Annotated in this window: 64 protein-coding genes; 41 read left to right on the top strand and 23 right to left on the bottom strand. The window is 66.8% G+C overall.

Annotation, left to right across the window (positions count from 1 at the left end; all coding sequences use genetic code 11):
• Positions 1-347: hypothetical protein (locus tag DB30_RS41460; protein WP_205632991.1), on the top strand; the 347-nt coding region annotated here is incomplete at its 5' end.
• A 969-nt stretch (positions 348-1,316) separates the two neighbouring features.
• On the opposite strand, the gene DB30_RS15680 is transcribed toward DB30_RS41460, so the two are convergent.
• Positions 1,317-2,705 carry a hypothetical protein gene (locus DB30_RS15680; RefSeq protein WP_052549646.1) on the bottom strand — a complete coding sequence of 463 codons (1,389 nt, stop codon included), beginning with the start codon at positions 2,703-2,705 and terminating at the stop codon, positions 1,317-1,319.
• Positions 2,706-3,014: 309 nt separating this feature from the next.
• Between DB30_RS15680 and DB30_RS15675 the strand changes: the two genes are divergently transcribed.
• On the top strand, positions 3,015-3,509 hold the full coding sequence (locus tag DB30_RS15675) for a hypothetical protein (protein WP_146659090.1): 495 nt from the start codon (positions 3,015-3,017) through the stop codon (positions 3,507-3,509).
• A gap of 231 nt (positions 3,510-3,740) precedes the next feature.
• Here the strand turns inward: DB30_RS15675 and DB30_RS15670 are convergent, their stop codons facing one another.
• On the bottom strand, positions 3,741-4,685 hold the full coding sequence (locus DB30_RS15670; RefSeq protein ID WP_052549641.1) for a LysR family transcriptional regulator: 945 nt from the start codon (positions 4,683-4,685) through the stop codon (positions 3,741-3,743).
• A gap of 78 nt (positions 4,686-4,763) precedes the next feature.
• Here DB30_RS15670 and DB30_RS15665 point away from each other — a divergent pair, with 78 nt between their 5' ends.
• Both DB30_RS15665 and DB30_RS15660 read left to right on the top strand, forming a co-directional pair.
• Positions 4,764-5,636 carry an aldo/keto reductase family oxidoreductase gene (locus tag DB30_RS15665; RefSeq protein ID WP_052549639.1) on the top strand — a complete coding sequence of 291 codons (873 nt, stop codon included), beginning with the start codon at positions 4,764-4,766 and terminating at the stop codon, positions 5,634-5,636.
• Positions 5,637-5,873: 237 nt separating this feature from the next.
• Complete coding sequence (locus tag DB30_RS15660; RefSeq protein ID WP_052549637.1) at positions 5,874-6,380, top strand: P-loop nucleotide/nucleoside kinase family protein; 507 nt, start codon at positions 5,874-5,876, stop codon at positions 6,378-6,380.
• Positions 6,381-6,484: 104 nt separating this feature from the next.
• On the opposite strand, the gene DB30_RS15655 is transcribed toward DB30_RS15660, so the two are convergent.
• On the bottom strand, positions 6,485-8,173 hold the full coding sequence (locus DB30_RS15655; RefSeq protein WP_153258334.1) for an FG-GAP repeat domain-containing protein: 1,689 nt from the start codon (positions 8,171-8,173) through the stop codon (positions 6,485-6,487).
• An 878-nt stretch (positions 8,174-9,051) separates the two neighbouring features.
• Between DB30_RS15655 and DB30_RS15650 the strand changes: the two genes are divergently transcribed.
• A complete protein-coding gene (locus DB30_RS15650; protein ID WP_052549635.1) occupies positions 9,052-10,383 on the top strand; it encodes a DUF1254 domain-containing protein in 1,332 nt (443 codons plus the stop codon).
• A 234-nt stretch (positions 10,384-10,617) separates the two neighbouring features.
• Here DB30_RS15650 and DB30_RS15645 read toward each other — a convergent pair whose 3' ends face one another.
• Together DB30_RS15645 and DB30_RS15640 are read right to left on the bottom strand one after the other, a co-directional pair.
• Positions 10,618-11,697: an SMP-30/gluconolactonase/LRE family protein gene (locus DB30_RS15645; RefSeq protein WP_165703786.1), complete on the bottom strand. Its 1,080-nt coding sequence runs from the start codon at positions 11,695-11,697 to the stop codon at positions 10,618-10,620.
• A 187-nt stretch (positions 11,698-11,884) separates the two neighbouring features.
• A complete protein-coding gene (locus tag DB30_RS15640) occupies positions 11,885-12,316 on the bottom strand; it encodes a hypothetical protein (protein ID WP_146659084.1) in 432 nt (143 codons plus the stop codon).
• A gap of 169 nt (positions 12,317-12,485) precedes the next feature.
• Between DB30_RS15640 and DB30_RS15635 the strand changes: the two genes are divergently transcribed.
• From DB30_RS15635 to DB30_RS15620, 4 genes are all read left to right on the top strand, one after another.
• On the top strand, positions 12,486-13,190 hold the full coding sequence (locus DB30_RS15635) for a hypothetical protein (protein ID WP_052549628.1): 705 nt from the start codon (positions 12,486-12,488) through the stop codon (positions 13,188-13,190).
• Between the two features lie 437 nt (positions 13,191-13,627).
• Entirely contained in the window at positions 13,628-19,003 is a 5,376-nt protein-coding gene (locus DB30_RS15630; RefSeq protein ID WP_052549625.1) for a trifunctional serine/threonine-protein kinase/ATP-binding protein/sensor histidine kinase, read from the top strand.
• An 873-nt stretch (positions 19,004-19,876) separates the two neighbouring features.
• On the top strand, positions 19,877-20,512 hold the full coding sequence (locus DB30_RS15625; protein WP_338082193.1) for an acetoacetate decarboxylase family protein: 636 nt from the start codon (positions 19,877-19,879) through the stop codon (positions 20,510-20,512).
• A 178-nt stretch (positions 20,513-20,690) separates the two neighbouring features.
• Positions 20,691-22,082: a hypothetical protein gene (locus tag DB30_RS15620; RefSeq protein WP_052549622.1), complete on the top strand. Its 1,392-nt coding sequence runs from the start codon at positions 20,691-20,693 to the stop codon at positions 22,080-22,082.
• A 124-nt stretch (positions 22,083-22,206) separates the two neighbouring features.
• Here DB30_RS15620 and DB30_RS15615 read toward each other — a convergent pair whose 3' ends face one another.
• Positions 22,207-22,440, bottom strand: a complete 234-nt coding sequence (locus DB30_RS15615; protein ID WP_052549620.1) for a hypothetical protein — start codon at positions 22,438-22,440, stop codon at positions 22,207-22,209.
• Between the two features lie 223 nt (positions 22,441-22,663).
• Between DB30_RS15615 and DB30_RS42785 the strand changes: the two genes are divergently transcribed.
• The 3 genes from DB30_RS42785 to DB30_RS15605 all read left to right on the top strand — a co-directional run bounded on the left by DB30_RS42785 (position 22,664) and on the right by DB30_RS15605 (position 25,703).
• The gene (locus DB30_RS42785; RefSeq protein ID WP_276204359.1) at positions 22,664-22,786 is read left to right on the top strand and encodes a hypothetical protein; all 123 of its coding nucleotides are present in this window, start codon (positions 22,664-22,666) and stop codon (positions 22,784-22,786) included.
• A 381-nt stretch (positions 22,787-23,167) separates the two neighbouring features.
• Positions 23,168-24,331, top strand: coding sequence for a hypothetical protein (locus tag DB30_RS15610; protein ID WP_146659082.1), 1,164 nt, complete (start codon positions 23,168-23,170; stop codon positions 24,329-24,331).
• Between the two features lie 355 nt (positions 24,332-24,686).
• Positions 24,687-25,703 (top strand): hypothetical protein, encoded by a 1,017-nt coding sequence (locus DB30_RS15605; protein WP_052549617.1) that lies wholly within the window; start codon positions 24,687-24,689, stop codon positions 25,701-25,703.
• Positions 25,704-26,460: 757 nt separating this feature from the next.
• On the opposite strand, the gene DB30_RS15600 is transcribed toward DB30_RS15605, so the two are convergent.
• Positions 26,461-27,993: a hypothetical protein gene (locus DB30_RS15600; protein WP_146659079.1), complete on the bottom strand. Its 1,533-nt coding sequence runs from the start codon at positions 27,991-27,993 to the stop codon at positions 26,461-26,463.
• A 351-nt stretch (positions 27,994-28,344) separates the two neighbouring features.
• Here DB30_RS15600 and DB30_RS15595 point away from each other — a divergent pair, with 351 nt between their 5' ends.
• The 6 genes from DB30_RS15595 (at position 28,345) to DB30_RS15570 (ending at position 38,049) form a co-directional block, all read left to right on the top strand.
• Positions 28,345-29,034, top strand: coding sequence for a hypothetical protein (locus DB30_RS15595; protein ID WP_052549611.1), 690 nt, complete (start codon positions 28,345-28,347; stop codon positions 29,032-29,034).
• Positions 29,035-29,117: 83 nt separating this feature from the next.
• Positions 29,118-30,008: a hypothetical protein gene (locus DB30_RS15590; RefSeq protein WP_052549609.1), complete on the top strand. Its 891-nt coding sequence runs from the start codon at positions 29,118-29,120 to the stop codon at positions 30,006-30,008.
• 139 nt (positions 30,009-30,147) lie between these two features.
• Positions 30,148-32,865, top strand: a complete 2,718-nt coding sequence (gene sppA / locus DB30_RS15585; protein WP_052549607.1) for a signal peptide peptidase SppA — start codon at positions 30,148-30,150, stop codon at positions 32,863-32,865.
• 30 nt (positions 32,866-32,895) lie between these two features.
• Complete coding sequence (locus DB30_RS15580; protein WP_052549605.1) at positions 32,896-33,612, top strand: TerB family tellurite resistance protein; 717 nt, start codon at positions 32,896-32,898, stop codon at positions 33,610-33,612.
• 89 nt (positions 33,613-33,701) lie between these two features.
• Positions 33,702-34,907 (top strand): efflux RND transporter periplasmic adaptor subunit, encoded by a 1,206-nt coding sequence (locus tag DB30_RS15575; RefSeq protein WP_052549603.1) that lies wholly within the window; start codon positions 33,702-33,704, stop codon positions 34,905-34,907.
• Positions 34,908-34,944: 37 nt separating this feature from the next.
• A complete protein-coding gene (locus DB30_RS15570; RefSeq protein WP_052549601.1) occupies positions 34,945-38,049 on the top strand; it encodes an efflux RND transporter permease subunit in 3,105 nt (1,034 codons plus the stop codon).
• A gap of 15 nt (positions 38,050-38,064) precedes the next feature.
• Here DB30_RS15570 and DB30_RS15565 read toward each other — a convergent pair whose 3' ends face one another.
• Together DB30_RS15565 and DB30_RS15560 are read right to left on the bottom strand one after the other, a co-directional pair.
• Positions 38,065-38,868 (bottom strand): SDR family NAD(P)-dependent oxidoreductase, encoded by an 804-nt coding sequence (locus tag DB30_RS15565; RefSeq protein ID WP_052549599.1) that lies wholly within the window; start codon positions 38,866-38,868, stop codon positions 38,065-38,067.
• Positions 38,869-38,882: 14 nt separating this feature from the next.
• Positions 38,883-39,299, bottom strand: a complete 417-nt coding sequence (locus DB30_RS15560) for a hypothetical protein (protein ID WP_052549597.1) — start codon at positions 39,297-39,299, stop codon at positions 38,883-38,885.
• 119 nt (positions 39,300-39,418) lie between these two features.
• Between DB30_RS15560 and DB30_RS15555 the strand changes: the two genes are divergently transcribed.
• Together DB30_RS15555 and DB30_RS15550 are read left to right on the top strand one after the other, a co-directional pair.
• Entirely contained in the window at positions 39,419-39,853 is a 435-nt protein-coding gene (locus DB30_RS15555; RefSeq protein ID WP_052549595.1) for an OsmC family protein, read from the top strand.
• Positions 39,854-39,940: 87 nt separating this feature from the next.
• Positions 39,941-40,795 (top strand): VOC family protein, encoded by an 855-nt coding sequence (locus DB30_RS15550; protein WP_146659075.1) that lies wholly within the window; start codon positions 39,941-39,943, stop codon positions 40,793-40,795.
• A gap of 64 nt (positions 40,796-40,859) precedes the next feature.
• On the opposite strand, the gene DB30_RS15545 is transcribed toward DB30_RS15550, so the two are convergent.
• The gene (locus tag DB30_RS15545) at positions 40,860-42,137 is read right to left on the bottom strand and encodes a hypothetical protein (RefSeq protein ID WP_146659073.1); all 1,278 of its coding nucleotides are present in this window, start codon (positions 42,135-42,137) and stop codon (positions 40,860-40,862) included.
• A 519-nt stretch (positions 42,138-42,656) separates the two neighbouring features.
• On the opposite strand from DB30_RS15545, the gene DB30_RS15540 reads away from it, so the two are divergent.
• From DB30_RS15540 to DB30_RS15510, 7 genes are all read left to right on the top strand, one after another.
• Entirely contained in the window at positions 42,657-43,325 is a 669-nt protein-coding gene (locus tag DB30_RS15540; protein WP_146659072.1) for a hypothetical protein, read from the top strand.
• 52 nt (positions 43,326-43,377) lie between these two features.
• Positions 43,378-44,688 carry a pectin acetylesterase-family hydrolase gene (locus DB30_RS15535; protein ID WP_146659070.1) on the top strand — a complete coding sequence of 437 codons (1,311 nt, stop codon included), beginning with the start codon at positions 43,378-43,380 and terminating at the stop codon, positions 44,686-44,688.
• Positions 44,689-44,789: 101 nt separating this feature from the next.
• A complete protein-coding gene (locus tag DB30_RS15530) occupies positions 44,790-47,996 on the top strand; it encodes a serine/threonine-protein kinase (protein ID WP_146659068.1) in 3,207 nt (1,068 codons plus the stop codon).
• Between the two features lie 55 nt (positions 47,997-48,051).
• Positions 48,052-50,115 (top strand): S9 family peptidase, encoded by a 2,064-nt coding sequence (locus tag DB30_RS15525; protein WP_165703785.1) that lies wholly within the window; start codon positions 48,052-48,054, stop codon positions 50,113-50,115.
• Entirely contained in the window at positions 50,112-51,161 is a 1,050-nt protein-coding gene (gene rtcA / locus DB30_RS15520; protein WP_052549581.1) for an RNA 3'-terminal phosphate cyclase, read from the top strand. Before DB30_RS15525 ends, rtcA begins: the two co-directional genes overlap by 4 nt.
• 212 nt (positions 51,162-51,373) lie before the next feature.
• Positions 51,374-51,874, top strand: a complete 501-nt coding sequence (locus DB30_RS15515) for a group I truncated hemoglobin (RefSeq protein ID WP_338082192.1) — start codon at positions 51,374-51,376, stop codon at positions 51,872-51,874.
• Positions 51,875-51,894: 20 nt separating this feature from the next.
• On the top strand, positions 51,895-52,107 hold the full coding sequence (locus DB30_RS15510) for a hypothetical protein (protein WP_052549579.1): 213 nt from the start codon (positions 51,895-51,897) through the stop codon (positions 52,105-52,107).
• A gap of 35 nt (positions 52,108-52,142) precedes the next feature.
• Here DB30_RS15510 and DB30_RS15505 read toward each other — a convergent pair whose 3' ends face one another.
• Positions 52,143-53,048 (bottom strand): tyrosine-type recombinase/integrase, encoded by a 906-nt coding sequence (locus tag DB30_RS15505; protein ID WP_052549577.1) that lies wholly within the window; start codon positions 53,046-53,048, stop codon positions 52,143-52,145.
• Positions 53,049-53,130: 82 nt separating this feature from the next.
• Here DB30_RS15505 and DB30_RS15500 point away from each other — a divergent pair, with 82 nt between their 5' ends.
• Entirely contained in the window at positions 53,131-53,658 is a 528-nt protein-coding gene (locus DB30_RS15500; RefSeq protein ID WP_240480242.1) for a protein kinase domain-containing protein, read from the top strand.
• Between the two features lie 215 nt (positions 53,659-53,873).
• Here the strand turns inward: DB30_RS15500 and DB30_RS43105 are convergent, their stop codons facing one another.
• Positions 53,874-54,419: a nuclease-related domain-containing protein gene (locus DB30_RS43105; protein ID WP_420870669.1), complete on the bottom strand. Its 546-nt coding sequence runs from the start codon at positions 54,417-54,419 to the stop codon at positions 53,874-53,876.
• 353 nt (positions 54,420-54,772) lie between these two features.
• Here DB30_RS43105 and DB30_RS15490 point away from each other — a divergent pair, with 353 nt between their 5' ends.
• The 5 genes from DB30_RS15490 to DB30_RS15470 are packed head-to-tail and all read left to right on the top strand — an operon-like array spanning position 54,773 to position 60,842.
• Positions 54,773-57,127, top strand: coding sequence for a type VI secretion system Vgr family protein (locus DB30_RS15490; protein ID WP_052549572.1), 2,355 nt, complete (start codon positions 54,773-54,775; stop codon positions 57,125-57,127).
• A gap of 58 nt (positions 57,128-57,185) precedes the next feature.
• Positions 57,186-57,668: a hypothetical protein gene (locus DB30_RS15485; protein WP_052549570.1), complete on the top strand. Its 483-nt coding sequence runs from the start codon at positions 57,186-57,188 to the stop codon at positions 57,666-57,668.
• The gene (locus DB30_RS15480) at positions 57,665-58,684 is read left to right on the top strand and encodes a DUF2169 domain-containing protein (RefSeq protein WP_052549568.1); all 1,020 of its coding nucleotides are present in this window, start codon (positions 57,665-57,667) and stop codon (positions 58,682-58,684) included. The genes DB30_RS15485 and DB30_RS15480 overlap by 4 nt, the downstream gene beginning before the upstream one ends.
• Positions 58,681-59,664: a hypothetical protein gene (locus DB30_RS15475; RefSeq protein ID WP_052549566.1), complete on the top strand. Its 984-nt coding sequence runs from the start codon at positions 58,681-58,683 to the stop codon at positions 59,662-59,664. The genes DB30_RS15480 and DB30_RS15475 overlap by 4 nt, the downstream gene beginning before the upstream one ends.
• An 11-nt stretch (positions 59,665-59,675) precedes the next feature.
• A complete protein-coding gene (locus DB30_RS15470; RefSeq protein WP_052549564.1) occupies positions 59,676-60,842 on the top strand; it encodes a DUF2169 domain-containing protein in 1,167 nt (388 codons plus the stop codon).
• A 1,410-nt stretch (positions 60,843-62,252) separates the two neighbouring features.
• Here DB30_RS15470 and DB30_RS15465 read toward each other — a convergent pair.
• Both DB30_RS15465 and DB30_RS15460 read right to left on the bottom strand, forming a co-directional pair.
• Positions 62,253-62,735, bottom strand: a complete 483-nt coding sequence (locus tag DB30_RS15465; RefSeq protein ID WP_052549562.1) for an IS110 family transposase — start codon at positions 62,733-62,735, stop codon at positions 62,253-62,255.
• A gap of 48 nt (positions 62,736-62,783) precedes the next feature.
• A complete protein-coding gene (locus DB30_RS15460; protein WP_165703783.1) occupies positions 62,784-63,299 on the bottom strand; it encodes an IS110 family transposase in 516 nt (171 codons plus the stop codon).
• Between the two features lie 449 nt (positions 63,300-63,748).
• Between DB30_RS15460 and DB30_RS15455 the strand changes: the two genes are divergently transcribed.
• Positions 63,749-64,063, top strand: a complete 315-nt coding sequence (locus DB30_RS15455; RefSeq protein WP_052549559.1) for an integrase core domain-containing protein — start codon at positions 63,749-63,751, stop codon at positions 64,061-64,063.
• A 321-nt stretch (positions 64,064-64,384) separates the two neighbouring features.
• Here DB30_RS15455 and DB30_RS15450 read toward each other — a convergent pair whose 3' ends face one another.
• From DB30_RS15450 to DB30_RS15440, 3 genes are read right to left on the bottom strand one after another with little or no spacing between them, the layout of a single operon-like run.
• Positions 64,385-64,900: an RNA polymerase sigma factor gene (locus DB30_RS15450; RefSeq protein WP_276204360.1), complete on the bottom strand. Its 516-nt coding sequence runs from the start codon at positions 64,898-64,900 to the stop codon at positions 64,385-64,387.
• Positions 64,901-64,954: 54 nt separating this feature from the next.
• Complete coding sequence (locus tag DB30_RS15445) at positions 64,955-65,401, bottom strand: Spy/CpxP family protein refolding chaperone (protein ID WP_052549554.1); 447 nt, start codon at positions 65,399-65,401, stop codon at positions 64,955-64,957.
• Entirely contained in the window at positions 65,398-65,715 is a 318-nt protein-coding gene (locus DB30_RS15440; protein ID WP_052549553.1) for a hypothetical protein, read from the bottom strand. Before DB30_RS15440 ends, DB30_RS15445 begins: the two co-directional genes overlap by 4 nt.
• Positions 65,716-65,865: 150 nt before the next feature.
• Here DB30_RS15440 and DB30_RS15435 point away from each other — a divergent pair, with 150 nt between their 5' ends.
• The 5 genes from DB30_RS15435 (at position 65,866) to DB30_RS15410 (ending at position 70,882) form a co-directional block, all read left to right on the top strand.
• Positions 65,866-66,564 (top strand): hypothetical protein, encoded by a 699-nt coding sequence (locus DB30_RS15435; RefSeq protein ID WP_205632990.1) that lies wholly within the window; start codon positions 65,866-65,868, stop codon positions 66,562-66,564.
• 363 nt (positions 66,565-66,927) lie between these two features.
• The gene (locus tag DB30_RS15430) at positions 66,928-67,917 is read left to right on the top strand and encodes a YHYH protein (protein ID WP_052549552.1); all 990 of its coding nucleotides are present in this window, start codon (positions 66,928-66,930) and stop codon (positions 67,915-67,917) included.
• Positions 67,914-68,519: a hypothetical protein gene (locus tag DB30_RS15425; RefSeq protein ID WP_052549550.1), complete on the top strand. Its 606-nt coding sequence runs from the start codon at positions 67,914-67,916 to the stop codon at positions 68,517-68,519. Before DB30_RS15430 ends, DB30_RS15425 begins: the two co-directional genes overlap by 4 nt.
• Positions 68,520-68,642: 123 nt before the next feature.
• Positions 68,643-68,981 carry a hypothetical protein gene (locus tag DB30_RS15420; protein WP_052549547.1) on the top strand — a complete coding sequence of 113 codons (339 nt, stop codon included), beginning with the start codon at positions 68,643-68,645 and terminating at the stop codon, positions 68,979-68,981.
• A gap of 320 nt (positions 68,982-69,301) precedes the next feature.
• Entirely contained in the window at positions 69,302-70,882 is a 1,581-nt protein-coding gene (locus tag DB30_RS15410; protein ID WP_052549545.1) for a hypothetical protein, read from the top strand.
• 102 nt (positions 70,883-70,984) lie between these two features.
• Here DB30_RS15410 and DB30_RS15405 read toward each other — a convergent pair whose 3' ends face one another.
• The 4 genes from DB30_RS15405 to DB30_RS15385 all read right to left on the bottom strand — a co-directional run bounded on the left by DB30_RS15405 (position 70,985) and on the right by DB30_RS15385 (position 76,819).
• Positions 70,985-73,003 (bottom strand): hypothetical protein, encoded by a 2,019-nt coding sequence (locus DB30_RS15405; protein ID WP_052549543.1) that lies wholly within the window; start codon positions 73,001-73,003, stop codon positions 70,985-70,987.
• Between the two features lie 643 nt (positions 73,004-73,646).
• Complete coding sequence (locus DB30_RS15395) at positions 73,647-74,198, bottom strand: SRPBCC domain-containing protein (protein WP_165703780.1); 552 nt, start codon at positions 74,196-74,198, stop codon at positions 73,647-73,649.
• Positions 74,199-74,685: 487 nt separating this feature from the next.
• The gene (locus DB30_RS15390; protein ID WP_146659057.1) at positions 74,686-75,423 is read right to left on the bottom strand and encodes a tetratricopeptide repeat protein; all 738 of its coding nucleotides are present in this window, start codon (positions 75,421-75,423) and stop codon (positions 74,686-74,688) included.
• Between the two features lie 382 nt (positions 75,424-75,805).
• Positions 75,806-76,819, bottom strand: a complete 1,014-nt coding sequence (locus DB30_RS15385) for a hypothetical protein (protein WP_165703779.1) — start codon at positions 76,817-76,819, stop codon at positions 75,806-75,808.
• Positions 76,820-77,469: 650 nt separating this feature from the next.
• Between DB30_RS15385 and DB30_RS15380 the strand changes: the two genes are divergently transcribed.
• Positions 77,470-77,751 carry a transposase gene (locus DB30_RS15380; RefSeq protein WP_146659053.1) on the top strand — a complete coding sequence of 94 codons (282 nt, stop codon included), beginning with the start codon at positions 77,470-77,472 and terminating at the stop codon, positions 77,749-77,751.
• Between the two features lie 238 nt (positions 77,752-77,989).
• Here the strand turns inward: DB30_RS15380 and DB30_RS15375 are convergent, their stop codons facing one another.
• Both DB30_RS15375 and DB30_RS15370 read right to left on the bottom strand, forming a co-directional pair.
• Positions 77,990-79,669 (bottom strand): hypothetical protein, encoded by a 1,680-nt coding sequence (locus DB30_RS15375; RefSeq protein WP_052549531.1) that lies wholly within the window; start codon positions 79,667-79,669, stop codon positions 77,990-77,992.
• A 134-nt stretch (positions 79,670-79,803) separates the two neighbouring features.
• Positions 79,804-90,495, bottom strand: coding sequence for a tetratricopeptide repeat protein (locus DB30_RS15370; RefSeq protein WP_052549529.1), 10,692 nt, complete (start codon positions 90,493-90,495; stop codon positions 79,804-79,806).
• Between the two features lie 517 nt (positions 90,496-91,012).
• Here DB30_RS15370 and DB30_RS15365 point away from each other — a divergent pair.
• Complete coding sequence (locus DB30_RS15365) at positions 91,013-93,631, top strand: M16 family metallopeptidase (protein WP_052549527.1); 2,619 nt, start codon at positions 91,013-91,015, stop codon at positions 93,629-93,631.
• The last annotated feature ends 383 nt before the right edge of the window (positions 93,632-94,014 follow it).

The raw sequence follows: 94,014 nt of genomic DNA, 5'->3' as shown, positions 1-94,014 counted from the left end.
ACGAGTACACCTGCGTGTGCGACGAGGGCTGGACCGGCGCCACCTGCGACGAGCCGGAGGTGGGTTGCCCATGCACAGCTTCCCCCATCTGGGAGCAGATTGCAGCCCCTGGGGTGTCATCGTGTGCACAGGATACCAACCCGTATGCCCCATCCGTGGATATTGACTTCAACGCAGTAGACGAGGGCTCTCCAGGGTATGCGCGCATCTCCTATAATGTGGCCTTCAGTTATTGCAGCGCCAATGCTAATGGTATTGGCGAGGTGTTTTTCGGTTATCTTAGTCAGGAGGAAGTCGATGCCTGCTTCGTCGAGGCATTGGCGCTTTGCGAACCGTATCTGCCGTAGCTCGTTTGTGCTCGAGTGTCCCTGCGCGAGCTAGGAGCCCGTGGTGCATCGCGTCGCCTCGCGCCGGAATTTTCGTCGAGGGCGAGGCGCCGAAACGCAGCTGTACCGGGCGTACTGCAAGTTTCGGCAACACTGCCCTCGGCGAAAAGGCCAAGCGAGGCGGTGCGAGGCATTGCACCACGGGCTCCTAGCGGAGGGACGCGTCGATCAGTCGTCGGTGGGCACAGCCTCGCCGGCTAACCCAAAGTCAACAAGCGCGCGAGCTCGGCCACCGAGCTCGCGCCAAGTTTTGGGAGCCCGCGCGCGCGGGTGCCGTGTGTTCGTGCCCGGCCGATCTATCGAGGTCGCCATACAAGGTGACCCGCCGCTGCGCCGGTCGCCTACTGACATCATCAGTTGCGCTGGTTGCTCCGCCATGAGACGCTGCATCGGCATGCAGGGTCTCGCAAAATCGCTCATCTTCGGTCTCATGGGATTCGCGGCGGGAGTCGCCTTTGTCGCCTCTTGCTCGACGTCCGACTCGGGTGAGTTCGGGCTCGGCGAAACGGCAGCGACCGCGGAGGATGCCCTCGAAGAGACTTGCCCATCATGGATCGTTCGCAGCCATGATACCGGTCTCAAGCCGACCTATGTGGTCCCCGCTGGCGAGTTTCCCTTTGCTGTCTCTGGGGGGGTACTCTTGACGCGGGCTTGCGCCGACTAGGCAGAACGCCGCAGCGAGCTCGAAGGCCATATTGCGCTGATGAACAACACGAATGTCGCCACTTTGAGAATCTGGAAGTGCGTCTTCGTTATCGGTATTGAGCCCCGCATTCAGCATGCACAGGGGCCCGCCATCAGTCGACTTCCACTCATTGCAGTCGGTTTCTGTACATTTCGGACTCAGCCGCGCGAGCGCTGCAACAGCTCGAGAGAAGTCGCCATCGACGAGCCGATGTCGGACGGCGCGCTTGCGAGCGCCGACTCGCGCTACCAGCCCCAGACTTTCTTCAGGCGGACCGTGTCCGCGGTGCCGCGGTGCTTGGCGAGGTGCTCGAGCAAACCACCGACGCGGGTCTCCTCGAGGTCGACGCCCGCGCACAGCCGTTCGAAGGTCGCGTCGAAGCTCGAGTAGGCGATGTCCATGTACGTGGGGCCGCCTTCGTCGTCGTAGTAGGCGAGCTCGTCGAAGCGATAGATGATCTCGTCGAGCGTGGCCCGGGCTTCGGGCGCGAAGCTGGCGTAGCGAGCTTCCATGAGCTCGGCGACCTGCGACACCGCGATCCAGATCTCCGACCCTCCGAACTCGACCGACATCACCTCTCGACCGTGGACCTCGACCCGGGGGCGGTGGGGATAGACGAGCCCGACCTCCAGGTTCACGGGCGTGGACTCGAGACGGGCCTGGTCGATCCCGAAGAAGGCGAAGGGGATCTGGACGCGCCCAACTTGGGCGAGCTGAGGGCTCGCTAGCAGTCGATCGACCACGTCGCCGCTCGGGGGTGGCAGCACGAGCTCGTCGAGACGCCCGAGGATCGGTGTGTCGAGGATCTGCTCGACGAGGGCCTCGGAGCGCTTACCGCCGAGGTAGATGGTGCCTGCGACGCACCCCGCCGCGTTGTGCGAGAGATCGAGACGGCGCAGCCCAGGCAGACCGTCCATGCGCAGCAGCTCGGCCAGGCGCGCGCGGCTTGGGTCGGGTCCCGCGAAGCGCTCGCCCGTGGAACCGGACAGGAGCGCGAGATCGAGGTCGCGCACACACGGGAGCTCTGTCCACTGCCCAAGACCGATGATCGCGTCGTAGCCCCAGACGCACAGGCGCTCGAGTGTTGGGTGGGGGAGATCCTCGAACAACTCGCGGCCGACCAGGGTCAGCGCGCGCAGCTCGGGCAGCGCTTGGCACAGCCTCGCGGCTTCGTCCTCGCCGACCGGCGACGGCTCGTAGCGAGCAGCGCTCAGGTTCAGCTGAAGCGAGGCGAGCGCGCGAGGCGAGCGCGCGAGGTCGGCGACGAGCTGCGAGGTCACGACTGGTGGTGCGCTGATCGAGAGTCGCTGCACCTGGGTCGCAGCCTCGCTGTCGAGCACGTCGCCGAGACCGTCACATGTCTCGACGTTGGCGTAGAGGTCGAGGCACAGCGACTCCACGTAGCCGTAGCGCAGGGTGACCTGTAGCGAGCCACGCCTCTTGGCGAGCCACGCACGCATGGTGGCGAACGACGGGCCGAGCCATCGCTCAATGTGATCCTCGAGGAGCTCGTCGCGTCGATGCTCGAGCTGCCGGCGCTCGGGTTCGCCTGGCTGCGCGTCGAGTCGCTGCTCGATCCCGATCAGCTCACCGCGCGGATCGCCTGCGGCCTGGAGCTCGTCCGCGAAGACCACCCACGCCTCACTGTGAGGCGCGGCGAGGCTCGCTGCGAGTCGACTTGGTAGCGATCGTGTCGTCATCCGGAGTGATGCATCCCGTTGGAAGTGTGCGTGGCCAGCACGAGCCAGGCGGTTAGCAATGGATTGTATGCAAACAGATCCCCAACTTCACCCCGTTCGGCGCGGTCTCGCGCGAACCTGCCTCGAGCCCTGAGCCCAACCCACGGCTCGGACAGCGTCTCGCCTGGCGCCGTGCGGAGGGGGCCAGACGGCGACGCAGCTTCGCGGGCGCGCGCGCACCCGCACGCTGGTACAGTGGGTCTCGTGGCACGCACGTTTCACTATGCATTCGCCCATTGGGCGGTGCCGTGGCTGGTGTCCGGCCATCCGAATTTCTTCTTGATGCTCATGCACCCGGAGCAGCGCTGGGCCGACTCGGTCCTCGAGCAACTGTGTGAGCACGCCCAGATGGCCAGCGAGCTGGCGGCGACCAGCTTCGGGCCGGCGCAGGTGCAAGTGACACGTACCCACGCTGGCAGGCATCCGTGCGTCGTGTTGACGCTGCCTCGACCAACGGCACCAACCGAGGCATTCATGATTGGCTTGGTCCAGCATGGCCCACCGGGTGAGCCGGAGATCAATCATATCAACCTTCTCAATTTCACGGTTGAGCTGGTCGACGGCGATCCTCCGAGCGCGGCCTTCTGCGAGTGGGAGAAGGACAAGACCAACCACGTCAACTATGGCCACGGTCCGGTCCCGAGCTTGGATGAATTTGTCGCCTGGATGGCGAAACTCGTCGACAGTCGCCCAACATGATGAGCGCGACGGGCGAACCGTGGCTTGGGCTCAGGGCTCGAGGCAGATTCGACATCAACCGCGAGCTCGCCGATGGGCTGTCGGGGCTCACGCCACGTCACCAGAAGATCGTGATGGACATCGCGCAGTCGCGGCACCGCTGCTCTTCTGCGACGAGGCAGCCTCGATCTACTCCGTCAATGTCGTGTTGTCTCGAAGTCCTGAGGAGGCGCTGTATCGGGCGACCCAGCCTCAGCGCGCCTTGTTCTTCACATGACCTCGACGACCACGCGAGGGCCTCGGCTGCGTCGCCTTGATGAAGTCCACGAAAGCGCGCAGCGGTGTCGGAAGGTAACGACGACCTGGGTAGTAGAGAAACGGCCCGGAGACGCTCAGCCACCACGGCTCGAGCACGGGCACCAGGTCTCCTCGGTCGAGGAAAGGACGCAGCCAGTCCTCGAACAGGTAGACGATCCCGCAGCCAGCCACGGCGGCCTCCACGGCGAAGTCCGTCGCGGGGCCAAAGCTGGCGACCAGCGGACCTTTCGGGTCAACGCGGATCGTCTCTTTGTCCCGCTCGAACTCCCAGGCGTGCAGCGGGCCATTCGAGAACCGCCAGCCCAGGCAATCGTGGTCGAGCAGCTCACGAGGGTGCGTGGGCCGACCACGGCGAGCCAGGTAGGCGGGCGACGCAGCGGCGGCGTAACGCTGGACGCGCGGGCCGATCGGAACCGCCACCATGTCCTTCTCGAGCGATTTGTCGTAGCGGATGCCGGCGTCGAAGCCCTCTGCGACGACATCGATGCGACGCTCGTCGGCGACCACCTCGATATGGATGTCGGGATACTTGGCGAGGAAGGGCGGCACGATGGGTGGCAGCACGAGCTTGGCGGCGGCCGTCGGGACGTTGAGCTTCAGACGACCTGCGGGGCGATCACGGAAGTCGTTGACCACGTCCAGCGCAGCCCGCACTTCGCCGAGCGCCGGGGTGATCCGCTCGAGCAGGCGCGCTCCAGCGTCGGTCGGTGTGACGCTGCGAGTGGTGCGATGGAGCAGCCGAACGCCGAGTCGGGCTTCGAGCCGACGAACCGCGTCGCCCATCCGCGACGCGCTCGTGCCGGCCACGCGGGCAGCGCTGCGAAAGCCGCCCTCGCGGGCGACGGTCAAGAACGCGGTGATGTCGGCGAGGTCATCCATCGACTGTCCAGATTTTCGCACAGCCTGTGCAGATTACACCGGATTGTCGTACGACGTGATCTCCATATATTGCTCGCCATGACCAACCTCCCGATCCCAGACAGCTACCGCCTTGGCACCTCCACCGTTCGTCGTCTTGGCTACGGCGCCATGCAGCTCGCCGGTCCCGGCGTGTTCGGGCCCCCCAAAGATCGCAAGGCCGCCGTCGCCGTCCTGCGCGAGGCGGTCGCCCAGGGCGTCAACCACATCGACACCAGCGACATCTACGGTCCGCATGTCACCAACGAGATCATCCGCGAGGCGCTGCATCCGTATCGCGACGGTCTTGTCATCGCCACGAAGGTCGGGGCCGTACGCGGACCATCTGGCTCGTGGGAGCCGGCGCCGTCCGGCGCCGACATCGAGCGTGCGGTCCACGACAACCTCCGCAACCTCGGCTTGGACGTGCTCGACGTCGTCAACCTTCGCGGCATGTTCAGCGCCCAGGGGCCGGCGGAAGGCTCGATCGAAGCGCCGCTCACCGCTCTCGCCGAGCTTCGCCAACGCGGGCTGATTCGGCACATCGGCCTGAGCAACGTCACCGCCGCGCAGATCGCCGAGGGTCGCAAGCTCACGGAGATCGTGTGCGTGCAGAACCACTACAACCTGACCCACCGCCACGATGACGCCATCATCGACGACCTCGCCGCGCGCGGCATCGCGTACGTGCCGTTCTTCCCGCTCGGCGGGTTCGCGCCGCTGCAGTCCAGCACGCTCGACGCCGTGGCCGCGCGGCTCGGCGCGACGCCGATGCAGGTGGCGCTCGCGTGGCTCTTGCGTCGCTCGCCCAACGTGCTGCTCATCCCAGGGACCTCCTCGATCGCGCACCTACGAGAGAACCTCGCCAGCGCCTCGCTGGTCCTGCACGCGGAAGACATGGAGACGCTGAACCGGCTCACCGAGAGCTCGTGACGGCTTGGGCCTTGGCGGGCCGCCGAGGGACGCAGGAGTGCTCCTCGGGACGCCGAGCTGAGTCCGCAGCGTCAGCGTGATCGCGGATGTACGCGCCATCGAACAGCTTCCGTCGCGTGAGGCCGTGAAATCCCGGACACAACCGACCGGCATGGGACGCCGCGCGCGAGTCACCAAAGAAAATCGCAACACGGCCGAGGACATCACCGGCTCGTTGACGGTATAGACATCCCACGGATGCCGAAGGTCCACGTCATCAGCGGAGCCACGGGAGCAGGCAAGACGACCTACGCGCGCGCGCTAGCGAGTCGCACGGGCGCGCTGCGTTTTTCTATCGACGAGTGGATGAGCCGGCTGTTCGTGCCCGATCTCGGCGAGCTCGAGTTCGCCTGGATGATGGAGCGGGTCGGTCGCTGCGAGGCGCAGATCTGGAGCGTCGCCGAGCAGGCCCTCGCGCTCGGCGTCGACGTGATCCTCGATCTCGGGTTCACGACCCGCGAGCACCGTGAGCAGCACCGCGCCCGCGCGCTCGCGCTCGCGCTCGAGGTCGAGGTCGCCGTCCACTACCTCGACGCCCCCGCTGAGCTCCGCCGCACGCGAGTTCGCCGGCGCAACGGGGAGCGCGACCCGGCGGTGTTCGCCTTCGAGGTCACCGAAGCCATGTTTGAGTTCATGGAACCTCGCTTCGAGCCTCCCGACGCGAACGAGCTGGTCGGCGGGACCCACGTACGGGTCGACGACTGACCATCGACCCTCGCGCGCAGTATCTCGTCGGCAACGGCGGCGCTCATCGCCGTCCGCCTCCATGGTCACCCGGCGCCCGTCGACGCCGCCGCTGCGCTGTGTGCTTAGCCCGCAGGAGGCGGCATGCACAGGCCGCCGCCCTCGATCTGCGCGTTGGTCCGGAAGGTGTTGAGCCCCTCCCACGCGGGCACCTCGAACTGGGGGATGGTCCCGTCCTCGCGCACGTTGCTGACGTGGTAGCTGTGCTGGTTCCAGATCCGGCGAGCCTGAATCCAGCGATCTTCGACGTCCTTGATCGCCTGAATGCAAGGATCGCCGCCTCCGAGGTGCTGGTTCGATACCACGAGGATCTCGGCCGAGCCGTCATTGTCGATGTCGGCCACGACCGGGTACTCGGACAGCGTCCCGCTCTTGCGACTCTGCTGGAGTAGCACGTTGCCGTCGCCGTCGAAGATGAACATGAAGTCCTGATCGGCGTACATCGCCTGGGCCGCACCCGCGCCGAGAAAGTCGAACGCGGTCCCGGCCGCGATCCCGCTCGCGTCGTTGACCGGGGCCGTCCACACGATGCTCGCGTCGGGCTCGTAGACGGTGTACTGCGAGGCCGAGCTCGTTGCGAACTCCGGGAAGCCGTCGCCGTCGAAGTCGTGGATTGTCGCGGGTCGCAGCCAATTGGTGCCGGTCGGCCCGACGTTGGTTGGGCGCTGATCTTGGTAGGTCACCTGACCGTCGTGCTCGATCAGCGACAGCCCGTCGATGTTGGTCAACAGGACCTCGGGTAGGCCGTCATCATCGAGGTCGGCGACCTGCGGGTAGCCGGGCTCGAGGTCGGTCATCCACAGCAGGTCGCCGTTGTGGTGGTAGGCGGCGTGGCCGATCACGATCTCGAGGTCCTCGTCGTTGTCGAGATCTGCGGCCGTGGTCGCGCCCCACTTGCCCGAGGGCACGGGGAACTTCTCGACCAGGTTGCCGAGGTGATCGAGAAACATGTTCGCGGTGATGATCTCGACGTCACCGTCGTTGTCGACGTCGGCGAGCGCGGCCGAGTTCGAGTAGCGCAGACCCGGACCGCCCGACCAGTCCGCGGGCACGCTCCACTTGAGCTCACCGGTGTGCTCGAAGGCCAAGATGTCGCCGGTCGGCGAGGCGGTGACGATCTCGACGAGGCCGTCGCCGTCGATGTCACCGATCGCGGGCGTGAAGCTCGAGTCGACGCCCTCTTCGATCCGAAAGTGGAGGCTGCCGTCGTCGCCGGACAACAAGAATATGTGGCCTGTGTTGTTGGGATTGCCCGGGTTCGCGGCCGCGACGAGCACGACGTCGGGCACGTCACACAGGTCGATCTCGCCGTTGTTGTCGTCGTCGGTGAAGTTGGCGACGAGCGGGGTCACGTAGCTGTAGGGCTCGGCTTCGTCGGTGAACGACCACTGCAGCGCGGGCTCGAAGGCGTCGGGCGGCGCTGACTGCTCGCACTCGCCGACCGCGTTCATGTTGTCGACGACCTTGCAAGCATCGATGGGCGGCCCATCGTCGGAGTCGGGCAGCGAACTCATGTCGAACTTGGTGCCGCCGTCGCCGTCTCCCGGGTCGCCGTCGCCGTCGCCGTCTCCCGGGTCACCGTCGCCGTCGCCTTGATCTGCGGCGCTGTCCTCGGTGTTCTCACTCGACCCGATGCTGGTCGTGCCATCGTCAGCTCCCGCGCTATTCGTGTCGGCACCGGAGTTGCCACCGCAGCCGGTGCCCAGCGAGAGACCCAACAGCGTCGTCCACGAGATCCATCCAAACCGTCGCATGCCGCGATGCTCCATGATTTGTGATGCAGCAGCAAGTTCGCCGGAAGGAGCTGTTCGCTGAGCGCGAAGACCCACTTTTATCCGCCCCGCCTGCGTTGGAAGGTTGGATCTTCGCGCGATGCTCACGCGCCAAGCTGCGGGTCTCACACTCATGTCAGCGTGCTTGACCTCTCGGACGAGATCCGCCCCGAGTTGGCCGGTGTCCGCCCCGAGGGTGAGGACGACATCCCCCTGCCACTCACCAGCACGGGCTCGAGCCGTTGACGCACCTCGACCTGCACGACGACCTCATCTGCAACAAGTACGGGGACTACTACTACAACGACGTCACGATCGGAACGCGCATGCGCCTCTACGTCGATGCCGGCTCGTGTAAGACTGCCAGGCTGCTCTGGGAGCCGAGTGGCAAGACGGTCGACACAGTCAGCCACAGACTTCAGCGTGCGTCTTTCGGCCTGGGGCTGAGCATTGTAGCTCATACAGTTCATCCCCATACTCCTACGGGAGAGCGATCGGCTGCGCGAGGCGAAGATTGGCGCCGAGTGCCAGGAGAGCCGTGCGTGCGTGCTCGCGCGGGCGTTGCTGGCAAGTGGAGCACAATAGCGTGAGCTTCATGACCTGAAATATTAAAGTCGCCAGGCATACTATGGACATCGGAAGAGTGACTCGAGCGATCGTTGGCCTCGAGCCTCTGGCCTCGCGCACGCGTGATTTTGCGAACGTTAAAGTGACGTTTTGGTGTCTGCAACGTCAATATGGCCTTGCCATCGCGTTTGGCGCTCTGCCCCGCCCCAATGGGTCTGTTGCTCGTGGCTTGCCAGTCGAGACGCCACGGTGTAAAAAGTGGGAGCCCTCCCACTTTCTGAAAGCCGTATCCAATGCCCATCACCGTAACACCCGAAGAAGCACGCAGCATTGTCAAAGACGCCTATCTGTATGGTTGGCCACTCTCTGAGAATTACAATACGATCTACGCCTACAATGTTGATACGACCGGCCCCAACTACAAGGCGCCAATCAACCAGATCTACAATGAGAACCAGGTGTATACGCCCGAAGACACGTCGGTCGTGACTCCGAACTCCGATACGCCTTACTCGTTCGTCACCGCCGACCTCCGGGCCGAGCCCCTGGTGCTCACGGTTCCGGCCATGTCGCCGACGAACCGCTACTTCTCGTACCAGCTCATCGACTGCTACACCTACAACTTCAACTACATCGGCACTCGCGCCACTGGCAACGCGGGCGGGACCTTCCTGCTCGTGGGTCCGTCGTGGCAGGGCGGAGACACCAGTCAGTTTACGGGTGTCTTCTACAGCGAGAGTGAACTGGACTTCGTGATCGTGCGAACGCAGTTGTTCGCGCCCGACGACATGCCCAACGTCGAAGCGATCCAGGCCCAGTACAAGGTCCAGACCCTCAGTCAGTTCACCGGCAGCCCGCCTCCGCCAGCGGCGCCTCAGATCAATTGGCCGCTACCCGCAACCGGTGACGCAGGAAAGACCCCAGCGGTGTTCAGCGTCGTCAACTTCATACTGCAATTTTGTCCCACCCACCCTACGGAGGTGGGACTGATGGAGCGTTTCGCCAAGATTGGTGTCGGCGCTGGCCTGCCCTTCGACGCAGAGAGCTTGAGCCCCGAGATGCTCGCAGCGTTCGAAGCAGGCATCGCCGATGCATGGGCGGAGTTTGAGAAGATCAACGCGCAGGTCTCGGCGGGTGAGCTCAGCACAGCCGATTTCTTCGGCAGCAGGGAGTACCTCAACAACAACTACCTGTACCGCTTCACCGCGGCAAAGCAGGGGATCTACGGCAATACGAAGCAAGAAGCTCTCTACCCGATGTACTACGTGGATGCCGATGATCGAAAGCTCGACGCCTCGACCGGTAATTACACGATCACGCTGACTTCGCTGCCGCCGGTCCACGCATTTTGGTCGATCACGATGTACGACGCCGAGACCCAGCTGCTCGTCGACAACCCGATCAATCGCTACCTCGTGAACTCGCCGATGCTGGACTCGTTCGTCCGTGGGGCGGATGGTTCGATTACGTTCTACGTCCAGAATGAGTCCCCGGGCTCGGCGCTGGAGCCCAACTGGCTGCCCGCTCCAAGCGGCGGGTTCTACATGGCCATGCGGCTCTACTATCCGGACCAGACGGCGCTCGACGGCGAGTGGACGCCGCCGCCGGCGGTTCTCGTGAGCTGAAGGTCGCACCGTTCGGCGCTGCCCATTCTGCCCATTGCGCCGTGCCAACAGGCAGTTGCTCGCGCGTGGGCAGGTCCCGCATAGCTGCTTGGCGTCGGGGATCGTGATCGTCCAGGCGGGGCCACAGGCCGACAGGAGCGGGGCACACACGAGGAGCAGAGTGATGAGCCGTCGCGACATGCGGCGAGCGTGACGGATCCGCCACGCTCGCGTCGCGGCGGCGTTGATTGACGATCAGTAGTAGAGCTCAGACCCGCGGACCCCGACATACACACGCTGCAGCAGCGGGTCCGAGAGTTGGGTGGCGTAGAGCGAGCAGGGATCGAATCCGGGCCCGCGTCCAAACGCGAGGCTGGCCACGAAGCCGAGCTCGTCCGCGACCAGCTCGCCAGTGCTCAGCTCGCTCACGCTGCCGTCGATGCGCCAGATCTCACCGCGCAAGTTGGCGGCGACGTAGACCATGTTGTCGACGTCGATGGCGATCCCATCGGGCGTCGAGCCCATGCCCAAGTGCATGATCTCGATCGCGCTGGCCTCGATCGGGAGCCCGTCTGGCCCGACGTCGAAGCGGGTCAGCTGGCCCTGCTGGGTGAAGGTCGAGGCCACATAGAAGCTGGCGCCGTCGGGGCTGTAGCCCATGCCGTTGGGCGAGGGCACGTCCTGGATCACGACCGTGACCTCGCCGGTCGAGGTCACGCGGAAGATCCGGGTGTCGAGGTCGTCGGAGACCAGGGCGCTGCCGTCGGGGGCGATGACCACGAAGTTTGCGTTGTCGATCCCGGCTGCGAGGATCGATGCGTCGCCGCTCGGGTCGACCGCGTAGACCGCCCCATCCGGGGATCCGAACTCGCCGATCGAGGCGACCACAAACCCGCCGCTGGCGATCGCCGCGAACCCGACTGCGTGGGGGATCGAGGTGAACTCGCTCGCGCTGCCGTCCGCGCTCACGCGCCACACTCGACCGTGGGAGCTGGCGTAGAGCAGGCCGTCGGACGCACCAAACGCGATGCCCTCGCTGCCGCCGCTGAAGCCGTCGTAGAGCACCTCGTGCTGACCAAATTCGAGGTCGGTCCAGCACGCGTTTGGATCGGTGTCGGTGTCGGTGCCCTCGGTCTCGCTGGAGCTGGTCTCGCTGGAGCTGGTCTCGCTGGAGCCGGTCTCGTCGGTCTCGTGCGCACCTGACTCGGAGCCAGGTCCGCTGGTCTCGCTCGAGGTGTCTGACGCGCTCGCGCCACAGCCGATCGTGGTGAGGATCCCAAGGCAGACCAGCACGGTGCGTGGACGATGTTGACGCTGGACACGAGCGGAGTGCATGGCCCGGAGCATACTCGCGCGGGCGCACCTTCCCATGTCGGTCGCGACTCGCCGACGAGACCGTCATGCTCGATGCGCAGGACCCCAGCTGTGCGCTGAACCCGGCTGGGTGGTCGACGGCGGTTAGGGCCCATCAGCGGCCCCGCGGGCGCCCAAACAGCCGCGACAAGATCGAGCCCGAGCGCGTCTACGCTTCGCCCGCGCTCCCGTCCTCGAGCCCCATCTCGGCGCTCACATCGAGCAATTCGAAGCCGGCCGAAGTCGGCTTCCCCCTGACGAAGTCGGCGAACAAGCCAGCGACATCGTCGACATCGAGCACCTCTCGGTCGGGATAACCTTCGTAGCCGGGGACCCGCGCAGGGAGGCGTCGGGTTGCGCCCCCGCGGCGGTAGATCCTGTAGTGCTTCCAGGCGCCTGTCGCCTGATCCCGCCGTTCGACGACGAGCCGGCCGTACGCGCCCGTGGACTGGATGTACTCGCCGGTCGTGTCTCGCGTGAGAATCAGGAACTCGATCGTCTCGCTGGCGACATCGGCGAGTCGCGCGGGAAGATCCTGGTTGGCGTAGGTCTGTTCGTTGCCTTCGATACTCAGCGTGAACGACATGCTGCATGTGCTCACGGCGGGCTGGGCCTGTCAAGGCAGAGCGTCTCGTTGAGGTCTGGAGAAGCGGGCCTTCCGCGTGCACACGCGAGCTTCTAGCGGGTTTTTCTAATTGTTTTCGAGGGTCACCGGACAGTCCATTCGGAGCCGAGAAGTGCTCCCCCAACCATCGAAAGCAGAAGCCACAATGTCACGAATTCATCTCTCCCTTCGCATCGTTCTCAGCGCCAGCGCCCTCACTGCCTTCACCGCGTGTGATCTCGAAGAGCGTCCCGACACCGAGCTCGCGCTCGATGTCGAGGACTCCGACCTCGACATCGTGGAGCTCGACGGTCACACGTCGACGCCGAGCGACCCAGCCGTTCTGCTCGCCTCCCCGCAGGGCCAACAGCAGCAACCCGTCGTCCAGATGTGGTCGTGGACGAGCTTCGGTTACCTCAGCGCGCTCTCCGATGGTGACGTCGTCCAGCTCAACAACCGCCAGCGGGGCTTCATCGGCTGCCCCGACCTGGCCACGGTCTCCGCCACGCCCGCCCCACCCAATCCAACTGCGGGCTACGCCTGGCTCGTTCACGTCGTCGACGTCGACAACGATGGCCAAGACGAGCGCCAGTTCGAGGCGCTCGACCTGAACGGGAACCCGACGGGCCGATTCCTCAAGATGAAGAACGACGACAGCGTCGTGTGCGACTCCATCAACGGCATCGGCGACGCCGCGGCCTGGATTCAGACCAACGGCTACGGCGCCACGACCTCGGGCTGGACCAAGCTGTACGGCCAGATGCGCTCGCTCAAGTACGATCGCTGCATCCAGCTCACCGACCCCAGCGCCCCGATCGGCGACATCTGCCCGGGAGACTATCGGGCGTTCTCGTTCGAGGTCCTCAACTGAGCTCGGCGCCGCGCTAGTCCCAAATCAAGCGCTGAATTGGAAAAGGTGAGTGATTTGGGGCTAGTACGAGCCGATAGGCGAGCGTTTGGGGTGAGCGAAGGGGGCTCCGCCGCCGAAGCGAGGGGGGCTTTTGAAAGCCCCCTTGAAGACATAGTAGGCCCGAGTCGCCGCAGCTGAAAGACCTCAGGCCGCGGGCTGCTAGGTTGTCTACGCGTAGGTCGACACTCGATGGGCCCTTGGCGGCGGGGGTTTGGCCAAGCCCACAGCCATCCGGGTCGATCCTGCTCCCCAACTGCCATCGAACCTGAGACAATCGAGGCGAGGGATCTACCGGCTACGTCGCTCTCGCCCCCCGCTCCTACCTTCTTCTTTCGCGTACCCGGTACCGGTTGGCGGCGGGTTCCAGACCCACGACAAACGAACGGGCAGGTCATTCGATGAACCCACCGAAGCTGCAGCACTATGAACTCGCGGAACCCCTCACGCAGCGAGCACGCTGGACGCTCTACCGCGGCCGTGAGCGCGCCACTGGACGGGCCGTCGTCATCAAGCTGCTCACGAGCGAGCTGCCCTCGCTCAGCGAGTATGCCAGTCTGACCCGGGAATTCGAGCTCAGCAAGAAGCTCGAGTCGCCAGGCATCGCGCAAGCCATCGCCCTGGAGCACGACAGCGATCGCCTGGTCCTGGTCTTCGCGGACCTCCCTGGCCGGAGCTTGCGCGAGTCACTGAACCTCGGCCCGCTCGGCCTCGACCTCGCCATCGATCTCGCCATCGACCTCACCAGCGTGCTCGGACGAATTCACGCCGCGGGCATTACGCATCGCCAGTTGAAGCCCGACAACATCTACATCGAGCTCGATCCCCCGCGGGTGGTCGTCACCGACTTTTTTGGCGCCTCCGAGCTGTCTCATGCGCCGCAGCGCCTGGCCAGTCCGACCGACCTCGACCTCGACCTTGCCTACATTTCGCCGGAGCAGACCGGGAGGATCAATCGCGCGGTCGACCACCGAACGGACTTCTATTCGCTCGGCGTCACACTCTACGAACTGTTCACCGGCCGGCGGCCCTTTGCTTCCACAGACCCCGTCGAACTCGTCCACATGCACATCGCCCAGCCACCAACGCCCCCCGAGGCGTTGGTGGCACAGCTCGCAGGCCCGCTGTCCACGGTCGTGACCCGTCTGCTCGCCAAGGCCTCGGACGATCGCTATCAGAGCGCACACGGGATTAAGACCGATCTCGAGCGCTGTCGTCAGCTCCGCCACCACCACACCTCCGAGACCAGCTTTGTGCCCGGCAGCGAGGACAGGCCGGAGCGTCTCGAATTTCCCCAGCGTCTCTACGCTCGCGAAGAGGAGTCACGACGTCTGCTCGCCGCGTTCGACCGAGCCGCCGAAGGTGGCTGCCAGCTGGTCACGATCAGCGGCTACTCGGGCATCGGCAAGTCGGCGCTCGTGCGCGAGGCCCACCAGTCGATCGTCCGGCGCTCGGGCTACTACGCCACGGGGAAATTCGATCAGTATCAGCGCCATAGTCCCTATCGCGCCTTCGTCGAGGTCTTCCAGGAGCTCATCCGACAGGTCTTGACCGAGAGCGAAGAAGCCGTCGCCCGTTGGCGGGAATCGCTCCTGAAGAGGCTCGGGGCCAACGGACAGGTCGTGATCGAGGTCGTCCCCGAGCTCGAGCTGCTCATCGGTCCGCAACCGCCGGTTCCTTCCCTCGATCCTGCGCTCACGCAAAACCGCTTCAATCTAGCGATAGAGGCGACCGTCGATGCATTCGCCAGGCCCGAGCACCCCGTGGTCCTGTTCCTCGACGACCTGCAGTGGGCGGACGCGCCCTCCCTGGCCCTGACCGAGCGCCTGCTTTCACGGGATCAGGCCGCGAACCTGTTGCTGATCGGCGCCTATCGCGACAACGAAGTCGACGCGGCCCATCCGCTCACCCTCGTCCTAGACGGGCTGCGACGCGACGGCACGATGATCGAGTCGATCACCCTCGACCCCCTCGCCCTCGACAGCGTCGAAGAGTTCGTGGCCGACGCTCTACGTTGCTCCGTGGCGCGAGCCCGACCGCTGTCTGATCTGCTCTATAGCAAGGTCGCGGGCAACCCATTCTTCTTGATTCAGATGCTCGAGCACCTCGTCGAGCGCGGGTTGTTGTCTTTCGAGCATGAGCAGGGGCGTTGGGTCTGGGACCTCGACGCGATCGCCACGCTCGGGGTCTCCGACAACGTCATTGCCCTCATACTCAGCCGCCTCGAGCTGCTGCCGGTGGCTAGCCAACGCATCTTGCAGCATGCGTCCTGCTTGGGTGCTCGGTTCTCGCTGGGGCTGCTGGCGGTGGTCGGCGAGGTCGATGAGCACACCGTCGCTCGTCAGCTCTGGGAGCCGATGCGCGATGGGTTGGTGCTCCCGCTGAGCACGGAGCACGAGGTCCCGTTGGCGCTGAGCGCGAGCTTCTCTGCCGCGGCGGTCACCCGAGGCAGCGCTGGGATTCTCCCGATTCAATACAAGTTTGCGCACGATCGGGTTCATCAAGCGGCCTACTCGATGATCCCCGACGAGGACAAGCCCAGCTTTCACCTCGAAGTCGGCCAGCGATTGCTCGCCCATGCCCAAGAAGTCGGTCTCAACGACCTGCTCTTCCACGTGGTCAGCAACCTCAACCTCGGCGCCTCGCTGTTGTCCGAGCGCAGCGCCGAGCTCCAGCTCGCCCAGCTCAACCTCGACGCCGGGCTCAAGGCCCAGGCCTCGGCGGCCTACGCCGTCGCTCGCACCTACCTCGACGAGGGCATCTCGCGCGTGGGCGAAATTGGGTGGACCGAACACTACCCGCTGACGCTCTCACTGCACGTCTCGGCGATCGAGGCCCGCTATCTGTCCAATGACACCCATGGGGCGATGAGCCTCTCCGAGACCGCGCTCACCCACATCTCAAACCGCCTCGACGCGGCAAAGATCGAGCGCCTACGTATCCTCTTCGAGATCTCGAGCAACGACTTCCACGGAGCGATCGATCGCGCGCTGGCGACGCTCGCTAAGCTCGGCGTCGACGTGGAGGGCCTGCCCGACGACACCGACGAACTACGTCGCGGCTTCTTCGCGGACCTCGACGAGCGGGGTGTCACTGTCGAGGACCTCGCCACGTTGCCGGAGATGACCAGCGCCGACAAGCTCGTCGCCATGGAGCTGCTGACGACCATGAACGCGCCGACCTTTCTTGCGAGGCCGCAGCTGTGGCCCAAGGTCTGCTTCATGATGGGGAGGCTGAGCGTGTGCTACGGCAATTCCTTCGCCTCGGGCTTTGTCTACGTTTACATTGCCAACATCCTCTGTGGGGAGTTCGGCGAGGTCGAGCGTGGCTACGCTATCGGGCAGAACGCCGCAAACCTGCCCGAGCGCTATTTTGACCGGCGCCTCAGGGTCCAGGCGATGACAGCCTACAACCTGGCGATTCGCCACTGGAAGGAGCCGCTGCGCGACACGCTCGAGGCTTTTCAGCGTGGCATTCATGACGCCCTCGAATTGGGTGACATCGCATTCGCGGCCTTCCATGCGAATCAGGTCTCGAGTACGCCCATGCTCGCCGGGACGGTCGTTCTCGACGAGGTCATCGCGCTACACAGCGAGTGCATCAATTTGGCGCAGGCGCTCGACCAACCGTGGCCGGTCTTGTACATGTCGATTTGGAGCCAGCTGGCTCTCAACTTGCACGGTGACGCCGTGGATCCGCTCCGGCTCGTCGGCGAACGGCTCGATGAGGATCGTCAGATTCCCGAGTACCGAGAACAGCCAGCTCTGCTCTATACCATCTATATGGCGAAGTGCATGCTCGGGTATTGGTTCGGTGACTACGCCGGAGCGGTCGCTAGCGCCGAGGCAGCTCGTCTCAACGAGGGGGCCGTGCAAGCCTTCGCCAACGTGCCGGTCTGCTATTTCTACGAGGGGTTGGCGTTGCTGGCCCTCGCCGCCGAGCGGCCGGGTAACGCGGCGAGCTTGCGCGAGCGCGTGGCGGATATCGAGCGCAAGCTTGCCCGCTGGGCCGCCTTCGGCCCAGCCAACTACTTGCACAAGCACCAGCTTCTGCTCGCGGAAGAGCAGGCCTTTTTTGGCGATTCTCTGCGAGCGAACGAGCTCTACGAGCAGGCCATTCGCGGCGCCGGCGAGCAGGGCTTTGTGCACGAGCAGGCCATAGCGTGCGAGCGTGCGGCCCGGCACTACCTTCGCCTCGGGCGCATTGCTACGGCCTCGAGCTATGTCAAGTCCGCGCGCCATGGCTTCTTGCGCTGGCAGGCGATGGCCAAGGTCCGGCAGCTCGACGACACCTTCGGTGGCTTGCTCGGGCACCGAGTCGGTGCCGACGAGCCGGTCCGCAAATCTCTCGATGTCGAGGCCGTGATGCGTGCCTCGGCGTTGCTGACCAGCGAAGTCGTGCTCGACCAGCTGCTCGACAAGCTCATGGACACGACCCTAGCCAATGCCGGCTCACAACGGGCGGTGCTGCTTGCCGACCGACTCGGGCAGTGGGAGATTGAGGTCGAAGGGCACCTCGGTGACGAGCAAGAGATCGTTCTCGACAAGGAGGCGGACAACGAAGTCCCCGTCGAGGATCGCGTGCCCATGACGATCGTCAACTACGTCGCTCGCACGCAGACGACCGTGCTACTCGACAACGCGAGCACGACCGGTCGCTACACCCGCGACCCCTACGTCGAGGCGGTCCGGCCGTTGTCGGTGTTGTGCATCCCACTCGTGCTCCGTGGTCGGCTCAGCGGCGTGCTCTACCTCGAAAATAACCTTGCCACCCACGTATTCAGCCCTGAGCGGGTCGAGCTGCTGGCGACCTTGATGCGCCAGGCCGCGATCGCCATCGAGAACGCGCGGCTCTACGCCCGGCTCGAGGAGCACACGGCCAGCCTCGAAGAGCGCGTCCGCGAGCGGACCGCGGCCCTCAACGAGCGAAATCTCGAGCTCGCAAGCACACTCGAGACTCTCAAGACCACGCAGGCCCGGATCGTCACCCAAGAGAAGCTCGCGTCGCTCGGCGTTCTGACCTCCGGTATCGCCCACGAGATCCGCAATCCACTCAACATCATCGTCAACTTTAGCGAGGTCGCCCAGGAGATCGAGCAGGAACTCGACGAGGTGCTGCGAGCCAGCTTTGACGCCCTCGACTCACCGACCCGCGAGCGCGTCACCGAACTGCTTGCCGATCTGGATCGAGTCACGAGCACGGTGCGCACCCACGGCATGCGCGTGGAGAAGATCGTCTCCAGTATGCGGGCACTCTCGCCCACGGACGGTGGGGAACGACAAGAAGTCGTCGTCAAGCTGCTGCTCCACGACGTTCAGCAGCTCGCCCTGCACAATGAGCGGAGTCAGGATTTCGACTCCAATACCACACTCGTCTGCGAGGTCCGAGATGATGCGGGGGTGCTGTGGGGCTCTCCCGGTGCCCTGAGTCGTGCGCTGATCAACATTGTCATGAACGCACTTCAGGCCGCCCGCGAGCGGGCAAGGACGGAGCCCCGAGGTCCGGCGCCTCGGGTTGATATTCATGCCCGCGGCGTGGACGACGTCGTTTCCATCACGATCCGTGACAACGGCTCGGGCATTCGGCCCGAGATCCGCGAGCAGATCTTCTCGCCTTTCTTCACGACCAAGCCACCCGATCGAGGCGCGGGCCTCGGGCTTTCGATCAGCAACGACATCGTTCACGCCCACGGCGGGACGATCAAGCTCGAGACCGAGCCCGGACAATTTAGCGAGTTTGTCGTTAGCCTGCCTCGCCACCCCCCCGCCGACCGCTAGGCTAGGAGCCCGTGGTGCAATGGCCTTTTCGCCGAGGGCAGTGTTGCCGAAACTTGCAGTACGCCCGGTACAGCTGCGTTTCAGCGCCTCGCCCTCGACGAAAATTCCGGCGCGAGGCGACGCGATGCATTGCACCACGGGCTCCTAGGAAAAACGCTGCGCGCAGACGTGACGTGCCCAGTCGTGGTAGGGGTCGCTCTCCTCGGGGTTGTTCCACCAGTCACGACTCGTCGCGCCTCGACCCAGACCCCATAGCATGAACCACTCCGCATACAGCTGCTGGGTCCAGTACATGGGGACTTGGAACAATCCGACGAAGGGTGCTGCTGCGCCGTTTGGCGGATTGAAATGATGGCGGGGAGGGAGGTCCGTATGGTGCCGTTCGTACATGTCGCTTCACCCTTCACCGCCATGATACCCGATGGCGGCTCAGCTTGGGTCGTGGTCGAGAAGACAACGAGACCCGCCTGCACAGCGCCATCAACACCGTAGTCCGGCTTCCGCCTGACCAAGACAAGGGCTTTCACTTGTCCTTTAGACCAGCGAACCCGAGGAGTTGCGCGCGCATGCCGCCTGGTCCCTCTGGCGAGCAGACCCGGGTCATTCCTAGCGAGCGTCGAAGTATTGCGCCTGGCGCATCCTGGCAGCGCTCGTGTACCCTTACTTTTGAGGCCCATCAATATGCAGTTCGTAGGTCCCTACGCCAACATCCGTCTCCTGGCCAACAGCACTGTCCGCGCGCTCACGCTCGCGCTTCCCACAAGGCTGGTTGAGGCGCTTCTACCCTACGGGATGACCCTTGGCTCGCAGAGCTTGACTCGGCCCGGAACCCATCCCGTAACGATGTGGTTCTATGACATGCTACAGCTACATATGAACATTCCGACGCCACTGCCGAGCATGACCTATAACGAGCACGTCGTTGGTATCCCTCATGTTTATACAACTTCAACGATGATCAACCCGGTTCCAGCGGGTCCTTTCTTCTATATGCCGAGGTTGTTGCTCAACAATGTGCTGGCGATGCTCGGAGGTCGCATGTTCTGGGGATTTCAGAAGGAACTCGTCTCGATTGACACCGCCGACGGCAAATTTCTCGTGAGCCAACTCGGTAGCGGCGCACCGCTGGTGTCGTTGGAGTACGAGCCGACCGGGGGTGAACTGCCGGCCACCGAGTTCCCGGAGTTCGGGCCCATGTACGAGCTCTTGCAGCAACCGATGCTCACGATGCTACCGCTAGGCATGGGCCCAGTCTTCGTTTGCTCTGACTTTGCCCGCCGTTGGTCGCAGGCGCGTGTTCAACCCCTGCGCAGCTCGCTAAAAATCTATCGCTCCTACCTCACGGCCTTGCCAACCGGCCGATTCCCCCGCAGCGGTTGGAGTCCGAGCATCGTTGAGTCTCCGCTCGGCGCGTTCTCGTTGCGCATGCAGTACTCGATCAGCCTAATCTACCCAAGCTGGTTCTACCCTGCGCACCACGCAGTTCAAGGATGCGGGCGCCAACCGTAACGCGCTGCTGCGCCAGCACGCGCAGGACGGGCTTCAGATCCTCCACCCAGGCGACCAGGCCTGGACCAACGTCGGCGCCGCGGCCGTTCGCGCCGGATACAGCTATCGAAACGCCCACGTCAACAGCCGCGACCACGGCGTGGTCGCGGGCGGCGACTGAGGACGCTACAACCTGGGCATGCGCCACGCCGTTTGCTCGCCCCTCGTCGCGACCTGCCTCGCCGCCGGGCTCGTGCTCGCCTGCAAAGCCAGCGAGCCCAAGCCTGCGCCAGCCGGCGAGACGCCGCGCACGGCCACACCTGCACCTGCACCTGTCGCCGCGTCGCAGGACCGGGCCTACATCAACGTCGAGGGTGTCGGCGTGTTTGTCATCGACGCCGAGGGCTGGCGGCTGCACTACCCGTCGTCCGACCGGATCCACCAGATGGCCGACATCGAGGGCAAGCTGCACCTGCTGTCGTCATCCGGGGTCCATCGGCTCGAGGAGGACGGCGCGCCGACCACCGTCGTGCGCCTCGACGAAGACGCCGGGTTCACCCCCTGGCGCATGGCCGGCAATCACACCAACGATCTCTGGGTGCTCGACTTGGGCGACCAGATCGGGCACTGGACAGGCACCTGGGAGGTCACGCCGGTCCCCGCGGCCTGGGGCGAGGGGCCGATGGGCACGGACATCGCGGTCGACGAGCACGGTGCGCCGTGGATTGTGTGGAATCAGATCCAGCGCATGGTCGACGGCGAGTGGACAACCATGGACGTGCCCGTGAACCACATGCCCAGCCCCCCCGAGCTCGTGGCTCGGGCAGCGCAGCGAACGATGATGTTGCTGGCCAAGTGTGATGCCGAGTCGTGCGAGTTGGTTCGCTACAGCGGCGATCAGCAGACCCACTACTCGCTGCCACTCGAGGAGTGCTCCGAGCTCGCCTGGCTGAGCGTCAGCCCCAACGCCAAGCTAGCGGCCGTCGGCAGCTGGTGTGGGCTCGTGCGGCTGACCCTCGACGCGCCCCACGGCGCGCCCCAACGACTCATGCGCAAAACCAGCAACTGGACGGGGGTCGCGCCGCGCAGCGTGGCGATCGACGACAGCGGCCGGATCTGGGTCGGGACCGCGGAGGGCCTCACGATCATCGACGCCGACAACCGCATCACGGAGCTCCCGATCGCCCGGCTCCACGACATGTCTGGGCCGTCTGTGGACATACTCGTCCAGGGCGAAGGGCCGCCGCTGCCCAAGCTGGGTCACGAGCGACGCGGCGGCATCTCGGGGAGCTTCTTCGTCGAGGGGCCTGTCCACGACATCGAGGTCGAGATCTGCAGCGCGTTCCCGGGCCCCAACTACGAGCCTGGGAGCCCACGCTCGCTGTGCGACGGGGTCGAGCCAAGCTGGTCGGCGACGACAGACGAGGCCGGACGGTTCGAGATCAGTGATCTGCCCCTCGCGGCGTACACCATCGCCGCACAGATCGGCGACCGCTGGACCGAGGCGGTGCCCGCCGCCACGAACATGCGCGCCGACACGGTCACCGATCTCGGCGAGCTGATCGTCCATCGCACGAGTGCCTCGCGGTAGGGGACAGCAGCAGGGGTCGGTGGGGCCGAGGAGGATCATGATGCCCTCGAGTGGTTGAGTGTGTGTTGTTGTGCAGGCCTGGGGCGGGGGCAGAGCGCCAAGCAACACTTCCGCATGCGCGAAGTCAGAGACCGACAGAATCCCGGCGCTGCACGACGTTGCGATCGCCCTGCGACTTGATCTCGTCGTTGATCAGCTTCTCGAGCAGCTCGACCTGCGGGTTGCTGGGCGGATCGATCGCGTTGTCACTGTCTACGGCCCCCCGCTCGAAATGAGGTCGCTGCCGAACTCGCTGGTCGAGCTGCTTGCCGGTATAGCCCCGAGCGAGGCGCAGGCTCCGAATGTGGGGCCCGAACACGGAGGTTGGGCAAATCAACTCACTGTCAATACATTCGTCGGGCGCAGGCACCAGCTGCTCCCGAGATCGAGCGGCGCCGTGCGGGTCGTCTCATGTGTCGCGTTCGCACAACTCGCGGCCGCGCTCGAGCAGCGGCACATTCTGCTGGGGATTTCGAGGCGCGCGTACAACCTCTGTATTGAGGGGTAAACGGGCCATTGCGGGAAGTTGACACCCGAGGGCGATGAAAGGTCCGCGCGAGCTCGCGCTGTTCGCTGGCGAGCCGCCGAGCTTCGCCCTGCACGTCGGTGTGCTCGCTGTGGCCCGTGCCACCGAAGCGGGGTACGAGCTCCGCTGGCCGTGGTAGCGCATTGATGAAAACGCGGCGGCGGGATCAGTGCGACGAGCCGAGCAATGAAGTCGAGCGGGTCGAGAACCACGGCGTGTGTACTCCGAGCAGTTGGTGATCATTGATCGATGCGCCATAGCAAGCCGCGAGCGTCGGTTGGTCCTGGGCGTGCCTCGGCTGCACGGGATGGCTTCGTTCGGGGGCGACATCGCGCCGAACGGGTTGCGTCCGGCGATGCGCCTCGCCGGCCCACGAGCACGCTAAGCACGGGGCGGCGCGAGGCCTGCGCGGCCTGCGCCCCTGTCGGATGTCATAATCCGCACGAAGCGGGTCACCTTGGGTTCGAGAATATAGCGACGTTGTGATTGACGGGGATGGGGGGCCAGGTAGGGTGCCCGCGTGAAGCTCAATCATCTACTGGCAAAGTCGTTCCTTTCCGTGTTGTGTGTGTTCATGATGGGTTCGGAGTGCGTCCCAGCCGACGGCGCGGTCGATCCTTCAGGCACCAAGCGCTCGGAGGATCAACAGAAGCTCCTCGACAAGATCACGCGTCTCGCCGAGCGGGCCAAGGAGGGCAACTACCAGTCGTATGAGCTGACCGAGCTGTTCAACTACACTCAGGCGCACGCGAGCCACGGGAACCTCGACCCAAACGACGCAGAGGCGTGGGCTGTGATCGACGTCGCCCTCGATGATGCGCGGGCATTCCACAAGGACAACGCACACGGCCTCGCGTACCTCTACTCCGAGCAGGCTCGGCTCTACGCGAAGGCGAAGCGCGAAGGCGCGGCAGACCTCCTGCTCGAGGCCCTCGCGGCAAAGCCCAGCTTCGACCTCCTCGACCAACTCGGGGGCGAGAACAACGAGCAGTACGCCGGCGCTGTTGGGCCGGTTTGCAACACGCTACGACCGAAGGTGTTCGAGCAGGACGACCGCGAGCACGTCTACTTCGTGCAAGCTTGTGTGGAATTGGTGGACGGCGACATGAGCCAGCTCTGGGACGGAGCCGCCGAGGAGTTCGCTGCGATCGAATCGGACGAGGCCCGACTCGAGGCCTTTCACGTCCCGTTCGCAACCTACTTTCCCGGTGGTGGTCTTTGCCCATACGGAAAATGCAAGACGGAGGGGTGGAACGAGGCCTGGGGACCCGATGTGCGGAGCAAGTGCACTTCAGAACTTCATTGCTATGAGGCTGGCTGGGTGACTGACGCCCCCGAGGGGATCGTCACGACCGAATGTGGCAAGGGTGGCTGCAATGTTGGTGGCTGGAAGAGCAAGGGGAAGTCCGGCACATGGACCGCCAAGTGTAACGATGGCAATTGCGCCACAAATGGTTGGACCTTGAGCAAGGGCAAGGAGAAGTATGTCGTCACCTGCCGGGAGCGCACGAACGACTGCTCGAGGGATGGGTTCTACGTCGTCGCGCCCGATGGCGCGCAGTTCTCGTGCAAATGTCACCTCGGCAATTGTTGGTGGACGGGCACGAAGTGCCAGGTGTTCTGGCCAATGAAGCCTCAAGCCGAGCCCGAAGCTGCGACTGAAGCCGCGACTGAAGCCGAGTAGGGACACCCGCTCGGAACGAGTCGCAGGTGGCGCTCGGCGACGACCTGGGTAGAGCAGCGTCTGCTCGGGGTGACGGCGCTCGTAACTGTCCCGGCGGTGCGCCGGGCATGTCGCGGTATCCGACCCCACGACGAGGTGCTCGGTCGTCGCGGGGTCGTGTTGCAGGACTCAGGCGTGAGTCAGCGAGCTGGCCGAGATCTGGGCCACGCACCCGGAAGACCGCGGCCACACACCGAGCGCTGCGTGCCGACCCTCGTTGTCGTTCAAGGCCTGCGAGCCCGCCGGCAATGCGGCGAGTCGTTGGCCGTGCCGCCGAATGTGGAGCTCGAGCGCGACCGTAGTGGTACGGTGCGTCATGTCCAAACACCCGCTCATTACATGTGCCCTGCTGCTCGTGCTGGGCTGCAGCAAGAGCGACGAAGCCGCAACGGAACCCGACCCCAAGCCCGAGCGAACCCCCGACCCCAAGCCCGAAGCAGCGGCCGAGTCCGAGACTCGGATCGAGCCCACGGCGGAGCTGCTCGCGGCGGTCCGCGACAACGGCCACGGCTTGCCGGCGACCGTCGGCGCGGACGTGTACGAGCAGGTGCTTGAGCAGACCCGCGCCGAGATCGAGGGCCCACTCTCTGGATCGGTAGGCCCGATGGCGGCCTGGGCGACGGCGAGCCCGCACCCCGACGTGCTGCGGTTCTTCACCAAGCTGCCGCCGCTGCTGAATGTCCGCAGCACAGGCGTGACTCAGGCGTACCTGATCGCCGAGAGCGTGCGTGACAAGTCCGGCACGGAGGTCCTCGATAAAAAGGATCTCCCGCCGCAGTTCGGAACCCTGCTGTTCGACACCGAGCTGCCCGAGGCCAAGCCGATGACCCACGAGGTCATCGATCGCTTCGTCGATCTCCCAAGCAACTCACCGGTGCTCTACGGCTATTTCCCCCTCGTCGCGCTCACACGCGAGCTCGCGCTCGACGAGATCAGCGAGATCGATGTGACGCTGGAGCTGCTGCTGCCCCTCGACGTGACCATCGTCGAGCTCGGCGCAGACAAGACCACGGCCGAGCACGCGGGCGCGACCATTCACGCGAACTACGGAACGCCGACCGCCAACGAGGTCACGCTCGAGGTCACCAGTCCCAAGCTGCGCTACTTCGGCCTCGCTGCCTTCGACGCGGACCACAAGCCGCTCGAGTGCCGCGAGAGCGGCTCGTGGGGGGACGTAGAGGTCACGCGCAACGACGCCGGCAAGGTGGTCACGCGCGAGTGGAAGGGTGACGCTTCGCTGTTTCTCGAGTGCCCGAAGCTACCGGCGTCGATCTCGGTTGCGTTGGCCTCAGAGGTGCTGGTCAAGCACTACGAAGCGACGCTCAAACGCTGAGGGCGCTCCTGTGCGACTGGCGGCTGGCCGGTCGATGGCCAATCGATGCTAGAACCCCGCAGAGGCGGGGGTCGGCTGCACGTGATCCGTGCTCACTTCCAGCGAACGCGGCCGGGTTTGTAGAACTCCAGCCTCCGGCAATTACACAATCCACCGTGACCGATCTACCACGGGCTCTACGAGTGCGAGCGGGACCGGGAGTACAGGCCCAGCTCCTCGAGCCGGGTGCGGACCTTCAACAGGCCAGCTCGAGCTCGACTTCGTGGAGTGACCGGACGAGGCGGCTCCTGCACTCTTCGGGGAAGCCGGCGAACAGGGTGACGACGACGACCCGCTCAATCTGGTCGGACCACGCCGGCGGAGCTAACTGCACCCCGAGCCGTCGATCCAACAGTTCTCGTCGCACATCAGGGCTCCGGAGAGGCCGTAGTCCGAGCAGTCCCAGCCGCCGAGATCCTCGCCGTCGCATTGCTCGCCGGGCTCCTTGATGCCATTGCCACAGGCGCTGGTATCGAACTCGCAGGTCGCCAGATCGCAGGAGAGCTCGCCCCAGTCGAAGCCAAGGGTCTGGCAGTCCGAGCCCTGGAGGTCGTCGCCCTCACACTGTTCGTCTTGGGTAACGAGGCCGCCACCGCAGATTGGTTCGGAGCAGATGGCACCTGAGATTCCAGCGCAGCCGACGAGGCATTGGCTGGGTATCTCGGTCTGGATGCCGATGCCAGCTCACCTCCTCGTCCAAGTATTTCGCTCGTGTGGGTTACTCGATCAGGGTCGTGTCGATCACCATCACCCGGGTCATCAGGTTGGTGTCGTCGTTGAACGGGTACGCGTAGTCCGTGTCCACAGCGACCTCGAGCGCCACGGCGATCACATCGTCGTAGGCCGTCGCCGAGAACGTTCGATTGGAGCTCGAGCCGATCTCGAACGCGACGAGCCCGTCGAGGGGGATCGCCAGCTGGCGCCCGACGCTGGCGTCCGCCCCGAGCTCGACGATGCGCAGCTCGCCGGTCGCCTCGATCGAGTCGACGGACCCGACGCAGGTGTTGTCCACTTGCTGGCTGGACATGCTCGCGTCGACGCTGATCCACAGCCACACGCCCCACAGCTCCCCATGAGATCCACGCACGAGCTCGTAGTTGCTGAACTCGACGCCAGCGTCGTCGTACTCGCAGGGCTCGCAGGGAGCCTGGAAGCTCGAGTAGTCGCTGTCGCAGCGATCTTCGAGGTGGCGCGCGCCGGCGATCGGCGTCTCGATCAGATCGCCGGGGTCGTGGCCCGTGAGCAGGACCAGGTTCTGCTGGTGTGCGCGCAGCATCGCCAGCGGTGGCCCCTCGGCTCCGAGCGCGGGCCGGGGCGGCGTCGGCACCTGGTTGCGGCCCGCGTACGCGTCACCGGAGAACGCGGGCAGCTGGGTCTCGGGCTCGCCGAACACGCGGAACGAGAGGTCCTCGGGCTCGTCGTAGATCTCCATCCACACGTGGCGCCGACCGAGGGGATCGAAGTCGACCACCAGCGGCCAGCGAGCGACGTCCCCGACGGTGACCTCCTCGACGACCCAGCCCCCGTCGTGTGGCGCCAGCCAGTGGAATTTCGTGCCGCCGCGCTGGCTCGACAGGGCCTCGGCGAACATCAGGTGCAGCTCGTCATCGAGGCTCGGCCGCGGCCACACGGCCTCGGCGTCGTCGGGATCAAACTCGACAGGGTTGCCGAGCAGCGGGATCTGCAACCAGCCGCCCTCGACCTGGCGGTGGTAGGTCTCGCCCTCGCCGGCTCGGTAGAGGGTGCCGTCGTTTCGCTGGCCCGAGAACCCCGGCCCGGGGAGCGGCGCGACGAAGTCGACCTCGCCGTTAGCGAGGATGAACGAGTCGCTGCCTTCGTCCCAGCTCTGGCGATAGTCGACGTAGAGGCGCGAAGGCGTGAGCCCGAGCTCGATCCGGTTGACGAAGTCCAGGTGCGGACAGCGGAGCTCGATGTCCTCGAGGATCGGGCATTGGGGGCCCTCGCAGACACCGCTGTGATCGCCGGGGCTGACCTCGCAGTCGGGGTTCAGCGCCTCGCCATCGGGGATCAAGTCACCAGGCGGCTCGCCGTCGCCATCACCGTCGCCGGTCTCCTCCTCCGTGTCGCCTGGATCGGGATCGCCGGACTCGCTCGTCGAGGTCTCGCTCGTCGAGGTCTCGGTCTGCGACGTGTCCACCTGCTCGTCGCCGGCAACTCGCTCGTTGCATCCGATGACGAGCGGCAGCGCGAACAAGAGGGTTGGAGCACACAAGAGGGTTGGAGCACGCAAGAACGAGCAATACATAGAGGTCGCCAGCATAGCGTGGTCGCGCTGTGGCCGCCAGCTCAGCGAATCGCTCTCGAAACCGAGCAAACACCGAGGCCTCGAAGCCACCGTCCGCGAGGGCCTCGCCGAGCAGGGCGTCGATCTCACGATGGTCGCTGGCTCGAGCTCGTCGCGTGTGCAATCGAGCAGCAGGGGGATGTCGTCGCCTCGTTCGTGCTCGCCGGTGGAGCTGTTCGCAGCGGGCCGAGTCTCCACCCGGCCCGGCCACCAGCTTCTCGAGCAGCTCGACCTGCAGGTTGCTGGGTGGATCGGGCTGTGCCGCGTGTCTAGGCGCCGCGTTACACTTGGGCTCACATGCTCGCCAAACGAAGCACCACGCGCCGTCGCTCGCTCCGCGATCGAAGCTGGGCGCTGTGTTATTTCGGCCTGTCGCTCCTCGCAATCACGCTGGGCTGTGACGCCGAACGCCCCAAGCCAAGCGCCGACGCCCCGGCAGCCAAGCCGCTGGCCACCGAGGCGACCGTGGTCGAGACGCCTGACCCGGTTCCGCCGCCCGCCGCCGAGATCCCCGCGCCGGTCGAGCCCGAAGCTCCCGCGCCGACAGATGACCCCGCACCGACAGATGACCCCGCACCGACAGATGCGCAGTCGATCCCCGCGTCGATTCTGCCCGCCGGCTGCCCTGGCGTGGACAAGAATGGGGGTCCGTGGGACGGCAAACGACAGTTCAAGATCGGCTGTCAAAAGCCCGGCGTCAAAGGCTGGACCAAGGTCGCCACGAACGAGGACTACGGCGCCGGCTCGGCCCGAGTCTCGCACGCCTACCGCAAAGACGGCTGGATGCTGGTGTTTGGGGAGCAGTGCTGCAGCGCCTGCGAGCCCGACGGGCTCTCGGACTGCGAGCCCTGGTTCAGGGCGCGGCTGTATCCGCCGGCGGACCTGGTGGAGTGCAAGCAGAGTAATGCCTGCAAGCAGGTGGGGCTTTGCCTGCAAAAGGATGGTTGGTGCGAGGGCAAGGAGCAGGAGTGGGGGGCGACGTGGTGAATGCACAATACGCGGCGAGCTGAGTCGGGCGCGGTCGTGGCAGCCTGCGTGATCGATATGGCGTGCCACGCTACAACCCGGGCATGAAGACGAGCCGAGCCATGGGATTGGGGTTTTGCTTGGCGCTGACCACTGCGTGTGAAGCCGGTGCCAACGCAGACACGGCCGGTGAGAGCGAGACGCTGAGCGGTGATGGGGACACCGGCGACGGGGATGGCGACGGGGACACCGGCGACGGGGACACCGGCGACGGGGATGGCGATGGGGATGGCGATGGGGACACCGGCGACACCGACACCGACACCGGCGATGGCGATGGCGATGGGGATGGCGATGGCGGCGAGGACCCGATGGAGTACCCCGACTGTGGGGTCGGTGGCGATGCCAGCGTGAGCCACTCGTACATCGGCTTCAACGCCGCGGACCCGGACGCCGAGTACCACGCCGTCTGCACCTTGGCGTCTGTGACAACGGTGGCGGATCAAACCACACTGAGCTTCGACTGTCCCGATGACTACCACCCCGGCGTCGTCGTGACCGCGCAGCCGGTGTGGGCCCCGGACCTCGTGATCGGGACTGCGCTCGACGTTCACTTCGAGTCGTTGGGCAAGTGGTCCTCGGGGGAATGGACCTACGGGACGACCTGGCAGCTCGCAAGCGCCGAAGACGACGGCCTCGTCGCGGCCTACATCGATGTCTATCGGTGGTATGGCGTCGCGCCGCTGGGGATCGCGCTGGTCGGCGATCTGTGCGAGCCCGAGGGCTGGTGCAACGGGCCCGAAGGGGCTGCCCCCGATACTCAGGACGTTGGCGTCGAATTCACCGTTGACGGTGAGACGACCACCTTGTTCGCCGGCAACTCGGGGCAAGTCGGCGACTACGACATTTGGGTCGACGAGGCGCAGTACAGCATGTGCGATGACCTACTCGACAGCGCGCCCGGGCTCTATACCCTGTTCATGGCGCGTCGTTGATCGCAAGTCAGGCCCATGCGCACCGCAGCACTCACGCTCGCCATCCTCGCCGGCTGCGCCCAGCCGGACACCACGAGCACGGCCCGGTCACCCAGACGCGGTGGCGCACGTCGCGGTCCAACGTGCTATCACAGCCGCGATGCTGTCATGGCCGTCGCGCTCCGCTGCGCTCGCGCTCGCGCTCATCAGCGCGCTCGTAGTGTTGTTGGCCACGCCTGCGTCGGCACGGGCCGGCAACGGCGGTGAGGCGCGCTCGATCTTGCGCGATCCCGATCGCCCCTACACCGTCGTCGCCGGTGAGGCCGACGCCAGCGCGGTGGTGCAGAACCCAGCCAACCTGGCCTACTTGGACGGCTTCAACGCGATCCTCGACTTCACCTACAACATCGAACGCAGCGGGCGGCGGGGTGATGGCATCGGGGGCTTCGTGGCGGTCCCGCTACCCTGGAAGTTCCCGCTACCCTGGAAGATCCTCGCGCTCGGCGTGGGGCTGCAGGCGGTGCTGCGGCAGCAGGCCGTGCCTGGCAACGCCCACGCGACGGCCGACGCGGCGTTTGGAAAGTTCACGATCGCGGCGGCCGTGCCGTTGATGCGTTGGGTCCCGGGCCTGTCGTTTGGGCTGCAGTACTCGCGCTTGTTCTCGGGCGAGAACGTGTACGCGAGCCGGGTCAACCAGCTCGACCTGGCGCTGAGCTGGCGGGCCAACCGGTTCGTGAGCCTGGCTGTCGTGGCCCGCAACCTCAACGCGCCCACCTTGGCCGAGAGCGTGCGGGCAGCCCCGGTGCTCGACCCCGAGGTCGCCCTGCGTCCGTTTGGCGACGCGCGCTTCGAGGTCGCCGCCGGCGTGCGGGCGCGGCTCGCTGGGTTGCAGCCGGCCGAGGCGCCGATCCGCGGGTTCCAGGTCCAGCCGCGCGGGCGCATGTTGTTTGGCAATCGCGGGGTGCGGGTCTACGCCGAGGCCGAGGCCGTCGCGTACTTCGACGCCGCCGACGTCGACGACCCGAGCAAGGATCCGACCCAGGCCGACGCCCGCGCGGTCGCCCGCGTGAGCCTCGGCGTGCAGCTCGACACGCCGCACTTTGGCGTCGCGGCCGGGCCCACTGCTGGGCTGGGGGCTGGTGGCTTGCACGGCGTGAGCGGCCGAGTTCGGCTCTCGCACGAGCGCTACACGGACATCCTGCCCGTGCGTCCGCGGCGGGTCACGCGGCTGTCGCTGGCCGGCAAGCACGACGATCGCGAGCTGGCCGAGCTGGTCTGGCTGATCGACGAGCTGGCCCGGCGTCGCGGGGGCGTGGTGCTGGTCGAGCTGGCCGGCTCGGAGTTTGGCAGCGCGCAGCTAGAGGAGCTGCGCGAGGCGTTGCTGCGCTATCAGGACAGCGGCGGCAAGGTCGTGGCGTACCTCGAGGGCGCCTCGCTCACGGGCTACTTCTTGGCTTCGGTCGCGGATCGGATCATCGCGCATCCCCACGCCGCGCTGTCGATCATTGGCCTGTCGTCGCGCACGCTCTACTGGGGCGAGCTGCTCGCGCGGCTCGGGGTCCAAGCGGAGTTCGTGCGGGTCGCCGAGTACAAGGGCACCCCCGAGATCTGGACGCGCACGGGTCCGAGCGCGCCGGTGGCCGAGGCCAATCGGGCGCTGATGACGGACACCTGGAACCATCTGATCCGGGTCGTTGGCCGGTCGCGCGCCCGCGATCCCGCGGTGGTCTCGGACTGGGTCGACGCGGCGCCGTGGCAGCCTGAAGATGCGCGTCGGCGCGGGATCGTCGACGACCTCGCGTGGCCCGACGAGCTCGACGCCAAGCTCGAGGCGTGGCTGGGCCGCGGGGTGCGGATCGAGGCGCCGCCCACGTCGCCGCTGCGAACGGGGGACTGGGGCGCGCCGGCCCACGTGGCTATCGTGCACGTGCGCGGCACCTTGGTCACTGGGCCGTCCCTCGAGATTCCGCTGTTGGGGCTCGAGCTGGCCGGCAGCGAGACCCTGACCAAGACCATCGCCGAGCTGCGCGAAGACAACGCCGTCAAGGCGGTGGTCGTGCGCATCGACTCGCGTGGGGGCTCGGTGCGGGCCTCGGAGCAGATCGCCCGCGAGCTCGACCGCACCCGCGAGCGCAAGCCAGTCGTGATCTCGATGGGCCAGACGGCGGCCTCGGGTGGCTACTACATCGCAACCGGCGGGCAGTACATCTACGCCAACGCGACCACGTACACCGGGAGCATCGGTGTGTTTCTGCCCAAGCTCGATCTCTCGGGCCTGCTCGACAAGGTTGGGGTCAACGCGGAGCTGCTCTCGATTGGCGACCGCGCGACCATGCACTCGTACTGGAAGCCCTACTCGGAAGACGAGCGCGACGCCGCCATGGCCGGGATCCAGGCGACCTACGACGTGTTCATCGAGCGCGTTGCGGGTGCGCGGGCGATGACACCCGAGGCCGCCGACGCGGTCGCGCGGGGCCACGTGTGGAGCGGCGTGCGGGCGATCGAGATCGGGCTGGTCGACGCCTACGGCGGCATGCACGAGGCGGTCGATCGAGCGGCGCGGATGGCCAACATGCCGGTCCCAGCCGGCGCGGCGCCGATCGTTCTCCACTATCCGTTGCCGCCAACGGTGCTCCAAAAAGTCCGCCGTCTGTTCGGCCTGAATTTGTCGTTGCCGCTCGGTAGCAGCGTCGAAGCGGGTGGGGACGCGGCGGTGGGGATCGGCCAGGCCGGGCAGCTCGTGCCAATGACCGGGCGGGCGCTTGGCTTCGCCGATCCGCTGATGCGGACTTTGCGGCTGTTGCCCGCGGCGCTGTGGCACGGCGCTGGCCCCGAGGCGCTGGCGATCGGTCCTTGTTACTTCGAGATAGACGGCTGACAGCTGCGCGCAGTTGGCGTAGAACTAGACATGCTCACACCGGAGCAAGAGTGGACGTTGGTCGCCTGCGGCATGATCGCCCACGCCGATGACATGCTCGAGTTTGGGGAGTGGGACCAGATCCTGCGGCTCGTCGACGCCAGCGTCGAAGATGAGCACATGCAGCCGTGGCTGGATCTACTTGGTGATCGACCGTCGCTCGAGCGTCGCTTCGCCGAGCTCTCGCCGCCGCTGCCCTACTTTGTCGAGCAGCTGCTCGAGCAGGCGTGGCGAATGGCACTGGCCGACGGCAGCGGGTCGGAGGTCGAGGCGGCCGTCCACGATCGGATCGCAGAGAAGGTCGGCGTGAGCCCCGAGCAGGCCCAAGCGTGGCGCTCGCGCTGGACGCAAGAGGCGGCGACCCGGGCCGAGCTGGTGGTCGGGTTTGCGGCGGCGCTCGCCAACCTCGACGGCCAGCTCGCGAGCGCCGAGGCGGCCCAGTTCGACTCGCTGCTCGAGCGCATGCCGGTCTCGGTCGCGCGGCGGGTCGAGCTCTCGATGCTGCTGTACTCGCCGCCAGACTTAAAGCAGCTCGGTGGGCGGCTCGCAGCGCTCGAGCCCGAGATCCGCGAGGCGGTGCTCTACGAGGTCGCGCCGCTGGTTCAGGCCAGCGACCGCGGGGATCGGGAGCGTGCGGTGTTTCATGAGCTCGCGGAGCTCGCGGCGGTCCCAGCCGATCGCGCCCGCGAGCTGTTGGAGCGGGTGTAGCTGCGTTCGCGCGTTCAGCTGGCGCAAGGGCTTCCCGCCTGCGTGCGCCACTCATTGACCGCGCTGGTCCTGCGTGGGATCAATCGAAGATGCTTCGGCCGTCTGGGATCGGTGTTCTGATCGCGGTCGCGGTCGTCACTGGCTTGGTCGGTTCGGCCTGCAACGAGGTCGACGAGGCCCCCGCGCCGCGCGAGGCGATCGTCGATCCGGGCGCGGGTGCGATTCGGGTCGAGGCCGCTTCGGCGCGCATGGGGCTGCTGGCACGCGAAGTCACGGCGACGGGCATGACCTCGGCGTGGCGCGACGCGAACTTGCGCGCGGAGGTTGGCGGGCGGGTGCTCGAGGTGACGGTCGACAACGGCGACTTGGTCGAGGCCGGGGCGCTGCTGCTGCGCATCGATGGATCGCGGCAGCGGCTGGCGGTGTCGGGGGCCTCGGCCCGGGTCGAGGCGCTCGAGCACGACCTCGAGCTCGCGCGCACCGAGTACGAGCGCAAGCAGGGCTTGGTCGCCAAGGGCAGCTTGGCCGCGGCCCAGCTCGATGGGGCCAAGCACGCGGTCGATCGGGCCCAGGCTGCCCTCGATGGGGCCAAGGCGGAGCTCGGGTCGGCGCGGCGCTCGTCGAAGGACGCGAAGATGAGCGCACCGATCGCTGGCGTCGTCGCGCGGCGGCTCGTCGATGTTGGCGACACGATCGGAGCTGGGGCGCCGGTGCTCGACTTGGTCGATCTATCCAAGATCCGCGTGCGGGTTGGGCTCGTCGGCAGCGAGATCGGGCGGCTCGACCAAGACGCCCAGGCGCTGGTCACGATCGAGGATCTGGGCGGCGAGTCGACGCTGGCCCAGTTCGCCGCGCTCGCGCCAGCGGCCGATCCTGTCACGGGCCTGTTCGATGTCGAGTATCACCTCGACAACCCCGAGGGGCGGATCCGCGGGGGCATGGTCGCAACGATCTCCCTGCCGCTGCACAAGGGGGGCGAGCGCGTGCTCATCCCGCGGGCCGCGTTGACCCGGCGGGCCGGCAAGCTCGCGGTGTTCGTGTTGACGCCCGCGTCAGATGAGCAGCGCGAGGGCGTGGGAAAGGGGCTCGAGCGGCGCGTGGCGGAGCTGCGCGAGGTTCGGGTGGGGGCCTACGGGGACCTCGAGGTCGAGATCCTCGCGGGTGTCGAGCCCGGCGAGCTGCTCGCAACTTCCGCCCAGCACGCGCTCGCCGACGCGGTCTTGGTCGAGATCGAGCCGCCGGCCCTCGCCAACCGCCACGCCAGCGCGGCCACGCCGACCGGGGCGGCGCCGTGAGCCCCGGGTGCGCAGCCGTGTTCAGGAGTGACGTGGCGTGATTCGGTTCTTCTTGTCGCGGCCGCTGCTGGTTCACATGATCACGATCGCGGTGCTAGCGATCGGCCTGCTGGTCGTCAGCCGCAGCCAGCGCGAGGGGTTTCCGGCGATCACGATCAACTCGGTTGCGATCACCACGATCTTGCCTGGCGCCGCGCCGGACGACGTCGAGTCGAAGATCACCGACCCGATCGAAGAAGCGATCCGCGAGATCGACGGCGTCGAGGAGTACAGCTCGGTCTCGCAGGACGGGCTCTCCGTCGTGAACGTGAACCTCTACGAGGATCTCTCGCCGCGCGAGGTCGAGGCCGTCGAGCGTGATCTGCAAAAGGCGATCGACGCGATCCAAGACTTCCCGGCCGAGCTCGAGGCGCCGCCCGTGCTCGCCCGCTTCAACCCGGCCAAGGCGGCGGTGCTCGAGATCTCGCTGACGGGCCCAACGGCGGCGACGCTCGAGGTCGTCGAGCTGCTGCGCCCGCGGATTCAAGAGATCAACGGCGTCGGCAAGGTCGAGGAGGTCGGGATCGGGGATCCCGAGATCGAGGTGTTGCTCGATCCGGTCCGCGCGCGCGCCCAGCAGGTGACCCTAGACGAGGTCATGGCCGCGCTCTCGCGGCGCAACGTCAAGAGCACCGGGGGCCGGCTGAGCGCGTACCCGCTGCAGCGCCAGGTCGTGATGTCGGGCGAGTACCGCGACGCCGCGCAGATCGGCGACACGATCCTCCGGTTTCGCGGGGCCAACGGCGGCGCGCTGCGGATCCGCGACGTCGCGCAGATCCGCGAGACCCGCGAAGACACCGGGCTGCGGGTCCACGCCAACGGCAAGACCAGCTTCAGCTTGATCGTGCGCAAGCGCGAGAGCGCCGACATCCTCGACACGGTCGACGACATCTACGCGCTGCTCGAGGACTTCCCGCTGCCGGACGGCGTCGAGGTCCACACCTTCAACGATGTGTCTCGCCAGACCCGCAACCGCCTCGACGTGGTGATCACCAACGGGATCGGCGGCGTGGTGTTGGTGCTCGCGGTCTTGCTGCTGTTCTTGTCGTTTCGGATCGCGTTCTGGGTCGCGTTTGGGCTGCCGTTCGCGCTGCTCGGGGTCGCGGCCTTGATCCCGGCGCTGGGGATCTCGATCAACATGGTCTCGCTCGCTGGCTTCGTGCTGGTGATCGGGATCGTCGTTGACGACGCGATCATCATCGCCGAGCGCATCGCGTTTCACCTCGAGGCCGGCGTCGATCCACAGGAGGCGGCGATCAAGGGCACCGAGGAGATGTCGATCCCGGTGATCGGGTCGTCGCTGACCACGATCCTGGCGTTCTCGCCGCTGTTCTTGCTGGGCGGGATCCCGGGTAAATTTTCCTGGGCGATCCCGACGATCGTGATCTTGACCCTCGCGGTCTCGCTGTTCGAGTGCTTCTTCATCTTGCCCAGTCACATCGTGGGCCATGGTGATCGGACCCGCGCGCTGGCCAAGCCCAAGGCCGGGTTCATCAAGGCGCTCGAGCGGGTGTACACGGCCGTGCTGCGCAAGGTGCTGCCCCACGGGGGCCTGGTGGTGCTGGTGTTCGCCAGCTTGTTCGTGGGCACCGTGCAGTACATGCGCACGTCGATGCCCGTGACCATGTTCCCGCAGGACGACGCCGAGGCGTTCTACCTGCGGGTCACGGCCCCGCTTGGCACCCCGATCGAGCGGACCGAGGCGCTGCTGCGTGGGCTCGAGCAGCAGCTGCCCGCGATCATTGGCGACGACCTCGACGGGATCACGGCGCGGGTTGGCCACCAAGAGGTGCGCCGCAACGAGCGGGACCGCGGCGTCGCCGATCACGAGGGCTTCGTCACCGTGTATTTGAGCAACGAGCGCGCGCACTCGGCCGCGGCCTGGATCGCCCGGGTCAAGCAAGAGCTGCACGTGTCCAAAGAGCTCGAGGTGGTCTACGAGGCCGCGCGGATCGGGCCGCCGATGGGCCGGCCCGTCGAGATCCACGTGTCGAGCAACGACGACGGGCTGCGCCGCCAAGTCAGCAATGAGGTCCGGGCCTACTTGCAGGGGCTGCCGGCGGTCGTCGATCTCGAGAGTGATCAACGACCGGGGATCCGGCAGGTCGATCTGCGCTTGGATCACCGCCGCATGGCGCTCGAGCAGGTCGACGTCGAGACCATCTCGCGCACGGTCAAGGCCGCGTTCTTCGGGATCCCGGTGACCGAGCTGCGCGACCTCGACGAGCGCGTGGCGATCCGGGTCCGCTTCGATCCGGCCGCGCGGGCCGATCTCGACTTGTTGCTGTCAACGCCCGTGCGCGGCGAGGACGGCCGGATGCACGCGCTGCGCAATTTCGTCGAGCCGATCGAGGTCGACGCGCTCGCGACCTACCACCGCCGCGACGGGATCCGGACCACGACCTTGACCTCGGGGATCTTGCCGGGCTCGGGTGAGACCGCGACCTCGCTGGCCAAGACGATCGAGGCCGAGCTGCTGCCGCGCTTCGCCGAGCACGAGCCCCAGGTCCGCGTGCAAATTGGCGGCGAGGCGACCAAGACCGGCGAGACCCTGGGCGAGATGCCGACCGTGTTCGTGCTCGCGCTGATCGGGATCGTGATGGTGGTGATGCTGCTGACGGGCTCGCTGACCCAGGCGATGTTCGTGGTCTCGGCCGTGCCGCTAGGGTTGGTCGGCGTGGTCTGGGCCTACGCCGCCCACCAGATCCCGATCTCGCTGTTTGCCCTGCTTGGGATCACGGGTCTGTCGGGTGTGGTCGTGAACGACTCGATCGTGATGGTGACCTCGCTCAATCAGACGGGGACCGGCGACGGCGGCTTGGCCGAGCTGATCGACGAGGTCGCCAACATCGCGACCCAGCGCCTGCGCCCGGTGCTGCTGACCACGCTCACGACCGTCGCCGGGGTGATGCCGACCGCGTACGGGCTGGGGGGCCGCGACGCGCTGCTGTCACCGATGTCGCTGGCGCTGGGCTATGGGTTGATCTTCGCAACGACGATCACCTTGATCTTGGTGCCGTCGCTGTACGTGATCCGCCGCAAGGTCGAGCGCCGCCAGGCCAATCGTCGGGCCGCGCGTCGGGCCAGGCGCAAGGGTCTGTAACAACCTCTAGAAGACCTAAGACAGCTCTCGTTGCCAGCCGGTGCGGACGGTGAGCCAGCGGACGAATGAAGGGAACATCCAAAGCAGGCACACGATCACGGTGAGCATGAACGGCCGCATGAACACCCGCCGCTCTGCGCGGATCGCCTTGATCATCGCGGCGCCAACTTGCTCGGTGGTCATCGTTGGGATCAGCATATTGGCGATCCCCGGCAAGCGCTCTTTGGCCCCGGGGTTGTTGTCCCAATAGTCCGAGGTCACCTCGCCAAACATCACCTCGGTCACCCGCACACCGGTGCCCCGCAGATCCGCGCGCAGGCCCTCGTTGAAGCCGCGCAGCGCCCAGCGGCAGGCGGCGTAGCCGGTGCACCCGCCCGCGACCACCCGGCTCATGGGCGACTGCACGTTGACGATCAGGCCGCTGCGGCGCTCGATCATCGCGGGCAAGAACACGCGGGTGACGAAGAAGGCCGCGAAGTAGGGCGCCTGCATCATCTGCACGGCCTCTTCGAGCGGGGTCTCGTCGACGGCCAGCCAGCGGCCGGCGCCGGCGTTGTTGATGATCACGTCGGGGACCCCGAGCGAGCTGGTCACCTCTTCGCCGAGGGCCGTGACGCTGGCCGGATCCGAGAGGTCGCAGGGGCGCACGTGGGCCTCGCCGCCGGCCGCGGTGATCTGATCGGCGATCGCCTGCAGCTTGGCCTTTGTGCGGGCGACCAGGATCACCCGCGCGCCTTGCTTGCCGAGGGCCAGCGAAGTGCCGGCGCCCATGCCCTGGCTGGCACCGGTGATCACGACGAGCTTGCCTGCGACGTCCATGCGCCGGGAGACTACTATATTCGGCCATCACCGGCCGGAGGCCGTCGCGTCCACACGTAGATGAAGAACAGCGCGAAGGCGCCGTCGCCGAGACCGTAGCTGGCGTAGAAGACGGCGGTCATGGGGTCGCGGGACCAGACCTCGCCGAGCTCGCCGCCGTGGATTGTGAGCCAGCAGATCCAGTTGCCGACGTAGAACAGCTTCTCGATTGCAAACACCAGCGCGACCCGGGGCGCGGCCTCGAAGCTGTCCGCGAGCGCGAGATAGGCCAGGCCCCAGATGCAGATGAGCAGCAGACCTGGGATGCCGAACACGCCGGGATCGAGCTCACCGAGCAGGTCGTTGGTCAGGCCGCGGCTGAACAGCAAGGTGCCAAGGATGTTGAACGCGGCGGCGACGTGAAAGCCTCGGCGCAGGGTCTGGGCGGCCATTCGCTACGCTACCACGGCGTCTCGCCGCAGCGGCGCGCCATCGGCTACCGTACTGTCGACTCCGGCTGTGGTCATCGACGAGCAGGTCGTCCACACTGGCGCCGTCCCCAGCCAAGTCCATGACCAGCAACATCTACCGCGCGCGCGGAGACAACCAACCCGGCGTCACCGGACGCATTCACACCCTCGCCGCGCAGATCGAGTTCGACGGGAGCCCGACGATGGGCGACGCGGTGCCCGGGCCGGCGCACCTGCTGGCCGCGTCGCTGGCCGCCTGCGTGCTCAAGAACGTCGAGCGCTTCGGCCAGATGCTGCCCTTCGCCTACTCGGCCGCGCAGGTCGACGTCGAGCTGGAGCGACAAGACGCTCCGCCTCGGATCATCCGTGCATCCTACGAGCTGCGCGTGCACACCGACGAGCCCGCGGTGCGCTGCGCCCTGCTGCACAAGAACATCCGCAAGTTCGGGACCATCTCCAACACGCTCGCGCAAGCCTGCGCGCTCGAGCCCGTGATGCTCGCCCTGCGTACCGACGGCAGCGTCACCCGCGTGTGACCTCGTCCAGATCGGGTGCGACGATCTCGTGACGACCTGAAATTCGCGCCAGACATCGCTCCTTCGTGAAGACCCAGAGATACCGCCATGCCCGGACTTCGATTCGACAGCCTGTTGTTCCTGTGTGTCGCCAACTCGGCCCGCTCGCAGATGGCCGAGGGCCTCGCCCGCGCGATCTTTGGCGACAGCGTACGTGTGCAGTCGGCCGGCTCGTCGCCGACGCGCGTGAACCCCTTGGCGATCGCGGCCATGCGCGAGCTCGGCATCGATCTCTCGACCCACACCTCGAAGTCGGTGGACACCGTCGAGCTCGAGCGGATCGACCTCGTCATCGCGCTGTGCGCCGAGGAGGGCCTGTCCCTCGGTCGAGCGCCGCGCTTGCACTGGCCGCTGCGTGACCCCGAGCGCGCGCACGAGCAGCTCGACGACGAGCAGCGTCTGCAGCACTTCCGGGTCGCACGCGACCAGCTCCGCGGGCGGATCGAGGTCCTCGCGGCGCTCCGCGACGTCCCGGCGGGCCCGGACCCGCACGAGTTCCACGCGAGCATCCGGGTGCCCGACCTCCCGGCGGCCGCGCGCTTCTACACGTGGTTGCTGCGGGTCTCTCCGAAGGAGTGGACGCACCGCTATGTGACCTTCGTGAGCGAGCCGCTGCGCACCAACCTCGTCCTGCTCGTGGACGACGGCAAGCCGCTGCATCACGACACCCTCTATCACCTCGGCATCGACGTTGGCTCGCGCGACGCGGTGATCGCAGCGCAGCGCGGCGCGGAGCTGGGGGGCTGGCCGATCCACAAGCCCGCGCGCACCACCTGGCAGGGCACGCCGCTGCACGAGCTGTGGCTGACGGATCCGGGCGGCAACCTGATCGAGATCTACGCGCGCTTGACCGACGACGAGCTGCTCGAGATGCCCGAGGACATGCAGCCGGTGTTTCTCTAGCCGGTTGTGCAGCGGCTGCCTCACCCACCGACGCGACACAGCCGGGCCTCTTGCGGCCGACGCGTCAGTTCCCGACGGGCACGATCTTGACCCACTGGACGCTGTCGCTGGCGTTCTCCATCGTCGAGTCGAGCACGATGTCGACGTCGCCCGACAGGGCCTTGTTGCCCCAGATGTCGGTCGTGAAGTCCTGGTCGTCGTTCTGGAAGATCCGCTTGCCGACCCCGTCGACCACGAACAGCGCGCCCATCGGGTTGCGGTTGACGGTGTGCCGGGATCGAAGCTGGATCTCGTAGGTCGCGGGCACGACGTCGTCGAAGTGGAAGATCGCCGTGCCCGTGCGGCTGCCGTCGGGGTTGTAGAGGCCGCCGCAGTCACTCGGGATGTGCTCGTCGCCGTAGGCCGAGAACGCGTACTCGAACCCCGGCGCGCAGCGCAGCACCCAGTTGTGGCGTTTCGTGTAGTTGGCCTCGTGGTACCAGACCTCGCGCGCGATCGCGTTGGGATCTGGTGGACCGGGTCCGTCGGGGCAAGCTTCGACGTGGGCCGTGATCGTGAGCTGGAGGTTGCCGATCTGATACACGGAAGCCGGCTCGAGCGTGCCAGGGCCGAACTCGATCGTGTTGAGGCCCGCGATCGTGGTCCCGCTGACGTCGATGCTTCCAGTCCCAGACATGTTGTCCCAGTCGAGGTTGGCGGGCAGATCGTAGGGGCCAGCGCCGTTGACCCAGACCATGCCCTCTTGATTGGGGTGATCGGCGTCGTAGCTGTCAAAGGTGAGGATCGCGTCTTCGACGAGCGCGGGATCGGGCAGGCTGGGGACCTCGAAGATCAGCCGAACGTCCGAGCCGACGGGCGCGTCGAGGGGCTGCAGCGGTCCGCCGTAGTCGGTGGACTGCAAGACACACTCGCGCAGCTCGGGGAGCCCACCGTCGGTCGTGGTCTCGCTCGTGTCTTCGTCGGCCGTGTCGCTGGGCAGATCGGGCTCGCCGTCGTCGCCGTCGCCGTCGCCGTCGCCTGGAGTCTCGGCCGTGTCGTTCGTGTCGCCGACGGTCGTGTCAGAGAAGCTCGTCACGCCGGTCGTGTCTTGACGACCGTCAACGACGCCGCCAGAACACGCGAGGTTGGTGCAGGCCAGGGTTAATGTGAGAAGCCAAAGTGGTGTGCGTCGCATCAGAGTCGCTCTGTCGCGCTGGCCAACCGCAGCGGTACCCCAGCCGGGGTCGGTGCCACACAGGTCGCCGTCAACATCACCGGTCCTTCCTTCGCCCTTGTCGCCCGCGGTCGCGCCAAGCGTGAGGTCCAGACCGAGAGCGGGCACGCCAATTTTTGCGAATGTCACGTCGCGCGCAGTCTACAGCACACGGGCAGCCCCCGGCGTGGCAGTGAGCGTTCAAGCCACGCATGGTCGATCGGCTGTGACCACACCACTGCGCGGATTCATACCTAACGAGCGATATCGCAGGGTCCCCGTTCGTCAGTGGGTGTGCTCGCTGCCGTGGCGGCTGCGCTACGCGATGGGCTACGACCGAGCGCTGTGTGCCGCAGCCAGTGCGGCGGAACCAGGTGACGCTGCACGGGGCCGACCGCGAGCTCGAGCGCCCACGGTTCACGAGGCCGTGCCCGCACTGCCAGGCCGACGACGCGCTGACGATCCTCGGCTCGCGGGCGGCGACGCTGTCGAGCGTGGTGATCGGGCATCTGTTTCAGCCGTGGTGCAGCTGGCAGGCAGCGCTCGAGCCATCAGCGCGCCGCTTCGCGATCCGCTACCCTGCCGTCCATGCGCTCACGCCCCTGGCTCTTGGCTCTGCTGCTCGGCACCGCGACCTTCACCGCCCCCCGGCTTGCCCAAGCCTGAGGCGTGAGCGCGCCGGTCGGTCCGACCGGGTGCATGGCGACGGCGGCCGAGACCCGGCGCCGGCCGTTCTCGCTTGGCGTCAGCTACGGGTTCTCGGACACCCGGCTGGTGTTCGTCAACGCTGGCCGCTACCGGTTTCGGCAGTCGGCGTACGCGCTGAGCTTCGTCGCCGCCCTGAACAATGGCCTGGTGCTTGGGGCCGCCGTGGGGCCGCACATGGGTGGGCGGGTCAACGGCCTGCGCGGGGCGCCAACCGACAGCTGGGAGATTCGGCCCGGGGTCGTGTGGTCGTTGACGGTTGCCCGTCGCTATTTTGGTGCGAAGCCCGAGATTCCGTACTTATTGATCGTTGGTACATTGAGTGGGTCTTCCGCTTCGACGCGGCGCGCGTCCGATCGGGAGCAAGCCGGAATACATGCACTCGATGTCAAAGGTGACGTAAGCGTTGGCTGGACGCTCGGCGAGGCGTGGAGCCCCTATTTGGCGGTACGTGGGTTTGGCGGGCCCGTATTCTGGAACCAGGGTGATCAGCGCTTGATTGGCAGCGACCTCTATCACGTGTCGGTCGCCGCTGGGTTCAACCTGGCGATTGGCGACCAAGCGGCGATCTATTTTGATGGCGCCTTTGTGGGAATGCGCGGGTTGAGCGGGGGGGCGAGCTTGCGGTTTTGATTTTTGTCCGAAGGGTGTTTCCAAGCGGGAGGAATTTGAATACCTTGTCGTGGTGATTTCGCTGCGTGTTCCAAAGTACATCTGCGCGCTGATGGTCGGGCTGCTGGGCGCTTGCAGTGAAGACCCAGTCGCTGCAGACCAAGGGACCGACGCGACGAGCGGCACCGCATCGGACACAGCCGGAGCCGAGACCGCGGAGCCCGAAGCCGAGAGCGACGGCGAGAGCGAGAGCGACAGCGACACCAACGGCGAGAGCGAGAGCGAGACGGGGACCCCCGCAGATCTGCCCGAGGAGCCCGAGGAGCCCCTCTACACCGGGGATCCGCTGCCCGAGGCGCCACCGGGGGACTGGAACTGGGTCGACATCCCGGGGGCCAAGTGCATCGACGGCAGCCCGGCCGGGATCGGGGTGCGCTATGGCATCTCCGACGAGCTGGCGATCTTCTTCGAGGGCGGCGGCGGTTGCTTCAACGCGGCCACCTGCGCGCTGTTCTACGCCAGCTTCGCCAACTTCGATCAGCTCACCTTCGATCTGATCTGGCAAACCACCGTGCTGCAAGGCGGGCTGTTCAGCACCACCAACGCCGACAACCCGCTCCGCGATTGGAACTTCATCTACGTGCCCTACTGCACGGGTGACGTCCACGCAGGCGCCGCGCCGGATACCCCGGTTCCTGGGTTTGCGTTGGGGGCGCCACAGCAATTTGTTGGGTACTCCAACGTCCACGAATTTCTCGATCGTATTGTGCCAACCTTCAAAGACACGTCGCACGTGTTGGTCACGGGGATCAGCGCAGGCGGGTTTGGGGCGGCGTTCAACTACGACCGAATCGCGGATGCATTCGATGGGTCCATGGTCACATTGATCGACGACTCCGGGCCGCCGCTGATGGATCCTTACTTAGTTCCGTGTCTGCAACAGACATGGCGCGACCTGTTCAACCTCGACGCGACGCTGCCGCCCGACTGCCCCGAGTGCTTCGCCGACAACGGCGGCGGGGTCTACAACCTCGCCCACTACCTGGCTGAAAAACACGCAGATCAGACCTTGGGCCTGATCTCGTCAGAGCAGGATCTCGTGATTCGGACCTTCTTTGGCTACGGCGTGCAAAACCAGGGCGGGCAGGAGTGTCCGCCCGGCATCATCGAGCTGCCGATGAACGGCGCGTACTTCGAAGAGGGCGTCTACGCGCTGCGCAGCGAGCTCTCGGCCCACGACAACTGGGGGACGTACCTGCAAGGCGGCACGTCACACACCTCGATCAGCTTCCTGAGCTACTACCTGACCAACGTCAACGGGATCCGCATGGTCGACTGGGTTGCGAACATGCTCGAGGGCAAGACCTCGCACGTCAGCCCCTGAGCGATCGGCGGCCGAATTGCGCGCTTCACACTGAACGATTGGGGCGAACTGGTAGATGATCGCCCTCTCCAGCTCGAGGCTGTGGGACTAGACTACCGGCGATGAGTTTGCTGCCCTCGGTGAGCCAGTCTACGAAGGTGTCCGCAAGCGAGCGAGAAGCCCTCGCCCGAGCTGAAAACAATACCGCCGATGTCGAGACCAAGGTCGTCAGCTCCGTGGGGGCTGGCGCTTCGGTGTCGGGGAGCGGCAATCTCGCGGACCGCGTGGTCGAGTCGATCGATCGGCTCGGTCGCTACGTGCTGTTGGATCGGCTCGGGCGCGGCGCATTTGGGACGGTGTGGACGGCCTTCGATCCGCAGCTCGATCGTCGCGTGGCGATCAAGGTGGTCTACGGGCGCGAGCGGGCCGGCGCCAAGCTCGACGCGACCCGCGATGAGCTGCTGTCCGAGGCCCAGCTCCTGGCTCAGCTCTCGCATCCGAACGTCGTCGCCATTCATGACGTCGGGCGCCTGGCCGACGCGCTGACCCCAGCCAGCGCGGCGGTCGGGGGCAGTGAGAGCGGCGTCGCCCGGCGGGCGGCGGTCGGCGTGTTCATCGTGATGGAGCACCTCGCCGGGCCCACGCTGGCCGAGTGGCTTGGCGAGCGCGAGCGCCCCGAGCTGGGCGAGGTGTTGCGGGTGTTCACCGAGGCAGGTCGCGGGCTCGCAGCTGCGCACGCACGTGATCTTGTCCACCTCGACTTCAAGCCCGGCAACGTGATGTTCGGCGCCGACGGCCGGGTGCGCGTGCTCGACTTTGGGCTCGCGCGGGTCGGCCGGAAGCTGCGCGGGGGCGGAGCTTCGGCCGGCCGGTCTCGCGTGGCCGGAACACCCGCGTACATGGCTCCAGAGCAGCACGCGGGCGAACCCGCCGACAGCCGGGCGGATCAGTACGCGTTTTGCGTGTCGTTGTGGGAGGCGGTGTACGGCCAGCGTCCGTTCATGGGGGACGACGTCGATCGCCTGCTCGCGGCCAAGCTCGAGGGTGTCCCCAAGATCGCGCCCGCGTCGATCCGCGCCCCGCATGTTCACGCGGCGCTCGAGCGCGGCTTGTGCATCGACCCCAACCACCGCTTCGAGTCCATGGAGCAGCTGCTCGCGGTGTTGGGCGAGGATCCTCGCCTGCGTCGCCGCCGGTGGATCGCGGGGGTGGCGTTGGTCGCCGGTCTGCTGGGCGCGGGCTTTGGGCTCGCGCGGGCCTCGGACGAGACCCTGGCCGATCCCTGCGCGCTGCCGCCTGACGAATTCGTGAACGTGTGGGATCCGCAGCGGCGCGCCGAGGTCGAGGCCGCGTTCGAGGCGACCGGGGTCGCGTTCGCAGCCGAGGCCTTCGAGCAGGTCGCGGGCGGGCTCGACGAGCAGCTCCAGACCTGGTCGACCGTGCGCGAGGAGGTGTGTCGCGCGACCATGGTCGAGGCCAAGGTGTCGGTCGAGGTCATGAGCGAGCAGTTGATGTGCCTCGATCGTCGGCTGCGAAGCATCGCCGCGCTCAGCGAGACCCTGCTCGCCGCCGACCCCGAGATCGTCGCGCGCGCGCGTGACTCGGTGCTCGCGCTCGAGGATCCGCGGGCGTGTCGCGTTGACACGCAGCGCGATCACATTGGCCGCGGTGACCTGCTCGAGGACGATCGGCGGATCGCCCTGCTCAGCGTTGAAGATGCCCTGGTCCGCGCGCGTGTGCGCGGCGAATTTGGCCGCTACGAGGCCGCGCTCGAGGCCGCCGACCAAGCGATCGAGCGGGCGACGCGGCTCGACGACCCCAAGGGACTCGCGCGCGCGCACCGTGAGCGCGGCTACCTCCTGCGCGAGCTTGGACGGCTCGACGAGGCTCGCGACGCGAGCATGGCCGCGCTCACCAGCGCCGCGCAGCTCGACGAGCGCGATCTCGAGAGCACGATCCTGATCGATCTGGTCATGACCCACACGGCCCGGGGCGACTTCTCGCGGGCGCTGGGAATTAGCGAGCTGCTGCACGCCCGGATCGACCCCGCGCGGACCCCCGAGCTGGCGGCCCGCGTGCACATCAACGCCGCTGTCATGCAGGAGCGGCAGCAACACTGGGACGACGCCCTCGCCGAGCTCGACGCCGCGAGCGCGCTCGTCGAGGCCCTGCCCGGCAGCCCCACCGCGCTCCGCGGTCAGCTCCACTTGAACTACGGCAACATCTTGACGAGCTCGGGCCGCGACTTCGTGCGCGGGGCGGCCGAGTATAGCGAGGCGATCGAGCTGTGGACCGAGGCCTACGGCCCGCATCACCCGCTGATCGCCAAGACCCGCATGAACCTCAGCGCGGCGGAGTACCGAAGGGGCGACTACATCGGCGCGATCGAGCTGCTCGAGGCCGCGCTCGCCGATCTCGAGCGGCTCTACGGATCGGATCACCCGCACGTGAGCATGTGTCACCAAAATTTGGGCGCGATGCGGTCGATCGCGGGCGAGTTTCACGAGGCCGTTCGTCACACCCGGCAGAGCCTGGAGCTGACCGCGGCCAAGATCGGCAGCGAGCACCTCAACTACGCCACGACCGAGCGCAACCTGGCCACGCTGCTGATGCTGCTTGGTCGCCATCGCGACGCCCGCGAGCACTTCGCTCATGCGGCGACGATCTACGAGCGCAGCTATGACGCCCAAGACTCGCGGCGGATGGCCGTCCAGGCCGAGCTCGCCGAGGTCAGCTGGTGGCTTGGCGAGTACGAGCTCGCGCGCAACTACGCGGCGCAGGCCGAGCTCGCGCTGGCCCAGACCGAAGCTGCCGAAGTTCGCCGGATCGGTCCGCTCTCGACCTTGGCGATGCTGGAGCTGCACGAGGGCGATCTCGCGTCCGCTCACGCTCACGCCCACGAGCTCGTCGAATTCAGCGCGAGCGTGCTCGGCCCCGACAGCGCGGACGTCGCTCGTGCGCGCACGCAGCTGGCCGAGATCCTGCGCGAGCTCGATCGCCGCGACGAGGCGCGCGAGCAGCTCGCGCAGGCGCTGACGGCTCTGACTCGCCCGGACGGCAGCGTGCATCCGTTCGCGTGGGCGGTTCGGCTCGAGCTTGGACGCCTCGCGCTCGCGGACGGGCAGCCCGATCTGGCGATCGAGCAGCTCGAGACGGCGCTGGCGCTGACGCAGGGCCCCGAGGGGGCCGAGGTGTTCGCGGCGATCGTCGAGCTCGAGCTCGCGGCTGCGCTACCCAGCCCCGCCCGCGCTCGCGCCCAGCAGCTGCGCGAACACGGGCTCGCCGCGCTGGCCAGCTACGGCGTGCGGCCGGACCTGCAAGGGCGCTGAAACGTTGCTCCACCGGCGCTGGCCGCGGCTGCGCGCGATCTGTATGCTCCGCCGCATGTCGACGCGCTTGGCCCCGTTGCTCCTGCTCGCGCTGTTGTCCGCCTGCGCCCACAAGGTCGAACCCACGACGGTCTCGTGGGTCACGCAGGCCGAGGCCGCGCCGCGGACCGAGGCGCTGACGGCCGAGGACATCGTGCTGATGAAAGAGGTGGCCGACGTCGAGCTGTCGCCGAGCGGCAAGCTGATCGCCCACGTGCTGCGGGTCCCCAGCGCGCTGGCCGAGCCGGGTCGCGCGGTCAGTCAGATCTGGTTGGTCGACGCGGCCGGCAAGCTCGAGCCGCGGCGGTTCTCGCCCGAGGGCCACAGCTCGTGGGCGCCGCGCTGGTCACCCGACGGCACGCGCCTGGCGTTCTTGTCCAAGCGGCCCGGCGACGCGCACACCCAGGTGTACGTGATCGCCATCGCGGGCGGCGAGGCCGAGCCCTTGTTCGCCGCGACCAGCTCGGTCGGCGCGTTCGAGTGGTCGCCCGACGGTAAGCAGGTCGCGTACACCAGCGCGCGTGAGCGCGACGCAGACGCGAAGGCCCGCGAGGCCGGCCGCGACTGGGTCGTCGACGAGGACGGCGGCACCAAGACCCGCCTGTTCGCCGTGGATCTGGGCACGGCCGAGTCGCGCGAGCTGGTCACCAGCGGCCAGCACGTGATCGATTTTTGCTGGGCGCCCGACAGCTCGCGCTTGGCGGTTCGCGCCAGCGAGCAGGCCAGCATCGATCACACGATGATGTACTCGTCGCTGTACACGCTGGACGCCAAGCTGGGCACGGACGGCGCCGAGCTGAAGCCGCTGACCCAGACCGCGGGCAAGCTCGGGCGCATGGCCTGGTCGCCCGACGGCGCGCAGCTGGCGTTCCTGGGCGCGGCCAACATTCACGACTCGACCGCGGGGATCGTCCACGTGGTCGCAAGCGGCGGCGGTGAGGCCAGGGCGCTCACGGCGGGGCTCGAGGCGACCGGGAGCTGGCTCGACTGGGCCGACGCGGGGACCGTGCTGCTGCTGGCCGAGCAAGGCACCAAGACGACGATCAACGCGGTCGCGGTCGAGGGCGGCGCGGTCCAACCGCTGATAGAAGATGGGCCGATCTGTCACGAGCTCAGCTTCGCGCCCGGCACCGCGCGCAGCTGGTCCCGCGACGGGGTGCTGGCGTGTGTCGGCGACACCAGCTCGCACCCGCGCGAGGTGTTCTCGGGCAAGCTCGGCACCCGCCGGCTGACCCGGACGACGGTCGCCAATCCCTCGCTGCTGACCCGCAAGCTCGGCGTTCAAGAGGTCGTGCGCTGGAAGGCCGAAGACGGCCTCGAGCTCGAGGGCGTCGTCATCAAGCCCGTGAACTACGAAGCCGGACAGCGCTACCCGCTGGCCGTGCTGCCCCACGGCGGGCCCGAGGGCGTCTCGCTGGACGGCTGGACCACCCGCGCGACCTATCCCGCCCAGCTGTTCGCGGCCCGCGGCTACGTCGTGTTCATGCCCAACTATCGGGGCAGCGCCGGGCGGGGGACCGCGTTCGCGACCGCAGATCACCAAGATCTTGGCGGCAAGGAATTCACCGACGTGCTCGCCGGGATCGATCACCTCGTCGAGCAGGGCTTGGTCGACGCCGCGCGGGTCGGCATGGGCGGCTGGAGCTACGGCGGCTACTTCTCGGGCTTGGCCGCGACCGTGTACAGCGATCGCTTCAAGGCCGCGATGATCGCCGCCGCGATCACCAACTGGGTGTCGTTCACCGGGACCACCGAGATCGAGCACGAGAACTCACTGGTCCACTGGAAGCTGTGGCCGTGGGACGACATGGCGCTCCCGTGGGAGCGCTCGCCGCTGGCCCACATCGCCAACTCGAAGACCGCCGCGCTGATCGTTCACGGCCAAGCCGACACCCGGGTGCCCACCGGGCAGTCGCTGGAGCTCTACCGCGGCCTCAAACACCTGGGCGTGCCCACGCAGCTGGTCATGTACCCGCGCGAGGGCCACGGGATCAGCGAGAACGTGCACGCGCTCGACTTCGCCACCCGCTTCTTGGAGTGGTTCGATGTCCACGTGAAGGGGGAGGGGACCGGCGAATGAGCGGCGAGACCGAGACAATCGTCATCGACGGCTCGCAGGGGGAAGGCGGCGGCCAGGTCCTGCGCACCTCGCTGGCGTTGGCGGCGGTCACCGGCGCGCCGCTGCGGATCGTCAACATCCGCAGCAAACGCCGACAGCCCGGGCTGATGCGCCAGCACCTCGCGGCGGTCCGGGCCGCGGCCGAGGTCAGCGGGGCGACCGTGCGCGGCGATGAGCTGCGCTCGCTCGAGCTCGAGTTCATCCCCGGACCGATCACCCACGGGGAGCGAGCCTTCAGGGTCGGCACGGCCGGCAGCGCGACCTTGGTGTTCCAGACCGTGGTGTGGCCGCTGCTGGCAACTCCGGGCCGCTCGCTGATCACCTTCGAGGGCGGCACCCACAACCCGATGGCGCCGCCCTTCGAGTTCTTGCAGCGGGTGTTCTTGCCGCACATGCGGCGGCTTGGCCTCGACATCTCGGCCACGCTGGAGCAGGCGGGGTTTTTCCCGGCTGGCGGCGGGCGCTTCGTGGTCGAGCTCGAAGGCGGCTACCCCCCGGCGCCCGTCGAGCTCGACGAGCGCGGTGAGATCCTCAGCTGTGAGGCGCTGGCGTTCGTCGCCAACCTGCCAAGCCACATCGCCAACCGCGAGCTCGTCGTGGTCCGGCGCGAGCTGAATTGGGCGGCCGAAGATTGTCACGCGATCGAGCTCGAGGGCCGCGGCCCTGGCAACGCGCTGTGCCTGCTCGTCAAGGCCGAGGGCGGGGCGGAGGTCGCCACCGGCTTCGGCGAGAAGGGCCTGCTCGCGGAGCTCGTCGCCGAGCGTGCCTGCGCGCAGCTGCGGAAGTGGCTCGACGCCGACGTGCCTGTGGGTGAGCACCTCGCGGATCAGCTGTTGATCCCCATGGGCCTCGCCGCCGCCGAGGGCAACGAGTCGGTGTTCCTCAGCACCACGCCCACGCTCCACGCCAAGACCAACGCGCAGATCATCGCGCGCTTCTTGCCCGTGGAGTTCGAATTCGAGCCGATCGACGCGCGCCGGGGCTGGGTGCGCGCCCGCCCGCGCTGATTTCTACACAGGAGAGATCTCCCCCTCGCAATGCGAGACGGCGGATGCGCGATTGTGAGCTCCGCGCCGCCCAATGGGCGACCCCACCCGCAGTCGAGGTGATGAGTGGAGTGGCGAAATGTCTACACTCGACGCGCCGGTGTCCCCAAATGCGCCAATGGACTCACCCGTCCAATGTGAACAGCGTCGACTACTGACAATTGGGGCACTCCGTGATCCTTGGGACAAGCCCCGCAAGCGCCGCGTTCGTCGTTTTTGCGCGCAGTGCCAGGTGCGCAGCGGCAAATACGTGCTTGGTTCGCGACGTGAGTAGGCGTACTGTGGAGCCGAGGTCAAACGAAGTGACGGAGCCTACCCTCTACGAGCGAATCGGCGGCGAAGCAGCAATCACTGCGACCGTTGGGATGTTTTACGACCGCATCATGTCGGATGAGTCGCTCTCGCACTTCTTCGACGACCTGGACATGGACAAGCAGATCAACAAGCAGATCGCGTTCATGACCATGGCCTTCGGCGGGCCCCACGACTACACGGGCACGGACATGCGGGCGGCCCACGCTCGGCTGATCAGCCGCGGGCTCGCCGTGGAGCACTTCTCCGCCATCGCGGATCACCTCGAGGCCACCTTGGTCGCCCTCAGCGTGCCGCCCGAGCTCGTTGGTGAAGTCTTGACGATCGTCGGTTCAACCAAGTCGGAGGTATTGAACGAATGATGGCTGCAACTCAACCCACAATGCCCGGGCGTAGCGGCGCGGGATTTCTCGAGTCGCCAACCTTTGATGAGGTCGTGTTTGGCGAGGGTGAGGGCGAGCAACGGTTTAGCTTCGCGGAGTTCCGCGAGCTGCCCTTGCGGCGGCGCGTGCACTTGCTGCTGAGCAAGCTGCCGAAGTTCTACCTCGCTGGCGCGGAGATTCCCCGCGCGCAGGCCATGCGCTTCAACGGCTAGTGTTGATGAGGGGCTTCGCAGCTCCTTGCACTAACTCAAGATCCGTCTCCTACAGGTACTTTGGCGGCCAACTTCGGCCGTCGCCGTTTTTCGGTGCTGCCCATGTGCTGTGGTCGTGCACCCCGACGCCGGGGTGTGCCCCCGCTCGGGCGATCAGGCGCGAGGCGGCGGATCAGATCGTCGCCGATCCCCTGGGCCAGGTGCGCGTACCGCATCGTCATCATGATGTTGCTGTGACCGAGCGACTCCTGGACCTGTGGGATCGGAACCCCACGCATGACCGCATGCGAGGCGAACGTGTGCCTTAAGTCGTGGTTGTGGATCGGACGCATGTCGATCGACCCGGCGATCAGCTCGAGAGCGTCGTTGCAGGGGTTCGTATACATGACCTCGCCGTCTTCGCCGGGGAACACGAGTTCACCGTTGGCCCGTGAGCGCTCGGCGTGGAGCGGATCGATCGCGTCCCAGGTCAGGGGGAGCTCGCGGATCTTGTCGTTCTTCGTGGTCAAGAATCCGTTCTCCGGGTGGTAGGAGCGCTGGACCCTGAGCCGGCCCCGGTCGAGGTCGACATCCTCGCGCCAGCGCAGCGCGACGAGCTCGCCGACGCGCAGCCCGGTTCGGACCGCCACGACCACGAATGGATGCCACTCGGGGTAGTGCTCGGCGGCCGCGGTGATGAACGCATCGGCCTCCTCGAAGTCGAGGAAGTTGAACTCGCTCTTGCGCTCCTTGAGGTGGCCGACGCGGGGCATGTCGACGATCAAGTTCCACTTGTGCGCCACGCGGAGGAGCCGGCTGAGGACCTTCAGGTGATTGTTGATCGTCTTCGGCTCGAAGGGCTCGCCACGGCGGGATCGCTGCTCGAGCTTCTGGGCCTTGTAGTTGTCGATCGCTCGCGCGTCGATCTGGTCGAGCCGTCGGTTGCCGAAGGCCGGGCTCAAGTGGTGCTTGATGATGCCCCGCTTCTTTGACAGCTCGGTCGGCTTGTTGAGGGTGGCCTGGTAGCCGAGGAACTTGGATCGGGTGCTCGAGTTCGGGCGCGGCCTGTCGAGCGTTCACGCAGCTGGGCTCGTGCACGGCGACATCAAGCCCGAGAACGTGCTGATCAAAGCCGGCGTCGCCAAGCTCGGCGACTTCGGGTTGGTCACGGCACCCGGTTGCACGGAGCGGGTCAGCGGCACGCCGGGCTACATTGCGCCCGAGGTCGCCGACGGCAGGCAGGGCCCCGCGGGAGACGTGTTCGTGCTTGCGTGCTGCACGTGGGCGTGCCTATTCGGGGGTCCGCCCTTCGGTGAGGCTCCCGGTGGTGCCGACGCCTCGGCCGCAACACTCGTGCTGGTCGAGCGCGCCCGTGAGGGGAAAGTCTGCGAGCGCGGGCGCGACTCGACCCGCGTCCCATCGGCCGTGAGCTCGGCGCTGCGGTGGGGGCTTCGCTCCGATCCTGCGAGGCGAGCGACCCTCGACGAGCTGCTCACGCAGCTGCGTGTGCTTCGGTCATCCGGGGCGCTCGGACGTTGGGTGCGATCGCGGCGACTCGAAGGGCTCGCGTGATGGCGAAGACCAACCAAAGGACGGCTTTGGTCGACACCTGCGCTCGCTTCGAAAGGCGCGGGGTCTGACTCAGGAGCAATTCAGCGTGTCGTCTGGCCTGTCGGAGGACATCAGGCGGGTATTGGCACTACCGCGACATTGGAAACAATCTTGAATTGTGATCGGAAACAGTTTGGTCGTCATGTAAAGGGCCTGCGCCAAGCACGAGGGATGACTCAAGAGGGTTGTTCGACGTCACAAGCCGCGGATCGCTTCGAGGTGTCGGGGGATGTACGAAACGTTGGGCCGCCGTCGACAGCCCGCCCGCGTGGACCCGGGCCGAGCCTTTGGCTTGCCCACATCGGCTCGAAGCCATGTCGCGGCACCGCGGTCCAGGGGCGCGCAGCGCCGAGCGTAGCGAGCTTGCCCTGGAGGGCGGTGTCGTGGCGTGGCACTTCGGCGGCGCCTCGGTGTCGTGGTCGACCCACAGATTCTTCCGAGGACCCGAATTTCCCTCGTACACCGGTCGCGCGGTTGGTCTGGAACCAGCGCCGATCCTCGACCTCGATGATGCCGCCTTTGACCTCGATCACGAGGATGCCTCGACGCGGGTCGAACACGACAAAATCCGCTTCACCTTGCGCGCACCTTCGACCACGGGACGGGTTCCCGATCCAGCGGAGTGAATGAAAGACGTAGACGTCGTTGGAAAGGAGCCGAAGTGCCTCGAAGACCTCTCGCTCGCCCTCGCTTCCGTTGAAGGTGAGGGGACTATTCGGCATCATCTTCGCCACAGTTGAAGAGTACACGAAGTCCCTCTGTGACAGTAGGAGAGAGAAAGCAGTTCGCGCACGCCTCTCCGCCTGCGAGATCGACCCGGCGCCATGCCCGGCGTGCTCGATGTCGACGAGAGCTGTCGCCCGCCACCCCGATTTTTCCCTGTTTTGCTGCTGAAGCGCGAAGCTCGGACCTGCCGTGGACGACGCCCTCGATGCCTTCCCCCGCATCGCGTGTCCTATGCGTAGGCTGCGCCGCAGTTTGCGGGGTACTCGTCAATCGAACATAACGCGGACGTCCGACGACTGTAGAGCCCGAGCGAACGGCCGACACGGCCGTTGCCGTGAAGACGCCCCGCATGCAGGACCTCATTCGTCTCGATCACGTTCGCTACTTGTTTTTCGTCGACGGCGGCGCGGACGTCGATTGGCACGTCCGTCACATCGATTGTATCGAAAGTCTATCGAAGCCCTATGAGATCGTGGTTGATCTCATCAGCGACGGAGCCGAGGTGTCCCTTGCGGCGCTGCTCGGGGCCAACGTCGAGCTCACACTCGAGCGATATGGCCTGGTCCGCACCAGGCATGGCATCGTCCACCGCGTCGAGGAGATCGGGGTGAGCAGCGCCCAGCACCTCGTTCGAGTCTACGTTGTCCCTGCGCTACGGTTGCTCGAACAACAGGTCAACACCCGCGTGTTTCAGGGCCAGACCGTCCCTGAAATTCTCCAGGCGGTGCTCGGCTCCGCCCTCGCCGAGTACAACCGTGAGGTCGACACGAACAGCGGCCTCCTGGGGCAGTACGTAGCCCGGGACTACTGCGTGCAATTCCGCGAGTCGGATTTCGATTTCTGCTCGCGGATCATGGAAGAGGAGGGCATCGCCTACCACTTCGAGGGTGACGACGATAACCTCCGCGAACAGCTGGTCTTGGTCGACAACAACGACGCTTATCCCGAGGTCGTACTGGCTCTCGGCGACGCCGTCCCGATCATCCACGATCGTTTCGAGGAAGCTGATCGAGAGTCGATCCAGGGCCTCGAGTACGTGTTGACCGAGCAAATGACCAAGGTCGCAACCCGCGGCTATAACTGGAAGGTTCCCGACAACCTCGACGAGAGCGTCCGGAGCGGGGAGGATCCCTACGGGCGCCCCCGCGAGCTCTACCTGTTCGACGATCGCCGACAGATCGTCGATGATCCAGTACACGATCCCCGGGCAAGGAGCTTTGACGGATCCGGTCTCGCTCAGCGCGAACCACTAGCGATCCGCCGGCTCGAGCTGGCCCAGAGCGAACTCCGAACCATCGTCGGCACGTCGAACATCATTGGCTTGGGGCCCGGCCGCCAGTTCACCCTCGGAGAGCATCGCCGAGCCGAGCTCAGCGATCAGACCTTCTTGGTCACGCGGGTACGGCACGAGGGTGACCTCCCAGAAGAGGAGCTCGGCCGTACCGACGCTGAGTGCCCACGCTACACCAACAGCTTCGAGTGCATCCCGATTGAGCGGACGTTTCGACCGCACCTCCTGACGCCCAAGCCACGCGTCCACGGGGCCCAAACCGCGACGGTGATGGGTCCCGCAGATGACCCGAACGAAGACATTCACACCGATCCTCATGGTCGCATCAAGGTTCGGTTCCATTGGGATCGGATCGGCTCCGACGATGAGACCGCATCGTGCTGGATCCGGGTCGCGCACGCCTGGGCCGGCGCTGGCTGGGGCAGCCTGTTCATCCCGCGCGTAGGCATGGAAGTCGTCATCGACTTCCTCGATGGCAACCCCGATCGACCGCTCGCCGTCGGGTGCGTCTACAACGGCAACCAGACCCCGCCCTACCCTCTCCCCGACGAGAAGACCAAGAGCACGATCAAGTCCGAAAGCTCGCCCGGCGGCGGCGGATTCAACGAGCTGCGCTTCGACGACGCCAAAGGCAGCGAGGAGATTTTTTTGCACGCGCAAAAGGATCTCAACGAGACGGTGCTCAACGATCACACGACCACGGTCAGCGCCAACCATAGCACCACCGTCGGTGCCGATCAGTCCAATGTAGTCAGCGGTAACCAGACCCACACGGTGAGCGGCAACCAGACCAACACGGTGAGCGGCAACCAGACCGAGAGTGTCAGCGGCAACCAGACCAACACGGTGAGCGGCAACCAGACTGAGAGTGTCAGCGGCAACCAGACCATGACGGTTAGTAAGAATCGGACCGTGACCGTGACCGGGAGCCAGAGCATGACGATCGTCGGCTCAGCGCCTGCCGACGGAGTCTCCGGTTCGAAGCTGGGGATCACCGGCGACTACGTGCTCGATGCCAGCAACACGATCGCTGTGCAGGCGCCGACAGAGCTCAAGCTGACGTGTGGGGGCAGCACGATTACCATGATCCCAGGAAAGATTACCTTCAACGCTGGGGGCGGGGCGTTGCTGGTACTCGACGCGAACGCGACCATGACCAGCAACGGAGGCAGCAACGTGACCCTCGATGGCAACGCGACCACGACCAGCAGCGACGGGAGTCAGGTACTCCTCGATGCGAACGCGACCGTCAGCAGTCCAGGCGTCAGCACCGTGTCAGCTCCGACATCGGTGCTCACCGATGGCGGAGGCAGCGTCGCGGTCAGTGGCGGCAACATCACCTGTAGGGGCGGTAGCGTCGATGTCTCAGGTGATACGGTCAACATTACGGGCGGCCTCGTGAACGTCAATTAGCAGCGCGCGGTTGGGGACGTCACAGGTGAGAGCGCCGAGTAGGTACAACGAAGATGTGATGACGACCAAGACGAACCAGCTAGATCCGGGGGCGGTCGCGCCGGCCTCCTCCTTCGACCTCGCCGGGCATCACCGGCTGGAGATCCGGCGCACGCGAGAGGGCGGCGAGTCGGACACCGTCGAGCTCTTCAACCACGGAGGGGCCGTCATGGTCGTGATCGAGCTAAGCGAGCGGGGGCCTATCCTCCGCTTCGAGGGGCCGGGCCTGACCCTCCGCGCCACAGGGGAACTGATCCTCGAGGCCGAGCGGCTCAAGCTCCGGTCCGAGAAGGGCCTCGACATAGAGACCGGCGGTGACCTGCGGCTCCATGCCGACGGCGATCTGCACAGCACGGCTCGCATCCAGACCATCCGCGCCGAGCTTGGGGATGCCGTCGTCGAGGCCAACGACGACGTCCGAATCGATGGTGAGCGCGTCCTGGTCAACTGCACCACCACGACCCCCGCTAGCCCCTCCCCCAACTTCGCCAAGCAGCCATGAAGCTCGAAAACAAGACGCCCTACCCCGCCGACCTGTTTCGTGGTGTGATCCGCGAGCGGCGTCTGTTCGGATCGGTCGCCATCCGCGTCGCCTACGACATCCTTGGCCAGGAGCTGCGGATCGCCGACGAGCAGACCTGGCCGATCTCTCCCGGTCCGTGGGAGAGCGCGTTCGGCCCCATGCCTGGCGACGAGTTGATGATCCGCGGAGGCGTCGATGTGCTGCTCCACGGCTACGCGCGCACCTCTCATCAGCGGCCGGTGACCCGTCTCGACGTGGAGGTGGCCGTCGGACCGGGCTGGCGCCATCGGATCGCGGTCATCGGCGATCGAAGCTGGGAGCGCGGGCTGACCGGCCTGCGCCCAAGCGCCCCGATTCCCTTTTCGATCCTACCGCTCACCCTGGAGCGGGCCTACGGTGGCTCGGGGGAGTGGGACAGTCTCGAGGTGCCCTTCGTCGACAACCCGCGTGGCCGCGGCTTCTACATCGACGAGGACAGCGCCCGGGGTCAGCCCCTCCCCAACATCGAAAACCCCGAGGCGCTGATCGACCGCTGGGACGACCGGCCCGATCCCGTCGGCGTGCAAGCCTGCGACCTGGTGTTTGGCCCTCGCGTCCGCCGCTCGGTCGGCGTCGACCTCGAACGGCACGTGATTACCGAGCTGCGCTCGACCCTGTTCAACGCGGCCTTCCCCGACATGATCGCCCCGGCCGCCCACGCCGGGGACGAGGTCCGGATCACCGGCGTCAGACACGATGGCCCGGTCTTGTTTCGCCTCCCGCCGCCGCCTCTGCGCCTGGTCCTGCGCTTCGGTGAGCAGGAGGTCGTCAGGGAGCCTGCGATCGACCAGATCGGCGTCGACACCGAGGGCATGCGCGCCTTTCTCTCGTACCGCTTTCCTTTCCGCTACCAGATGATCCCTTTGCAAAAGCGGCATATCCAGCTGCTTGTCGCCGAGCCCTCTTCGGCGTGGGCAAGCGTGCCTCTTGCCACCTCGTATGGAGAAGCCCAATGAAGTGCGCCGTCCTCAAACACTGGCACCCAATGATCGGGCTGGACTTCCACCTGCTCTGGCCCTTATTCAGTCTGATCCCGACCCTGCCTCGGGCACCCTTTCTCACGATCTCCACCATGTACGGACTCGACCTCGGGTCCGACTACTCGACGACGGCGCTCACGCAGGCATGGGGTTACACGATGAAGCGGGGTACCGATATCGGGCCCTTCATCCCCCACTTTCAACTCCCCCTGATTGTCCACTGTCTGACGCCCCTCGATCTGGCGCTTAGCTCGTCCAAGTCCTACTTCGGACCCTCGAACTACAGGGTGGACGGCAGCCCCGTGGCCGCTGCTGCGCTCATCTACGTGAACCCCAACCTCAACTGTGGCGCCATCCCCACTCCGAGCGGCCGGGTCATCGCACCGACCACACACCTCGTGCAGATGAGCTGGGCGGACCTCCTGTTTGGGTTCCTCTCTGGCCTGCTGGACTTCGCTATCCAAGTCGCGCTCTCCTGGATCATCGGTAAGATCTCCAAGCGAATATCGGGTTTCCTCAACAGACACTTCGGCGCCCAGATCTTGACCAAATACCAGGCCCGCAAGATCTTGAGGAATCTGGGTCTCCTCGCTCCGAGTGGCGGACGGAACGCCCAATATCGGATCCTCGTCGCATTCAGTGAGGTGATGAACGAGCGCACTGGCGAGATCTTCGATCTGATCGTGAACAACACGATCGGCTTCGGTGTTGGTGGTCCCATGGGCGCGGACGCCGGGGACTTCGGCTTCTGGACTCCCGGTGGGGCGGTCACGGAATGGGCCCAGGGCGGCCTCGAGAATCTGTACTACGGGTCGGCGGAGGGGCCAGCGGCAGTCGCCTCGACCAGTGTCCCCGCCCTTGCGCCGACGGTCACCCCCGAGCCCCCCGTCTACTCTCCAGCTGTGGAGAGCTACTTCGAGCAGGGCGGGATTGAAGAGTTTCCCTGCCGTCCCTGAAGGAATACAGAATGTCCACTATCTTTCACCGGCCCTCCCCCACAGTAGCCCAGCTCTCGGCCCGCTTCGAGGACGAAAGCCCCTTCCTCGCGGTCATCGCGAAGCGCAGCTACCTCGTCGCGCCGAACGGCGTATGCACCCCGGACCCCACCTCTCCCCTGGTCGAAGAGCCGATCCATGATGCCGACGATCCAGTGATCCTCGAAGCGGACACGGATCAATACCCCTACAAGCTACGCACCGACATCGTCGTGCGTGGACACGCCTATGGCTACGGGCGAACGAGCCAGATCGAAGCGGTGATCCTGGCGAGCAAGTACCGCTACCACATCCTCACCTCCGGCCAGCGGCAGTGTTGGCTGGACCACGACGGCCGACTCCGGTTCACGAGCCCGGCGCTGTTCGAACGAGTCCCGCTCGACTTCCGCAACGCCTACGGCGGCCACGATAGAGCGGCCGACAAGAAGTACGGCGTCTCGTTCGAGGACGAGCCCGAACTCGTCAAAGCCTTCGGTGATGAGATCGACCTCGACGCCTGCTCCCCCTTTCGCTATCCACGCAATCCAGTCGGTAAGGGCTACCTCTGCGATGCCACAAAGGCGGCCGTCGAGGCGCTCGAGCTCCCCCAGCTCGAGGATCCTCTTGACCCGCTGACGCCCGAGCGCATTGTCATGGGCGACATGCTGCGCTGGCATCGGATGCCTATCCCTCGCGCGCCGCGCTGGGTCGACTTCGCGTGGTACCCGAGAGTTGCGTTCTTTGGCATCGTGCCAATCTCGGAGGTATTCGAGGCACCCCCGATCGAAGTCGAGCGGGACCTGGTTCCAGACTACCTCGGGGACGGACGCGGCCGGCTGGTCTCGAGCGCCCGCTATGAGGTCCAAAACGGTGCCCCAGTCGGACTTCAGGTGCCGCACCTGCGTGGGGGCGAACAGGTCGAACTCCACAACCTGCATCCCTCTCAGCCGCGCTGGCGCTTCACCCTGCCTCGGGCGCCGAAGATCTGTACCGATGGTCGCGAAGGCAAGCTCAACAGCACCGAGGCGGTGCTTCAGACCCTCCTGTTGGAGCCCGACAAAGATCGGGTGACCTTGATATGGAGGGGCTGCGCCCGAGCCCTGCGCCCCTATCTCGAGCGAGAGCGGGCCGAGATGCCGCTGTTCGTGGAGTGGCGCTGATAGACCCGAGTCTATAGGGGCATTCGAGCTCACAGCAAAGTCAGATTGGCGCAGGCGTGTCCGTCGAGGGGGGGCGCGGGTTGGCTGGCCCCGATGTGGCCACCTCAACGGCACGGACCAGACGAACCAGACCAGCGCACGACGAAGTGCGAGCTGCGGGGGAAAGACCTCGAAGGGGTATCCCGGGCGTCGAGCAGTTGGGCCGAGAGTCTGACTTTTGCCATTGTGGGAGTTTCCCAACGCTGTTGCGTGCTCTGGCAAGGGCGACATTAAGGCAGCGTGAGGCGATCCTGCTGCCCCTGGGCGATCCGTCTTCGGGAGACGCCATCACTGCCCCGTACAAGTCGAATTCGCCATGCAGGCCGCATCGACCTGCACACCCTTGAGCGGATCAGAACCAGACCACGCCTCCGAGCGCCTGCTCGAGCTGGTGATCGAAGATCGCGGCACCCATGGTCTGACCGGCGATGAGGACGGCGAGGGCTCGCACTTTCGTGCGCTGTGCAAAGACACGCTGTTCAGCGTCAAGCGAGAAGAGAGCGCCGCTATCACGGCGTGCTCGCTGCCCACGCCAAGGTGCGGCCCGAGGTCGTGCCGGGTCCCGTGGCGGTGGCCAACGAGCCGACGCAGATACGCTTGTCGTTCGACGGCGAGGCGACCGAGCTCGAGGTGCTCGCCAAGCAACCCACTCGACACCCTTGGGCGTGGCTCCTGCAGAGGGTGTTCGCGGTCGATATCATGACGTGCCCGCGTTGCCGAGGTGGGATGCGCTTGGTGAAGATCGCCAACAAGCCGGACGACATCGCGCAGGTGCTCGCCGAGTTGGGCCTCGGTCCTCGCCCGCCCCCGCGGCCGAGGCCAGCCAGCGCTAGCTGGCCAACTCGAACTCGACTTCGCGGCGTGAACGACCCGACCCAGACCAGGCCGTGATGGTCGAGCCGTGTCTCGGGCTCGCGGCTCAGGGCAGGTTCGGCGCGAGACCGCGCCGAACGGGGTGTAGTTGGGGGCTTGTTCGCCACCCGACCCGGCCCGGGCCCACTTCGCCTTCCGATCCACACGCCGAAATGAGCGGTGCGACGTTCACGCTGCCGCCGAGCCCGGATCGAATGTCCTTCCATGGTGCCTGTCAAGGTGAATCTGATGCAGATCGTGAGTGGTCAGTCTTGGCCTTCGACTCGAAGCACGGCAAAGCCCGCGCCTCGGGATCGAGACGATCTGGTGCCGCAAAAATCAGGAGTCACCATCCTTCCATACGTGCTCGAGCTCGAGGCCCGGGCACAAGGTGCCATGCGAAAAAGTGGGTCGGCCAACCTATCCGGGGGTGTGCTCCTCACTCGAGGTGGGAGCCCAGGACATCCACGGCCTGACCCAAAACTGACTTCGCTGATCGGCGGCGGCCTTGATTGAAACTCAGTTGATGGTGTTACACCTCATTCGCTCGGGGTCGTACTCGGTGCCATCGCGCCAGAGGTGATACGCGATGCTCAGCATGTAGCGTGCGAGTGCAGTCAACGCGATCTTCCGCCGACCGCGGCTGCCTCGGATCCGCTCGAGGTAAGCGCGAAGCTCGTCAGCGTTCTTTGTCCGAGGCTGCGAAGCGATGTGGGCAACCTGGATCATGACCGCACGCAGCTCGCTCGAGCCTTCCTTGGTGATGTGGCCAAGCTTGGCCGGGCCTCCGCTTTGGCTGACTGTCGGGACGAGACCCGCGTAAGACGCGAGCTTGCGAGCATTCGGGAATCGGCTCACGTCACCGATCGTCGCATAGATATTCGCTGACACCATTTCGCCGACTCCGGGGATTTTACGTATTCGACGAATGACATCATTGCCTTTTGTCAATATCGTTATCTTCTTCTCGAGGTCTTCTCGTTCTTCGATGAGCAACGACATCGCCCGTTCGCAGAGACCGAGGCTGTCGAGCAGATCGTCTCGACGCCGTCAGGGTGCTCGAGGAGTTGGTCGATCTTGTTCCTGATCTGGCTGTTGCCGGGGCTGACCCGTACCCCGTAGGACCGCAAGAACGCCCTGAGCTCGGTACTGCCAGCGTTTGCGATCTCGCATGACGATCCGGCGGCGAGCGAGCAAACGCCGGAGCTGGCGAACCTCGCCGCGGGGGATGTAGACGGGGTGCGGGGTCATCCTAGTTTGTAGCGCTCGCGCGATCCAGTAGGAGTCGCGCTTGTCGGTCTTCTTGCGCGACGCGGCGATCATGCGCAGGTGGTTGGCGTTGAATGCCTGGATCGTCACACCCGCGGCCGAGACCGCGTCGTGGACGAGGTAGACCTGCCCACCGACCTCGTGGCCCGCGAGGAGTTCGTCGTCCTTGCTCAGCCTCGAGGCGAGCTCACACAGATCGGGGTAGGTGGTTGGAGTGCGCCCGCGCTGCTCGCCAGACTGGTCGAGCAGGCACCACACGCTGGCGGATGAGTGAACGTCAATTCCGAGGTACTTCATCTGTTTCTCCGTTGCGGTTGCAGGCTGCAGTAGGCAGCACCTCGCTCCAGGGTAGACATTTATGCGGTCAGCTTCAGCTCGGATCTGCGCGCGCGTCACAGCTCGCGGCTGGGCGCTGAGAATCGCTATCGCCAGGCCGACGACCGCGATCATGAGCGACACGATCGCCTCGAAACCCGAGTGCGGATCGATACCGCACCGGCGCGAGCAGCCCCGGGTCGTCGGCGAGCTCGAGGGCCCACGATGAGCGAGCGCAGCGAGCTTGCTCTCGAGTTCGCCGGCGACCCGGGGCTGCGGTGAGTGGCTTCCAGGAGCTTCCACGGGGTCCTCCGTTCAGCGCTTGGCGGAGATCCCGAGCGTCCGATCTACGGTCGTAGCGGTGAAGATCGTCGCGGGTCTCGCGCTGTCATCCGCAACATGACACCTATCCGCCTGTCAGGATCGAGGCGGTGGACGGACTCGGTCTCGAGCAGGTCAAGACCGCCCCGCGCTCGCCCTGGCAAAACTGTTTCGCGGAGCGGTGGATCCTCAGCCTGCGCCGCGACTGTCTCGACCACATCATCGCGCTCAACGAGCGGCACGTACTTCGTGTCGTCCAGAGCTACGTCGACTACTACCACCGTGACCGAACCCATCTTGGGCTCGAGAAGGACACGCCCCAATATCGTCCCGTCGAAGGCCCAAATCTCGGCAACGTCATCGCCCTGCCGAGGGTTGGAGGCCTCCATCATCGGTACGCACGGGAGCAGGGAAAGGCCGCCTGAGCCCTGCGGTGCGGTTTTGCGAAGGGACGTAGACGATCGCCGCACGGAAGCAAGAAGCCGGCCTCGCGGATCCGTGGGGCCGGCTGCTTCATCCCTCGCGTCTCTGTGCTGTGGGTGTGCTGTGACCCTGCTCCAACCGGGTGTGTGGGAGGGGACAGGACGGGACAAGAAGAGTTAATGATTTCGGCGGGTTGCGAACCAAGACCGCGACATCGTTCACGTTCCTCGCAACCCGCCGGAGGGGCTTAGCAGCCCCTCCCCCCCAGGTTCGCGCGGACGAACGAGAACTTCGAGGTCGCGCAGCTCCACGTACCCACCCTGCTAGTCGAGTTCGGCCATCACCTCGGCCAGCTCGCTCCGCAGGGTCTTGAGCGCGCGATGCAGATGCGTGCGTACGGTTCCCGGCGCCTTGTCGAGCATCTCCGCGGCTTGGTCCAACGTGAAGCCCTCGAGATAGACGAGCACGAAGACCGCACGCTGGGCCTCGGAGAGTTGGTCCATTGCCGCACCGATCCGAGCACGGAGGGCGGGCTCGGGCGGGTTCGGAGCTGGCGACGGCTCGGGTACGAAGCTGCGCGCGAAGCGGGTCCGGACCGCCGACCATCGACGATGGTTGGCAGCACGGCGCGCGAGGATGCGGAAGAACCATCCCTCGAGCGCAGCGGGATCGCGCAGTGCCAACCGCTTGTCGTAGGCGACGACGAAGGCCTCCTGCGCGAGCTCTTCGGCGACCCCATTGCCGGCCCCCGACAGTCGCCAGGCGAAGCGAACCGCTCGGTCGTAGTGGGTCGCAACGAAGCGCTCGAACGCCGCCTCGCGCTCATCCGAATGTGTCAGCTCCGCCCCCTCTCGAGTTTCGCCATGTTCGCCGCGTGGCTCGATCGAGGCGGGTCAACGCTTGCGTGATGGGGGCGGGGGAGGGCCAAGCTTCTCGAGCTCTTCGATTTGTTCTGGTGTGAGCAACGCTCGGATCTCGAGCATGACCTCGAGCTCGCGGATCCGTAGCTCGCTCTCCGCCGCGCTGATCTCGGCGACGACGGCTGCCATGCGCGCTCGGTCGACCTTGGCCGCGTCGAGGATCTGGTTCAACTCCTCCCGCTCGGCGCGAATCGTTGCCCGATAGCCATCGAGTTCGGCGCGAGCGGCGTTGGCGAGGGCCCAGGCCTCCTCGATGGTCGCGCGGTCGAGGCCGAGCGCATCCGCGTGGTGCTCGAGCACGTCCTGAATCGGCGCAGCGCTCCGCGCAGGCGGCGTCTCCGGTTGACGCAGAGCGCTCACCCCAAGGGCGATCCCCAGGCCGAGCGCGAGCCCGGCCGCGAACGGGGCGACCCGGCTCACCGCTGCTCACCCCCGAGGAACATCCGCTGCAGCCCGGCGAACTCGCCCTCGTAGACAGACGTGGTCGCGGACAGGGAGGTCCCATCGAGCCAAACGTTGGCAGCCTCGCTGGCGGGGCTGCCGCTGGATCGGAGGACGAGGAGCAGCACGGCCGCAGCCAGCGCGATGAGCGAGGCCGCGTCTTCGCGCCGAGAACGACGTCGGGACCAACGCACGGCCGTGACGAAGTCACCCGCGCTGCGGGCCTCCGGACGCCAGTGACGATCGATGAGGGCGACGAGGGGGTCATGGCGATCGGGGAGCGGGTTGGACATGTCTCGACCGAAAGACACGCCACGGCCTCGTCTAGTTGACCTGCTCGGCGAAATTCTCGAGCCGCCCATTTTTGGCCATTTGGCGCCTCGACGTAAACCAAGCGCACAGGGTGAGGTGTCTTGATCTCCAAACCCTGGCCAGTACTCATGATGCCCATTCGCGCTGCCCTCACCGCCATCTTCGCCCTCATCGCCGGCTGTTCGTCCTCCACCACCGACGCCCCAGTCTCCACGGCCAGCTCCACGGCTAGCTCCACGGCCGCGCGAGGGGAGTTCACCGTCGAGGTGTGGGCGGACAACTGGTTCGCGATGTACCTCGGCGACACCCTCGTGCTCGAAGACAGCGTGCCGATCACCACGGAGCGCTCGTTCAACAGCGAGACCTTCAGCTTCGACGGCAGCTACCCCCTGCACCTGAATTTCGTCATCAAGGACTACAAGCAGAACGACACGGGCCTCGAGTACATCGGCCAACCCAAGCAACAGATGGGAGACGGCGGCTTCATCGCCCAGGTCACCAACACCAAGACCGGCTCGGTCGTCGCGGTCACCGACCGCTCCTGGCGCTGTCTCGTGATCCACGAAGCCCCCCTCGACAAGAGCTGCGAAAAGGATCCCAACCCGAGCGAGACCTGCGAGTTCAGCTCGAGTGAAGAGCCGCCGGGCTGGACGTCTGCCGACTTCGATACCAGCGAGTGGAGTCGAGCTACGGAGTACAGCGAAGACGAGGTCCGGCCCAAGGATGGCTATGACCAGATCACCTGGGACGACAGCGCGCGCCTCATCTGGACCTCGGATCTCGAGACCCACAATACGCTGCTGTGCAAGGTCACCATCGAGGCGCCCTAGAGCGCCAATCAGTTTGAATTCACGACGCCAGGCACATCTGGGACCGCCCCTGCCGTTGTCGGTCGGCGCTCGCAGTATGCCGGATACAGCTTCGGCCTCCCTCCTAGGCAGGAACGGCCCCAGACGCACCTGACGCCGCGACTCCAAACTGATCGGCGCTCTAGGTCTAGGACCCCGTGGTGCAATGCCTCGCACCGCCTCGCTTGGCCTTTTCGCCGAGGGCAGTGTTGCCGAAACTTGCAGTACGCCCGGTACAGCTGCGTTTCAGCGCCTCGCCCTCGACGAAAATTCCTGCGCGAGGCGACGCGATGCATTGCACCACGGGCTCCTAACGCGGCGGTGTCCCACTACGGAGAACCCACCATGCTCAACACATCCATTCGACACCCGTCGTTCATCTTGCTCGCCCTCGTCGCAGGGTGCAGCAATTCCAGCGAGGCTCCTATGGGCACGCCGTCGAACACCACGAATCGCTGCGCGGTCATTGCCGCTTCAATCGAGGAGGCTGGTTTCGGTTCCGAGGTCGAGGTGACCTGCGATGACACCTACGCCCTGCTCGCGTCCGACACCTATCCAGATCACGAGTTGATGACGGGCATCGTCGGCACGAACGAGCAGGTGCCCGTGCCGGCCGTGAACTACACCTCGCCGATTCGCCTCGCTCCGAGCCCGGCCGCCGCGGTGACGACAGTCGACGCCGCGCTCGGCGTCGCCGTCAATGGCGTGCCGATGTACGACTACAGCGCTGGGGGCGAGCTGTCGCAGCAGGATCTGTCCGCCCACCACCCGGAGGTCGACACCATCGCGCTCGGACAGCTCGACAACTGTGGCGGACACGCAGGCCGCGGCGACGACTACCACTATCATGCCTCGCCCACGTGCATGATCGCGCAGATGGCCAACGCCGGAGATGACGCGATCATTGGCTGGGCCTTCGACGGGTACCCGATCTACGGCGACAATAACCCGGACGGGAGCAAGATCGAGCCCGGTACGCTCGGCGTGTGCAACCACCAAGCGGACGACACCTTCGGCTTTCGCTACCACACCTCGGCGGGCTGGCCATACACCATTCAATGCCTCGTCGGCGAGGCCGACCCCGACGCGCTCCCGCGCGTCCCGCCCCTTCGTAGCGCTGACGGGGCTGGGCGACCGCCCGGAACACCACCGCAAGGCGGCGTGGAGGATCTCGTGTTCGCCCCGGAAGGCGATGCACGTGTGATGCGCTACCGCTACGCAGGCGAGGACTACTACATCAGCTACGAACCCTCGGACACCGCGAACTGCTACGTGTTCGAGATGCGCACGGTCACCAACCAAGGCGTTGTCGAAAGTGGAGAGTATTGTCGATGAGCCGCGCGCTGGGCTGGCTCGTGACGGCGTTGCTCCTGTTCGCGCCGTTCGGTCGCCATGCCCACGCCCACGAGCTCGAGACCAACACGGCTCGCGTCAGCTTGCGCGATGAGAACCTGACGATCTACTTGCGCGCCGACGCAGGGTCGTTGCCGGACCCGGACGCGTTGCTCGCCGGCACGCGTCTCCAACTCGACGGGGCCGAGGTGGCCCTCGAGCTTCGCAGCTTCCCGAGCCGCGAGCAGCTGGTGAGCGCGGCGGCGGCGGTCGCTATCGAGACCGACCTTGGCGGCCATGCCCACGCCCGCCTCTTGCCGGTCGAGCTCGAGTCCGCCTCGGCCGGGTGGTCGGGACAGACCCTGGAGATACACTTCCCGGCCGAGCTCGGCCCCGTGCTCGTGACCTTCGTACAACCGAAGACCCAGCAGCTCCAGGCCGGGGTGGCGGCGCGCTTCGACGTGTTGACCAAGGCCCCCGAGGCTTCGCCGGACATCCGAGCTGTGGAGCTGGGCTGGCTCGTTCCTTTCACCCTGCTCGCGTTGGGCGTCGGCATCGCATGGTTCCATCGCAGGCGTGCGCGCAAACAGACCCAGGTAAAATGAGTGCGAGGCGGCGAGAAAATTCTCTGCGCCCGTCAGGGGTGTGGGCTGCGATGACCGAGTAGAAGTCGCCGAGCAGCTGTCGAAGGCGTTCATGCGGGTGCGGTCGCCGTGGTAAATAGGACCGTGACCGCCCCGCCCGAACACGAAGAGCCATTGCGCGTCGGCAACCCCGTCCACACGGGGGTCTTCGCCGTGCTCTTCTTGCTCACGGTCGTTGGACTGCCGCTGGCGATTCGTGGCTGGGCTGGTTTCATCGCGGCGCCGATCGTGGGTGCCGCGCTCTGGGGTCTCTACAAGGTCACCTTGCCGGGAGGTCCCAAGGTGGTTGGCATTGACACGACCGCCGGTGCCGCGGGCTGCCCTGCGTGCGACTCGATGCAGACCGACCGTCGACCGGCCGCCAGCCCGGGGGAACCAACCTGGGAGTGCTTTTCGTGTTCGCATCGCTGGACGCCCAGCTGAGTCGCAGATCTCGACAACCCGGTCATCACGTCTGGTAGCCGAGGCTGGATCAGATCACCCGGTCGATTCGCCACCCTCGACGCCGGGCGCTCCCTTCGGCATCTGGCCCCAGCACGCGAGCATCCCGTCGGCTCGGGTGGCGCAGGTGTATGCGCCATGGAAAGTACGCATCCCAGCGATCCCCTCGAGCCCGGCAATGTGGCGAGTCGCTGGCCGTACCCGCGCCGCGATGATGTGCAGCGATGTTCAACTTTTTGGCCGGCTCTCGAGAGTCCACACCTGCTCGTTGAAGCAGACAGTAAAGTGATACCTTCGCTGCCATGATCCTGACACGACCGATCCCCGGCCTGGTTCCCTCGCTCGTCCTGTGTGTTGCGTTCGGGTGTGTCGAGCCGGGCGAAGGGGTGTCGGATGCTGGCTCCGAGACCACCGCCGAGACCTCGACGAGCGCGACGACGACCGGACCCGAGTCCGGGACCGACGACACGACCGGCGATGGCGACGGCGGCACGACCGGCGACGGTGACGGCGACGGCGATGGCGACGGCGATGGCGACGGCGACGGCGACGGCGACGGCGATGGCGACGGCGACGGCGAGGCCCAGGGCATGTGCGGCTATCCGCTTGGTCGCACGCTGGTCTCGCTCATCGCGGAAGACCCGCTCACGGTCTCGCTCCTGCGCAACGACGAGGCCGTGATCGTGCTCGACACCAGCTTGCCCGCCGCGGTCGACGACGCCGACATCAAGCTGCTCATGGATGCGCGCGGCGAGTCGCTGTTCACCATGGTCTACGACCAACTCGGCGGCAGCCTCGACCACAACCGCGCGCACTACCGCCTCTACGATCGGGACACGGGCGAGATCGTATGGGAGCGCGCCGACGACATCTGGGAGCCCGAGGGGCGCCCGCCGTTCCTGTCCTCGGACGGACGCGTCGCGTTTTTTGCCTACTCGCCCTACAACGACAGCGACAATTCCTATTCGCGGGTGCTCGGGGCCGGCGGCGAGCTCATCGATGAGTTCATTGGCGTCGCTGCCGGCGTGATCATGCCCGATGACTGGATGGCGATCGAGGTCGGCGAGAGCTTCCCGCGGTTTCGCAACGTGGTCACCAAAGCGGAGGTCGGTCTCGCCTACGCGATCTGGGACGACTACAAGAGCATATGGATCCGCGATCAATCGTTGTTGGTCTACCTCAGCTCCATCGACGGGGCCTTTCATGTGGTCGAGCAGCACGCCGAGCAGGTCACGCTGCGCCCGTGGCCAGAGATCGAGCCCTACCTCGCCCAAGGTTGGGACATTTACAGCATGGGCCTGCGCGGCGATGGCCACCATGTAATGCTCGAATTGCGCAAGAACGGCGCGCGACGCTATCTGCACCTGGGCGCCGACGACACCAGCGACGACGTGCAAATGATCCCGCCGCCCGGCCACACGGCGATCGACTGTATTTCGCAACCTTCGGTCGGGGCCAACGGCGAACTGTTCACATTGTGGCGAGATGCTTCGGTCGCCAAGATCTGGACGCTGGTTGGCCCCGACGACGACTGGGCCCCGTCCAATCTCGGCCTGCAGATCAGCGGCTTCGCGGGCGTCTCGCTCGGGGCGCTCAGCACCGGGACCTACTGGATTCAAGCCACCGAGAGCGGGAGCTGCCCGGGGAACTGGGAGCTCCCGCCCAACAACACCCTGGTCGGGAGTTCGACCCAAGTCATGCGCCCCGCGGCGCAGAAGTCGTACGTGCTCCTTTATGAAGGGGCCCTGCAGGTCTCGCCCGAGGGGCGCTGCTTCGCACACGATCATGGGGGGCCCGAACACCCCTGGGTGATCAAGGATCTCGAGGGGCCCGGCGAGCTCGTCGTGCCCGAGTTTGACGTGCTGCGCTGGATCCCCAACTGAGAGCTTGGCGAGTCGCCACGACCACACGGAGCTCGCGCTCGGCGCGGAGCCGTCCGCACCGAGCGACGAGGGCCCGCAGCTAACGATGCTCGAACCGTCCGCTCAGTCTTCTTCGGTGACCACGGGCATCTCGCCCGACCAGTCGACGGTCAAGGTGCGTCCGCCCTGGTGGACGGTGAGCACCCGATCTACCAGGCTCACGTAGGGGCCCTCGAGCACTGGCCACAGCTCGGGATCAAACGGTGGTTGGACCACTTCGTTGATCTCGATCTCGGGTCGGACCACGGCCACGACGTCTGAGTCATAGACGTAGTCGGGCGCGACCCAGGTCGCCCGCAGCACGTCGCCGTCCGAGTCGGTGTAGCTCACGCTCAGGGTCTCCCAGTCGATCTCGAGCGAGTTCGACGCCAACTGGGCCTGAAAGCCCTCGAAGCTGCCGTGCTGCGCCACCGTGCCCAGCTCGTAGACGATCGCGTTGGTCGCCCCCTCCGAGCGGATCATGTTGAACTCGGCCAGCTCGTCGGTCATCTCCGTGTCGATGACGTAGTCGCGCAACGGACGAATCCCGATGTAGACGTCGCCCTCACGCATGAAGATCCATCCCTCGCTCTCGACCACCTCGTCCACCGATTTGGGATAGCGGGTGTCGGCCCGCTGGATGGGCGCCTGGAGCCGCTGGTCGGCCCAGTAGCCCAGGCCCTCCCACGGGTCGAGCTCGGGAATGTTGAACAGGCTGATCACCGTGTTCTCGTGATGGGCAATCTCCTGGAAGGGAGAGTTCGACGCACCGCGCCAGGCCGCGGCCTCGGTCAGCGCGCTGCCCCAGTAGTTGTGTGAACTCTCGATGTAATTGTAGGTATCGCTGCTCGCGTAGGCGAGCATGAAGTTCTTGAAGTTGACGTAGAAACCGCCGGGCTGGTAGCGCAAAAAGCCCGTGCCCACCGCGTAGTCGCTGGTCCGATAGACCGTACGCATGCTGTCGTGGGACGGCCCCTCACCCCACGCACCGAAGCGCGCGAACGAGCCGTGCCCGGTGTAGCTGGTGGTATTGCCCGTTGCGACCTTGCGGATCACATCGGGCGGGCACCACTCGATCGAGGCGTTGTAGACCACGGTCGAGTTGTGGCTGTGCGAGCGCCAGGTCTCGACATCATCGGTGATGTTGGTGCCCTCGGGCCAGTACATCCAGTTCATGAATTGAACGTTGGGCTGCACGCCTTGATAGTTGGCGTTGACCTGCTGGTAGTTCGAGCGATTGTAGGGCGGCAGGGTGATGCCATGAAAGGTGTTCATGGCGAGGTTGGCATAGTGAAAGAGCAGCGCAGCCTCGGCCGCCCGCACGATCTCCTCGTCATCGGCGAAGGCATACAGCCCCAGCAGCGGGAAGAGGTGCAGCATGTCGTAGGTGGTCGAGAGATTCTCGGTGTAGCCCTTGTCGTAGAGGCTCGACATCGCCTGCAGCAGGTTGGCCCTGATCGACTCGTGCAGCTCGTCCCCCGGTACCAGCGGCCCCTGGTTGGTCAGCCAATCATCCTCCCCGGGAAACCACTGGGTGAACAAGAAGCCCGCGAAGTTCTTCATCAACGCGTGATTCTCGGTGCCGTGGCCGTTGATCTCGTGCCACGACTTCATGCAGTCCTTCATCTCCTGGCGCTGGGCCTCGGAGAAGTGCTCCCAGTACAGGCCCAGGGCATAGGTCCCCGACGGCACTGATTGATCGTTGCCCAGACACACCGTATGGACCGCCTGCGCGAGCGCGTCGGGGTCGTCGGGATCGACGTATAGCGCGCCCAGGAGCGTCGCCCAGCCGTCGGGGTTGGCGAGCGTCTCCAAGACCCAAGCGCGGCGCTCATTGAAGATCTCCTTGGGTTCGATGGGACCGGGATCTTCGCCGTCGCCATCGCCATCGCCGTCGCCGTCGCCGTCGCCGTCGCCATCGCCATCGCCATCGCCGTCGCCGTCGCCGTCGCCGTCGCCGTCGCCGTCGCCGTCGCCCGTGCCATCCTCCGTCTCACAAGCGCCGATCTCGTCACACGAACCGTCGATCGATGGATCGGTGCACCCGACCAGCCAGAGAATCGAGGCCGAAGCGAGGGAGAAACGTGGGTATTTCTCTATCACATGGCTACGGTATTTTTTCGCAAAGAAGCGGTCAAGTGACCTGGTCGACATCGGCGAGCTCGACTCCCCGATCCCCGCCCGTTCCCCGGTCCCCGCCCGTGAATCATATTAGCGAATGTTGCGCAGATTTGGTGACGCGGACTTCGCTCCGTTGCCACTGAAAATCCGGTAAGCGCCCCTGCGCATCGTCAGCACCAGATGGTGGTGGTTCGACATCACGACAAACGCGTCAATCGCCAGCGGCCATGGACCGCCGGGCTCACTCGCACGAACCGGGCCAAGCTTGGGCAGCCCGATGCCACCAACTATCGCTACGCCCGAGACATGGCCGGAGCACGGAAGTCTAGCTGCGCTTGCGGGGCACTCGGGGATCGAAGAGTACCGCCAATACCAGTAGGGCGAGCGCGGGCCACGGGGCGTAGGCGGTCCGGTGAAACATCGCCATGGGGCGATCAGCGATCACCTGTTCCGACAATGGACTTATACGCGATATCGTGGTGACCAACCGGATCCCATGACTCTGGGCCACAAGGTCGACCTCGAAGATCGCTTTCTCGAGCGCGTGCACCTCGTGGAGCAACACCCCTCCTGCGCAGCCCACCTTCCACGCGCTCGGTCATCGGGCTGTCTCGTCACCCGGCTGTCAGGGCGGAGCGCCGGCCCGACGCTCCGCCTCAGCGGCCAATGCCGCTGTCTCGCTCGCCAGGCCCTCGCTCATGGCGGCGCCGTACTTGCGAACCGCCATGCCACGCGCGGCGCCACCGAGCGTCAGTGTGACCCGAAGCGAGGTCCCGCCATCGGCACGCGCCTCCAGAAATCGGCAGCGCTGCGCCTGGACCAGGCCGACTTGCCAGCCCGCGTCGCGCCAGCACAGGACCGCTGGGGCCTCGACCCGCACGACGCGGTGCTTGGCGGTGCGCAGTGGTTCGTCGCCGAGCCGGACCTTGGCGTTGACGCCAGCGCCTGGCTCGAGCGGCCCGAGCTGCTCGGCCTCGACCAGCCACGGGTTCCACTGGGCGTAGGCCTGAAACTCGACCAGGGTCGCCCACACGAGCTCCGGCGGGGCGTCGATCTCTGCGCTCGCTTCGTACTCGATCACCTGCCCCTTGGGGAGCGCGGCATCGTGAGCGCAGCCCGTCGCCGCGAGGCTCGAGCTCAGGAGCGTAGCGAGGTGCAGGGCCATACTCCTGGCCATGAGCATGGATCGTTCACTTTGGTGAGACATCGATGAGCACGCACTCGGTCTTGCTCGGACAGTCGGGGCCGAGCATGTCGCACGAGAAGGCATAACAGTGCGGTCCCCGATAGTCGCGCAGATCCAGATCATGGCCGTACAGGCCGCTCGATGGACCCTCGACTCCAGATCTCCCGCGTTCGCCCGCGGGCTTGCCCAAGACGAGCACGCCGCGGACAAGACATCCGATGCGGGGCTGTGGGGTGCGCGAACGTCGCGATGACCCGCGCTCGACGTGCTTGTTGGCCGGCGAGGCGCATCGCGGACGGGTCAGCGGCCAGACAGACCCGTTCGGCGCGCTGTCGCCCCGAGCTTGCGCAGCTTTGTGAGCCCAGGGCACGGCTCGACCATCACGGCCCGTTCAGAGTCGGGTCGTTCACGCCGCGAAGTCGAGCTCGAGCTGACCAGTTGGGGCCGGCCTTGACCGCGGAGGCGGACGGCGTTCGGGTCATTTTCGGACCAGCTCGCGGACGTGCTCCAGAATGAGATCGCCCCACTCGGACTCATTGCGCCCATGGCACTGCTTGGCCAGTCCGATCATGTCACACTCGCGGCCACAACACCGGATCCTACCGCTAGCAAAGTCTGACATGTCGGGGTCGGGCAGCATCGTCCGGACGAACTCTTGGAACTGTTTGAATTCTCGGGAGGTCCACTCCGGTGCCCAGCCTGGCAGCTCGAACTGCACGCGCTCTCCGACCAGGGCCGCGAACGCTTCTGTGTGACGGATGAGGTCGAGGTCGGTGTCGTCTTTCATCGCCTGGACTGCGGCGTCATCGAGACCCAGACCGATCCCCTGCTCGATAGCGTCGAGGGCTTGCTCGGGCTGCCCGAGCTTGCAGAGCACGCAGGCGGCGTTGTGATAGATGGCGAGGTTCTCCGAAGCGACCCGCAGCGCCCGCTCGACGACCGCTTGTCGTTCCTCGGGCTCCCCGTGAAAGTTGGCCAGGTAGCACACATTGTTGTGAGCTCGGAGCCACAGCTCTTTGTCCACCCGGTTGGTGGGTTGTGGTCGCCGTGTGATGACGACGAGGCCCCGAAACGCGAGGAGCGGGCGCGTGTACATCAGGTCGAAGATCGGAGGAGCGAGCCCTCGCACGCCCTCGGTTCGCGCCGTGAGGGTGGCCTCGATTCCTGCGGCGTCTTCGTCGGACAGCGCGGCAATGGTGGAGACAAGGTCGGACATCGAGGTGATCATACTAGCGTCCAGGCCCCCGGTCGCTGCCGGAGGAGTTCAACAACTTCATCGGCTACTGCCGTGCGTATAACGCCAACAAGTACGGCATCCAGGTCCACGCCGCCGTCATGATGTCGAACCGCTACCACGTCGACCTCACGGACCCACGCGGCGACCTGGTCGCCTGGAAGCGGTTGTTCAACAGCTTGCTTACCCGCGGCATCAACGCTCATCGTGGCCGCTTCGACACTGTGTGGTCCGGCGGGACGGCGTCGCTGCGAAGCCGCCCCGCCGGACCTCTTCTGGGTATCTCGGGCTGGCTGGCTCGAGCCAGCCCGCTCGAGCCAGCCCGATTTGATTCACACGCGAGTCACCAGGTTCCGACCCAAGCTCAGACGCACTCCTGCAGACCAAAGTGGCAGCCGTTGATGCAGTCCGCGTTGAGCGAGCAGGGCGAGCCCGCCTCACCAGTCTGACACTTGTCGTTGAGATCCGAGCAGTACGGAGCAGCCTCCGAGCAGTCCGTGTCATAGTCACACGGGTCTCCAACCTGGCCCGCCGAGCACTTGGCTAGCGAGCACAGCGGCGCGCTCATGGAGCAGTCCGTATCGTACGCGCACGCGTCACCGGCCTCACCGAGTGAGCACGCACCCAGCGAGCAAAACGGCGCGCTCCCGCAGTCGCCGTCATAGCCACACACGTCCCCGACGTCGCCGGGCGAGCAGACGTCCCCGATCACGCACAACGACGCCGCTGGCGAGCAGTCGCCCCACCCCTCGCAGGCGTCACCCTCGGCGCCGGCCGAGCACTCCCCGAGCGAGCAGTAGGCTGCCGCCGGTGAGCAATCGCTGTTGTAGAGGCACGCGTCTCCGACATCGCCCGCCGAACACAGGCCGCCCGAGCAGTAGGGGGAAGACTCGCCACAGTGGCTGTCAGAGCTGCAAGCATCCCCAACCCCGCCGGCCGAGCACTCGCCGGCGAAGCAGACCGGCGCGGCCATCGAGCAGTCACTGTTGTAGACACAGTCATCCCCGGCCTCGCCGGCCGAGCACGCACCGTCCGAGCAAAAGGGCGCCGAGACGTTACAATGCGAATCGTAGGTGCAAGGGTCACCCACACCCCCATCCCAACAGGTGCCCGCGAAGCAGCGGTTGCCAGAGTTCGCGCAGTCCGAGTTGTAGTCGCAGGGATCGCCGTCGCTGCCGTCCCAGCACTGGCTGTCGACGCACGCAGGCGCGTCGACCGGGCAGTGCGCGTCGTAGGTGCAGCTCTCACCTTCGTGATTCTCGGGGAGCGGCGCCTCGGGCTGCTGGATCTCGCCGATCTCCTCATACTCTTCGAGCAGCGGCTCGGAGGTCATCGGGTCGGTGTCGTCGACCATGCAACTGGTCCCGAGGGCGACCATGAGACCAACCATGAGATGCGTCGCAGAGAATGGGCGGGTCAATGTCCCAATCCTGATGTTGCGGTACGGTGCGATTTTCATGCGGACACTCTAGGCAAGTGTCTACTAAAAGACAACAGTTAACTTTGCGTACATTTTTCTACATCGCGAATGAGCCAAGCCCCCGTGCAGTCAAGATGACGGCGCTTGTCGCCAACGTGCCCTCCAGGTGCCACTCAGGTGCCACTCATCGCACTTTCGTGAACCGGCAGCCTATCGCGCCTGGCAATCAGTGCCACCCGGGGCGCGAATATGACCACTGGAAACAGTATTCATGCCAGGCGCCGCTGCCTCTGTTGTCAATGAGGGATTATCCCTACATCTTTATCTCTGTCGTCGTGGCAAGCGCCGAGATCGCCAACGAGCGGGAGGCGATCGGCCGAGTCTGGCCACCGTTGGGCTCGGGTCGCGGGCCCACACGCTGCCCAGCTCGCCGCCGTGGATGAGCCAGCGCACCTAGTGCCGCACGCCCTAAGTCCGCTCCGGGTCATGTCCGGCACTGAGCAGTGTCGCAGCTCCTAGCAGTACGCCCGTTGCCGACGTAGACCAGCTTCTCGACCGCGAACACGGGCGCGACCTTGGGCGCGGCGGCGAAGCTGTCGGCGGGCGCCATGCTGATCAAAGACATCGACGTCATCCCACGATTGCGAACAATACCCGGCGTCGGCGAACTCGTGTCCGCAAACATCTATTATGCGGCGGTCGGTGATATCACTCGCTTCCCGAGCGCACGCAAGCTCGCTGCGTATGCAGGCCTGGTACCGACAGTCAGCCAAAGCGGTGGTCCTACAAGGATCGGTCACATCACCAAAGAGGGGTCGGGCGAGCTACGTGCGATCATGACTCAGGCCGCGCACATTGCCTCATTCCCCAGGACGAAGATTTCCCTTTGACCCGCACCATGGAAGGACATCCGATGCGGGGTCGCGGGGTCGCGCAATAATCGCGCTCGGCGTGCTTGTTGGTCGACGAGGCGCATCACGGACGGGTCAGCTGCCAGACAGACCCGTTCGGCACGCTGTCGCCCCGAACTTGCGCAGCTTTGTGAGCCCAAGGCACGGCTCGACCATCACGGCCCGTTCAGAGTCGGGTCTTCACGCCGCGAAGTCGAGACACAGGCGGAGCGGCGAACTACTTCGTCGCCTCGGCTGGCGGCTCGGGCTCGGGCTCGGGCTCAGGCGGCTTCGGCGGCGGATAGACCACATCAGGCCCAACCGTGACTGGCCGGCCCCGCATCAATGAGCCCTCTTCGGTGCCCTCGAACCCAACCCGCACAAACGCCAGCTCCCCGGCCCCGTCCTTGCTGGCCTTGCCGACCAAGCGGATCGTCAAGAACGTATCCTCGGGGTTCTCGAGAAAGCGATCCTTCGGCTTAACCTTCTTGTCCTTAACCGGCTCGATGCCGGCCGGCACGCGAAAGTCAGGCAGCTGCGCCAAGAAGCGCTTGCCCTTGCGCTGAAACTTGGCCTGGCCCTCGTTCTCGCCCTCGATCGCCACCGACTCGGGCTCGATCAGCCCCTTGTCGAGCGCATCACCAGAGACCTCGACGTAGAGCCCGGTCTCGGCTGGCCCGCCAACGCTGACGGCATTGAGGGCGATCTCGAACGGCCCAGCGGTGGTGAACGCCCACGCGTCGTTGGGTTGGTTGGGGTTGAGGCTCAGGCGCGGCGCTTGGGTGATGATCCGCGAGCCGTCGTCGACGGGCTTGCCGTCAGCCCCGACTGGCTCGGGGGGCGGCGCGATCTCGGCCTCTGGGATCTCGGCTTTGTGGGCCGCACCAGGGGCGGGGACCCGCGAGAGATCGAATTCGCTGATCGTCCACGACCGCGCCGACTTGGCGGTGCCGCGCACGATCTTTTCCCCGCCCGCGAGCAGGAACGCCAAGCCGTCGGCGGTGGGTCGCAGATGCACCTGCGCGCCCGCGAGCCCCGGCGAGAGCTCGAGCTCGGTGTGCGGCTCGAGCTCGTGGTCGAGCACGACCAGCTTGCGATCCTCGAACAGCGCGAACACGTTCGGGCCAGCGATGGCGATCGGCCCGATCTTCTTGGCCGCGAAGGTACGGTGGGCGATCAGCTTGCCGTCGTCGCTGAACTCGCAGATCGCCGCGCTCGCGTCGGGCTTGCAGACCGCCACCAACACCCCGCGCGCGGTCGCGGTCGCGGCCATCGTCGTGCCCTTCTCTTGCGGCGCTCGCAGGACGCAGGCGAAGCCCTCGGGGTCCTGCTTGGGCCCCGGCCGCCGCAGCACCCCAACGACCGCGCTGGCGGCGTCGTAGACCGTGTAGGCGTGGGCGTTGGCGTTGATCGAGAGCAGGTCGGGATCGGTCGTCCAGCGGGTCTTGCGACTCCACGGGGCCTTCTCCCACAGCAGCTCGTCGGGCCACTCGACCTTCTGCGGCTTGTCGCTCTCGTACTCGCGCTCCCACTTGCCCTTGGGATCCGCGGGCGGGCTGCCAAGCACGATCGAGGTCAGCGCGCGGGCCTTGGTGCCGGTCACGTAGGCTGCGAACACGCGCTGACCGTCGGCCGACGCGAGCGCGCTGATGTCCCACGGGAACTTGACGCTGCTGCGCTTGGGGCCGAGCGCGGTGCGGACCAGCTTGCGATCCGCGCTGATCGTGAACGCGGTGGAGAGCGCCGGTTCGACGGCGAGCGGCCGCGCGCGGACGAGCGCGGCTTTGCCCTTCTTGGCCGGGAGCGGTCCGCCAAGCTGCTCGGTCGCGATGACCAGCTGTATGTCGTCGCCGCGGTGGATGCTCAGGCCTGCAGGGCCCACCACGACGTCGACCTTGCCGTCGGTCCAGACGCTCATGGGGCGCCTCGTCGATCCGCGGGCGTGTTCGGCGTGTTCGGCGTGTTCTCGAGCATGGTCTTGGCGGTGCGCCCTGGCCCATGCCAGAACGACTCGCCGCAGTCATAACACGGACGCGAGGGCCTCAAACAGCCTCACTCGAGCTCGATGTCGTCGAGCTCGACGTCGTCGAAGTCGCCGCCTTCGAGATTGAGCTCGACGTCGTCGAGCTCGGCGAACTCGTGGTCGGACAACGCGAGGGGCTCGGCCGCCTGCTGGGCCGCGTCGGGTGGCGCGGGTGCGGGTTTGACCGGCGTGGCGTGCTCGCGCTGGTCGCCGTCATCCGGCTCGGGCAGGTCAGCCACTTCGAGCACCTCGACCAGCTCGAGCGCATCGTCTGGGTCCGCCGGTTCGGCGGCCTCGGTCGGCTCGGCGAGGTCGATGTCCGCGAGGTCGTCGATCTCGGCGAGTTCGATGTTGGCGAGGTCCCCGACGTCCGCGAGCTCCTCGACGTCCTCGATGTGATCCGCGAGCTCCCCTACATCTGCGATGTTGTCCGCGAGCTCCCCGACGTCCTCGATGTGATCCGCGAGGTCATCCGCGATGTCGTCCGCGAGGTCCCCGAGGTCGTCGATTTCGGCGAGGTCCTCGATATCCGCGAGGTCGTCGATGTTGGCGAGGGCCTCGATGTCCGCGAAGTCCTCCGCGTCGACGAGGTCGTCGGCGATCTCGGGCTGCGCTGGCGCGGCCTGGCTGTGCTGGCGCGGCGGGGGAGTCTCAGCCCCAGCCTCAGTCCCAGTCCCAGCAGGGCTCGGTGGTGGGGTCCCAGCCACGGCAGCTCGCACAGGCGCTGCCTCCGCGGGCCGGGACGCGGCCGGACGCGGCCGAGGCGTCGGCCGCAGCGCGGGGCGTGGCCCCGAATCCTGGCGTGGCCTCGAATCCTGACGTGGCGCGCCCTGGCTCTTGCTGGCGGGCGACGACCGACGAACGGGGCGATCTACGGCAGCCACGGGCGTGGGCACGCGGGCGACGGCGTCGCTGAGTGCCACGTTGATCGGCGGGCAGGGGATCCGATCGCCGGGCGCCGCGTCGCCATCGATCACGTAGCCAAGCTGGCGGCGCGCGTCGGCGTAGGCTCCGCTGACGACGAAGGCAAGCAGCGCGCGGATGTCAGCGTTGGCCTCTACGCGCGCGCGGAGGTCTTGCTGGCCGTCGCCGCCAAGCACCGCGAGCGCGGCCTCGATGTCGCCGCACACGAGCAGACCGACCCGATCACCCGCGCGACGGGCCCACGTCCGCAGAATTCGACTGTCGAAGGTCTCGTGCTCGTGCTCTTTGAACGCCGTACCGATCTGCCGGGCCACGCGGATCGGCAGCTTGCGGGCCAGCTCGTGGCCGAGCTTGCTCAGCGGATCGCTGGCGTTGCGGGCGGCCTGCTTGCGCTGGCTGTGGCGGGGGTGCAGGGCCAGCAGGATCGCGGAGGTGATCGTCGCGAAGCTAGGGCTGCTCAGGCCCGCGACCATCACCACTTCGGGGCGCGTGTAGTACAGCGCCCGGGCCAGCGCGAACTCGAGCATTGGACGCTGCTCGTCGCCAGCGGCGGTGGCTCGCGGCCCCGCGACGAGAATGGGCGGCAGCTGGCAGCGGGCCCCGATGAGCTCGCTTGGCTCGCTGGTGTCGGTGACCAGCGCGACCTTGGTCTGGCCAAGCCGGCGCAAGACCTCGCGCCAAGCCTTGGACAGCGTGTTGTCACCGAGCGGAGACACCCGCGCGGTGGGCTCGAACTCGAGCCGGCCAAACTGCTCGCCGAGCAGGGCTTGGCCCGACTCCCACACCTGCAGGAGCGCGTCGGCCATGCCCGCGGTGCCGGCGTGGGTGTGGAGCTCGCCGGTCACGCTGGTGACATCGAGCTCGTGCGTGTCTGGGCCCAGGACCTCGGCGTGGGCGCTGATGAATTGCTTGGCCTCGTCGTCGCTGGGATCGAGCAGCGCGATGACGGAGTAGAGCGCGCGCGCGCGCTGCAGCTGGGTGGCGGCGACGCGGCTGCGCGCGAGGGCCCGCAGCGAGGGGAGGTAGGTTGGATCGAGCGCGAGCAGCCCGTGGTGATTGCTGATCACCTTGTGGTCGCTGGTGACCTTGCCGGCCTCGGCCAGCCGCTCGTACAGACGCGCGAGCTGCTTGCGGTGGACAATGCCGAACTCGACCTGACCGTGCGCGTGCCCAGCCTTGGACAACTTGGTTGCGAGTCGCGCGGCGTCCTCGAGCGAGGCGGCGGCCTCGGCGGGGGCGGCTTCGAACTGCAGCGCGCCAAGCCGGATCAGCAGGGTCACCCGCGCGGCGAGATCCTCCTCGCTCTCTTGGCGATTGCTGGCGTCGGCCTGCTCGCGGGCTTCGCTGGCGCGCAGCAAGAAGCCCGAGACCAAGGGCTGCAGCTCGTCGGTGCGGCCGGCGGCCTCGAGCACCTCGGCCTTGGCCAGGACCGCCGCCGAGGACATGGGGGCCAGCTCGACCGCACGATCGGCGTAGTCGTTGGCCACCGCGAGGCTGGCGGCTGCGTCCGCTGGCTGATCGGCGTTGGCGTTGGCGTCGAGCTCGGGATCGGGATCGGGCTCGGCGGCCGTGGCACCCATGAGCGCCACGCGGACGCCCTCGAGCAGCAGCTCGAGGCGCTGCTCGTCGGTGCTCTCGCGCAACAACAGGCGCTCGAGGCAGCGCAGCGCCAACGAGGGATCGTGCGGGGCCGCAGCCCTGAACGCGACCTCGAGCTGCGCGCGATCCAGCACCGGCGTTGGGCTGTCGGACACCAAGACCAGGCCCATGCGCACGTTCTCGAACGCCTCGCGCTCGAGCTCGGCGATCCGCGAGCGTCGCTCGCTGTCGGTCAGCTCGCGGCCGCCCTCGGTCTCGCTGACTTCGCCGTCCACGACCATCTGCGCGGCGTTGTAGTAGAGCATCCCCGCGTCGACCCAGGCCGAGCCGCGCGCGAAGGGATCCTCGATCACCTCGGCGAGGCGCGAGGCGTACTGCGCGGCCAAGATGACGTCGCCGCGATCGCTCGCGCACGGAATGATCGCAGCGAGCGCCCGATGGTTGCGAGGATCGAACTCGAGCGCGCGCTGCAGCCGAGCTTCGGCCTGGTCGCCACCCTTGCTCTCGAGCTCGCACTCGCCCCCGATCGCGTGGATCTCGGCGGCCAGCTTGGCGTCGCGCGGGCTGAGCACGAGCGGTTGGGCCAGCTCCTGCTCGCGGGCCTCGAGCCGCTGGTCGAGCTGGTCGACGGCCGTGAGCACGTCGCGGTGGCGCTTGGCGGCCATCCGGTTGCGGACGACGGCCAGGCGAATGGCGAGGTCGTCGCCGTCGTGGCGCAGGGCGGTGGTCAGCCGTCGGTAGGCTTCGCCGCCGCGGTCCGAGGCCTCGAGCACGCGGGCGAGCAACAACAGACCCTCGACGAGGTGGGTCTGATCCCGGACCAGCGTCAGGGCCTCGACGGCGCTCTCGAGCTGCTTTTCGGCCTCTGCCAACGCGCCCGAGTCGAGCAGCAGCTCACCGAGACCCAGCCGGGCCTCGGCGTGATCGGGGTTGGCCTCGAGCGCGGCTTCGAACCGGGCCCGCGCGGCTGGGACGTCGCCGGTGGTCCGGTAGGTGATCCGGCCGATCTCGGTCAGCAGCCGGGCGCGGATGTTGTCGCCGCTGAGCTCCGACAGCTGCTCGTCCATGAACGCCGTGGCGCCGTCGAGATCGCCGGCGTCGATCCGCACGCGGACCAGCCCTTCGATCGCGCGGGTCAGACGAGTCGCCCAGGCTGCGACGTGCTCGGGGCCGCGGCCGTGCTCGTTGGCGGTCTCGCGCTTGGCGTCGGCGAGGATCCGGCGGTAGGCGGCCTCGGCCCGCTCGGGCTGGGCGAGGCGGCGGCGCGCGATGTCGGCGGCCTCGAGCACGCCGTCGGGCTCGCCAAGCCGCTCGAGACCGTCGACGAGCATGGCGTGATCGTTGAGCGCCCGCGCGAGCTTGGTCCGCAGCGCGATCAGCTCGTGGTCGTTGGGGCTGAGCTCGAGCGCGCGGCTGATCAGCTCGAGCGCGGCCGCGTGACGCTTGCCCTCTTCATGCAGGACCCGCGCGAGCGTGAGGCTGAGGTTGCGAATCCGCTGGCGTGCGGGGCCGTGCCCGTCCGCCTGAGGCTCCGCGAGCTCGGCGTGGAGTCGCTCGACCCGCTCGCGCAGCAGGGTCACCCCAGCCTCGAAGCGATCCGTGCGGCGATACAGCCGGCTGAGCCCAAGCGCGACCTCGTCGTCTTCTGGGGCCTCGACCGTGAGCTGCTCGAGGGTCTTGGTCGCGGCGATCTCATCGCCAAGCCCTTCTTGCAGCGCGCGCGCCTTGACGACCAGCAGCTTGACCCGCGCGGCTTGGCGCGCGGCGTCGTCGATCGTCGTCGAGTTCGTCACCCGCTCGAGCCGCGCGTCGAGGATCGGCAGCAGCTTGTTCCAGCGCGTGGTCTCGAGGTACAGGCGCTGCAATTCGATGAGCGGGCGCTCGTCTTCGGGGCGCAGCTCGCGATAGTCGATCCAGGCATCGATCGCCCGATCGGGCAGGGCCAGGCGCTCGCTGTAGACCTCCGCGATCGTGGCGAGGTTGTCCGCTTGCGCGTCGGGATCGAACAGCGACTCGTTGGTGGTCCGCAGCGCGTCGATCGCCTGCGGCCACTCCTCGCGGCGCAGCAGCAGCGCGGCCACGCTCGCGGGCACCTCGGAGCGCTCGGGGAAGTCGCGGGCCAAGAAGCGCAGCAGCTCGAGCGCGTCGTCGCCCCGGCCGGTCTCTTCGTAGAGCACTGCGAGGTGCATGGTCCGAGCCACGCGCTCGGCGTCGTCGAGCTCGCGGCGCTCGGCGTTGAGCAGATCCGCGTAGGCCTCGATGTAGTCCCCGCGTCGCTCGAGCTGCTCGTAGATGACCAGCAGCTTCTCGAGCGCGCCGACGTGGGCGGGGTTGACGGCCAGCACCGCGCGGTAGCGGGCCTCCGCCGGCTCGAGCGCGTCGGTGAATTCGTGGAACGCGGCGATCCGCAGGTTGAGCGAGACGACGTGCTCGGGCAGCGCGGCCTCGTTGAGCAGCTGCTCCCACGCCCGCAGCAGCCGCGGCCGCGCGCCGTGCCGGGTCGCGAGGGCCTCGAGGCTGGCCACGCTCTGCGGCTCCTCGGGGATCAACAGCAGGGCCCGCTCGTGGCACACGAACGCCCGCTCGACCAGCTCCGCGCCCTCTTCCCACAGCCGCGAGCAAGCCAGGTGAACCTCCAGCTTCTCGAGCTTGTTGGCGGTTGGCAGCTCGGCGTAGGCGAGGGCGAGCTCCTCCCACGCGCTCGCGACCTTGGGTCGGCGCGGCAGCACGGGACCGGAGATCGCCGGCAGCTTGGGCAGCCCCTGCGCGAGGTCGAAGCCGTTGTCGTGGGCAACGTCGAACGCCGGGCGACCGGCCTGGGCCTGGTTGGCGAGCGGCTTTGGCAGCGGGATGGTCTTGCTGCCAAACCGCTCGGTCGCCGGGTCCAGCGCTGGATCCAGCTTGCCGGGGATCGAGCCCTTGCGAGCCTCGCGGTGGGCCTTGCGAGGATCCGCGAAGTTGCCGATCTCGCCGCTGACCGACGCGGACTCGAGGTCGGCCGAAGACACCTCTTGAATGTCGCGGACCCCGGTCTCGACGCCGTCGAACTCGTCGAACTCTTCGATCTCCTCGAATTCTTCGAGATCGTCGATGAGCTCGACGACCGAGTGCTCGCTGGCGCGGGCCAGTGAGGCCGCTGGGTTGGTAGCGATCGACGAGATCGAGGAAATCTCTTCGACCCGCGAGATCTCGATGATCTGCGAGACCTCCGAGATCACCGAGTCGATCGTGATCACCGAGTTTGGCGAGTGGACCGAGTTGGTCTGCAGGTTGTCGATCAGCTCCACGCGCGAGAGCTCCTGCACGACGGACTCGCCGCTGGGGATCTCTTCCACGCGCGAGACCTCCATGACCTTGGACTCCTCGCTGCCCATGGGCGCGACCGCGGTCAGCTCGTCGGGGGCGCCGGCCGAGTGCGGGTCTTCGTACTCGGCGACGATCGCCTTGGCCGAGTCGGACCCGCCGGGCGGCGTCAGGTGCTGGGGGTCCAACCGGGCCCGCGCCCACAGCTTGCGATCCGCGAGCTCGGGGGTGGGGACGACCGGCATCAGCATGGGATCGTTGGGCAGCGCGGGCCCGGCGTAGGACCCAACGGCCCCGGCGAGGCGCCACAGATCCGTGTGCGGTTGGCCGAGCGGGCCCTCGCGCGGCGGCAGCGTGGGCCCCCGGCGCCAGGCTTCGAGCCGGGCCCGCAGGGCGTACTCGGACCGCCCGAGCATGTTCTCGTAGAGATCGGCGAGCTCGGTCAGCAGCTGCGCCTGGCTGGCGTTGTCGGTCGCTTGCTCGAGCTCCCACGCGGGGATCAGCGTGAAGCAGTGCCACAGGCCGTAGTGCGCCGCGAGGCGCTCGGCCTGCTCGCGCGCGTGCAGGTCGAGGCCATCCAGGGTCAGGACCCGCAGCCACTCTCCGAGCGCGCCGGTGCCATCGTCGAGCCGTCGCTCGCGTAGCTCGGCGCGCTGGATCAGCAGGGCGATCCGCTCGGCGTCGGTCCTGGCGTCGGCGTAGAGCAGCGTCATCGCGCGCAGCTCGACGAGCGCGCCAACCTTGACGCCATCGTGGGCGCCGTTGGCCGCGTCGGCGTCAACGCGGGCCGCGAGCTCGCGCAGGCGCGGCAGCAACACGTCGCCCTCGCGGTCCATGGTGACCCCACGCAGCAGCACGCGCATCGACGAGATCGGATCGTCCAGGCGCTCATCGACGATCCGCGCGGCCTCGGCGAGGGCGTCGACGGCCTCGAGCCGATTGTCCTGCGCGGCCATGTCGTGGGCCAGCTCGGCGTAGTGCTCGGCCAGCTCGCGCCACAGCTTGTTGCCCTCGGCCAGGTTGATCGCCATGTCGAGCGCCTCGTCGGCCAGCGTGACCTCGCGCCCGCGCAGGTCCTTCCAGGCCCGGCGCAAGGTCGCGAACGCAGCGCGAGGATCGTCGAGCTTGCGCTCGTGGATCCGCGAGATGGCACAGTAGGCGTCAAACCGACCGAGCGAGCCGTCGGCGTGCTCGAGCCGATGCTCGGCCAGGGCCAACAACGCGTCCCACAGCTCGTGGGATTCGGCGATGTTCTGCAGCCGCCGGCTGACCTCTTCGTCGTCGGGGCTGATCTGCAAGGAGCGCTGCAGGTAGCCAACGGCCCGGCGCGGATCCCCAAGCTCGTTCTCGGCGATCTCGGCCGAGCCGATCATGCGCTCGACCAGCTCGAACTCGTCCGCGAAGGTCTTGCGCTCCAGCTCGCGCTCGGTGACCTCGAGCAGCAAGGTCCACAGGCCGTAGGCCTCGGCGAGCTTGCGCAGCCGACGAAAGCCCTGGTCGAAGTCCAGCTGTTGCTGGCGGGCGATGAAGTACCCGCGGCGGGCCCAGGCAAACGCGCGGTCCGAGTCCGAGAGGTGGTCTTCGGCGATCCGCGACGCTTCCGTGCAGATATCCAGCTGGCCGGCGATGTCGCCCATCTCTGCCAGCCGATTGATCCGCAGCTCGTCGATCTCGAGCAGCTCTTTCCAGGTCCCGTGGGCCTCGGCGAACTGCTCGATGTGGTCGCGCAATTCGGGGTCGGTTGGATCGATGCCGCTGGCCCGACGCAGCAGCTCGAGCGCCCGGATCCGGTCGCCGATCCCGAGATCCGCGATCTCGGCCATGCGCCGCAAGGTTGCGATCTGTTGATCGGGATCGTGGGCGACGAGCTCGAGCTTGGCGGCCAGCGAGCGCAGGGCGTGCTCGAACTCGCCGAGCTCTTCTTGCAGCTCGGCGAGCTGGGCGTGGCCCTCTGGATCTGCCGGGAATTCTCGGAGCCGCCGCTCGGTCACCCGCATCGCCGCGCGCTTGTCCTCGAGCGCCTGCCAAGCCGAGACGACCAGACCAAACAGGTAGATGCGCTGGTCTGGATCGCTGGTGCCCAGCAGCAGCAGCTCGGCGTGGGCGATCAGCTCGTGGCGGCTGTTGGCGAGGCGATGGGCCTCGAGCAGCGCGTAGTTGACGTTGCTGTCGCCGGGCCGGAGCGTGTGCGCGATCCAGGCCAGGACCTCGGCGGCCTCGGCCGGCTCGTCTGCCTGCGACAGCAGCTGGGCCTGCTCCCACGCGAACTCGAAGCTCTCGTCTTCGTTGTCGGCGATCTCGCGCAGCTTGCCCAGGATCTCCGTGAGGCCCTCGTAGTCCTCGTCGATCCGATAGAGGTTGGCGAGGGCGTCGAGCGAGCGGCGGTGATCCGGACGGATCTTGATCACGCGCTCGTAGGCCGAGCGCGCGAGCTCGGGGTCGCCAAGGCTGGACTCGGCCAGGTAGCCAAGCCGCTGCAGATAGTCGAGCTGGCGGATGATCGGGGTCTTGCTTGCGGCCGCGGCCTTGCCGAGCAGCTCGGCCAGCTCCTCGAACCGGCCGGCGCTGTCGTAGACCGCGACCATCTTGTCGATGACCTCGAGGTTCTCGGGCTCGAGGTCGAGCAGCCGCGACCAGTAGTGGGCCGCGCGATCGCGATCTTGCAGGCGGCTCTCTGTCACCCGCGCGAGCCGGCGCAGCAGCTGGGCCTTGCCGCTGGCCTTGCCAGTGACCTTGTGTTCGCGCTCGAGCGCGGCGACGAGCAGCTCGAGGTCGTTGCTCTCTTGGGCCAGCAGCTGCAGCCGGTGCAGGGCCTCGAGGTCGTTGCCGGTCAGCGAGAGAATTTCTTCGCAGGCCCACATTGCCTCGGCGGGGGCCGATAGATCGTGGTGCCACAGCTCGGCCATGCGCCGCAGCAGCGAGACCCGCTCGGTGTCGCTGCGGGCAACCTCGTACTGCTGGCGCAGCAGCGCGATCACTTGGTTGTAGTCGCCCGCGCGGTCGTACAGGGCCGTCAGCGCCCGGGTCGCCTGCAGGTCCTCGGGCGCGATGTAGAGCATCTCCGAGTACAGCTCGATCGCCCGCTGCGGGTTGACCTGACGGTCGCGGTAGATCTGCGCGAGCCGCTTGATGATCTCGAAGCGCTTGCGCGGATCCTGGGCGCGGGCGAGCTCGGCCTCTTGAACCCGCACCATGTTGTCCCACATGCGCGTGCGCTTTTGGATGCGCGACATCTGCTCGCGCGGCTGCGGATCGTGGGGGTAGGCCTGCGACATCCGGGCCCACGCGTCGACGGCCCCGTCGACGTCGCCCAGCCGGCGCTCGCAGATCTCGGCGAGCTCGATGAACTCCTGGGCGAACGCGTTGTCGTCGAGCGGGCTGGGGTGCCCGGCTCGGGCGGCGTCGGTGGCCTGCTCGATCTGGTAGAGCACCAGATCGCGCAGCGCCCCCCAGGCTTGCTTGCGCCTGAAGTGCTCCTTGTAGCCCTCGAACGCCTCGGCGTCGAAGGGCTCGCGCTCGAGCACCTTGAAGTAGAACAGCGCCGCGCGCTCGTGATCGTCGAGCTCGATGTGAAACACCTTGGCGGCCTCGAGCAGCGAGGCGGTCGGGATCGCATCACCGAGCTGATCGATGCGCCACTCGAGCAGGGCCGCGAGCGCGGTCCAGTCGGCGCTGTCGCGATACAGCCGCTCGAGCGCCTGCCATGCCTCGCCGTCCGCGGGCTGAAACCGGCCGGCTTCTTCGTAGCAGACCCGGGCTTCCTCCTGCCGCTGCAGCCGCTGATCCAAGTTCTCGGCCCGGCGCAGGAGCACGTTCACGCGGGCCGGCGGCTGCACGTAGGTCAGGACCTGGCGGTAGTGCTCGTCGAGCTCCATCCAGTGGCCCTGCTCGGCGAGCACTTCGGCGTACATCTGGCCCGCGTCGAAGTGATCGGGCCGCAGGCTCAAGGTTCGCCGCAGCAGCTTGAGCGACTGCTGCATGTCACCGGCTGCCCGCGCCAGCTGGGCGGCCTTCAAGAAGATGCTGGAGGCCTTGGCCATGCCCTCGTCGCTGGCCTTGCCCGAGCCGAGGTACAGGGTGCCAAATGCGTGAAGGGCCTCGAGGCTCTGCGGCGTGGACTTGATCGCGGCCTGCAGGTGCCGCGCGGCGCCGGCGAGATCTTGATGTTGATCCGACGCGATCCGAGCCAGGCGCAGGTGCAGCTCGCCGATCCGCGCAGCCACGCCCGGATCGCTGGCGTAGCTCGGGTGGGCCTCGAGCTGTGAGAGCTCGGCCTCCATCAGCCGCGACGCCCGCTGCCACGCGCCCGCCGACATGTGCAGATCGATGAGCTGATCGCTGGCTTCCGCCAGCATGGGATCGTGCGCGAGCGCCTGCTCGTAGTGCTCGACCGCTTCACCGATCGCGTGAAAGTGTTGGCGCTGCAGCTCGGCGTAGCCGTAGTGCAGCCCGGCCAGCAGCGAGGGTTGAGCCCGGCGCGCCCACGCCATGCGCCAGCGCAGCAAGGTGGCCAGCTCTTGGTGCCGATCCATGCCTTGGTAGGCCAGGTACAGGCGCTCGTAGGCTTGGTTGTTCTCGGGCTGGGCCAGCAGGACCCGGGCCAGCGCGTGGTTGGCAGCCTCTTGATCGTTGACGCGCTCGGCGAACAGCTCGTAGGCCAGCGACGCGAGCTCGGCGACCTTGGCGTGCTTGTCGATCTCGCCGGCGATCGCGGCGGCGTGCTCGACGAGCAGCTTGGCCATCGACGACCAGTCGCCGATCTCACGCAGCTTGCGGCGCGCTCGGGCGAACGCGCGCTCATCACCGAGCTTGGCGCGATAGTCCTCGAGCGCCTCCGCGTCATCGTCCGCCCGAGCAGGGAGAGGGCAGGGCAGGGCAGAGTCGAGGTCGGCCATGGTCAAAGCTGCGCGAGTGCCAGGGGCTGGGGCGGTGTGAAGCCAGCCCTGTGGGCGGGCACACTACCACGAGGATGCGCGTCGCGAACGGATTGCGAGGGTCCGTGATCGCTGGGGACCCGGGCCAGGTGCGCTCGTGACGGTCTGCCCAGATGTGAGCCAAGCGGGCGTGGCGGATCAGGGAGATCGGACCGCGGGTCATGCCGGCGCGCCCAGGCAGCTCCGTCGGGACCGACCACCCCCGCCGCGGGCCGAAGCGAACGCACGCGCCGCGGTCCTCGTGGGGGCCCACAGCGAGCGCTGGAAGCCAGGCCCCGTTCCCGCTTCTGGGCCTGCTAGGGGCCCACACATGCGATAGCGAACAAATGGCCCCGAGCCGCGAAGCGACCGGTGGCGAAGCGGCCGCGGTCGGCGAAGTGCAAAGGTGTCTGCGGGGGTCTAAAACGAGCCTCGCATGGGTCGTGAGCGCAGCCAACATCCAGCCGATCGAACGCATCCAAGCCCGGCTGTGCAACCCGTGTCCCTGCGACTCGACAACGGCGTGTGGGTCCTGGCCTTGCCCACGCCCGCGCCCGCGCCGGGCTACCGCGGGGTCGTATCGCTGCAGCTGTGGATCGCGGCCGGAGCCACGGGTGAGCGAAAGCGTGAGCACGGCTGCGCACACCTGCTCGAGCACATGGTGTTCAAGCCGATCTCCTCGCCGGGGCTTGGGGGCGCCCCTGCGGTCAGCCGTGATCTCGCCGGTGTGATCGAGCAGCTCGGGGGTGACGTCAACGCGTTCACCTCGCACGACGAGACCGTGTTTCACGCGACCGTCCCCGCTGACACCTTCGTCGAGGCCCTCGAGGTCATGGTCGACTCGCTGATCGGCCGCGCCTTCGATCCCGACGAGCTCGCCCGCGAGCAAGAGGTGGTGGTCGAGGAGATTCGCCAGTACGCCGACGATCCATCCGCCCGCAGCGTCCAGACAATGATGGCGGATCTCTACGCGGATCACCCCTACGCGCGCCCGGTGCTCGGGGAAGAGTCCGAGGTTCGCGCGTTGACAGCCGGGACCTTGCAGGGTTGGGCCCGCCGTCAGCATCGGGGCGAGCGCGTGGTCTTGGTCGTCGCCGGGCCGCTCGCGTTCGACCACGTCGAGGCCCACGCGCGCCGCTTGCTCGGCGATCTGCCCGGGGGTCGTCGCGCTCGCAGCCGCCCGCGCCCCTCGCCGCTGCCGGCCCCGCGTGTTCGGGTTCTGCGCGAGGACGTCCAAGAGGCGTATCTGCGGCTGGGCTGGCAGGGCGGCGACGCGCTCGCGCTCGAGGGCGTGGCCCTCGATGTCGCCGCGATCGCGCTGGGTCAGGGCGAGTCGTCGCGCCTGGCGACCGGCCTGCGACGCCGCTCCCGGCTGGTCTCGGACGCCTACGCCAGCTACCTCAGCGGCCTCGCCAGCGGCACCTTCATGATCAGCGCCCAGGCCGACGCCGACGCCGTCGAGGCCGCGACCGCGGCCGTGCTCGACGAGATCGAAGCGCTCGCCCGCGCGCCGCTCGAGCCCGAAGAATTCGCCCGTGCGCGGGCCTTGTTGCAGAGCTCGCTGGTCTATCGGCGCGAGACCGTGCAGGGCCAGGCCCACGCCTTGGCCTACTTCGCCGCGGCCAGCGGGCGGCTCGGGGCCGAGGCCGCGTACTTCGAGATCCTCGCTGGGCTCACGCCCGAGCACGTACGCGAGGTGTGCGCGCGCTTCCTCGCGCGAGAGCGCAGCGCGATCACGATCTTGCTGCCCCGCGCCCGGGTCGACGCGCGCGCGGCCAAGGCCATGGCCCGCCGGATCCTGCGGGGCTGTCAGGCCAACGCGACGAGCGTGCGCAAGATCCTGCGCCAGCCAGCCAAGCGCGACGCCCTCGGGATCTGGCACGCGACCCATCGCAGCGGCCTTCGGATCGTCGCCCGCCCGGACCCCAGCTTGGGGATCGTCGCGGCCTGGCTGGTGTGGCCCGGCGGACTGCGGCTCGAGGCTGCGCGCGACGCAGGCATCTCCTCGCTGACCGGCGCCTTGCTCAATCGCGGCAGCGCCTCGCGTGACGGCGACACCCTCGCCCGCGAGATCGAGGGCCTCGCCGCCGTGCTCGACGGCTTCTCTGGCTACAACAGCATCGGGCTGCAGACCGAGAGCCTCGCCGAGCACTTCTCGCCCGTGCTCGCCCGCGCGTTCGAGTGCGCCCTCGATCCCAGCTTTGCGCCCGACGAGATCGACGAGGCCCGCCGGATCGTCGTCGCCGATCTCGACGCCGACGCCGACGATCCCGGCCACCTCGCCTACCGACAGATGCTGGCTGATCTCTACGGGGCCCACCCCCATGGCCGCGACCTCCGCGGCAATCACAGCAGCCTGGCCCGCTTCGATCACGCCAAGATCGCCCGCAACTGGTCGCGCCACTACCCGATCGGTCGCGCGGTCCTCTCGCTCGCTGGAGAGTTCGATCTCGACGTCGTGATCAACCAGATTGATCAGCACCTCGACGCCCGCGGGGCCGAGCCCAACCCCGAGGCCCCCGGCCAGATGCCAGCGTGGCCCGGCGGCCCGCCAAAGTGGCCCCGCCGCCCGATTGAGCGGCTGATCGAGCGCGAGCGCGAGCAGGGCCAATGCGTGATCGGCTTCCCGGGTCTCCCGCTTGGCGACCCAGCTGGCGCCGCCCTCGATGTGCTGTGCGCCGTACTTGGCGGCCAAGCCGGCCGCTTGTTCGAGTCCCTGCGCGAGCGCGAGGGCTTGGTCTACCAAGTCAGCGCGAGCTCGAGCGAGCACATCGACGCAGGCCACGTGGTGTTTCACGCGGCCGCCAGCCAGGACAAGCTCGACGCGGCCCGGGCCGCGATCGAGGTTCAGATCGCCCGCATTGTTGCGGAGCCGATCACCGCCAACGAGCTCGAGCGAGCCAAACGCTGGCTGGTCGGACAATTCGAGAGCGGACTGCAGCGGCGCAGCCGGGTCGCGTCGCGCATGGTGTTTGGGGAGGCATACGGCCTGGGGGGGAGCTACTACCTGCGCTACCCGGAGCGGTTGCAGGCGGTGGATCGCGAACAACTGCAAGCACTGGCGAAGCGGCTACTGGATCCGCGTCGGCAGGTGACCGTGCTCGTGCGCTGTCCCTGAGCTCTGACGATGGATGAGACGGTGGATGTGACGGCGGGCAGCCCGGCGGGCTCCGAGGGTCCCTCGGAGCGAAACCACTCACCGCAGGCATGTGGTGTGTCGGTCTTCTGGTAGTACGAGTGACCGTCAGCGCTTCGATTGAGTCTAATACGCCGTGAATTTTCGCTCCGAGGGACCCTCGGAGCCCTGGTTGCCGGGCCGTCGTTTTGCAACCGATGGCGCCGCCGCGGTCCGAGCCCATGCGTGGCAGGTGACCGTGCTCGTGCGCTGTCCCTGACTAAGACGGTGGATGCGGCCGTGGATGAGACGGTGGTTGTGACGGCGGGCAGCCCGGCGGGCTCCGAGGGTCCCTCGGAGCGAAACCACTCACCGCAGGCATGTGG

This window comes from Enhygromyxa salina, from assembly GCF_000737335.2.
GTDB lineage: Bacteria > Myxococcota_A > Polyangia > Nannocystales > Nannocystaceae > Plesiocystis > Plesiocystis salina_C.
This window is presented reverse-complemented; position numbering and strand designations above follow the sequence as displayed.

Excerpts from the sequence above, each read along its gene's own strand:
- DB30_RS15670 (WP_052549641.1), bottom strand. The coding sequence starts at position 4,685 with ATGGATGACCTCGCCGACATCACCGCGTTCTTGACCGTCGCCCGCGAG.
- DB30_RS15665 (WP_052549639.1), top strand. The coding sequence starts at position 4,764 with ATGACCAACCTCCCGATCCCAGACAGCTACCGCCTTGGCACCTCCACC.
- DB30_RS15660 (WP_052549637.1), top strand. The coding sequence starts at position 5,874 with ATGCCGAAGGTCCACGTCATCAGCGGAGCCACGGGAGCAGGCAAGACG.
- DB30_RS15655 (WP_153258334.1), bottom strand. The coding sequence starts at position 8,173 with ATGCGACGGTTTGGATGGATCTCGTGGACGACGCTGTTGGGTCTCTCG.
- DB30_RS15650 (WP_052549635.1), top strand. The coding sequence starts at position 9,052 with ATGCCCATCACCGTAACACCCGAAGAAGCACGCAGCATTGTCAAAGAC.
- DB30_RS15645 (WP_165703786.1), bottom strand. The coding sequence starts at position 11,697 with ATGCACTCCGCTCGTGTCCAGCGTCAACATCGTCCACGCACCGTGCTG.
- DB30_RS15635 (WP_052549628.1), top strand. The coding sequence starts at position 12,486 with ATGTCACGAATTCATCTCTCCCTTCGCATCGTTCTCAGCGCCAGCGCC.
- DB30_RS15630 (WP_052549625.1), top strand. The coding sequence starts at position 13,628 with ATGAACCCACCGAAGCTGCAGCACTATGAACTCGCGGAACCCCTCACG.
- DB30_RS15625 (WP_338082193.1), top strand. The coding sequence starts at position 19,877 with ATGAACATTCCGACGCCACTGCCGAGCATGACCTATAACGAGCACGTC.
- DB30_RS15620 (WP_052549622.1), top strand. The coding sequence starts at position 20,691 with ATGCGCCACGCCGTTTGCTCGCCCCTCGTCGCGACCTGCCTCGCCGCC.
- DB30_RS42785 (WP_276204359.1), top strand. The coding sequence starts at position 22,664 with ATGAAAGGTCCGCGCGAGCTCGCGCTGTTCGCTGGCGAGCCGCCGAGC.
- DB30_RS15605 (WP_052549617.1), top strand. The coding sequence starts at position 24,687 with ATGTCCAAACACCCGCTCATTACATGTGCCCTGCTGCTCGTGCTGGGC.
- DB30_RS15595 (WP_052549611.1), top strand. The coding sequence starts at position 28,345 with ATGCTCGCCAAACGAAGCACCACGCGCCGTCGCTCGCTCCGCGATCGA.
- DB30_RS15590 (WP_052549609.1), top strand. The coding sequence starts at position 29,118 with ATGAAGACGAGCCGAGCCATGGGATTGGGGTTTTGCTTGGCGCTGACC.
- sppA (WP_052549607.1), top strand. The coding sequence starts at position 30,148 with ATGCTGTCATGGCCGTCGCGCTCCGCTGCGCTCGCGCTCGCGCTCATC.
- DB30_RS15580 (WP_052549605.1), top strand. The coding sequence starts at position 32,896 with ATGCTCACACCGGAGCAAGAGTGGACGTTGGTCGCCTGCGGCATGATC.
- DB30_RS15575 (WP_052549603.1), top strand. The coding sequence starts at position 33,702 with ATGCTTCGGCCGTCTGGGATCGGTGTTCTGATCGCGGTCGCGGTCGTC.
- DB30_RS15565 (WP_052549599.1), bottom strand. The coding sequence starts at position 38,868 with ATGGACGTCGCAGGCAAGCTCGTCGTGATCACCGGTGCCAGCCAGGGC.
- DB30_RS15560 (WP_052549597.1), bottom strand. The coding sequence starts at position 39,299 with ATGGCCGCCCAGACCCTGCGCCGAGGCTTTCACGTCGCCGCCGCGTTC.
- DB30_RS15555 (WP_052549595.1), top strand. The coding sequence starts at position 39,419 with ATGACCAGCAACATCTACCGCGCGCGCGGAGACAACCAACCCGGCGTC.
- DB30_RS15550 (WP_146659075.1), top strand. The coding sequence starts at position 39,941 with ATGCCCGGACTTCGATTCGACAGCCTGTTGTTCCTGTGTGTCGCCAAC.
- DB30_RS15530 (WP_146659068.1), top strand. The coding sequence starts at position 44,790 with ATGAGTTTGCTGCCCTCGGTGAGCCAGTCTACGAAGGTGTCCGCAAGC.
- DB30_RS15525 (WP_165703785.1), top strand. The coding sequence starts at position 48,052 with ATGTCGACGCGCTTGGCCCCGTTGCTCCTGCTCGCGCTGTTGTCCGCC.
- rtcA (WP_052549581.1), top strand. The coding sequence starts at position 50,112 with ATGAGCGGCGAGACCGAGACAATCGTCATCGACGGCTCGCAGGGGGAA.
- DB30_RS15510 (WP_052549579.1), top strand. The coding sequence starts at position 51,895 with ATGCCCGGGCGTAGCGGCGCGGGATTTCTCGAGTCGCCAACCTTTGAT.
- DB30_RS43105 (WP_420870669.1), bottom strand. The coding sequence starts at position 54,419 with ATGCCGAATAGTCCCCTCACCTTCAACGGAAGCGAGGGCGAGCGAGAG.
- DB30_RS15490 (WP_052549572.1), top strand. The coding sequence starts at position 54,773 with ATGCAGGACCTCATTCGTCTCGATCACGTTCGCTACTTGTTTTTCGTC.
- DB30_RS15485 (WP_052549570.1), top strand. The coding sequence starts at position 57,186 with ATGACGACCAAGACGAACCAGCTAGATCCGGGGGCGGTCGCGCCGGCC.
- DB30_RS15480 (WP_052549568.1), top strand. The coding sequence starts at position 57,665 with ATGAAGCTCGAAAACAAGACGCCCTACCCCGCCGACCTGTTTCGTGGT.
- DB30_RS15475 (WP_052549566.1), top strand. The coding sequence starts at position 58,681 with ATGAAGTGCGCCGTCCTCAAACACTGGCACCCAATGATCGGGCTGGAC.
- DB30_RS15470 (WP_052549564.1), top strand. The coding sequence starts at position 59,676 with ATGTCCACTATCTTTCACCGGCCCTCCCCCACAGTAGCCCAGCTCTCG.
- DB30_RS15465 (WP_052549562.1), bottom strand. The coding sequence starts at position 62,735 with ATGTCGTTGCTCATCGAAGAACGAGAAGACCTCGAGAAGAAGATAACG.
- DB30_RS15460 (WP_165703783.1), bottom strand. The coding sequence starts at position 63,299 with ATGAAGTACCTCGGAATTGACGTTCACTCATCCGCCAGCGTGTGGTGC.
- DB30_RS15440 (WP_052549553.1), bottom strand. The coding sequence starts at position 65,715 with ATGTCCAACCCGCTCCCCGATCGCCATGACCCCCTCGTCGCCCTCATC.
- DB30_RS15435 (WP_205632990.1), top strand. The coding sequence starts at position 65,866 with ATGCCCATTCGCGCTGCCCTCACCGCCATCTTCGCCCTCATCGCCGGC.
- DB30_RS15430 (WP_052549552.1), top strand. The coding sequence starts at position 66,928 with ATGCTCAACACATCCATTCGACACCCGTCGTTCATCTTGCTCGCCCTC.
- DB30_RS15425 (WP_052549550.1), top strand. The coding sequence starts at position 67,914 with ATGAGCCGCGCGCTGGGCTGGCTCGTGACGGCGTTGCTCCTGTTCGCG.
- DB30_RS15410 (WP_052549545.1), top strand. The coding sequence starts at position 69,302 with ATGATCCTGACACGACCGATCCCCGGCCTGGTTCCCTCGCTCGTCCTG.
- DB30_RS15395 (WP_165703780.1), bottom strand. The coding sequence starts at position 74,198 with ATGGCCAGGAGTATGGCCCTGCACCTCGCTACGCTCCTGAGCTCGAGC.
- DB30_RS15390 (WP_146659057.1), bottom strand. The coding sequence starts at position 75,423 with ATGTCCGACCTTGTCTCCACCATTGCCGCGCTGTCCGACGAAGACGCC.
- DB30_RS15385 (WP_165703779.1), bottom strand. The coding sequence starts at position 76,819 with ATGGTCGCCCTCGGGACCAGTTGCATGGTCGACGACACCGACCCGATG.
- DB30_RS15380 (WP_146659053.1), top strand. The coding sequence starts at position 77,470 with ATGCTGATCAAAGACATCGACGTCATCCCACGATTGCGAACAATACCC.
- DB30_RS15375 (WP_052549531.1), bottom strand. The coding sequence starts at position 79,669 with ATGAGCGTCTGGACCGACGGCAAGGTCGACGTCGTGGTGGGCCCTGCA.
- DB30_RS15370 (WP_052549529.1), bottom strand. The coding sequence starts at position 90,495 with ATGGCCGACCTCGACTCTGCCCTGCCCTGCCCTCTCCCTGCTCGGGCG.